The 115,343-nt window shown below is 72.8% G+C and carries 102 protein-coding genes and 2 pseudogenes (1 of these 104 running past the window's edge); 44 read left to right on the top strand and 60 right to left on the bottom strand.

Annotated elements, in window-relative coordinates; translation table 11 throughout:
* The 4 genes from ABGB05_RS13055 to ABGB05_RS13040 form a co-directional block, all read right to left on the bottom strand.
* Positions 1–192, bottom strand: partial view of a VOC family protein gene (locus ABGB05_RS13055; RefSeq protein ID WP_347653515.1) — the 5' end (the start) only. Its footprint begins 222 nt before the window's first position; only the first 192 of its 414 coding nucleotides appear in the window; the start codon lies at positions 190–192; the stop codon falls past the left edge of the window.
* A 135-nt stretch (positions 193–327) separates the two neighbouring features.
* Positions 328–1,080, bottom strand: a complete 753-nt coding sequence (locus ABGB05_RS13050; protein WP_347653514.1) for a HEAT repeat domain-containing protein — start codon at positions 1,078–1,080, stop codon at positions 328–330.
* Positions 1,081–1,186: 106 nt separating this feature from the next.
* Positions 1,187–1,786, bottom strand: a complete 600-nt coding sequence (locus tag ABGB05_RS13045) for a GNAT family N-acetyltransferase (protein WP_347653513.1) — start codon at positions 1,784–1,786, stop codon at positions 1,187–1,189.
* Positions 1,758–2,522 carry an AraC family transcriptional regulator gene (locus ABGB05_RS13040; RefSeq protein ID WP_347653512.1) on the bottom strand — a complete coding sequence of 255 codons (765 nt, stop codon included), beginning with the start codon at positions 2,520–2,522 and terminating at the stop codon, positions 1,758–1,760. The genes ABGB05_RS13045 and ABGB05_RS13040 overlap by 29 nt, the downstream gene beginning before the upstream one ends.
* A gap of 80 nt (positions 2,523–2,602) precedes the next feature.
* On the opposite strand from ABGB05_RS13040, the gene ABGB05_RS13035 reads away from it, so the two are divergent.
* The 4 genes from ABGB05_RS13035 to ABGB05_RS13020 all read left to right on the top strand — a co-directional run bounded on the left by ABGB05_RS13035 (position 2,603) and on the right by ABGB05_RS13020 (position 7,457).
* Positions 2,603–3,481: an NADP-dependent oxidoreductase gene (locus ABGB05_RS13035; RefSeq protein ID WP_347653511.1), complete on the top strand. Its 879-nt coding sequence runs from the start codon at positions 2,603–2,605 to the stop codon at positions 3,479–3,481.
* Positions 3,482–3,647: 166 nt separating this feature from the next.
* Positions 3,648–5,762: a glycosyl hydrolase family 28-related protein gene (locus ABGB05_RS13030; RefSeq protein ID WP_347653510.1), complete on the top strand. Its 2,115-nt coding sequence runs from the start codon at positions 3,648–3,650 to the stop codon at positions 5,760–5,762.
* A 79-nt stretch (positions 5,763–5,841) separates the two neighbouring features.
* Positions 5,842–6,273 (top strand): hypothetical protein, encoded by a 432-nt coding sequence (locus ABGB05_RS13025; protein WP_347653509.1) that lies wholly within the window; start codon positions 5,842–5,844, stop codon positions 6,271–6,273.
* Positions 6,274–6,290: 17 nt separating this feature from the next.
* Complete coding sequence (locus tag ABGB05_RS13020; RefSeq protein ID WP_347653591.1) at positions 6,291–7,457, top strand: epoxide hydrolase family protein; 1,167 nt, start codon at positions 6,291–6,293, stop codon at positions 7,455–7,457.
* A 9-nt stretch (positions 7,458–7,466) separates the two neighbouring features.
* Here ABGB05_RS13020 and ABGB05_RS13015 read toward each other — a convergent pair whose 3' ends face one another.
* The 3 genes from ABGB05_RS13015 to ABGB05_RS13005 all read right to left on the bottom strand — a co-directional run bounded on the left by ABGB05_RS13015 (position 7,467) and on the right by ABGB05_RS13005 (position 11,919).
* Entirely contained in the window at positions 7,467–9,224 is a 1,758-nt protein-coding gene (locus ABGB05_RS13015) for an ABC transporter ATP-binding protein (protein WP_347653508.1), read from the bottom strand.
* Positions 9,221–11,053 (bottom strand): ABC transporter ATP-binding protein, encoded by a 1,833-nt coding sequence (locus tag ABGB05_RS13010; RefSeq protein ID WP_347653507.1) that lies wholly within the window; start codon positions 11,051–11,053, stop codon positions 9,221–9,223. Before ABGB05_RS13010 ends, ABGB05_RS13015 begins: the two co-directional genes overlap by 4 nt.
* A gap of 62 nt (positions 11,054–11,115) precedes the next feature.
* Entirely contained in the window at positions 11,116–11,919 is an 804-nt protein-coding gene (locus ABGB05_RS13005; RefSeq protein WP_347653506.1) for a hypothetical protein, read from the bottom strand.
* Positions 11,920–12,147: 228 nt separating this feature from the next.
* On the opposite strand from ABGB05_RS13005, the gene ABGB05_RS13000 reads away from it, so the two are divergent.
* From ABGB05_RS13000 to rocD, 4 genes are all read left to right on the top strand, one after another.
* Complete coding sequence (locus ABGB05_RS13000) at positions 12,148–12,882, top strand: cellulose binding domain-containing protein (RefSeq protein WP_347653505.1); 735 nt, start codon at positions 12,148–12,150, stop codon at positions 12,880–12,882.
* Between the two features lie 115 nt (positions 12,883–12,997).
* The gene (locus tag ABGB05_RS12995; protein WP_347653504.1) at positions 12,998–13,750 is read left to right on the top strand and encodes a thrombospondin; all 753 of its coding nucleotides are present in this window, start codon (positions 12,998–13,000) and stop codon (positions 13,748–13,750) included.
* A gap of 324 nt (positions 13,751–14,074) precedes the next feature.
* Complete coding sequence (gene ddaH, locus ABGB05_RS12990) at positions 14,075–14,956, top strand: dimethylargininase (RefSeq protein WP_347653503.1); 882 nt, start codon at positions 14,075–14,077, stop codon at positions 14,954–14,956.
* 128 nt (positions 14,957–15,084) lie between these two features.
* Positions 15,085–16,293 (top strand): ornithine--oxo-acid transaminase, encoded by a 1,209-nt coding sequence (rocD, locus tag ABGB05_RS12985; protein ID WP_347653502.1) that lies wholly within the window; start codon positions 15,085–15,087, stop codon positions 16,291–16,293.
* A gap of 66 nt (positions 16,294–16,359) precedes the next feature.
* On the opposite strand, the gene ABGB05_RS12980 is transcribed toward rocD, so the two are convergent.
* Both ABGB05_RS12980 and ABGB05_RS12975 read right to left on the bottom strand, forming a co-directional pair.
* Positions 16,360–17,505: an FHA domain-containing protein gene (locus ABGB05_RS12980; protein ID WP_347653501.1), complete on the bottom strand. Its 1,146-nt coding sequence runs from the start codon at positions 17,503–17,505 to the stop codon at positions 16,360–16,362.
* Complete coding sequence (locus ABGB05_RS12975) at positions 17,502–17,795, bottom strand: 4a-hydroxytetrahydrobiopterin dehydratase (RefSeq protein ID WP_347653500.1); 294 nt, start codon at positions 17,793–17,795, stop codon at positions 17,502–17,504. Before ABGB05_RS12975 ends, ABGB05_RS12980 begins: the two co-directional genes overlap by 4 nt.
* Positions 17,796–17,977: 182 nt before the next feature.
* Between ABGB05_RS12975 and ABGB05_RS12970 the strand changes: the two genes are divergently transcribed.
* Positions 17,978–18,172: a hypothetical protein gene (locus tag ABGB05_RS12970; protein WP_347653499.1), complete on the top strand. Its 195-nt coding sequence runs from the start codon at positions 17,978–17,980 to the stop codon at positions 18,170–18,172.
* A gap of 73 nt (positions 18,173–18,245) precedes the next feature.
* Here ABGB05_RS12970 and ABGB05_RS12965 read toward each other — a convergent pair whose 3' ends face one another.
* The 5 genes from ABGB05_RS12965 to ABGB05_RS12945 form a co-directional block, all read right to left on the bottom strand.
* Complete coding sequence (locus ABGB05_RS12965) at positions 18,246–19,295, bottom strand: acyl-CoA desaturase (protein WP_347653498.1); 1,050 nt, start codon at positions 19,293–19,295, stop codon at positions 18,246–18,248.
* Positions 19,296–19,543: 248 nt separating this feature from the next.
* Positions 19,544–23,299, bottom strand: coding sequence for a hypothetical protein (locus tag ABGB05_RS12960; protein WP_347653497.1), 3,756 nt, complete (start codon positions 23,297–23,299; stop codon positions 19,544–19,546).
* Between the two features lie 103 nt (positions 23,300–23,402).
* Entirely contained in the window at positions 23,403–23,723 is a 321-nt protein-coding gene (gene cutA, locus ABGB05_RS12955; protein ID WP_347653496.1) for a divalent-cation tolerance protein CutA, read from the bottom strand.
* A 10-nt stretch (positions 23,724–23,733) separates the two neighbouring features.
* Positions 23,734–24,795 carry a 1-acyl-sn-glycerol-3-phosphate acyltransferase gene (locus ABGB05_RS12950; RefSeq protein WP_347653495.1) on the bottom strand — a complete coding sequence of 354 codons (1,062 nt, stop codon included), beginning with the start codon at positions 24,793–24,795 and terminating at the stop codon, positions 23,734–23,736.
* Entirely contained in the window at positions 24,795–25,631 is an 837-nt protein-coding gene (locus ABGB05_RS12945) for a patatin-like phospholipase family protein (protein WP_347653494.1), read from the bottom strand. Before ABGB05_RS12945 ends, ABGB05_RS12950 begins: the two co-directional genes overlap by 1 nt.
* A 234-nt stretch (positions 25,632–25,865) precedes the next feature.
* Between ABGB05_RS12945 and ABGB05_RS12940 the strand changes: the two genes are divergently transcribed.
* Together ABGB05_RS12940 and ABGB05_RS12935 are read left to right on the top strand one after the other, a co-directional pair.
* Positions 25,866–27,359, top strand: a complete 1,494-nt coding sequence (locus ABGB05_RS12940; protein ID WP_347653493.1) for a protein kinase — start codon at positions 25,866–25,868, stop codon at positions 27,357–27,359.
* 65 nt (positions 27,360–27,424) lie between these two features.
* Positions 27,425–28,000: an NADAR family protein gene (locus ABGB05_RS12935; RefSeq protein WP_347653492.1), complete on the top strand. Its 576-nt coding sequence runs from the start codon at positions 27,425–27,427 to the stop codon at positions 27,998–28,000.
* A 45-nt stretch (positions 28,001–28,045) separates the two neighbouring features.
* On the opposite strand, the gene ABGB05_RS12930 is transcribed toward ABGB05_RS12935, so the two are convergent.
* The 10 genes and pseudogenes from ABGB05_RS12930 to ABGB05_RS12885 all read right to left on the bottom strand — a co-directional run bounded on the left by ABGB05_RS12930 (position 28,046) and on the right by ABGB05_RS12885 (position 41,459).
* Positions 28,046–29,377, bottom strand: coding sequence for an ABC transporter ATP-binding protein (locus tag ABGB05_RS12930; RefSeq protein WP_347653491.1), 1,332 nt, complete (start codon positions 29,375–29,377; stop codon positions 28,046–28,048).
* Positions 29,378–29,537: 160 nt separating this feature from the next.
* Positions 29,538–30,506, bottom strand: coding sequence for a hypothetical protein (locus ABGB05_RS12925; protein WP_347653490.1), 969 nt, complete (start codon positions 30,504–30,506; stop codon positions 29,538–29,540).
* A 97-nt stretch (positions 30,507–30,603) separates the two neighbouring features.
* Positions 30,604–30,819, bottom strand: a complete 216-nt coding sequence (locus ABGB05_RS12920; RefSeq protein ID WP_347653489.1) for a hypothetical protein — start codon at positions 30,817–30,819, stop codon at positions 30,604–30,606.
* A gap of 9 nt (positions 30,820–30,828) precedes the next feature.
* Entirely contained in the window at positions 30,829–34,230 is a 3,402-nt protein-coding gene (locus ABGB05_RS12915; protein ID WP_347653488.1) for a cyclic nucleotide-binding protein, read from the bottom strand.
* A 140-nt stretch (positions 34,231–34,370) separates the two neighbouring features.
* Positions 34,371–35,432 (bottom strand): glycosyltransferase family 4 protein, encoded by a 1,062-nt coding sequence (locus ABGB05_RS12910; RefSeq protein WP_347653590.1) that lies wholly within the window; start codon positions 35,430–35,432, stop codon positions 34,371–34,373.
* 107 nt (positions 35,433–35,539) lie between these two features.
* Positions 35,540–36,220: a BON domain-containing protein gene (locus ABGB05_RS12905; RefSeq protein ID WP_347653487.1), complete on the bottom strand. Its 681-nt coding sequence runs from the start codon at positions 36,218–36,220 to the stop codon at positions 35,540–35,542.
* A 299-nt stretch (positions 36,221–36,519) separates the two neighbouring features.
* The gene (locus ABGB05_RS12900; protein WP_347653486.1) at positions 36,520–38,226 is read right to left on the bottom strand and encodes a trypsin-like peptidase domain-containing protein; all 1,707 of its coding nucleotides are present in this window, start codon (positions 38,224–38,226) and stop codon (positions 36,520–36,522) included.
* Between the two features lie 152 nt (positions 38,227–38,378).
* Positions 38,379–39,929, bottom strand: a pseudogene (locus tag ABGB05_RS12895) (HAMP domain-containing sensor histidine kinase); the annotation flags it as partial.
* Positions 39,926–40,630, bottom strand: coding sequence for a response regulator transcription factor (locus tag ABGB05_RS12890; RefSeq protein ID WP_101369786.1), 705 nt, complete (start codon positions 40,628–40,630; stop codon positions 39,926–39,928). The pseudogene ABGB05_RS12895 and the gene ABGB05_RS12890, both read right to left, overlap by 4 nt.
* A 160-nt stretch (positions 40,631–40,790) precedes the next feature.
* Positions 40,791–41,459, bottom strand: a complete 669-nt coding sequence (locus ABGB05_RS12885; protein WP_347653485.1) for a PadR family transcriptional regulator — start codon at positions 41,457–41,459, stop codon at positions 40,791–40,793.
* Positions 41,460–41,828: 369 nt separating this feature from the next.
* Here ABGB05_RS12885 and ABGB05_RS12880 point away from each other — a divergent pair, with 369 nt between their 5' ends.
* From ABGB05_RS12880 to ABGB05_RS12870, 3 genes are all read left to right on the top strand, one after another.
* Positions 41,829–42,593 (top strand): ABC transporter ATP-binding protein, encoded by a 765-nt coding sequence (locus ABGB05_RS12880; RefSeq protein ID WP_347653484.1) that lies wholly within the window; start codon positions 41,829–41,831, stop codon positions 42,591–42,593.
* Positions 42,590–44,530, top strand: coding sequence for a hypothetical protein (locus ABGB05_RS12875; RefSeq protein ID WP_347653483.1), 1,941 nt, complete (start codon positions 42,590–42,592; stop codon positions 44,528–44,530). The genes ABGB05_RS12880 and ABGB05_RS12875 overlap by 4 nt, the downstream gene beginning before the upstream one ends.
* Before the next feature lie 304 nt (positions 44,531–44,834).
* Complete coding sequence (locus ABGB05_RS12870) at positions 44,835–45,908, top strand: Type 1 glutamine amidotransferase-like domain-containing protein (RefSeq protein WP_347653482.1); 1,074 nt, start codon at positions 44,835–44,837, stop codon at positions 45,906–45,908.
* Between the two features lie 161 nt (positions 45,909–46,069).
* Here ABGB05_RS12870 and ABGB05_RS12865 read toward each other — a convergent pair whose 3' ends face one another.
* Positions 46,070–46,897 (bottom strand): lysophospholipid acyltransferase family protein, encoded by an 828-nt coding sequence (locus ABGB05_RS12865; RefSeq protein WP_347653481.1) that lies wholly within the window; start codon positions 46,895–46,897, stop codon positions 46,070–46,072.
* A 206-nt stretch (positions 46,898–47,103) separates the two neighbouring features.
* Positions 47,104–47,910 carry a GNAT family N-acyltransferase gene (locus ABGB05_RS12860; protein ID WP_347653480.1) on the bottom strand — a complete coding sequence of 269 codons (807 nt, stop codon included), beginning with the start codon at positions 47,908–47,910 and terminating at the stop codon, positions 47,104–47,106.
* Positions 47,911–48,229: 319 nt separating this feature from the next.
* Here ABGB05_RS12860 and ABGB05_RS12855 point away from each other — a divergent pair, with 319 nt between their 5' ends.
* The 4 genes from ABGB05_RS12855 (at position 48,230) to ABGB05_RS12840 (ending at position 54,344) form a co-directional block, all read left to right on the top strand.
* The gene (locus ABGB05_RS12855; protein ID WP_347653479.1) at positions 48,230–49,168 is read left to right on the top strand and encodes an ABC transporter ATP-binding protein; all 939 of its coding nucleotides are present in this window, start codon (positions 48,230–48,232) and stop codon (positions 49,166–49,168) included.
* Positions 49,165–49,998: an ABC transporter permease subunit gene (locus ABGB05_RS12850; protein ID WP_347653478.1), complete on the top strand. Its 834-nt coding sequence runs from the start codon at positions 49,165–49,167 to the stop codon at positions 49,996–49,998. Before ABGB05_RS12855 ends, ABGB05_RS12850 begins: the two co-directional genes overlap by 4 nt.
* Before the next feature lie 299 nt (positions 49,999–50,297).
* Positions 50,298–54,071 (top strand): multifunctional oxoglutarate decarboxylase/oxoglutarate dehydrogenase thiamine pyrophosphate-binding subunit/dihydrolipoyllysine-residue succinyltransferase subunit, encoded by a 3,774-nt coding sequence (locus tag ABGB05_RS12845; RefSeq protein ID WP_347653477.1) that lies wholly within the window; start codon positions 50,298–50,300, stop codon positions 54,069–54,071.
* Between the two features lie 93 nt (positions 54,072–54,164).
* Positions 54,165–54,344 carry a DUF6104 family protein gene (locus tag ABGB05_RS12840; RefSeq protein ID WP_331212238.1) on the top strand — a complete coding sequence of 60 codons (180 nt, stop codon included), beginning with the start codon at positions 54,165–54,167 and terminating at the stop codon, positions 54,342–54,344.
* Between the two features lie 108 nt (positions 54,345–54,452).
* Here ABGB05_RS12840 and ABGB05_RS12835 read toward each other — a convergent pair whose 3' ends face one another.
* Positions 54,453–54,623 (bottom strand): hypothetical protein, encoded by a 171-nt coding sequence (locus tag ABGB05_RS12835; protein WP_347653476.1) that lies wholly within the window; start codon positions 54,621–54,623, stop codon positions 54,453–54,455.
* A 180-nt stretch (positions 54,624–54,803) separates the two neighbouring features.
* Here ABGB05_RS12835 and ABGB05_RS12830 point away from each other — a divergent pair, with 180 nt between their 5' ends.
* Positions 54,804–55,763, top strand: coding sequence for an alpha/beta hydrolase (locus ABGB05_RS12830; RefSeq protein ID WP_347653475.1), 960 nt, complete (start codon positions 54,804–54,806; stop codon positions 55,761–55,763).
* A 47-nt stretch (positions 55,764–55,810) separates the two neighbouring features.
* A complete protein-coding gene (locus ABGB05_RS12825) occupies positions 55,811–56,818 on the top strand; it encodes a chlorophyllase (RefSeq protein WP_347653474.1) in 1,008 nt (335 codons plus the stop codon).
* A 96-nt stretch (positions 56,819–56,914) separates the two neighbouring features.
* On the opposite strand, the gene ABGB05_RS12820 is transcribed toward ABGB05_RS12825, so the two are convergent.
* The 4 genes from ABGB05_RS12820 to ABGB05_RS12805 form a co-directional block, all read right to left on the bottom strand.
* Positions 56,915–58,192: a hypothetical protein gene (locus ABGB05_RS12820; protein WP_347653473.1), complete on the bottom strand. Its 1,278-nt coding sequence runs from the start codon at positions 58,190–58,192 to the stop codon at positions 56,915–56,917.
* A gap of 380 nt (positions 58,193–58,572) precedes the next feature.
* Positions 58,573–59,535 (bottom strand): zinc-binding dehydrogenase, encoded by a 963-nt coding sequence (locus ABGB05_RS12815; RefSeq protein ID WP_347653589.1) that lies wholly within the window; start codon positions 59,533–59,535, stop codon positions 58,573–58,575.
* Between the two features lie 39 nt (positions 59,536–59,574).
* Positions 59,575–60,810, bottom strand: a complete 1,236-nt coding sequence (locus tag ABGB05_RS12810; RefSeq protein WP_347653588.1) for an NADP-dependent malic enzyme — start codon at positions 60,808–60,810, stop codon at positions 59,575–59,577.
* A gap of 159 nt (positions 60,811–60,969) precedes the next feature.
* Positions 60,970–61,338, bottom strand: a complete 369-nt coding sequence (locus ABGB05_RS12805) for a S24/S26 family peptidase (RefSeq protein ID WP_347653472.1) — start codon at positions 61,336–61,338, stop codon at positions 60,970–60,972.
* A gap of 83 nt (positions 61,339–61,421) precedes the next feature.
* Here ABGB05_RS12805 and sodN point away from each other — a divergent pair, with 83 nt between their 5' ends.
* Entirely contained in the window at positions 61,422–61,829 is a 408-nt protein-coding gene (sodN, locus tag ABGB05_RS12800) for a superoxide dismutase, Ni (RefSeq protein WP_347653471.1), read from the top strand.
* A gap of 218 nt (positions 61,830–62,047) precedes the next feature.
* On the top strand, positions 62,048–62,458 hold the full coding sequence (locus ABGB05_RS12795; RefSeq protein ID WP_347653470.1) for an ATP-binding protein: 411 nt from the start codon (positions 62,048–62,050) through the stop codon (positions 62,456–62,458).
* Between the two features lie 31 nt (positions 62,459–62,489).
* Here the strand turns inward: ABGB05_RS12795 and ABGB05_RS12790 are convergent, their stop codons facing one another.
* Positions 62,490–62,903, bottom strand: a complete 414-nt coding sequence (locus ABGB05_RS12790; protein ID WP_347653469.1) for a hypothetical protein — start codon at positions 62,901–62,903, stop codon at positions 62,490–62,492.
* A 41-nt stretch (positions 62,904–62,944) separates the two neighbouring features.
* Between ABGB05_RS12790 and ABGB05_RS12785 the strand changes: the two genes are divergently transcribed.
* A complete protein-coding gene (locus ABGB05_RS12785) occupies positions 62,945–63,892 on the top strand; it encodes a diacylglycerol kinase family protein (RefSeq protein ID WP_347653468.1) in 948 nt (315 codons plus the stop codon).
* A 417-nt stretch (positions 63,893–64,309) separates the two neighbouring features.
* A complete protein-coding gene (locus ABGB05_RS12780; RefSeq protein WP_130464821.1) occupies positions 64,310–64,567 on the top strand; it encodes a WhiB family transcriptional regulator in 258 nt (85 codons plus the stop codon).
* A 269-nt stretch (positions 64,568–64,836) separates the two neighbouring features.
* On the opposite strand, the gene ABGB05_RS12775 is transcribed toward ABGB05_RS12780, so the two are convergent.
* From ABGB05_RS12775 to ABGB05_RS12760, 4 genes are read right to left on the bottom strand one after another with little or no spacing between them, the layout of a single operon-like run.
* Entirely contained in the window at positions 64,837–65,601 is a 765-nt protein-coding gene (locus ABGB05_RS12775; RefSeq protein ID WP_347653467.1) for a CbiX/SirB N-terminal domain-containing protein, read from the bottom strand.
* A gap of 16 nt (positions 65,602–65,617) precedes the next feature.
* Entirely contained in the window at positions 65,618–66,379 is a 762-nt protein-coding gene (locus ABGB05_RS12770; RefSeq protein ID WP_347653466.1) for a phosphoadenylyl-sulfate reductase, read from the bottom strand.
* Positions 66,343–66,552 carry a hypothetical protein gene (locus tag ABGB05_RS12765; protein ID WP_347653595.1) on the bottom strand — a complete coding sequence of 70 codons (210 nt, stop codon included), beginning with the start codon at positions 66,550–66,552 and terminating at the stop codon, positions 66,343–66,345. The genes ABGB05_RS12770 and ABGB05_RS12765 overlap by 37 nt, the downstream gene beginning before the upstream one ends.
* Positions 66,549–68,288, bottom strand: a complete 1,740-nt coding sequence (locus tag ABGB05_RS12760) for a nitrite/sulfite reductase (RefSeq protein WP_347653465.1) — start codon at positions 68,286–68,288, stop codon at positions 66,549–66,551. Before ABGB05_RS12760 ends, ABGB05_RS12765 begins: the two co-directional genes overlap by 4 nt.
* A gap of 470 nt (positions 68,289–68,758) precedes the next feature.
* On the opposite strand from ABGB05_RS12760, the gene ABGB05_RS12755 reads away from it, so the two are divergent.
* Positions 68,759–70,240: a glycosyltransferase family 39 protein gene (locus ABGB05_RS12755; RefSeq protein ID WP_347653587.1), complete on the top strand. Its 1,482-nt coding sequence runs from the start codon at positions 68,759–68,761 to the stop codon at positions 70,238–70,240.
* 16 nt (positions 70,241–70,256) lie between these two features.
* On the opposite strand, the gene ABGB05_RS12750 is transcribed toward ABGB05_RS12755, so the two are convergent.
* Together ABGB05_RS12750 and ABGB05_RS12745 are read right to left on the bottom strand one after the other, a co-directional pair.
* A complete protein-coding gene (locus ABGB05_RS12750) occupies positions 70,257–71,804 on the bottom strand; it encodes a histidine kinase N-terminal domain-containing protein (RefSeq protein ID WP_347653464.1) in 1,548 nt (515 codons plus the stop codon).
* 60 nt (positions 71,805–71,864) lie between these two features.
* Entirely contained in the window at positions 71,865–72,899 is a 1,035-nt protein-coding gene (locus ABGB05_RS12745; RefSeq protein WP_347653586.1) for an SIS domain-containing protein, read from the bottom strand.
* A gap of 236 nt (positions 72,900–73,135) precedes the next feature.
* Between ABGB05_RS12745 and ABGB05_RS12740 the strand changes: the two genes are divergently transcribed.
* On the top strand, positions 73,136–74,980 hold the full coding sequence (locus ABGB05_RS12740) for a tetratricopeptide repeat protein (protein ID WP_347653463.1): 1,845 nt from the start codon (positions 73,136–73,138) through the stop codon (positions 74,978–74,980).
* A 205-nt stretch (positions 74,981–75,185) separates the two neighbouring features.
* Here ABGB05_RS12740 and ABGB05_RS12735 read toward each other — a convergent pair whose 3' ends face one another.
* The gene (locus tag ABGB05_RS12735; RefSeq protein ID WP_347653462.1) at positions 75,186–76,772 is read right to left on the bottom strand and encodes an MDR family MFS transporter; all 1,587 of its coding nucleotides are present in this window, start codon (positions 76,770–76,772) and stop codon (positions 75,186–75,188) included.
* A gap of 114 nt (positions 76,773–76,886) precedes the next feature.
* On the opposite strand from ABGB05_RS12735, the gene ABGB05_RS12730 reads away from it, so the two are divergent.
* Complete coding sequence (locus ABGB05_RS12730) at positions 76,887–77,480, top strand: helix-turn-helix domain-containing protein (protein WP_347653461.1); 594 nt, start codon at positions 76,887–76,889, stop codon at positions 77,478–77,480.
* A 76-nt stretch (positions 77,481–77,556) separates the two neighbouring features.
* Here the strand turns inward: ABGB05_RS12730 and ABGB05_RS12725 are convergent.
* The 7 genes and pseudogenes from ABGB05_RS12725 to ABGB05_RS12695 all read right to left on the bottom strand — a co-directional run.
* Positions 77,557–78,054 (bottom strand): annotated as a pseudogene (locus ABGB05_RS12725) (GNAT family N-acetyltransferase); the annotation flags it as partial.
* Between the two features lie 10 nt (positions 78,055–78,064).
* Positions 78,065–78,280 (bottom strand): biotin/lipoyl-binding carrier protein, encoded by a 216-nt coding sequence (locus tag ABGB05_RS12720; protein ID WP_347653460.1) that lies wholly within the window; start codon positions 78,278–78,280, stop codon positions 78,065–78,067.
* A gap of 550 nt (positions 78,281–78,830) precedes the next feature.
* Positions 78,831–79,115, bottom strand: a complete 285-nt coding sequence (rsrA, locus tag ABGB05_RS12715; RefSeq protein ID WP_347653459.1) for a mycothiol system anti-sigma-R factor — start codon at positions 79,113–79,115, stop codon at positions 78,831–78,833.
* Positions 79,116–79,121: 6 nt separating this feature from the next.
* A complete protein-coding gene (locus ABGB05_RS12710; RefSeq protein WP_347653458.1) occupies positions 79,122–79,994 on the bottom strand; it encodes a sigma-70 family RNA polymerase sigma factor in 873 nt (290 codons plus the stop codon).
* Between the two features lie 234 nt (positions 79,995–80,228).
* A complete protein-coding gene (locus ABGB05_RS12705) occupies positions 80,229–80,843 on the bottom strand; it encodes an alpha/beta family hydrolase (protein ID WP_347653457.1) in 615 nt (204 codons plus the stop codon).
* 121 nt (positions 80,844–80,964) lie between these two features.
* Positions 80,965–81,369, bottom strand: coding sequence for a WhiB family transcriptional regulator (locus tag ABGB05_RS12700; RefSeq protein WP_347653456.1), 405 nt, complete (start codon positions 81,367–81,369; stop codon positions 80,965–80,967).
* A gap of 201 nt (positions 81,370–81,570) precedes the next feature.
* The gene (locus tag ABGB05_RS12695; RefSeq protein WP_347653455.1) at positions 81,571–82,311 is read right to left on the bottom strand and encodes an SOS response-associated peptidase; all 741 of its coding nucleotides are present in this window, start codon (positions 82,309–82,311) and stop codon (positions 81,571–81,573) included.
* Between the two features lie 177 nt (positions 82,312–82,488).
* Here ABGB05_RS12695 and aroA point away from each other — a divergent pair, with 177 nt between their 5' ends.
* Both aroA and rsgA read left to right on the top strand, forming a co-directional pair.
* Positions 82,489–83,796, top strand: coding sequence for a 3-phosphoshikimate 1-carboxyvinyltransferase (gene aroA / locus ABGB05_RS12690; protein WP_347653454.1), 1,308 nt, complete (start codon positions 82,489–82,491; stop codon positions 83,794–83,796).
* A gap of 65 nt (positions 83,797–83,861) precedes the next feature.
* Positions 83,862–84,923 carry a ribosome small subunit-dependent GTPase A gene (gene rsgA, locus ABGB05_RS12685; protein ID WP_347653585.1) on the top strand — a complete coding sequence of 354 codons (1,062 nt, stop codon included), beginning with the start codon at positions 83,862–83,864 and terminating at the stop codon, positions 84,921–84,923.
* Positions 84,924–84,974: 51 nt separating this feature from the next.
* Here rsgA and ABGB05_RS12680 read toward each other — a convergent pair whose 3' ends face one another.
* Positions 84,975–85,832 (bottom strand): alpha/beta hydrolase, encoded by an 858-nt coding sequence (locus ABGB05_RS12680; protein WP_347653453.1) that lies wholly within the window; start codon positions 85,830–85,832, stop codon positions 84,975–84,977.
* Between the two features lie 49 nt (positions 85,833–85,881).
* Entirely contained in the window at positions 85,882–86,469 is a 588-nt protein-coding gene (locus tag ABGB05_RS12675) for a DUF2087 domain-containing protein (protein WP_347653452.1), read from the bottom strand.
* Between the two features lie 51 nt (positions 86,470–86,520).
* On the opposite strand from ABGB05_RS12675, the gene hisN reads away from it, so the two are divergent.
* Positions 86,521–87,327: a histidinol-phosphatase gene (hisN, locus tag ABGB05_RS12670; RefSeq protein WP_347653451.1), complete on the top strand. Its 807-nt coding sequence runs from the start codon at positions 86,521–86,523 to the stop codon at positions 87,325–87,327.
* A 56-nt stretch (positions 87,328–87,383) separates the two neighbouring features.
* On the top strand, positions 87,384–88,316 hold the full coding sequence (locus tag ABGB05_RS12665) for a hypothetical protein (RefSeq protein WP_347653584.1): 933 nt from the start codon (positions 87,384–87,386) through the stop codon (positions 88,314–88,316).
* Here the strand turns inward: ABGB05_RS12665 and ABGB05_RS12660 are convergent.
* Positions 88,274–89,473: a glycosyltransferase gene (locus tag ABGB05_RS12660; protein ID WP_347653450.1), complete on the bottom strand. Its 1,200-nt coding sequence runs from the start codon at positions 89,471–89,473 to the stop codon at positions 88,274–88,276. The two genes, ABGB05_RS12665 and ABGB05_RS12660, sit on opposite strands and share 43 nt — an antisense overlap.
* 241 nt (positions 89,474–89,714) lie before the next feature.
* Here ABGB05_RS12660 and ABGB05_RS12655 point away from each other — a divergent pair, with 241 nt between their 5' ends.
* Positions 89,715–90,302, top strand: coding sequence for a DUF5709 domain-containing protein (locus ABGB05_RS12655; protein WP_347653449.1), 588 nt, complete (start codon positions 89,715–89,717; stop codon positions 90,300–90,302).
* A gap of 49 nt (positions 90,303–90,351) precedes the next feature.
* Here the strand turns inward: ABGB05_RS12655 and ABGB05_RS12650 are convergent, their stop codons facing one another.
* On the bottom strand, positions 90,352–90,987 hold the full coding sequence (locus tag ABGB05_RS12650; RefSeq protein ID WP_347653583.1) for a response regulator transcription factor: 636 nt from the start codon (positions 90,985–90,987) through the stop codon (positions 90,352–90,354).
* Between the two features lie 71 nt (positions 90,988–91,058).
* The gene (locus tag ABGB05_RS12645; protein ID WP_347653448.1) at positions 91,059–92,330 is read right to left on the bottom strand and encodes a DUF5931 domain-containing protein; all 1,272 of its coding nucleotides are present in this window, start codon (positions 92,328–92,330) and stop codon (positions 91,059–91,061) included.
* Between the two features lie 146 nt (positions 92,331–92,476).
* Between ABGB05_RS12645 and ABGB05_RS12640 the strand changes: the two genes are divergently transcribed.
* The 3 genes from ABGB05_RS12640 to ABGB05_RS12630 all read left to right on the top strand — a co-directional run bounded on the left by ABGB05_RS12640 (position 92,477) and on the right by ABGB05_RS12630 (position 95,510).
* Positions 92,477–92,965 carry an ATP-binding protein gene (locus ABGB05_RS12640; protein ID WP_347653447.1) on the top strand — a complete coding sequence of 163 codons (489 nt, stop codon included), beginning with the start codon at positions 92,477–92,479 and terminating at the stop codon, positions 92,963–92,965.
* A 77-nt stretch (positions 92,966–93,042) separates the two neighbouring features.
* Positions 93,043–94,548 carry a glycerol kinase GlpK gene (gene glpK, locus ABGB05_RS12635; protein WP_347653446.1) on the top strand — a complete coding sequence of 502 codons (1,506 nt, stop codon included), beginning with the start codon at positions 93,043–93,045 and terminating at the stop codon, positions 94,546–94,548.
* Positions 94,545–95,510, top strand: coding sequence for a phosphotransferase (locus ABGB05_RS12630; protein ID WP_347653445.1), 966 nt, complete (start codon positions 94,545–94,547; stop codon positions 95,508–95,510). Before glpK ends, ABGB05_RS12630 begins: the two co-directional genes overlap by 4 nt.
* On the opposite strand, the gene ABGB05_RS12625 is transcribed toward ABGB05_RS12630, so the two are convergent.
* The 3 genes from ABGB05_RS12625 to ABGB05_RS12615 all read right to left on the bottom strand — a co-directional run bounded on the left by ABGB05_RS12625 (position 95,470) and on the right by ABGB05_RS12615 (position 97,170).
* The gene (locus tag ABGB05_RS12625; protein ID WP_347653444.1) at positions 95,470–95,919 is read right to left on the bottom strand and encodes an MmcQ/YjbR family DNA-binding protein; all 450 of its coding nucleotides are present in this window, start codon (positions 95,917–95,919) and stop codon (positions 95,470–95,472) included. The two genes, ABGB05_RS12630 and ABGB05_RS12625, sit on opposite strands and share 41 nt — an antisense overlap.
* A gap of 449 nt (positions 95,920–96,368) precedes the next feature.
* The gene (locus ABGB05_RS12620; RefSeq protein WP_347653443.1) at positions 96,369–96,578 is read right to left on the bottom strand and encodes a DUF397 domain-containing protein; all 210 of its coding nucleotides are present in this window, start codon (positions 96,576–96,578) and stop codon (positions 96,369–96,371) included.
* 7 nt (positions 96,579–96,585) lie between these two features.
* Complete coding sequence (locus ABGB05_RS12615; RefSeq protein WP_347653442.1) at positions 96,586–97,170, bottom strand: DUF5753 domain-containing protein; 585 nt, start codon at positions 97,168–97,170, stop codon at positions 96,586–96,588.
* Between the two features lie 14 nt (positions 97,171–97,184).
* Between ABGB05_RS12615 and ABGB05_RS12610 the strand changes: the two genes are divergently transcribed.
* Entirely contained in the window at positions 97,185–97,643 is a 459-nt protein-coding gene (locus tag ABGB05_RS12610) for a hypothetical protein (protein WP_347653441.1), read from the top strand.
* A 145-nt stretch (positions 97,644–97,788) separates the two neighbouring features.
* On the opposite strand, the gene ABGB05_RS12605 is transcribed toward ABGB05_RS12610, so the two are convergent.
* Positions 97,789–98,247, bottom strand: coding sequence for a carboxymuconolactone decarboxylase family protein (locus ABGB05_RS12605; RefSeq protein WP_347653440.1), 459 nt, complete (start codon positions 98,245–98,247; stop codon positions 97,789–97,791).
* 142 nt (positions 98,248–98,389) lie between these two features.
* Here ABGB05_RS12605 and ABGB05_RS12600 point away from each other — a divergent pair, with 142 nt between their 5' ends.
* Positions 98,390–99,265: a sigma-70 family RNA polymerase sigma factor gene (locus tag ABGB05_RS12600; protein ID WP_347653439.1), complete on the top strand. Its 876-nt coding sequence runs from the start codon at positions 98,390–98,392 to the stop codon at positions 99,263–99,265.
* 110 nt (positions 99,266–99,375) lie between these two features.
* Here ABGB05_RS12600 and ABGB05_RS12595 read toward each other — a convergent pair whose 3' ends face one another.
* Positions 99,376–99,921, bottom strand: a complete 546-nt coding sequence (locus ABGB05_RS12595; protein ID WP_347653438.1) for a hypothetical protein — start codon at positions 99,919–99,921, stop codon at positions 99,376–99,378.
* 148 nt (positions 99,922–100,069) lie between these two features.
* Here ABGB05_RS12595 and ABGB05_RS12590 point away from each other — a divergent pair, with 148 nt between their 5' ends.
* The 4 genes from ABGB05_RS12590 (at position 100,070) to ABGB05_RS12575 (ending at position 107,714) form a co-directional block, all read left to right on the top strand.
* Entirely contained in the window at positions 100,070–103,933 is a 3,864-nt protein-coding gene (locus ABGB05_RS12590; RefSeq protein ID WP_347653437.1) for a hypothetical protein, read from the top strand.
* Between the two features lie 9 nt (positions 103,934–103,942).
* Entirely contained in the window at positions 103,943–105,034 is a 1,092-nt protein-coding gene (locus tag ABGB05_RS12585) for a hypothetical protein (RefSeq protein WP_347653436.1), read from the top strand.
* 161 nt (positions 105,035–105,195) lie between these two features.
* Entirely contained in the window at positions 105,196–106,413 is a 1,218-nt protein-coding gene (locus ABGB05_RS12580; RefSeq protein ID WP_347653435.1) for a glycosyltransferase family 1 protein, read from the top strand.
* Positions 106,414–106,517: 104 nt separating this feature from the next.
* A complete protein-coding gene (locus tag ABGB05_RS12575; protein ID WP_347653434.1) occupies positions 106,518–107,714 on the top strand; it encodes a glycosyltransferase in 1,197 nt (398 codons plus the stop codon).
* Here ABGB05_RS12575 and ABGB05_RS12570 read toward each other — a convergent pair.
* On the bottom strand, positions 107,695–108,525 hold the full coding sequence (locus ABGB05_RS12570; RefSeq protein ID WP_347653433.1) for a phosphoribosylaminoimidazolesuccinocarboxamide synthase: 831 nt from the start codon (positions 108,523–108,525) through the stop codon (positions 107,695–107,697). The genes ABGB05_RS12575 and ABGB05_RS12570 overlap by 20 nt on opposite strands.
* A gap of 177 nt (positions 108,526–108,702) precedes the next feature.
* On the opposite strand from ABGB05_RS12570, the gene ABGB05_RS12565 reads away from it, so the two are divergent.
* Positions 108,703–110,007, top strand: a complete 1,305-nt coding sequence (locus ABGB05_RS12565; RefSeq protein ID WP_347653432.1) for an ABC transporter substrate-binding protein — start codon at positions 108,703–108,705, stop codon at positions 110,005–110,007.
* Positions 110,008–110,065: 58 nt separating this feature from the next.
* On the opposite strand, the gene ABGB05_RS12560 is transcribed toward ABGB05_RS12565, so the two are convergent.
* A complete protein-coding gene (locus tag ABGB05_RS12560; RefSeq protein ID WP_347653431.1) occupies positions 110,066–110,311 on the bottom strand; it encodes a hypothetical protein in 246 nt (81 codons plus the stop codon).
* A 185-nt stretch (positions 110,312–110,496) separates the two neighbouring features.
* Here ABGB05_RS12560 and ABGB05_RS12555 point away from each other — a divergent pair, with 185 nt between their 5' ends.
* Together ABGB05_RS12555 and ABGB05_RS12550 are read left to right on the top strand one after the other, a co-directional pair.
* On the top strand, positions 110,497–111,048 hold the full coding sequence (locus ABGB05_RS12555; RefSeq protein WP_347653430.1) for a MarR family transcriptional regulator: 552 nt from the start codon (positions 110,497–110,499) through the stop codon (positions 111,046–111,048).
* The gene (locus ABGB05_RS12550; RefSeq protein WP_347653429.1) at positions 111,045–112,817 is read left to right on the top strand and encodes an MFS transporter; all 1,773 of its coding nucleotides are present in this window, start codon (positions 111,045–111,047) and stop codon (positions 112,815–112,817) included. Before ABGB05_RS12555 ends, ABGB05_RS12550 begins: the two co-directional genes overlap by 4 nt.
* 40 nt (positions 112,818–112,857) lie before the next feature.
* On the opposite strand, the gene ABGB05_RS12545 is transcribed toward ABGB05_RS12550, so the two are convergent.
* The gene (locus tag ABGB05_RS12545) at positions 112,858–113,589 is read right to left on the bottom strand and encodes a MerR family transcriptional regulator (protein WP_347653428.1); all 732 of its coding nucleotides are present in this window, start codon (positions 113,587–113,589) and stop codon (positions 112,858–112,860) included.
* Positions 113,590–113,653: 64 nt separating this feature from the next.
* Positions 113,654–115,042 (bottom strand): serine hydrolase domain-containing protein, encoded by a 1,389-nt coding sequence (locus ABGB05_RS12540; protein WP_347653427.1) that lies wholly within the window; start codon positions 115,040–115,042, stop codon positions 113,654–113,656.
* Positions 115,043–115,343: the final 301 nt, after the last annotated feature.

Genomic DNA, 115,343 nt, shown 5'->3' with positions numbered 1-115,343 from the left:
GCCCATCAGGGTGAAGCCGCTGTCGGTCTCCAGCATGGCGTGCATGATCTTGTCTGGCTCGACGGTGCCCTCGGCGCCGAACTCGCCGAACGTGGTGATCCGCAGCGAGCCGCCGAAGACCCGCTGGTAGAACTCCATGGCCTGCCGGGCGTTGCCGTCGAAGCTGAGGTACGGGTTGAGTCGGGTCGGCACGGGTGCTCCCTGGTCCGTGAACGGGGTCGTCACCGGGACCAACGAGTCAGCGGGCTGACCGGAGACCGGCGATCCGGTCCGCCGGCCACCTGTGTCGCCTGCGGCCGTACCGACCCGGACTCCCGTACCGGGTCCCTAGGCCGGCGTCGCAGCCGGCTCGCCGAGTGAACCGAGCGCGTGGGCGAGCAGCCGACGCACCTGCCCGTCCGGGTCGGTGGCCCGGGTGAGCAGCGGTGCCACCGCGTCCCGCCGCCCGGAGTAGCCGAGCGCACTGACCGCGCTGCTCCGGACGCTCGCGGCGACGTCGTTCAACCCGGCGACGAGGACCGCGAAGGCCCGGTCTTCGGTGGAGAGGCCGCCGAGCGAGCCGAGGGCGACAGACCGGATCTCCGGGTCGGGGTCGACCGCCGCCGACGCCAGCAGGTCCAGATCCGCCACGTCGACCACAAAACCGAGGGCCCACAGCCCTTCCCGGCGGCGGGTCGGGTCCGGGTCGGTCGCGTACCGGAGTACCACCGACCGGGCCACCGCACGGTGCCCCTGCAACAGGTCGACGATCTCTGCCGCCAGGCTGTCCTGGTCGTCGCCGAGGTCCCGGGCAGCCGCGTCGAGCAGGATCGGCAGGGCCTCGGGGCCGAGCAGACCAGCCAGAAGCTGTGCCATCAGGTCCCGGCCGTAGAAGTTGCGGTCGTCGAGGAACGTCAACAAGGCCGCCCGCGCCCGGGGCACGAGGCCGCGGTCCCCACTCGCCACCAGTGCGTCGACGACCGCCATGGCTTCGCCGAAACCGTCGTCACCGTCGTCGGGCAGGTCGTCGCCATCGGTTTCGTCGTCAACCAGGCCACCGTGCCGGATGAGCCGTTCCAGTGCTGCTGCCGTGTCCGTCACGCCGCCAGCCTGTCAGACCGGTACGACGCGCCGTTCCCCGTACCGAGCCGACACCCGCCGCCGCCCCTGACCACGCCGCCATCGCCCTGAACCGCACCGCCGTCGGTCAGAGACGCAGACCGAGATAGGTGAGCAGCCCGGGGTCGACGACGTCGACGACGTGGAACCCGAGACGGTCGTAGAAGGCGCGGGCCGCCCGGTTCTCACTGAGCATCCCAAGGTGGACACCGGGAGCACCGGCCCGGCGCAGGGCGTCCGTGAAGGTATCGATCAGCTTTCGCCCCCAGCCGGCGCGCTGGTGCTCCGGCAACAGGTCGATGTGCAGGTGCGCCGGGTAGTCCGCCAGGTCCGGCAGGATCATCCGCTCCGGGGTGTGCAGCAGGTGGGCCATCACCTCGTCCGGGTTACCCGGCTCGCCCGCCGGCGCCGGGTACCGGTCGCCGACCAGGGGCAGCCACTCGGCCCGGAACCGCCGGACGAAGACGGCGGTGTCGGCGGTACCGAGCACGTAGCCGACCGCCCGCCCGTCGTCGTCCACCACGAACGCCAGTTCCGGCTCCAGGTGCGTGTACGGGTGGGCGAAGATGTTCGGCAACACACCCGGGTCGACGTACGAGCCGGAGGCGTCCTGCCCCGCGTCGGCGGTACGGATGCAGATCTCGTGGACGGCGTCCCGGTCACCGGGCTGGTAGGGCCGAATGTGCACGAGCGGACCCTACCTGCCCCGGTGCCGTCCGGCGGTACCGTCCGGGGGCGGTGCCGTACCGCCGCTTGAAGGCGTTGCCGAAGGCGAACTCGGAACCGTAGCCGACCTGGGCCGCCACCACGTTGAGCGGCGCGTCGGATTCCCGGAGCAGTCGGGCCGCCAGCGTCATCCGCCACCACGTCAGGTACGTCAACGGCGGCTGCCCGAGCAGCGCGGCGAACCGACGGGCGAACGGGGCCCGGGAGAGTCCCGCCTCGGCGGCCAGCGTCGCGACCGTCCAGGGCCGGGCGGGTTCGCCGTGCATGGCCCGCAACGCCCTGGACACCACCGGGTCGTTGAGCGCCGCCGCCCACCCGGTGCCGACCCCGGTGGCGGCCTGCTCGTCGAACCAGGTGCGCAGCAGGTAGACCAGCAGCGTGTCGAGCAGGGCGGGCACCAGCGCATCGACGCCGAGCCGGGGCCGGAGCAGTTCGGCGGCGAGCAGTTCCACGGCGGCCCGCAACTCGGGATGCCGGCCCAGGTGGGCCGGGAGGTGGACCAGGTCGGGCAGGTCGTCCAGCAGCGGATGGACCCGGGACGGCTCCAGTTCGTACGCCCCGCACAGGGTCACGGTGGCTGGGGTGTCGTCGCCGGGGACCGGGACACCGACGGTGTCGACGACCGCGGTGCGGGCGGCGACGGCCGGGTCCCGGGGGTCGCACGCGGGGGCGGTGAGCGGCGTCGACGGACTGTCCACGAGCGCGTGACCCCGGCCGTGCGGTTGGAACAGCACATCCCCGACGGCCAGCGAGAATCCACCGGTACGGGGACGCCTCCGTGATCCGCCTCGACGACGTGCCGGTACCGACGCCCGGCCCGGGTGAGGTGCTGATCCAGGTTGCCGCGACCTCGTTCAACCCGTCGGAGGTCGGACTGCGGCGTGGCCTGCTCCGCGCCGTCTTCGCGCTGGACCTGCCGTACACGCTCGGGGTCGACGTGGCCGGCACGGTGGTCGCGGCCGGCCCGGAGGTGGCTACCCACAAGGTCGGGGACCGGGTCGTCGGCCGGGTCGACTCGGGTGGCACGGCGGCCGAGTACGCCGACGCCGACGCCGTCGTCCCCGCCCCGCGGACGGTTCCGTTGGCGCACGCCGCCGCCCTGCCGATCGCCGGGCTCACCGCCTGGCAGGCGGTGTACGAGCACGCAGACCTCCACCCCGGGCAACGGGTGCTGGTCAACGGGGCGGGCGGCGGGGTCGGCGGTTTCACCGTGCAACTCGCCGGCCGGGCCGGTGCCCGGGTCATCGCCACCGCCAGTCCGCGCAGCGCGGACACCGTACGCCAGCTCGGCGCCGACCAGGTCGTCGACTACACCGGCACCGCCCTCGACAGGGCGCTGACCGGGCCGGTGGACGTACTGCTCAACCTGGTCCCGATCGACCGGACCCGGGCTGCGGAACTGCTCCGCCTGGTTCGGCCGGGTGGCCGGCTGGTCTCCGTCACCGTCCCGGTCGAGGCCCCCGCCGAAGGCCTCGTGACGACCACCCACCTCGTCACCCGCAACGAGCCGGCGCAGCTCACCGAACTGGTGAAACTGGTCGACTCCGGCGAACTCCGACTCGACATCGCCGCGTCCCGTCCGCTCGCCGACCTGGCCGGGGTGCACCGGGACGCGGAGGCAGGCCGGATGAGGGGCAAGACGATCCTCGTTCCGTGACGGCGTACGGGGTGTCCAGCCGTTCCGGCTGCCCGGGAGGGTGGGCCCTGGCACCGACCCGGCGCAAGTTCTGCACCATTCAATGTCTGGATCGGAACAACTCTGTGAAATAACATGACCGGCACTCACCGCGTCGTCCCACCCCCGACCAGAGACGAGTCACGCGATGCCCCAGCAGACGAGTGCAGTGCCGAACCCCGATCCGGAGTCGACAGACCGACCCGGCCGGACGCTCCGGCGGTCCAGCCAGGTGCTCCGGAAGTCCAGCCGGATCGCGCTGGCCGGCCTACTCACGATCGGCGTCACCGCCGGCGCGACCGCCGGTCCCGCCGCCGCGGCCGGCCACGCCGGGCCGAAGAACAAGCCCGCCCCGGTGGTGACCCGCGCCGGGCTCGACCCGGCCCTGGTCGCCGACCGTGGCGCCACCGTGGACTTCCTGGAACAGGAGGCGGAGAACGCCCGCACGAACGGCAGCGTCATCGGGCCGGACCGGACGGCGTACACCCTGCCGTCGGAGGCGTCCGGCCGGCGGGCGGTCAAACTGCTCCCCGGCCAGTACGTCGAGTTCACCCTGCCGAAGGCGGCGAACGCGATCACCGTCCGCTACAGCATTCCGGACGCGCCGAACGGTGGTGGCATCACCGCGCCGCTGGACGTGACGGTGAACGGCAAGGCCCGGAAGACCATGACGCTCACCTCCGAGTACGCCTGGCTCTACAACCAGTACCCGTTCACCAACGACCCGAACGCCGACCTGCTGCACTCGGACTGGTGGATCACCGAGTGCAGCTGCGTACCGGCGGTTACCACGCCGTACCCGACGATCAGCAAGCCGTTCCGGCCGATGCACTTCTACGACGAGCAACGGCTGCTGCTGGACCGGACCTACCGGGCCGGCGACACGGTACGGCTGACCGCCCCGGTCCGCAGCAACGCGGCCTGGACGGTGGTCGACCTGCTCGACTCCCAACTCGTCGCGCCGCCCAAGGTACGACTGCTCGCCGTGAACGTCCGCGCCCTCGGCGCCGACCCGACCGGGCGGCGGGACTCCGCCGACGCCTTCGACCGGGCGATCGCCGTCGCCCAGCGCACCCGGCTCAAGGTGTACGTGCCGCCGGGGACGTACCAGGTGAACCGGCACATCATCGTCGACAACGTGACGATCGAGGGTGCCGGCAACTGGTACACGATCATCAAGGGACGTTCGGTGGCGCTCGACGAGCCCGCCCCGGACGGCTCGGTGCACACCGGGGTCGGCTTCTACGGCCGGGATGCGGCGGACGGCGGCAGCCGCAACGTCCACCTCGCCGACTTCGCCATCTCCGGCGACGTACGGGAGCGGATCGACACCGACCAGGTCAACGGCATCGGCGGGGCGATGAGCGACTCCACCATCAGCCGCCTGCACATCCGGCACACCAAGGTCGGTATCTGGTTCGACGGGCCGATGGACAACGTCCGGGTCACCGACAACATGATCGTCGACCAGATCGCCGACGCACTGAACTTCCACACCGGGGTCACCAACTCGGTGGTGCACAACAACGTCATCCGCAACACCGGCGACGACGCGCTGGCGATGTGGTCGGAGAGGACCGCGAACGCCGGCAACACGTTCAGCCGCAACACGGTCCAGTCGCCGACCCTGGCCAACGGCATCGCCATCTACGGCGGTAGGGACAACACCGTCTCCGGCAACCTGGTCGCCGACCCGGTCCGGGAGGGCAGCGGGCTGCACGCCGGATCCCGGTTCGGCGCCGAGCCGTTCACCGGCACGCTGCGATTCACCGACAACACGGTGGTGCGGGCCGGGACGTACGAGTTGAACTGGAACATCGGGCTCGGCGCGATCTGGCTCTACGCCCTGGACCGGGACATCAACGCGGACGTCCGGGTCACCGGCGACCACTACCTGGACAGTACGTACAACGCGATCATGCTGGTCAGCGAGTGGTCGGTGAAGGATCTCTGGTCGATCACCGGGGTGCGGTTCAAGGACATCCGGGTCGACGGGACCGGCACCTCGGTGGTCAGCGCCCGGGTCGCCGGGTCCGCCTCGTTCGAGAACGTGGACGCCCGCAACGTCGGCGCGGTCGGGGTAAACAACTGCGGCTCGTTCCACTTCCCGCCGACCGGTTCGGAGTTCACCCTCGTCGACCTGGGCGGCAACGACGGCGGCGGTACGACCGGCCGGTGGCTGGCGCCGTGGCTGCTGCCGAACACCATCACCTGCGACGACCGACCGCCGGTGGTGGTGCCGCCGGCGCCGGCGCCGTGGTGACCGTTCGCTGACCGCGAATTCACTGGCCCTTCCGTCAGGTTGACTTGACGTCAAGTCAGCCTGACGGAAGGCTGGGGGCATGGCGATCACCCCCGACGAACTCGAACGCCAGCACACCCTGCTCACCGCCGCGGCCCGGTTCGACCAGCTGCGGATGCGGGACACGCTGGCCCCGGCCCACCCGGACCCCGACGATCAGGACACTCCCGACCCTGACCAACCCAGACCGTTGAGCCGCGACGAGGCCCTGGAACTGCTCGCCCTCGGCGAGGTCCTGATCCGGAAGGCGGCCTACGGGCGGCAGCTCGCCGTCCGGACCGCCCGGGCCACCGGTGCCTCCTGGACCCAGGTCGGTGCGGCCCTCACCGTCAGCAAACAGTCCGCCTGGGAGACCCACCAACGCTGGCTCGTGGAACAGGAACCGGCCGGCGACGAGGCGGCAATCGGCGCCCGCGGCGGCGACCACCACCTCGCGGCACGGCCGGACCGCGCCGAGGGGGCGTCGTCATGACCGCCCCGACGGTGGACCTGCGACCGTTCCGGCTCGACGTACCCGAGGGCGACCTGGTCGAGCTGCGCAGACGGCTCGCCGCCACCCGGTGGCCCGCCGAGGTGCCCGACGTCCCGTGGCGGCGCGGTGTGCCGCAGGCGTACCTGCGGGACCTCGTCGACTACTGGCACAGCACCTACGACTGGCGACGGCACGAGGCGCGACTCAACGGGTTTCCGCAGTTCACCGCCACCATCGACGGTGCCGACATCCACCTGCTGCACGTACGCTCCCCGGAACCGGACGCGCTGCCGCTGGTGGTCACCCACGGCTGGCCTGGCTCCGTGGTGGAGTTCCTCGACGTGATCGGCCCGCTCAGCGACCCACGCCGGTACGACGCCGACCCGGCCGACGCGTTCCACCTGGTCGTACCGTCGCTCCCCGGCTTCGGGTTCTCCGGCCCGCCGGTCGACACCGGTTGGGACGTACCCCGGATCGCCCGTGCCTGGGCCGCGCTGCTGCACCGGCTCGGCTACTCCCGGTACGGCGTCCAGGGCGGCGACTGGGGTCACGCGGTGAGCCGGGACCTCGGTCTCCTCGCCCCGGAGCACGTCGTCGGTGTACACCTCAACACGCTGCTCACCCTGCCGCCCGACGATTCGGCCGAGGCCGCCGCGCTCACCGACGCCGACCGGGCCCGGCTGGCCCGGGTCGCCGCGGCGCTACCGGAGATGGCCGGGTACGCCGCGCTCCAGTCGACCCGGCCGCAGACCCTGGCGTACGCGCTGACCGACTCGCCGGTCGGGCAGCTCGCCTGGATCGCGGAGAAGTTCCTGGAGTGGACCGACGCGGTCGACGCCCCCGAGCAGGCCGTCGACCGCGACCTGCTGCTCACCAACGTGATGGTCTACTGGCTGACCGGCACGGCCGGCACCTCGGCGAACCTCTACTACGAGCACGCCCATCCGGCCGGGTCACCGGCTCCGCCGCGCCGGTCGACCGTGCCGACCGGGGTCGCGGTCTTCGGCGCGGACCTCGCCGCCCCGGTCCGTCGGCTCGCCGAACGGGACAACCACATCGTGCACTGGTCGGAGTTCGACCGTGGCGGGCACTTCGCGGCGATGGAGGAGCCGGACCTCTTCGTCGCCGACGTACGGGCCTTCTTCCGTCCACTCCGGACGGAACGCGGGCTTGTGGACCGGTGAGGAGACACCTCAGGCGTGCCAGGAGCGCCAGAGCGCCGCGTACGCGCCACCGGCGGCGAGCAGTTCGTGGTGGTTGCCCAGCTCGGTGATCCGACCGTCGTCCAGCACCGCCACCCGGTCCGCGTCGTGCGCGGTGTTGAGCCGGTGCGCGATCGCGATCACGGTACGACCGGCCAGCACCGCGCCGAGCGCCCGCTCGGTACGCCGGGCCGTGGTCGGGTCGAGTGCCGCCGTCGCCTCGTCGAGGATCAGGGTGTGCGGGTCGGCGAGGACGATCCGGGCCAGGGCGAGCTGCTGGGCGTCGGCCGGGCTGAGTTCCCGGGCCCCGTCCCCGAGCACGGTGTCGAGACCGTCCGGCAGGTCGGCGTACCAGTCGGCGCCGACCGCGACCAGGGCGGAGCGCATCTGCCCGTCGGTGGCCTCCGGGGCGGCGAAGGCGAGGTTGTCCCGCAGCGTGCCGATGAAGACGTGGTGTTCCTGGGTGACCAGGGCAATCTCCCGACGTCGCTGTGCCGGGTCGAGGTCGGTGACCGGGCAGCCGCCGAGCAGCACCTCGCCGGTACGGGGGCGGTCGATGCCGGCGATCAGCCGGGCCAGGGTCGACTTGCCGGCCCCGGACGGGCCGACGACCGCGAGCCGTTCACCGGGGCGGATCTCCAGGTTGATGCCGTGCAGCACGTCCGGGCCGTCGGCGTAACCGAAGCGGGCGTCGCGGACCACGAGCCGCTGGTCGGACGGTACGACGGCACCACCGCGCGGTTCCGGCGACACCTGGCCGACGCCGAGCACCCGGGCGAACGAGGCCACGCCCCGCTGGGTCTGTTCCATCCACTGCAGCAGGGCGTCGAGCGGCCCGATCGACTGTTGCAGGTAGAGCGCGGCGGCGACCACCGCACCGAGGCTGACCGCGCCCCGGTCCAGCAGGAACCCGCCGACCAGCAGCACAATCGCGACCGGCAGCGCGTAGCTCGCCTCCACCGTCGGGAAGAAGACCGACCGCAGCCGGAGGGTGGCCCGCCGGGTCGCCCAGAGCCGGCCGATCCGCCCGGTGCCGTACGTGATCCGCTGGTCGGTGAGGCGCAGCCCCTCGACGGTCCGGGCCCCCTCGGCGGTGGCGGTCAGCGTCTCGGTCAGCTCCGCCATCGCCGCACCCTCGGCGAGGTACGCGTCCCGGGCCCGGCGCAGGTAGTGGCGGACCGCCACGGCGATCGTCGGCGCCCCGGCCAACCCAACCAACCCGAAGATCGGATGCAGCAGGCACACCGCTCCGAAGAGCAGCAGCAGCTGCGCCGAGGAGATCACCACCACCGGCAGCGCGTCCCGGACCATGGTGCCGACCATGTTCACGTCGACCGAGCTGCGGGTGGCGAGGTCACCGGCGCCGGCCCGTTCGACCACCCCGACGGGCAGCCCGAGGGTACGCCGGACGAACTCCTCGCGCAGCTGGGCCACGGCCCGCTCGCCGAACCGGTAGCCGACGTACTGGGCGTACCGGTTGAGCAGGCCCTGGGCCAGCACACAGCCGACGATCGCCAGGGCCAGCCGGTCGATGGTGCCGATCCCGGCCCCGGCGGTGACCTCGTCCACGATCACACCGAGCAGCCACGGTGAGGCCAGCCCGGCGACCGCGGCGACGGCGTGTAACAGGAGCAGCACGACGACGGTGCGGCGGTCGCCGCGGAGCAGTTCCACCGCGGCCCGACGGACCGTGCTCTTCTCCGCCACCGGCAGCCGGGGCCGCTCGGTCAGTGCCGGTCCGGTCGTCACCGCAGCACCTCCCGGGTGCCGTCGTGCTCGCCGACGTCGCGGTACCCATCGACCTCACGGCCGGGCCCGGCGGGACCACCGTTGGGCTCGCCGACGGTGTCGGTGTCGGCGTGGTGCGGCTGCGGGTCGCGGGCGACCAGGGCCCGGTAGCCGGATTCCCGGTCCAGCAGTTCAGGGTGGGTGCCGATGGCGACGATCCGACCGCCGGCCAGGTACGCCACCGTGTCGGCGTGGCCGAGCAGCAGCGGCGAGGTGCCGAGCAGCAGGGTCGTCCGGCCGGCCCGGGCGTCCCGCAGCCGCGCGGCGATCCGCGCCTCGGTGTGCGCGTCCACCGCCGACGTCGGGTCGAGCAGGATGAGCACCTCCGGTTCGGCCAGCAGGGCCCGGGCCAGGCGTACCCGTTGCCGTTGACCGCCGGAGAGTCGCCGGGCCCGGGTGTCGAGCGCGGTGTCGAGCCCGTCGGGTAGCGCGTCGACGACGTCGTCGGCCGAGGCGACCCGTACCGCGTCCCGGAGCCGGTGGTCGTCCTGGTCGTCCCGGATCCGCAGGACCTCCCGCAGGGTGCCGGCGAAGAGGTACGAGTCGTGGTCGGCGACGAGGATCCGGGACCGTACCTGCGCCAGCGGCATCCCGGTGAGCCGCCGGCCGCCCCAGGTCGCCCCGCTGACGACGTACCGGCCGAGCCGGTCGGCGAGCGCGGCCGCCTGGGCGGGGTCGTCGGCCGCGACCGCGACCAGCTGTCCGGGTCGGACGGTCAGACCGGTGACCGGGTCGTGCAGTTCGGCCGGCCGGTCCGGGACCGGGACCGGCTCCGCCGCCGGATCGGCGACCTCGTCCGGGGTCAGGGTGAGCAGGGCGACGATCCGGCGGGCGGCGACCCGGCCCTTGATGAGCTGGTAGCCGGCGTCGAGCAGGAACCAGACCGGCACGACCAGGACCGCGACGTATCCGTAGACGGCGACCATCTGGCCGACGGTGATGTCACCGTCGGCGGCCATCCGGGCGGCGAGCCAGACCACGACGGCGAGGAAGAGCCCCGGCAGCGCACCGGTCAGCGCCCGGATCCAACTGTTGACCGCGCCGACCCGGTAGCCCTCGGCCAGCAGTTCCTGGGACCGGTCGGTGTAGCGGCGGGCGAAGAGGCCGCGCCCGCCGACCCCGGCGAGGACCCGCAGCCCGGCGACGATGTCCCCGGCCCGGGCGGTGAGCAGTCCCTGCCGGTGCCGGTAGACCGTCTCGACCCGGTCGAGCCGACGCAGCATCGGCCCCATCACGGCGGCGGTCAGCGGTACGCCGAGCAGGATGCAGGTCGCCAGCCTCGGCGAGATCGACCAGAGCATCACGGCGACGACCGCGTACGCGACCACCGCGCCGACCCCGGGACCGGTCATGGTCAGCACGTGGGAGGTGTTGCCGATGTCGGAGCCGCCGACGGTGGCGACCTCACCGGCGGCGAGCTTGCGGGACAGCACCGCGCCGGCCCGGGAGAGCTGTCGCAGCAGGACCGCCGCCGAACGGGCGGTGGCGTCCTCCCGGACGAAGGTCATCGTGCGGTGCCGCAGGATGCCGATCCAGGCCTGGCCGAGGCCGGCCACCACGATCGCGGCCACCCAGAGCAGCAGGGCACGGTTGTCGCGGGCGCGCAGGCCGTCGTCCACGGCCTTGGCGATCAGGTACGGCCGCAGCGCGAGCCCGGTCATCCAGAGGGTGCCGAGCAGGCTGCCACGCAGGACCCGGACCGGTTGGCTCCGGGCCAGCCACCAGATGTACCGCAGTGGCCCCCGGGTGTCCGGTGTTCCTGGGTCGGGGTGCGGGAGCTGCGGCGGCACCCGCCCAGGCTACCGACCGGCCGGGAGCGTTCCGACCGGTTTAGGACTCCACCGGCCGGGGTCTACGACTGTCCGCCGCCGGACTGGATCCGGGTGATCAGGTCGTGCAACGGCTTGGTGCCGCTGCCGACCATGATCCCGGTGACGATGCCGTCGATCCAGACCGGCAGGCCCTCCCACTCCGGGCCGGCGATCGCGTGCAGCACGTAGAAGCCACCGGCGGTGGAGGCGACCGTGGCGACGGCGGTGGCGATCCCCCAGGCGACGATGGTCCGGTTGCCCCGGGCCCGGTCCGCCCGCTCGCGGAGCTGCCCGAGGCTCGCCCGCTCCGTCGCGGTCGCCGGCCGGTTCGCCAGCTCCGCGGTGAGGCGCTGGAGCGTGGCCTCGGCTCCCCGACCGGGCAGCCAGCGGGAGAAGGGTTCCAGGATCCGCTCGACCGCGGCGGCGAAGACGATCAGTACGCCGAAGACGGCGACGGTGTCCGGCGGCTGCATGACCTTGGCGGTGCCACCGCTGGCCCAGAGGCTCCACGAGGCGAAGCCGGCGCCGGCGATCAGCGCGAACGCGACGACAACCGCACCAAAGCTCGCGGGTGCGGGCGTCGGGGTCGCCGCCGGGTCGGCACCGCCGTTGGCCGGGGACGGGTCAGGGCCGACGGCTGGCACGGTCGTCCCGGCGGCGGCACCGACGGCGTGGTGGGCGGTCGCCGGACCGGCGGCCGCCGCGGACCCGGCGGGCTGGTCCGTGGCGGGGGACGCGGGATCGGCGAACGCGGCCGGCGGATTCGCGGACGTCACGCGGTTGACCGCGTCGCCGACGATCTGACCAATCTGGCCGACCAACTGGTTGCCCTGTTCCAACGCCATGCCACCCCTTGGCCGAGTGCCCCTAGAACTGCCCCGCGGAAGGCTACGCGGCGAATTCACCTGACAATCGGCCGGGTGGCCGATGCCGGAACGACCATTGGCCGCCTTCCGATCCACCTCGGGAAATGCAAAGCTGTCGATGTCTTTGCGGGCGGACCGCACGGGTCATGCTGCCGACAGGACCAGGCGGCACCGCCCGTGCACCCGTCATGTCCGGAAAGGACCCTGATGGCCACCACCCTCGTACGCCGGCTGTCCGCGATGATCGGTGCGGTCGTGCTGGCCGCCACCACCGCACTGGTCGGACCGGCCGCGCCCGCCCGTGCGGAGATCGCCTGCGCGGTCACCTACACCAGCAACACGTGGCACAACGGCTTTCACTCCACCGTGCAGTTGACGAACCTCGGCGACGACTGGCACGGGTTCACGCTCGAGTTCACCTTCCCGGGCGACCAGCGGATCACCAACCTCTGGAACCACAGCTTCGGTCAGAGCGGCCCGGACGTGATCGTGCGCAGCGGGACCTGGCCCGACACGGTCCGGACCGGAGAGTCGGTCTGGCTCGGATTCCAGGGCACCTACACCGGGACCAACCTGGCACCGACGAACTGGCGGGTCAACGGGGTGCCCTGCGTGGGTAGCGCACCCCGGGCGGTCATCGCCGAGCCGGACAGCATCTCGTTGCCCGAGGGCACCGGCCGCTCGTTCACCGTACGACTCAGCCACCCGCCGACCGGACAGGTCACCCTCCAGATGCGGATCCAGGGCACCGGGATCTGGGCCGGCCCGCCCATGGCGCTGGTCTTCACGCCGACGAACTGGAGCACGCCGCAGGGCTACGGGGTGATGAACGCGCAGGACGCCGACGACGTGGACGACGTCACCGTCTTCACGCTCTCGGTTCCCGGTTACCTGTCGGACACCGTCACCTTCACCCAACTCGACGACGACCGGGTCCGCTGACCTCGGCGGGCCGGGCCACCGAGGTGTGGCTGACCGCACATCGGGGTACACCGATCGAAAAATTCCCGCGTAGGTGCCATCGACGAGGCCCACGCACGTTTTTCGGAGGTGGGTTGTGGTCAGGATTCCATCACTCTCGCGTGGCAACGAGACCGCCCGCGACACGAACCGCGACGGTCGGGTCGACGCGCGCGACGCGCGTCCGGGCCCGGCCGGGACCGGGGACGCCGGCACCGGCGACCGGGGTGCGCGCTCCGACACCACCCGGTCCGACAGCACCCGCGCCGACACGACGACCACCCGGATCGACGGGGACCACCGGACCGGGGACACGGACGGGCGTACCGGAACCGTCGAGCGCGACCGCGACCGGGCCGCCGGCCTGACCCCGGGCCGGGCCCGGGCCGCCGTCGCGGAGCGGGACCGGGGCACCCCGCCGGCACCGCCGGCCACCCCGGAGACCGACCGCCGCGCGGACCGGGACAGCGACGAGGGTACGGCCGACGCGCGGCGCCGGCCCGAGGGCGTCGCACCGGCCGGCCCCCGCCCCCGGGCCAGCATCCTCGCCACGCTCAGCCTGGTCGTCGGGGTGGCCGCCGCCGGTTTTGTGCTCACCGGCACCCTCGCCGGGTACGGCATCGCGCTCGGCGGCCTCGCCCTGCTGCTGGCGATCGGCGGGGTCTCGGCGACCGCCCGCCGGCACATCGCCGGCCGGACCGACGCGCTGATCGGGCTCGTCCTCGGCCTCGGCGCCATCGTGGCCGGGGTGCTCGCGATGACCGGCGACCTCGGCTGGCCGAGCACCGACGGCGACAGCGTGCAGCGGTTCCGCGAGTGGCTTGATTCACAGTTTGTGGACCGGTTCTGACGGGCAGAAATGCCCGCGGAGCGGTGGTTCACCGCTCTGGCTCCGCCAGCCGGTGGTGGTGCACCACCTGAGCGCACAGGTTCGGGGGCGGCAGTGCTGCCGCCCCCGAAGTGCTGTCCGGGGTCCGACGGCCGGTGAGGGCCGGCCAGCCCCAGGCGTGGGCTTAACGATTCGCCCCTCTGGTCGGCCACAGACACAACGATCAGCCGGATCACGCAAGTTCCACCGGTGGTTCCTGCCGCCGCGACCCGCATACCGTGGGTTGGGCGCCAGCCCGCGAGCCGTACCGAGGCCGGGCGCGCCCGAATCCCCTGGAGCAGGACCATGACGTTGGACGCCACCCCTCGACCGGGTCGTGACCCCGACCGGCTGCCTGGTGGACCCGTACCGGTCGACCCGGTACGCCGCCGCTATCTGATGTGCCGGCCGACGTACTTCGCCGTCGAGTACACGATCAACCCGTGGATGGACCCGGCCGCACCGGTCGACACCGCGCTCGCGATCCGGCAGTGGGAGACGCTGCGGCGGACGTACCTCGAGCTCGGGCACACGGTGGAGGAGATCGAGCCGCTGCCCGGCCTGCCCGACATGGTCTTCGCGGCGAACGGCGCGACGGTCGTCGACGGTCGGGCCCTCGCCGTACAGTTCCGCGACCCGGAGCGGGCCGACGAGGCACCGGCGTACGCGGCCTGGCTGGACCGGGCCGGTTTCGAGGTCTCCGAGGCCAAGCACATCAACGAGGGTGAGGGCGACATCCTGGCCGTCGGCGACCTGCTGCTCGCCGGGACCGGGTTCCGGACCAGTCACGCGGCCCACCCCGAGGTGCAGGAACTCTTCGGCCGGCCGGTGGTCACGTTGCGCCTGGTCGACCCGCGCTTCTACCACCTCGACACGGCGCTGTGCGTGCTCGACGACCGGACCGTGGCGTACCTGCCGGAGGCCTTCTCCCCGGGCAGCCGGGCGGTGCTGCGGCAGCTCTTCCCGGACGCGGTCCTGGCCACCGCCGCCGACGCCGAGGTGCTCGGCCTGAACGCGGTGAGCGACGGCCGGCACGTTGTCCTTCCGGCCCAGGCCACCGGACTGTCGGCAGCCCTGCGGGACCGGGGATACGACACAATCGGTATTGATTTGTCCGAGCTGCGTAAGGCCGGCGGCGGACCGAAGTGCTGCACCCTGGTGCTGCGGGAACGAGAGGCGGACCGGTGAGCGCGAGGAGTGAACGAGCGCAGCGAGTGAGCCCCGCAGTCGCGAACGAAGAAGGACTCGTGAGCATCAGCGCGAGGAGTGAACGAGCGCAGCGAGTGAGCCCCGCGGTCGCGAACGAAGGAAAACTCATGGACGACGTGCTGCGCACCCCCGAGGCGGTACGCGACGCCGAACGCTGGACGGCGCACAACTACCACCCGCTGCCGGTGGTGGTCTCCTCCGCCGAGGGGGCCTGGGTGACCGACGTCGACGGTCGCCGCTACCTGGACTGCCTCGCCGGCTACTCGGCGCTGAACTTCGGTCACCGGCATCCGACGCTGATCGCCGCCGCGCACGCCCAGCTCGACCGGCTCACCCTGACCAGCCGGGCGTTCATCCACGACCAGTTCGCCGACTTCTGCCGGGAACTCGCCCAACTCTGCGGCAAGGACCTCGTCCTGCCGATGAACACCGGCGCCGAGGCGGTGGAGACCGCGATCAAGGTGTCCCGGAAGTGGGGTTACCAGGTCAAGGGTGTGCCGGCCGGCCAGGCCACCATCGTCGTCGCGGACGGCAACTTCCACGGTCGGACGACCACCATCGTCAGCTTCTCCACCGACCCCGACGCCCGGGACGACTTCGGGCCGTACACCCCGGGCTTCCGGATCGTCCCGTACGGCGACCTCGCCGCGCTCGCCGACGCGATCGACGAGACCACCGTCGCCGTACTGCTGGAGCCGATCCAGGGCGAGCAGGGTGTGGTCGTACCGCCCACCGGCTATCTGCCCGGGGTCCGGCGGCTCTGCACCGAACGGAACGTGCTCTTCGTCGCCGACGAGATCCAGTCCGGGCTCGGCCGGACCGGGGAGACCTTCGCCTGCGACCACGAGAACGTCGTCCCCGACATGTACGTCCTCGGCAAGGCGCTCGGTGGCGGCATCGTCCCGGTCTCGGCGGTCGCCGCCGACGCCGACATCCTCGGCGTGCTGCGGCCCGGCGAACACGGCTCCACGTTCGGCGGCAACCCGCTGGCCTGCGCGGTCGCCACCGAGGTGGTACGCCTGCTCGCCACCGGCGAGTTCCAGCGCCGCTCGGCCGAACTCGGGGCCCACCTGCACGACGCGCTCCGCGGGCTGATCGGCGAGGGGCTGGTCGCCGTACGCGGCCGGGGGCTGTGGGCCGGGGTGGACATCGACCCGGCGCTGATGACCGGGCGGCAGGCGTGCGAGCGGCTCGCCGAGCGGGGCGTACTGGCCAAGGACACCCACGGTTCGACGATCCGACTCGCCCCGCCGCTGGTGGTGACCGCCGACGAGCTCGACCACGCGGTCGCCCAGCTCACCGCCGTCCTGGGCTGACCGGAAGGGCCCCTCCTCCACCGGAAACGCTGGGAAGGAGCCCTTCCGCACACCCAACCCGAACGGTCAGCGGTCGACCACCCGCATCGCCATCGTCGGCGCCTCGGCCATCACCGAGGTCGGGTTGCTCATGCCACCGGAGGCCCAGGTGCTGGCCCGACCCACCTGAACGCCGGGATACAGCTCGACGATGTCGCCCGGACGCAGCACCCGGGACTGCTGCCGGGCCAACCCGATCCGCTCCGACTCCTCCAGCGACCCGCCCGGACGGATACCGGAACCGTTGGTGCTGACGTCCTGCGCGACCAGATCGGCACCCCGCAGCTCGAACCGTACGTGGCTGCGGCTGATCCAGCGTCGCGCCTCGTCGTTCAGCCACTGCCCGAGCCGGACCCCGGTGCTCTCCTCCGGCGCCCGGCCGACCAGCACCGGCCGGTCGGCGGCGACCACGAACCGGCGCCGCACCATGCCGCCGATCCGCACCGACAGCACCTCGGTGCCGGGGCGGGGGCCGGCGTCGGTCAGCCGCTGGTCGTGCCGGGGGCAGATCGGCTGGCCGGCGCGCAGCCGGGGCGGCGGCTGGCCGCTCGGCTTGCGGTCGATCTCGGCCAGGTCGGCGAAGGCGCCCCCGCCGGAGCCGCCGAACAGCACACAGCCCGGCTCCTTGCAGCGCCAGGTGCGGGCGAGCAGCTTGCGCCCGGTCGGCGAGGGTCCGACCGGTCCGGGGTTGTTGCCCTTCACCCTCGGCACCAGCACCGGCCCACCGGCCCCCGGCAGCGGGGCCAGCAGGCGCCCCGGCTGCCCGGTCACCCAGGGGAAACGGCCGGCCATCCCGTCGTACCGGGCCCGGCTCAGCACCGGCAGCCCGAGCAGCTCGGCCACCTCCAGCACCCGGTCACCCGGATTGTTGAGGACCTCGATCAGGCCCTCGTCGGCCCAGCGGCGCAACACCATCCGCTCGTTGGAGGTCAGGTCGGCCTCGCTGAGCAGGGCCCGGTGCACCACGGCGTACACCGGGACGTTGTCCTCCTCGAGCTGCCGCCCGAGCGCGTCCATCACCATGCCCAGTCGCAGCGTGCTGGCCGGCCGCCCGCCGTCCAGGTCGACGTACCGGACCACCTCCGCCAGGTCGAGCACCGCCCGGACCAGGTCGGGATCGGTGCTGACCCGGCCCTCGATCGCGTCGAGGACCTTGCTTATCTCAAATCTCACGCCGCTCCCCGGACTATCTCGTCGATACGCCGCGCCAACTCGACGTCGCGTCGAGTGACTCCGCCGGCCGAGTGTGTGGCGCACCGGAAGGTCACCGTGCGCCAGCGGATGTCGATGTCGGGATGGTGGTCGAGTTCCTCCGCGACCACCGCGACCCGGTCCACGACACCGATCGCGTCACGGAATCCGGGTAGTTCGACGGTACGGCCGATGCAGGCCGGATCACCGGACCAGCCGTCCAACCCCTCCAGCTCGGCCCGCACCGCCCCCGCGTCCAGCACGTCTGCCATGGCCAGACCTTACCGCCGGGGGTCGACACCGTGGAGAGCATCCGTTTCCCGACCGATCTCGGCGGTGGAAGCGAGCCTCTGCGGTGGGGGCGAATTTCGGCGGCGGATGTGGGACCCGGTCGCTACGCTGCCTGCCGGACCGGCCACCGCAGTCGATACGGCACGGCGACAGGGTCCGGTCGGTGCCGTTCACCGCCAAGGTCGACGAGCAGGGCCGGCTCACCGAGATCTCGGTGGACACCAAGAGCGTGTCGCCGATGCTCGGCGAGATGCGGGTCGCCTACGACAACTTCGGCAAGCCGGTGGAGATCAGGAAGCCGGACCCGTCCGAGGTGTCGGACATGCCGGACGAACTGCTCGGACTGATGAACGCCTGAGTCGTACCTCAGCGGAGCCCGGTCGGGGACGGACGCCGTCCCCGGCCGGGCTCCCGCGTTCCTTCACGGCCACTCAGCCGACGGCGGTCGCCCGGTCGGCGGCCCGCAGCGGTGCGCCAACCTCGTGCAGGTGCCGGAGGGCCTGCCGGTAGGAGTCGAAGAGTCCGGTCTCCTCGTACGGGATGCCGCGCTCGGCGCAGAACTCAGTCACGATCGGCTGCGCCTTCCGGAGGTTGGCCCGGGGCATGCTCGGGAACAGGTGGTGCTCGATCTGGTAGTTGAGGCCGCCGAGCAGGAAGTCGACGACCACTCCGCCCCGTACGTTGCGCGAGGTCAGCACCTGCTTGCGCAGGAAGTCGAGGTTGTCCTCGGCGGTCATCACCGGCATGCCCTTGTGGTTCGGGGCGAACGAGCACCCCATGTAGAGCCCCCACAGCCCCTGGTGGACGGCGATGAACACCAGCGCCCGCACCGGGGACAGCACGGTGAACAGCACGCCGAGGTAGCCCACGGTGTGCACCACCAGCAGCAGTGCCTCGACCCGCCGGTGCCGCATCGGCGTGCCGCGCAGCGCCCGCACACTCGCCACGTGCAGCGCCAGCCCTTCCAGCAGCAGCAGCGGGAAGAAGAGGTACGCCTGCCGGCGCGCCATCCACCGTCCGAAGCCCCGGGTCGCCAGCGCCTGCTCGTGGGTCCAGACCAGGGCGCCCGCCCCGACGTCGGGGTCCTCGTCCTCGTGGTTCGGGTTGGCGTGGTGCCGGTTGTGCTTGTCGATCCACCAGCCGTAGCTGAGTCCGGTCGCGAGGTTGCCGGCGATCAGGCCGGCGATCTCGCTGGCCCGCCGGTTCCGGAACATCTGCTTGTGCCCGGCGTCGTGGCCGAGGAACGCGACCTGGGTGGTGGCGAACGCCAGGAAGACCGCGACCGGCAGTTGCCACCACGAGTTCCCGACCGCGGCGAAGGCGATCCAGCCGGCGACGAAGAGCCCGATGGTCACCGCGATCCGGGTGACGTACCAACCGGTGCGCCGTTCCAGCAGGCCCGCCTGACTGATCCGACGCGATAACTGAGAGTAGTCGCTACCACGCCGTACGGCTGGCTCAGCCAGCGCGCTGATCGCCATTCTTCATCCCCAATCAGGTTATTCCGGCCACACCGCTGGGCGGCTAGGCCCTCAAGCCTCCCGTGATCAGGTGCACTCAGTAACCCCGGAAGCCCCCGTATCCGGGGTAGGGCTATCCCCCCGGTTTGATTGACGGATCCCGATGCTGGAAACAGCGGCACACCGGCCGGCCCGCCGTCGGCCGGACGAGCCGGCCGCCGCACCAGGCCCACCGTCGGCCGGACGAGCGGACCGTCGGATCCGCCGGCTCAGCTCATCCGGCCGACCGCGCCGCGCAGCCGCCGCAGATCCCGGCGCCGCCGTTCGTACGTGACGGCCAGGCCGATGAGCGTGAAACCACCGATGGCGAGGAAGATCCAGGGCCACCGTTCCCAGATGCCGACGCTCTCCCGCACCGCCTGCACCGAGAGCACCACTCCACCGAGCACCACCGGCGCCTGCCGTCGCCACCGGGCACCGACGAGTACGGTCACCAGCGCACCGACGCCGAGCAGCAGCCGACGCTCCGGCTGCCCGCCGGCGACCAGCACCGACACCAGACTCGGCAGCAGCGCGGCGGCGAGTCCGGGTCCGTACCCGACCCAACTGCTCAGTCCCGGCCAGGCCCGGGTGGCCAGCCCGCCGACCAGCAGCGCCAGCAGCGCCGCCGGCAGGGTGTACGCCTCGACCAGCGCCACCTCGGCCGAGGCGAGCAGCAGCCAGATCCCGAGCATTTCGGCCGCGCCGGCACCGGCCGCGTAGGCCCAGCGTCGGTGCTCCGGCTCCGCCGGACGCAGTGCCCGCAGCCCCAGCACCACTCCCCACAGCAGGCAGACCGTCGCCGCGTACCGCGGCTCGCCGACGGTCAACACCAGCGCGACCAGGGCCGCTGCATACCCGGCCGCCTCGGCGGCGATCGCCTCGACGCGCCGTCGGTCGGCCGACGCGGACGGGAGCAGACCACGCAGGACGACCCCGCCGGCCAGCGACGCCGCAGCGACCCCGAGCACCACCAGCGCGGCGACCCGGAGCGGCTGGCCGGCGGCGAGCGGGGCGGCCACCGCCAGCAGCACCGCCGCCGTGGTCGTACCCAGCCAACCGGACACCCGGGCGTGGCGACCGCGTCCGAGCAGGCCGACGGTCAGCCCGGCCGCGACCAGCACGGTCAGCCCGACGATCGTGCCGGACCTGGTCGGCAGCAGCCCGGCGAGGCCCGCGCCGGTGAGCGCCACGCCCAGCGGTACGACAACCTGGCCGGCCCGGCCGACCCTCGCGGTGAGCGCCGCGCCGTGCAACGCCACCAGTCCACCGGCGAGCGCCAGCGCCGGCACGGTGGGCCAACGGGCACCGGCGGCGGCGAGCCCGGTCAGTGCCGTGGTCGCCAGGAACGGTACGGCGACCAACACCGCCGCGCGGGCGGTACGCCGCCACGCCCAACCGGCCACCGCCGCCGTCCCGGCGAGCAGCAGCAGCGTCACCACCTGCGGCAGGTCGGGCCGCCAGTCGGCCGGGGTCAGCCCGACGCCGGCCGGCGGTCCCGACCAGATCCGCCCCAGCCAGGCGTACGGCGCGAGGAAGACCGCCACGAACGCCGGCACCACCGCGACGGTGACCCGGAGCAGCAGCAACGTCGTGGAGACCAGTGAGGTGACCGTCCACAGGGTGGCGGGCAGGGGCTCGGCACCCGTACCCGAAGCGGGCCGATGGACCGTACCCGCAGATGGCCGGCGGACCGGCCACCGCCAGGGACGCGCCGCGACCCCGACCGCGACAGCGGTCAGCAGCGCCCCGGCGGCGTACATGCCCGCCGGTTCGGCGACTCCGGAGAGGGTGGGCGAGAACCCGACCACCAGCGCCACCAGCGACAACGCCGCACCCGCGTAGGGCAGGTAGCCGGCCGCCACCGGCTGGGACCGGACCACACCGTCCCGGCCGTCCGGACCGGGCGACGGCGCGGAGCCGGGCTGCACCGCCGGTGCCGATACGGGAACGGGCTGCACCGCCGGCGAGGGTACGGGAACGGGCTGCACCGCCGGCGAGGGTGCGGAGACGGACGTCCGGACGGCGGTCAGCAGGACGCCGACGGTCAGCAGCACCGTGCTGGCGAGCGCCGCCCGGGCCTGCCACCACGGCGGTACGTCGACGGCGAAAAGGCCGAGAACCACCGCGCCCGGCACGGCCAGGACGGCGACCGCCACCGCAAGCCCGCCGACCACCCGGGCCGGGCCCGGCCGTTCGGAGCGGTTCCGCCCGGCGGTCACCGCGACCGCCGCCCCGGTCAGCACGATGCCGGCGAGGACCCCGGCGGCACCGGCCGGCCGGGCCAGCCCGACCACCAGGGCGTGTCCGGCGGTCAGGACGGCGGCGCCGGCGAGCGGTCCGACCGCCCAGCCCGGGCGGCCGGTCCGGACCGCGGCGACGGCCAGCGCCGCCGCCATGCCGAGGCTCAGCAGCGCGATCGCCCACCAGGGCAGCGGCACCGCGGTCGGCAGCGCCAGCATCGTCAACACCCCGCCGGCGATCCCGGCCGGCCATCGTCCCCGGGTCGGCAACAGGAACACCAGCGCGCCGACCGCGAGCGGCAGCGCCACCGGCGCCTGCCAGTCGAACGGCCCGGTGTCGACCGTCAGGTCGGCCCGCCAGACCGGCTGCGACCGGAGCCCGGTGTCCAGGGCGGTGACCAGCGCCATCCCGCCGGTGATGGTGGCCAGGGCCGCCACCGCGGCCAGGCTGCCGGCGTACGGGCCGAGGCGTACCCCGGGCGGCAGCAGCCGGGCGCAGGCCTGCACCACCCCGGCGACCAGGGCGAAGACGACGGCCGAGCCGACCAGCACCGGTCCGTCGAGTTCCGCCACCGCCCGGACCAGGGCGCCACCGAGCGCCACCACGAGGAGTCCACCGGCGGCCGCCCCGAACCCGTCGTCCCGGGTCAGCACCGCCCCGGCGACCAGCAGCAGGGGCGGCACCAGCAGCGGAGCACCGGCGAAGGCGGCGTACGGACCGTCGGTGAGCGCGAGCGCCAGCACCGCGCAGCACGCCGAGGCGAGCACCGCGACGCCGTAGCCGAGCCACGCGACGGACCGGCGGGCCAGGTCGAGGCCCGCCGGTCCGTCGCCACCCCGCCCCCGGGTCAGGAGAAGGTCGAGCACCGCCAGCGCGGCGAACGCCAGCGTCCAACCGGTCGCGCCGACCCGCGCGTCGAACGCCAGCAGCGGCGCCACCGGTTGGACCAGCAGCAGTCCGGCGAACCACGGCGCGGTGAGCCCGGTCAGCCGCCGGTAGCCGGCGGCCACCACCGCGCCGACCCCGGCGACCAGTGCGACGTACCGGGCCCGGGGCCAGTCGCCCACCCCGAACAGGTCGACTGCCCAGACCGCGTACCCGTCGAGCAGTACCAGCAGCAGACCGATCGCCGCGAAGGTCTCGGCGGTGGCGGTGAGGCCCCGGCGCCGGGCGAGCACCGGCAGGGCGAGCGCCAGCCCGGTCAGCCCGGCGAGGATCGCGGCCCGTCCGGTGAGGCCGACGGTGGCCCAGGCGACCACGGTGAAGACGATCGCGGCCGCCCCGAGCAGCAGGCCACCGAGGACGAAGAGAACGTTCTGCACGGTCCGGGTGGAGGCCTCCGGTCGTACCGGTGCCGGAAGCGTGACCGGGGCCGGGCCGGCGGCGGTCGCGACCGGCGGCGCGACCGGCGCGAGGACGGCGCTGGTCGGGCCGGTCGGGGTGGGCACCGGGCGCGGCGGGGCCATCCTGGTCGCGGCCTGCCGCGCGGCGAGCGCGGCGGCCCGGACCTGCCCGGCGAGCGTCTCGCGACGCTGCCGGGTCTGCCGGAGCGTGGCCTCGAGGGTCCGGTACGCCTCCCGGGCCTGGACCACCCGGACGGTCAGCGCGGCGATCTCTCCCTCGAGCCGGATCACCTCGGCGGCGACCGGGTCCGGACCCCGCCGGCAGCCCGGGCAGCCGGTCACCAGGTCGGCCCCGGTCCCGCACACCGGGCAGGGGTACGCGCGCACGCCTTCGGTCATGCCGCCATGCTCCGCCGACGCCACGACCGCCCACAGAGTGCGCGTACCTATCCGGGGCAGGTACGCCGACCCGCGTGGCCGGACTGCCGGGACCTGCCGCCGGTCACGGCCGGGTCTGTTCGTGTAGCCAGGCGGTGTAGTCCGGGTTGCCGCCCTCCACCCAGCTGACCAGGATCTCCGGTATCTCGTACGGGTGGGCGGCCCGCACCTGGTCGACGAGGGCGGCCACCCGGTCCGGGGTGGTCTTGAACCGGACCGTCCACTCCCGGGTCGTCTCCAGTCGTGACTCCCACCAGTAGGTGCTCTCCACCGGCCCGCTCACCTGGGCCGAGGCCGCCAACCGGCCGGCGACCGCCGCGGCGGCCATCACGTCCGCGACCGCCCGGGCGTCCACGACCGTCGTCACGACGCAGATCTGGTCCACGCCGGGCACCCTACTGCGGATCCGGGTCGGGGCGGTGCGTGTCGATCCACGCGTCGATCCGCGCCCACCAGTCGAAGAGCCAGTCGATCCGCTCCTGTCGTCCGGGCGGCACCTCCTCCGGCGGTACGGACCAGAACCGCATCACGATCCGCTTGTCCATCGGCAGTTCCCGCCACACGTCGGCGACGGTGACCATCCGGTCCAACCCGGTGTGCGCGACGAAGACGACGCCGGCCTCCGGGGCGGCGTCCAGGGCGGCCAGCACCCCACCCGGTTGCGGGGCGAGCACGTGCCGCATCGCCTCGGCCCGCTTCGCCATCGCGTCGAGGCCCCGGGACCGCAGCAGGTCGATCGCGCGGAGCCGACGCCGGGGGGTGAAGTTGCCGCCCTCGGGAAAGATCACGAAGGCGTCGTTCTCGTCGAGACCCTGGGCGAGGTGCCCGATCTGCTCGACCAGGGCCTCCCGGGGCGCGCCGGGCCGTTCGGTGCGGCCGAGCCGCCGGGCCTGGCGCTCCCGGCCGGCGATGAAGCGGTTCGGCAGCCGGTTCAGCAGTACGTCCACCGCCGGATCCCACTGCAGGGTGTCCTTGAGGACGATCCGCGGTTCCCGCTTGAACCAGTTCACCAACGCGTGGATCAGGATGAACGAGTCGCCGGGGCCGGCGTGCCGGCAGAGCACCAGTTCGGGGCGGCCGGGCAGGGCGGTGTCCGGGTCGGTGCCGACCACGTCGATGCGCAGCCGTAGGGTCCACCGGGCCTGCCAGAACAGGAAGGTGAGGAACCAGCCGGCCAACTGGTAGTGGGCACGCTGGAACGACGGGGACCGGCTGCGCCAGCCGAAGCCGGAACCGACCCAGAGCCCGAAGAGGACGACCAGCGCGGCGGCGTCCCAACAGAGGTAGACGATGCCGAGCCAGAGCAGCCGCAGCGGGCGGAGGTAGCCGGGGACCAGCGGCGAGGCGGCCGCGGCGACGATCAGCCACACCGGCAGCAGGCTGACCACGAGGAAGGCGAGCAGCACCGTACCCGGGGCGAGCAGGAGCCGCCGGACCCACCTCGGTGGCAACGGCATCAGCCGAGGTCCACGTGTTCGGTGAGGTAGCGGCGGGACGCCGTGTAGGCCCGGCTGATCCGCCGCCCGACCGCCGCCATGTCCCGGTACGCCCACGGGGTGTCGTCCCGGGGTCCGGGTCCGCCGGTCGGCAGCACGTGTACGTCCACGTCGTCGGGGAGTGCCGCCATCTCCCGGGCGAACCGGTGCCGGCGGGCGATCTCGAACGCCACCTGGGCGATCTCCCACGGACGGCGCGGCGGGGTCAGCGGACGCTCGATCCGACCGACCTGGAGTACGAAGATCTGCTTGGCGCCCGCGTGCACCGCCTCGCCGATCGGGATCGAGTTGACGATCCCGCCGTCGACGTAGTGCTCGTCGTCGATCCGGGCCGGCGGCAGCAGACCGGGCACCGACGCGGAGGCGAGGACGGCCGGCACCAGCGGGCCGGCGGTGAACCAGTGCTCGGCGGCCCGTTCGATGCTGGCCGCACAACACCGGAACGGCACCTTGAGGTCGGCGAAGGTGGTCTGCTCGCCGAGTTCGGCTTCGAGCAGCCGGCGCAGCGGACGTGGCGAGTGCAGATGGGTACGGGCGGCGAACCGGCGCAGTTGCCGGGCGATCGAGTCGCCGTAGACCTCGGCCGCCTCCGGCGACGCCCAGAGCCGGACGAGCCGGTTGGTGACCCCCTCGCTCGGGTCGGCGGCCACCAGGGCGCCGTTGACCGCGCCGATCGACGTACCGAGCACCAGATCGGGCTGGATGCCGGCCCGGAACAGCGCCCGCAGCATGCCGACCTCGACGGCGCCGAGCACCCCACCGCCGCCGAGCACGAACGCCACCGGACCGCTGACCATGTCATTCATCCTGGCACGGGCCGCCCAGTCGGCCACGTCAGCGGTCCCTGCCGGTCGGTCGCCGCTCCGCCGGGCCGGAGCGGGAGCAGGCCGGAGAGGACTTTCTGGCAGCAAAGGGGATGCATCGGCGAGAGTGGCTGTCATTGACAGGAGTTGGTCCGTCACGCAGCCTGGTACGACCCCCCACACGGCCTGATGTAATCCCCCGACTCTTCCAGGCAGGTGCGACGAACGATGGCAGCGTTGCAGGCGGGCGGCCTGCTCGCCCGGAGATATCGTCTTATCGACAGGATCGGTGCCGGCGGCATGTCGGTGATCTGGCGGGCCCGTGACGAGGTACTCGACCGGGTGGTCGCGGTGAAGGTGCTCGCCGCGTCACTCGCCGCCGACACCAAGTTCCGGGAGATGGTCCGGGACGAGGCCCGGGCCGCCGCGCAGCTCGTCCATCCGCATGTCACCGCCGTGCACGACTACGGTGAGACCCTCGGCCCGGACGGTGAGATCACCTCCTTCGTGGTGATGGAACTGCTCACCGGCGAGGAGTTGAAGGCACAGCTCACCGCCGGCGCGCTGCCCTGGCCGACGGCGGTCGGGATCTGTGCGCAGGTGGCCGAGGCGCTCGCCGCGGCCCACCGGCTGGGCATCGTGCACCGGGACATCACCCCGGCCAACATCATGATGACGGCGACCGGGGCCAAGGTGCTCGACTTCGGTATCGCCACCCACGTCGGAGCCCCGGACGAGGACGAGGACGGCGAGACGTTCGGCACCCCGGCGTACGTCGCCCCGGAGCGGCTGGACGGGTTGCCGGCCCAGCCGGCGACCGACACGTACTCGCTCGGGGTGCTGCTGCACGAGACGCTGACCGGCCGGGTGCCGTTTCCGGCGGAGACCTGGGACGAGTTGACCCGGGCACTGCAGTCCGGGATCGAGCCGACGTTGGACGGCGTACCGGACGTGCCGGCCGCGGTGGCCGACATCTGTCTGCGCTGCCTGGACCGCGATCCGTTCGGTCGACCGACCGCCGCGCAGGTCGCCGAGACGCTCCGTGCCCAACTGCGGGCGGTCGAGCCGGCGTCGTCGACCGTGCCGGCGCCGACCGTGCGACCCGGGCCGCCGGCCGGCGGCCCGGACGACCCGTCGGCGGCAGAGCCGGGAGTGTCGGAACCGCGCCGCCAGCCGAGGCATCCCGGCCGAGTGCTGCTCATCACGGCGACGGCGTTGGTCGTACTCACCGCCGTCGTGATCGTCGCCGCGACCCTCGGCGCCGACCCGGGCGGCAGGCCCACCGGCGGGGCGGGCAGCACCGGACCGGGCGCCGGGCCGACACCGTCGGCGCCCTCCGGAGACGTGGGCCCGACGCCGACCCGGACACCGGCCACCACGACGGCGACCGTGCCCGCGACGGTGACGACGGCGACCGCGCCGGCCACCGCGACCGTTCGGCGCCCGGACGCCACCCCCTCGGTGAACGAGGTCATGGCCAGCCTGGACCAGATCGTCACCGACGGCCTGGCGGCCAGCGCGATCCGCGACCATGCCGGGGTGGACCTGCGCAACCATCTGCGTAACCTCCGGACCGGGCTGGCAACCGGGCCGGCCGACCTGTCGGGGGAGGCGACGGTGCTCCGCGACAAGGTCGCGGTGCGCCTCAGCGAGGGCTCGATAACCCCCGAGTACGCCCGACTTCTCGACGCCGCCCTGACCCAGTTGGCGGGGGCGGCATAGGCCTACGCCGGGTGCCGGTCCAATCCCCTGGCCGGCACCCGGCACCCTGTGCCACCCTCTCCGCCATGTCCGCCCTCTCCACACCGCCCGGCACCGTCGAGGAACTCCGCGCCCTGCTCGCCGACGGCGCCCCGGTGAGGTACGTCTTCTTCTGGGGGCACCGGCCGGGGCGCGGTGGCGTGGTCGGCGCCGGATGCCTCAGCCAGTGGTGGCCGTCGTCGTTCACCGTGGACGGTGTCCGGTACGCCACCGCGGAGCACTACATGATGGCGGGCAAGGCCCGGCTCTTCGGAGACGAGCCGATCGCCCGGCAGGTGCTGGTCGCCCCGAGCCCGGGCGCGGCCAAGGCCCTGGGCCAGCGGGTACGTGGTTTCGACCAGTCGGTCTGGAACGCCCAGCGGTTCGACCTGGTCGTCGCCGGCAACCTGGCGAAGTTCGGTCAGCACCCCGAGCTGCGGGACTATCTGGTCGCCACCGGCGAGCGGGTGCTGGTGGAGGCCAGTCCGCTCGACCAGGTCTGGGGCATCGGGCTCGCCGCCGACGATCCCCGGGCCGGGGACCCGGCGCACTGGCGTGGGCTCAACCTGCTTGGCTTCGCGCTGATGCGGGTCCGGAGCATCCTGGCGGCGGCACCGGACTGACCCGGCGGCCCCGTCGACCGGCCGCACCGCCGCCCGGTGGCAGAGTCAGTCCAGACGGATCCGGTCGCCCGCCCCGTCGAACAGCAGCAGTTGGTCCAGGTCGACGGCGAGGCTGACCAGTTCGCCGCGCCGGGGCAGAGCCGCGGCCGGCATCCGGACCACCAGCTCGCCGGCGACCGGTGGATCGGCACCGAGTTCCGGATCGTAGACCGGATAGAAGCCGTACTCGGTGCGGGCCGTCGCCGGCTGCCGTGCGCCGCGCTGATGGGGAATCATCCTGTTCAGGCGGTCCCGGACCGGATGCCCGGCCGGCAAGTCGTCGGCGAGCACCGCGGCGAGGGGCTGACCGGGGTCCGGGTGCTCCAGCCGGGCCTGGTCGTTCGAGGTCGGCACCGTGTCGGTCGTGACGTGCACCAACGCCTGGTGCCCGAGGTTCTCGACGAGACGGACGACTCCCCGGATGACCGGGGGGTCGGCCGTCGTCCCCGGCGGGACCGGGGTCAACGCGTCGGCCCGCAGCGCCACGGTCACCCGCGCGGTGTGGCGGGTCCGCAGGGCCGGCACCCGGGGGTCGTCGGCCGGCAGTTCGAGCAGCTGGGAGCCGAGGTCGAGCACCACCGTCCCGTCGGTGGCGTAGACGGCGGCCTGCAGCAGGTTCGCCCGGGGCGTACCGAGGAACGCCGCGACGAACAGGGTGTGCGGGTCGCGGTACACCTCGTCCGGGGGGCCGACCTGTTGGAGCACCCCGCGACGCAGCACCGCGACCCGGTCCGCCATGGTCATCGCCTCGACCTGGTCGTGGGTCACGTACAGGGTGGTGAGCCCCAGCCGCCGGGCCAGCGCCGCGACCTCGGCGCGCAGCTCGGCCCGCAGCCCTGCGTCCACGTTGGACAGCGGCTCGTCGAGCAGGAACGCCCGCGAGTCGCCGGCGATGGCCCGGGCCATCGCCACCCGCTGACGTTGCCCGCCGGAGAGCTGGCGGGGACGGCGGTGCAGCAGGTCGGTGATGCCGAGCTGCGCGGCGACCTCGGCCACCCGGCGGGCCGGGTCGACCACCGGAGCGGTGCCGGTACTCAGCGGAAACCCGATGTTCTGTGCCACCGTCAGATGTGGATAGAGGGCGTGGTCCTGGAAGACCATCGACAACCGCCGGTCCGGTCCGGCACCCCGTTCCACCGGACGGCCGTCGATCAGGACCTGCCCGGCGGTCGGCTCCTCCAGCCCGGCGACCAGACGCAGGATCGTCGACTTGCCGCAACCCGTCGGGCCGACCAGGACGACAAACTCGCCGGAGCCGACCTCGACGCTCACCCGGTCGACCGCGACGGTGCCGTCGGGGAATACCTTCGTCAACTGGTCGGTGGCGATGCTTACCACGGCGACCACCTCCTGCCGCCATCGTCGCCGGGTACTGGCCCCTTACGCCAGTCCTGCTGCGCCGGACGGCCCGGTACGGTGCGCCGGACGGCGGGACCCGGCGCCGGACGGCGGCAGGTGTCGTACGGGGACGGTTCCGTACACCCGGTTGGTCCGACGCTCAGTAGCCGGAGTCCGGGGGCGGGTCGACCCGTACCGAGCGGTCCATCCAGCCGTCGCCGTCGTCGTCGTACATCCGCTTCTCGAAGAAGCCGTCGCGGTCGCGGTCGTACTCGCTGATCTCGACCAGTCCGTCGGCGTCCAGGTCGTGTCCGACAAAGTCGGTCCGGCCGTCCCGGTCGGCGTCGACGAGGATGTCGACGCCGCCGTCGGCCCGGCCCCGCAGGGTGTGCCGGTCCCAGTCCCCGTCACCGTCGACGTCCACCCGGGTGCGGTAGCCCTCGGGCACGTCCGGTGTGGCGTCGGACGGTGTCGGGGCGCCCGCCGGGGACGCCGTGCCGAAGCCAGCCTCGGCAGCTGGATCGGCGGTGCCGAAACCCACCTCTGCGGCCGGATCGGCGGTGCCGAAGCCAGCCTCGGCGGCCGGGGTGGCGGCGCCGAACCCGGCCACCGCCGGAGGTTCGGCGGTGTCGGAGCAGACCGCAGCCGCTGCTCCGGCACCACCGAGACCCGTCTCCGTGCCGGCCGCACCGCTGACCGCGCCGGCCAGACCACCGGCGGGTTCGGCCAGCGCGGCGTCGGTCGCCGACTGGATCGACCGACCGATCTCGTCGCCCAGACCGGCCAGGCCGCCCACCGGCGTCGCGACGGTGGGGGCCGTGGCCGGCGCGACCTCGGGCAGCACCGGGTCGGCCCGACCCGACCCGGCCGCGTTGAGCTGGTCCGCCACCGACACCGCGCCGGCAAAGCCGACAAGCGGGGTGAACATGCCGAACAGACTCGACTGGTTGGTCCGGCTCTCGACCTCGTGCTGCCCGCCCGGGTCGGCACCGAACTGGAGCTGGAGCAGGGCCACCTCGTCGGCGTCGAGTTGGTAGCCGGCGAGGGCCGCGTCCGGATCGGCGGAGAGCGCGGCGGCGAAGAGCGGATCGGCGAGCAGCCGCTCCAGAACGACGTCGAAGTCACTCACCGTGGCCACCTCCCGGGATCAACCCGTCCCACGCTAGTCCCGGCCCGCCACTGCCGACCCTGCTCGGCCCCGATCCCGCCGGATCCGGCCCGGCCGGTCAGTCCAACTCGGGCATCGGCACCGGCTGCGGTCGGGGCCGGCAGGTCCCGCACTGTACGGCGTCCTCGACCACCAGGCCCTCCGCCCGGCCCCGCGCCTCGGAGCGGTGCACCTGCAGCAGGTACGGGCCGAACCGGGCGTGGTCCTCACAGACAGCACGCCCGCAGAACCGGCACCCACCCCGTGCCGCCTTCGGACAGAACCAACAGAGCACATCCACTCCTCACTGGGGTACCGGCAAGCTACACCGCTCCAGCCTGATGGTCGCCGTCACCGGGTCCGACGTGTTGCCGGCGGCGTCGACCGCCTGGATCGTGACCGTGATCGTGCCACCCGGCTCGTCGGCGTTCTGCGGCACCACGACGGCGCCCTGGAACACATCGCCGGACCGGCTGAAGCTCACCGTCCCGTTCTCCTGCCCGGTCGTCCAGCTTCCGCTGACCGTGATCTCGCCGGCCGGTGTGACGTTGTCGGCGACGCGCCCGCTGACGGTGGCCCGGCCGTCCGAATCGCAGCGGTTGATGCTCGGTGGGTCGACGGAGACGCCGGAGACGGTCGGGTCGGTGACGTCCCGGGGCGGGGTCGGCGGCCGGGTGGTCGGCGGGGCGCTCGTCCGGGGTGGCGTACCCGGTGCGCTGGTCGCCGGGGCCGGGGACGATCCGGTGGGGGTCGGGCTCGCCGACGGGGTCGGGGACGGCGTGGCCGACGGGGTGGGCGACGGCGTCGGGCTCGCCGTCAAGGTCGGTGTCGGGGTCACCGGATCGGTCGGCACCGTCTCCTCGGGGGTGGCCGAGCGGACCGGGTCCGCCCCGTCCGGTGTTGTCCCGCCGTCGCAGTCGAGGGTCCGGCCGGTGTCCTCCTGACGTACCCCGGAGACCCGCACCTCGCCGGCGGAGACCTCGATGCCGCGGGCCCAGGCCGCGTACCGGGCGGCGCCCCGGTTGATGATGCCGCCGGAGGTCCGCTCGACGGTGAGGGCGAGCGGCGCGAACGCGGCGCTGGGGCTGCCGGTGTCGGCCACGATCCGACCCACGTCGAGGGTGAGTCGGCCGTACGGGGTGACCGGCCGGACCCCGTCACTCCAGAGCGGACCGACGTTGGTCCGGGCACCAGCGCAGAGCAGCGCCGTCGCACCGCCCCGGAACGTCAGGCTGCCCCGGGAACGGGTGCCGACCCGGATCTGGTCGCCGGCCCGGACGTAGACCCGGCCGTCGCCGGTCAGGGTGACCGCCCGGCCGTCCACCACGGCGTCGATCCGGCCGTGGTCCACCGCCAGCAGCGCCCGGTCGTCGGGCATCTCCGCCCAGGCCGGCCCCGGCACCAGGTTGGCCGCGCTGGAGAGCAGGGCCACCGGCAGGAAGAGCAGGAGCAGCCACCACAGTTGCCGCTCGAACCGTCGGTCGACGTCGGGGTCGGCCTCCGCTGGTGGCGGTCCGGGCGGGGCGAGCAGCGGCGGGTAGTCGGCCTCCGGGTGGACGCCGGCCCGGGGAGCCGCGCCGGGTGAGGCCGCCGCCGTGGAGAGCGTCGTCGGTGCGGCCGTCGCGGGCGCGCCGAGCACCATGGACAGGCCGGAGACCGCCGGTACGGTCCAGACCCGGACGGGCGTACGGGCGGTCGCCACCGTACCCGGCTCGCCCTCCCCCGACGGGCCGATCACCGTACCCCGGCGCAGTTGCGTGCCGTCGGGGAGTTCCACCACCCCGGACTCCACCACCACCGCCTCGTGCGACGTCAGCAGGGTGACCGGGTCGCCGGGGTCGACGGTGGCGACCCGGGCGCCGGAGACCAGGCCGAGCCGGTCCTCGGCGGTGAGTCCGCGCAGCGCCGGGGCCTCGCCGAAGAGCGCCTCCGCGGCGACCCGGTCCCCCGACGGCGGGCCGGGCAACGGGCCCACCGCGGTGACCACCGCCGACGCGGGCAGGGCGAGCAGCTCGCTGCCGGCGCTGTGCCAGTCCAGGCCGGCCGGACTGCCGGTGAGGGCGTTCGCCAGCCCGACCGTGCCGCCCGGGCCGAGCCGCTGCCGGACGAGTCCGGCCGGGTCACCCGGCCGCCGACCCTCCACAATGCCGTCGACGACCACGTGCACCACCGACTGGGCGGCACCGGCGAAGCCGAACTGCTGGCCCGGGTGGGGCCGTATCCAGCCGGCCTGTGCCGCCAGGCCGGCGAGTGCCGGAGTGGGGAGCCGGCCGAGCGGCGAGCGCCGCAGCGCCGCCATCCGTCGGGGCAGGTCGGCCCGGCGCCGCCGGTCGACCCACCGGGCCCACGCCCGACGCAGCCGCCGGGCGAGCCAGCCGGCCACCAGCCAGACCAGCGGCGCGGCCAGCCCGGCGACGACCGCGACCAGCAACAGCCGGGCCGGCCACCCGGAACGCCACAGGCCGAGGGTCAGCCCGGCGACCCGGTCGGTCCAGATCCGCCAGCCGAGGTTGGCCGCGATCGCCAGCCAGCAGACCGCCAGGCCGCCGTACAGGGCGACGATCCGGCCCTCCCGGTCGAGTTGGGCCCAGGAGGGTGGGCGGCGACGCAGCCGGGCCAGGACGAACGCCAGCCCGCGCGCCCGCAGGTTGGGGATCTCCAGCCAGTCCATCAGCAGGTAGTAGCCGTCCAGCGCCAGGAACGGGTTGAGGTTGAACAACGCGTTCAGGTACCAGGCGAAGGCGAGTTTGAACGTCCACGGGGCGGCCTCCGGCACCAGCACGCCGACAACCTGGGCGAGGCCGGCGAGGACCAGGCCGGCGGCCGGACCGGAGGCGGTGGTGAGGATCCGGGCCCGACGGCCCGCCATCCAGACGTCTGTGGTGTCGACGAAGACCGACGGGATGCCGAAGTAGACCAGGAAGCCGGCGGCCGGGACCCGGCGGCCGGCGTGCCGGGTGGCCAGGGCGTGGCCCGCTTCGTGGCAGGCCAGCGCGATCACGTTGAGCCCGAGCAGCACCGCCGCGCCGACCGCGTACGAGCCGTCGGTGAGGAACAGCGACTGCTCCCCGGCCCACCACGTCCAGCCGAACAGGGCCATCCCGGCGAGTGCCACCAGGCCGAGCAGGGTCGCGGCGACCCGGGTGAAGAGCAGTCGCCCCCCGGCCCGGTAGAGGAACCCGACCAGCGGGTCCACGTCGACGACCACGCTGCGCCGGCCCCGGGCGGCGGCGAGCAGACCGCGCCCCAGCCGCAGCGGCCACGGCCGTCGGCGTACCCGGTCCAGCGGGCGGAACGCGTCCACCGGCAGTTCGGCCAGCATCCGGTTGCCGGCCAGGTCGGCGACGACCCGGGTGACCTGCTCCGGCGCCAGCCGGCCGGCGATCCGGGCGAACTCGGCGACCAGCCGGGCCACCGTACGGGAGCCGTCCATCAGCTGGGCGAGTTGCCACTCCTCCGGCGACAGCCGCAGATAGCAGGCGTCGCCGCCGCCGTCCGGCGAGCGGAGCATCACGTACGGCACGTCGCGTACCGAGACCAGCTCGGCGCTCTCGATGCCCGGCCGGAGCACGGGCCGGGCCCGGGCCGGGTTGAGCCGGTCGACGACGGCCGACCAGACGCCCGGTTCGGCCGGACCCAGCGGCTGCCCGGGGGCGCGACCCGCCAACGCCTCCCAGACGCTCACCCGGCTCTCGACGACGGCCACCGGCTACCTGCCTTCTTCCACGGGTCGGTGCGGCCCGCAGAATAAGCCGTAAATCCGGCGCTGTTGACAGCGGGTCCACTACCCGACAGGCAACCCGCCGATCGTGGGACAGGCCGCCCCGGGATGAGCGGCCGTGGCGGTCACCAGGCGCTCACCGAGGGCGTCGAGGTGGACTCCGCGGTTTCCCGGGCCGGCACCAGCCAGGCGCGGTAGACGCGCTCGTACTCGTCGGCCATCCGCTCGGCGGAGAACATCCGCCGGACGTGCGCGACGCAGGCCGCGGGATCCAACCGGACGGCGTCGTGCAGGGCCGGCGCCAGCTCGGCCGGTTCGTCGCAGATCAGTCCGGTCTCCCCCGGCCGGATCAGTTCCGGCACCGCGCCCCGGTTGAGGGCCACCACCGGCGTACCGGTGGCCATCGCCTCCACCATCACCATGCCGAACGGTTCCTCCCAGCGGATCGGCATGATCAGGCAGCGGGCGGCGAGCATGAGTCGTACGGTCGCGTCGCGGTCCGGGTTGCGCAGCACCGTGACGTCCGGTCCGAGCATCGGCTCGATGACCTGTTCGAGGTACTGCCGTTCGGACCGCTCGTCGCACTTGCCGGCCAGCACCAGCGGCAGGCCGGCCGCCCGGCACGCCTGGACCGCCAGGTCCGGGCCCTTGTCCGCGCTGAACCGGGCCAGCCACAGCACGGGCCCGAGTCCGGGTGCCGACTTGCTCACGATGTTGCGGCTGGCGATGCCGTTGTGGATGGTCGCGGTCCAGGGCAGCTCGGGTGCCAGCCGACGCTGGGTGTGGGAGATCGCCACCAGTCCCACCGCGGGATCGAGGTCGCCCAGCACCTCCCGCAGTTCGCCGGTCGGCCGGTTGTGCACCGTGGTGACGGTCGGCACCGACCGTTCGGCGGCGGCGAACGGACCGACGGTGGTGTGGTCGTGCACGATGTCGAACGAATCCGGCGAGATCATCCGGTTGACCCGGGCGACGTGCGCCAACTCGGGCAATGCCTGACCGAGCCGGTGGTGCTGCACCTCCGGCACGGTGCCGACGAACCGCGCGCTGGTTCCGGTGCCGGTCCCGGCGCCGAAGAGGGTGACCTCGTGCCCCTTGGCCACGAGTCCGTCCACCAGCGCCGAGCAGACCTGTTCCAGGCCGCCGTAGCCCGGCGGTGGCAGCTCGTACCAGGGCGGGACGACCATCGCGATCCGCAGCGGGCGGACCGGACGTTCCCGATCGGACGGATTACTGGTCACTGGGGCCTCCCGCAGGGCCGGCGGATCGGATGCTGGACGCCGGGCGGGCCGGGTCAGCCCGCCAGGCTGAGCCGGACCTCGACGTCACCGACTCCCGGCGCGGCCCAGGCGACACGTTCCGCCTCGTCCCGCTCCTTCCAGGACCGGACCTCGCCGCTGAGTACCACGGTCCCGCCGGCCACCTCGACGTCGATCAGTTCGGCGTCGAGGCCGGCCCGCCGGGCGAGGGCGTTGCGGACGTCCCGCTCGAGCTCCGCCGCCAGCACGCCACCGACCGGTCGTACCGTGATCAGGTTGGTCACGCCACGGACACCGGTGAGCCGACGTACCGCCCGCTCGGCGGCACGTTTCTGGAAACCCTGCGCGACCTCGCCTCGCAGGGTCAGCCAGCCGTTGGCGACGGTGACGTCGAGTTTCTCCACGGGTACGTAGGCGTCCCACTCCAGCGCCCGGCTCGCCGCCGTGGCGATGTCGGTGTCGGTCCGCTCCGCGTCACCGGGCAGGCGGACGATGATGTCGTTGGCCACCGCCCGGACGCCCCGGATCCGGTGCGTCGTCCGTTCCGCCGCCCACTTCTTGGCGTAGCTGTCCACCCAGCCGGAGAGGGTCGCGACGCCGGCCGCCACCGAGACGCCGATCTCGCTGGCCCGTACCCGGGCGTCCCAGGCGAGTTCGGCCAGCACGTCGTGCTGGATCTCGGTGTCGCGCCGGGCCATGCTCACTCCGGTACTCATCGCCGTTCCTCCCCCGGTGCATCGCGGTTCCCCCGGGCCCGTCGAGCCCGATCGCTGGCGCTGCAGAGCACTCCCCATGTTCACTCCGGCCCGGGTGAGCCGGGTTCACCCCGATCAGGTGAAGGCATCCGGCGCCGGGAAGTGCGCGGACGGGAACGGCGGCGAAGCCGGACGCGGACGGGGACAGAAAGGGAGCGGCGGGCGACCTGACCAACCCCCTTGGTCACGTCGCCCGCCGCTCTGGGAGGAGGCACCACTTCCGCGTACGGAAGATCGGCCCGAAAGCGTACGGCCTATCTCTAGGACGCTTCGGTAAGCGTCACGGTTGCCGTGGTCTGCGCCCCGTTCCGGGTGTAGGTCACCTGCACCTGGTCACCGACCTTGCCGGCCTGCACCGCGGCGACCAGGTCGTTGGAGTCGTTGATCTTCTTGTCACCGAACTGGGTGATCACGTCGCCCTGCTGGATGCCGGCCTTGTCGGCCGCGCTGCCCGGCACGACCCCGCCGACCAGTGCCCCGCCGTTCTCCGCGGGGTTGACCGAGACGCCGAGCGACGGGTGGCTGACCTTCTCGCCCCGCTGCAGGGCCTCGGCGACCGCCTTGGCCTTGTTGCTCGGAATCGCGAAGCCGACACCGATGTTGCCGGTGCCCTGGCCCGAGGTGGCGATGGCGGTGTTGATCCCGATCACCTCGGCGTTGGTGTTGATCAGAGCGCCACCGGAGTTGCCGGGGTTGATCGGCGCGTCGGTCTGCAGCAGGCCGGAGATCGAGCTGACGCCCTGCTGCGGGCGGTTGAACGGACTGCCCTGCTCGTCACCGCCGGCCTGGATGGTCCGCTCGCGGGCGCTGATGATGCCGGCGGTGACCGAGCCCTGCAGGCCGAGCGGGCTGCCGAGCGCCAGCACGGTGTCGCCGACCTGCATCGCGTCGCTGTCGCCGAACTTCGCGGCGCTGAGCCCGGAGACCCCCTGCGCCTTGATCACGGCCAGGTCGGTCTTCGGGTCGGTCCCCCGGATCTCGGCGGTGGCCTGGGTGCCGTCGGCGAAGATCACCTGTACCCGGTTGCCGGTCGCGCTCGCCACCACGTGGTTGTTGGTCAGGATGAAGCCGTCGGCGCTCATCACCACACCCGATCCCTCGGCGTTCGCGGTGCTGATCGAGACGACGCTGTTCTGCACCTGTGCGGCGATCTTCGGCAGGTCGGCCGAGTTGATCACCGGCGCCGCCGTGTAGGTCTTGGTGACACCGCCGCCGTCGTCGACGGCCAGCGCGATCGCGCCACCCGCGATGCCGGAGCCGACCATCAGGGCCAGTGCGGTGGCGCCGACCGCCACGAGCTTGCCGAGCCGTCCGGGTGCGTGACCCGGGTTGGCCGGGGTCGCCCAGGGCGGTGGAACCGGGCCGCCGTACGGCTGCTGCGGTGGCATCCCGCCGCCCGGCCCGGGCAGGCCCGGGTGCCCGGTCGGGTGGTGACCGGCCCAGCCGTGGTGCGGGTGCTGCGGGGCGCCGTGCGGCGCCTGCCAGGGGTTGGCCGGCTGGCCACCGGGCGGCAGCGTGTACGGCTGCGCGGCGCCGTACGGTCCGGGACCGTACGGCTGTCCGGAGGTGGGCGGCGGGGAGCCGTACCCCGGACCGGAGGTGGGCGGCGGGGTGCCGTACGCCGGGCCTGAGGCGGGCGGCGGGGTGCCGTACGCCGGGCCGGAGGCGGGTACCGGGGAGCCGTACGCCGGGCCGGTCGACGCCACCGGGGCGGTGGAACCGCTGTCCGTGGTGGCGGCGCCGATGCCCGGGGTGTCCGGGTCGGCGAAGCTGGTGCCGGGGTTGGCCGTACCGGCGTCGGACTGCCCGCGGTCGTCGCGGGGCAGCTCGGCGGTCTGGGCGTGGTCGTCCCGCGCCAGCTCGGCGGTCTGCCCGCGGTCATCGCGCGGCAGCTCGGCGGTGGGATGCGAGAGCTCGCGGTCGGCGTCTGCCGGCCGCCGCTGCGGGTCGGTCTCGAACTCGCTCATGCCCCTACCCTGCTCCCCTGCTCTGCGATCCACCTGGAACCCACCTGGATATTGCCTGGGAATCACTCTACGTCGATCGGATCGGCGTGACCCGGTTGTTCGGCCGGCCCGGACTCGGAACCCGGCTCGAGGCCCTCGTCGCTCTCCGCCACCAGCGGCAGCCGCACCCGGAAGGTGGCGCCGCCGCCCGGTGTCTCGTCGACCTCGACCGTGCCGTGGTGTCCGGCCACCAGGGCCGCCACGATCGCCAGTCCGAGTCCGGTGCTGATCCCGCCGCCGGCCCGACGGGTCCGCGCGGCGTCCGCCCGGTAGAACCGTTCGAAGACCCGCTCCGCCTGTTCCGGGGTGAGCCCCGGACCGGTGTCGGCGACCTCGATGACCGCATCGTCGCGGTCCTTCCGGAGTCGCAGGGTCACCGACGCCTCGGGGGGCGTGTGGGTGAGCGCGTTGGTCATCAGGTTGCCCATGACCTGACGCAGCCGGGCGTCGTCACCGAGGACCACGAGCGCTCCGGAGCCCGGTTCGATGTCCAGGGTGACCGACCGCTCGGGGGCGACCACTCGAGCCGCCTGGACGGCGTCGCCGGCCAGCACCGGCAGTTCCACCGGGGCCAGGGTGAGTGGCCGTTCCCGGTCGAGGCGGGCGAGCAGCAGGAGGTCCTCGACGAGCAGGCCCATCCGGGCCGCCTCGTCCTCGATCCGGCGGATCAGTTGAGCGGTGTCCTCCGGTGTGCCGACGGCTCCCTGTCGGTAGAGCTCGGCGAAGCCCCGGATGGTGGTCAGCGGAGTACGCAGTTCGTGCGAGGCGTCCGCGATGAACTGCCGCATCCGTTCCTCGGACCGGCGGGCCCGGGTCTCCGAGGTCTGGGCGGCACTGGCCGCGTTCCGGGCCGCGGCCTCCGCACTCCGCGCGGTCGACTCGGCGGTCCGGGCCGCCGCCTCGGAGGCCGCCCGGGCGGTGAAGGCCATCTCGATCTGCGCGAGCATCGCGTTCAGGGCCCGGGACAGCCGACCCAGTTCGGTTTTCGCCTCGATCTCCCCCAGTTCCGGGTCGGGCACCCGGCGGGACAGGTCACCTCGGGCGATCGCCGCCGCGGTCCGTTCGATCTCCACCAGCGGTTTCAGACTCGTCCTGACGATCGCCGCGCCGGCGGCCGCGAGGGTGATCAGGACCGAACCGCCGACCAGCACGTCGATCCAGACCAGTTCCTTGACCGCGAGGTCGACGTCGGTGAGGTGCTGCCCGACGGCGAGGTACAGCCCGTCCTGCAACTGCACGATCATCACCCGCCAGCGGTAGCGGTGGTCGGCCGAGCTGACGGTGAAGACGTCCTCGTCGGCGTACCGCTGGTACCAGCCCAGGTCCTGCAGCGTCCCCGGCAGGTTGCTGGTGGTCAGCGCCCGGTCGTCGTAACGCAGGCTGGCCTGGGTGCCGTTGACGAAGACCACCAGGTAGTCGGTGGGCAGCCCGCTGTTGCCGGTGGTCGGGTCCCGCTGGATCTGCTGGAACACGGTCTCCGGTTGGTGCGCGTAGCTGGCCAGCTCGTCGTCGATCTTGTCGACGAGATAGCTGCGCAGGAAGAACGCCGTCATCACGCTGATCACCACCAGCGCGGCGGCGACCAGCACGAGGACTGCGGCGACCAGTTTCACCCGCAGCGGTACGGCCCGGAGCCGTCCCTTCAGGGCGAGGGTCGCGTTCACGCCGCCGGCTTGCGGAGCACGTATCCGACCCCTCGTAACGTGTGGATCAGTCGAGGCTGGGTCGTATCGATCTTGCGCCGCAGGTAGGAGATGTAGGACTCGACGATGTTGTCGTCGCCCCGGAAGTCGTAGTTCCAGACGTGGTCCAGGATCTGCGCCTTGGAGAGCACCCGGTTGGCGTTGAGCATCAGGTAGCGCAGCAGCTTGAACTCGGTCGGCGAGAGCTGCACCCGCTTTCCGGCGCGGTGCACCTCGTGGGTCTCCTCGTCCAGTTCCAGGTCGGCGAAGGTCAGCCGGGACGGGGCGTGTTCACCCGTGGCGGTCCGCCGCAGCACCGCCCGGATCCGGGCGGTCAACTCCTCGAGGCTGAACGGTTTGGTGACGTAGTCGTCCCCGCCCAGGGTCAGGCCCCGGATCTTGTCGTCGGTCGCGTCCCGAGCGGTCAGGAAAACCACCGGGGTACGGGTACCACCCTCGCGGAGCAGCCGGATCACCTCGAAACCGTCGAGATCGGGCAGCATGACATCAAGTACGACCAGATCCGGTCGGCGCTCCTTGGCCGCGCTCACCGCCGCACTGCCGCTGGTCGCGGTGGCCACGTCGAAGCCGGCGAACCGCAGACTGGCGGAGAGCAGCTCGAGAATGTTCGGGTCGTCCTCGACCACGAGTAGCCGGGCCTCGCTCTGGGTTGTCGCTGCCATCTGGCCATCATCCGCGCCCGTGCTGCGGCCCGGCTGAGCATCCCCTGAAAACTGTCTGAGAGCCGGGTCGGCCGCACCGCACACTCACCGCAGGCTCGGCACAGCAGTCTCACAAGCTCGGCGCAGCAGCCCCCAGGATCAGCGCGGCAGCCCCGCAGGATCAGCGCAGCAGCCGGCGCAACCCGTCCAGTGCGCCGTCGAGCAGGCGGATCGCGGTGCGGAGTTGGGCGTCGCTGAACCGTCGGCTCCGGGCCAGCGCCTGAGCCTCCTCGACAAAACCGAGCAGCCGCCGCTCGAACTCGTCGCCCGGATCGGTCTCCCCGGCCGCCTGCGGACCGGGCGGACCGCAGGGGCGTCCGGTTCGGGGCACCCCGTCCCTGCCCGTCCCCCGCGACGGCGGGACCGGGGTCGACGGGATGTTCCGGACGGCCCGTCGGGTTTCCCGTGCCGCCGCCCGAAGCTCCTGCCGGAGGTCCCGGATCGACTCGCGTACCCCGGTCCGGATCTCCCCGGCCAGTCTGCTCAGGTCGGCCAGCGAGGTGTGGATCTCCACTTCCAGCGCGACCAGTTCGTCCGCCCGCTCACGCAGCTCCCGCCGTCCCCGCTCGGTGATCTCGTAGACCTTCCGACCGCCCGCCGCCTGGTGGGTGACCAGCCCCTCGGTCTCCATCCGCTGCAGTCGGGGATAGACGGTGCCGGCGCTGGGCGTGTACAGCCCCCGGAACCGCTCCTCCAACAGCCGGATCAGTTCGTAACCGTGCTTCGGCCCGTCGTCGAGGAGTTTGAGCAGATAGAGCCGGAGCCGGCCGTGTCCGAACACGGGGGTCATGACGACCCCGCTCCGTCCCACGCCGGCCCGGTCACCGGCTCGCCGAGGACGGGGCGGCGGCTGCCGTGGAGCCTCCACCTGGCCATGGTGTTTCTCCGTTCCGTCCCGGTTCCGCCCCCGGGCCCGGTCCGCCCCGCCGGGTTCCTGTTCGTGAGCCACCGCGCCCACTGGCGGTGCCCGGACACCTCCCGGGCCACCATAACGCGATACATCGCGACCCCGGTACTGCGACCCGCCTGACCCGGGCGGGTCTCGTGGACCTCTTCGACGAGACTGAGTACGGCGCCAGCCAGCGAGGACGTGGCTCTCCGCGACGAACCCGCCGCCTTCCGTCCCCCACCGCAAACGATCTTCACCTATGCTCCGCGCGTGACCTCCCCAGCACTCGACATCCGCGGTTTGGTGAAAACCTTCGGGACGCATCGCGCGGTCAACGACCTCGACCTGACCGTCCGCGCCGGTACGTTCCACGGCATCGTCGGGCCCAACGGCGCCGGCAAGTCCACCACCATCGGGATGGCGGTCGGACTGGTCACCCCGGACGCCGGGGAGATCCGGATCCTCGGCCACGACGCGCTCCGCGACCGGGGACTGACCCGCGCGCTGACCGGCGTGCTACCCGACGGCCTCGACTTCCCGGAGCGCCTCACCGGTGCCGAGTTGCTGCGGTACAGCGCCGGCCTGCGTGGGCTGGACCGGGTCGCGGCCGCCGACCGGGCCGCCGAACTGGTCGAGGTGCTCGGCCTCGCCAAGGGCGCCGGCACCCCGCTCGCCGACTGCTCCACCGGCACCCGCAAGAAGCTCGGCCTCGCCCAGGCCCTGCTGCACGCGCCCCGGCTGCTCGTACTCGACGAGCCGTTCGAGGCGGTCGACCCGGTCTCCGCGGCCACCATCCGCCGGGTACTGCGCCGGTTCGTGGCCGCCGGCGGCACCTGTGTGCTGTCCACCCACTCGATGTTGCTGGTCGAGCAGATGTGCCACGAGGTCACCGTGATTCATCAGGGCCGGGTGGTCGCCGCCGGGCCGGTCGCCGAGGTCGCCGCCGGCGGCAGTCTCGAGGACCGGTTCGTCGAGCTGGTCGGCGCCGACGCCTCCGGCAGTGCCGGCCTGGACTGGCTGACGGGGCCACGATGAGTACGTACCCGTTCGCCCCCGGCCCGCTGACCGGCACTCTCGGCAGGATCGCGGTGCCGGCCCAGATGCGCACGGCCATGCTGCGTCGCTCGCTGCGCGAGAATCCGGGACCCACGGTGGCCGGCCTGACCGGTCTGCTCGCCGCCGCCTGGCTGATCCGGTACGCGCTCCGCGGCGACCAGCACACCCTCGCCCTGCTGGTCGGGGCGTGGGTTCTCGGTTGGATCGTGTTGCCGCTGTTGCTCGGCGGCGGTCAGGGCCGGGTCCGCCCGGCCCACCTACGGCTGGAACCGATCGCCGGTCTCCCGGCCGCGATCGGTCTGCTCGCCGCGTCGGCGATCGGCATCGGCCCGGCCGTCTCGCTGGTGGCGCTCGCCGCGCTGCCGGTGCACGCCGCTCGGCACGGCGCGGCCGCGATCCTCGTCGCCGCCTCCGGCGCGGTACTGCTCTGGCTGCTCGGGCTGATCGGCTCGGCGATCGCGCTGGAGGTCGTCGGTCACGCCGGCGGGCCGGCCGGGGCGTTGCTCACCGGCATCTTCACCGGTACGGCGATGGGTGTCGCCGGGTCGCTCTGGGCGGTCTTTCCCTGGGTGTCGGTCCTGCTGGTCGGGGCGCCGGACGAGGTGGTCCGGGCGATGCGGTACGTGCCGAGCAGTTGGCCGCTCTCCGCCGTGACCGGGTCACCCGGCCGAGGAGCGGGAATGATGGCTGCCCTCGCTGGCGTCGTGGTGCTCTGCGCCGCCGCGTACATCCTGCTCGTCCGAAGGATGGTCACCACCGGCGTGCCGTTCCGGCCGCGCGGGACCACGGCGGCCCCGCTCCCCCGCCGCACCGACAGCGGGCCGGCCGGGCCGCGAGGGACCACGGCGGCCCCCTCGGCCGGAGTGGGGCGTGCGCAGTCCGGGTGGCTGGGATGGGTGCCGGCCCCGACCCGGGCGGTCGCGGGGCGCGAGTTGCGCGCCTGGCTGCGGCATCCGCTGCGCCTGCAGTACCTGGCGTTCGCGGTGGTGTACGGCGCGCTGCTCGCCGGAGCACCGCTGTTGTCCGACGTGGACCTGTTGCTGCCGTGGGCCGGGCCGCTCGCCGTGCTCGGTGCGGCGGCGATGTCGGCCGGGCTGGTCGGACTGGACGGCACCGCGTTGTGGCTGCCGTTCACGACGCCGGGTGGCGAACGTGCCGAGGTCCGTGGCCGGGCCCTGGCGTGGCTGGTTCTGGTCACCCCGATCGGGGTGCTGCTCACCGTCGCCGGCGTCGTCCTCGCGCCCGATGTCGACGCGCTGGTCGCGCTCGCCACCCTGCCGGCCCTGCTCGGCGCGGGCGCATCGGTACCGGTGTGGGTGTCGCTGCTGCGGGTGCGCCCGGCAGCCGACCCACGGCATCCCACCTCGGCCGACAACCCGACCGACATCGTCAGCGTGCTGGTCGCCACCGGGGCTGGGCTGCTCACCGCGGCGCCGGTACTCGCGCTGGCGGTCTGGGGCCCGCCGTGGGTGGCACCGCTGATGCCAGCGGTCGGGCTGCTGTGCGGTGCGGCGGTCTGCTGGGGCGGCGTCTGGCTGGCCGACGAACGCCTCGCCCGGCGCGGGACCGAGGTGCTCGCCGCGGCCGGCCAACGGAGCCGGCCCCCGGAAACGGTGATTCCGCTGAAGTGGGATGCGCAGTGGTACCGGGAGAACCGGGCGACGGCGTGGGCGCTGGCGCTGTTGACGGTGGGGTGGATCCCGGTGGTCCCGCAGGGGGTGATGGTGCTGGCCTTCGGGATCGACGGTGGCTGGATCGTGGCCAGTCACCTGGACGGGGGCGCGCGAACCGCGGTGGGGCTGGCAATGGTCGCGCTGGGCGGTGCGATGCTGCTCGCCGGTCTGGTGTTGTGGGGTCGCCGACCACAGCCGGGCAGCTCTCCCCACGCCCGGCCCGCCTCCGGGGAACCGGGCTAGGCAGCGTCTCTCGGATCATGGTTCGGTCCAGAGCAGGATGCCGGCGAGGGTGAGTGCGGCCTGGTGGTGCACGGCCGGTTTGTTCGTGCACATGGCCAGGCCGCGCCATTGTTTGAGCCGGTTGATGCAGCGTTCGGCGACGTTGCGTTGCCGGTGACCAATGCAGCCGAAAGGGACCTGACCTCGTACGTCTGCCGCCTCGCCCCGGGCACGGTGAGCCGGCCGGAGCTGGGGCTGCGGCTGGCCGGCACGGAGTGATAGCTTCCGAAACCACTTGCAATTTGCAATTGGTTCTGGAGGAACGATGAAGCTTCTTCTCACGTCGGCGGGCGTCAAGAACGCGAGCATCCACGAGGCGCTTCTCGGCCTGTTGGGCAAACCGATCGCCGAGGCCACCGCCCTCTGCATCCCCACCGGCATGTACGGGTCCCCCTGGGTCAAGCCGGCGGGCGTGTGGGAGTTCGTCGCCGGCAGGTCCGGGCAGCCGATGACCGAGCTGGGCTGGAAGTCGATGGGCGTGCTCGAGCTGACCGCGCTGCCAAGCATCGACCGCGACCACTGGGTGTCCTGGGTCGAGCAGGCCGACGCGCTGCTGGCCAGCGGCGGCGACGCCCTCTTCATGGCCCATTGGATGCGCGAGTCCGGCCTGGCCGCCATGCTGCCCTCGCTGCGCGACAAGGTGTGGGTCAGCTTCAGCGGCGGCAGCATGGCGATGGCCCCCCGCGTCGGCGACGACTTCATCGGCTGGAAGCCGCCGTCCGGCGCCGACGAGGCCCTGGGCGTCGTCGGCTTCTCGATATTCCCGCACGTCGACCACCCCGACCTGTCGGAGAACACCATGGCCGCGGCCGAACGCTGGGCCGCCGCCCTGCCCAACCCGGCCTACGCCATCGACGACGACACCGCCATCCGAGTCGTCGACGGCGCCGTCGACGTCATCACCGAGGGCCACTGGAAGCTGTTCGCCCCCACCGTCCCGGCCGACGGCCTCCCGGTGCTGGAGCTCGCCGCCCCCGGCCCCCTGCGCGACTCCGGCGTCGCCGCCATCCTCGACGGCACCAAGACGGCGATGACCGGCCTGCCCGCCCTCCACGAGTCCCTGCCCGCGGCCGGCGACCGCTTCTGCGTGGTCAACTCGAACGGCGATCCCGCCGCCGTCATCGAGATGACCCGCGTCGCCACCGAGCCGATCGGCTCTGTCACCGACGCCTACGCCCAGGCCGAGGGCCGCGGCTACCCCGACGCCACGGCCTGGCGAGCCGCCCACGAGGAGTTCTTCCGCAGCGACGTCGTCACCGGCTTCCTCGGCCACACCCCCGACCTCACCGACGACACCCCCGTCCTCACCCAGCGCTTCATCCTGGTCGGACGCGCCTAGGTTCGGTCATCAGCACGCCGTGTCCCCGACCACCAAGATCCGCGAGACAGAACCTAGGTCGGGGCCCACCCTCCCGGCGTGCCCCGGCCACCACCGGCCGTCCTGGATCCGCCGGCCCGACGGGAGGCGGAACCACCCGGAGACCGGTGCCGTGCCCCCGGCTACCCGACGGCCGCCCCGGCAGCCGCCCGCACCGCCGCCTCGGCGGCCTCGGCGAGCCGCCGCCGGCTCACCAACCTGCCGGGTCGCGACCGGGTGCCGCCGGACCGGCCGGCGAAGGCGGCCGGGTCGGAGGAGGTGGCCAGGTCGGAGGAGGTGGCCAGGTCGGAGGAGGTGGCCAGGTCGGCGGTGACGGTCACGGTCACCACCAGGTCCCGGAGCGCCAGCACCCGGCGTACCGAGTCGAGCAGGCTCTCGTCGGCCAGGAAGGCGGGCGCGGCGGTGGCACCGACGGACCCGGCCCGGTAGCTCAGCCGTACCGGCACCACCGGTACCCGCGCGTCGACCGCCGCCTGGAACATCGCCGGCCGGAACCGCCCAGACCAGCCGCACCCGGCGTCCGCCCGGGGCGCCCCGCACCAGGTCGTACCCTCCGGGAAGACCGCCACCACCGCGCCCGAGCGCAACGCCCCGGCGACCTGGGCCACCGTTTCCGGCAGGGCCCGGGGTCGGGTCCGGTCCACAAAGAGGGTGCCACCCCGGGCCGCGAGCGACCCGATCAACGGCCACCGCCGTACCTCGTGCTTGGCCAGCATCCGGGCTGGCGACACCGCGAGCACCGCGGGAATGTCCAGCCACGAGACGTGGTTCGCCACCAGCAGCGCCCGGTTCCGGGGCGGCTCGCCCCGGACCACGAGGGTCACCCCGACGGCCGCCAGCACCAACCGGGCCCAGCGCCGTCCGGCGGTCTGCCGCCCGGCCCGGGACAGCAGCGGCAGTACGGCCACCAACGCCGCACCGAGCAGGAGCACCCCCGACAGTGCGAGCACCCGGCCGATCTGCCGTGCCCTGCGGACCCGTGGTGTCCGAGCCGGGTCGGGCAGGCAGTCCGGCCCACAGGGCGACTCCGGTCGCCAGAGCGACCCATGGCCGCCCGGCGCCGCCACCTGCCGGGTCGAACCGGGAGACGGCGCCGCCGACCCCGCCGACCGGAGCGGCCCGGGCGGCGGGGTGGGACGGGCCCGATGGACGACCGTCACCGGTCCGGGCCGAGGAAGTGCCGGCGGTACCGGTCGGGCATCCGGTCGAACGAGAGCAGGACGTACAGGTCGGCGACGTCGAAGTCGGGGTCGTACGCGGGTTCCCCGCAGACCCAGGCGCCGAGCCGCAGGTAGCCGCGGAGCAGCGGCGGCATCTGCGCCCGGCCCCGGATCGCGACGCCCCCGCTCCCGCCCTCGCCGGAGGTTGCCAGCGCCGCCACCGCGTCCGGCTCGGCCAGCCAGGGACGGTGCGGCCGCAGCCGTAGCGGCGGCGGGGACAGGTGCCGCCGGGACACCTCCGCCCAGACCCCGGCCGCCATCACGCCGCCGTCCTCGAGCGGCACCGAGGCACAGCCGCCGAGCCAGCGCAGGCCACGCAGGTGCAGGTAGCGGGCGATACCCGCCCACATCAGGTTGATCACGGCACCGGACCGGTGCTCCGGAGCGACGCAGGAGCGACCGATCTCCACCAGGTCGTCCCGGAGCGGGGCGAGTGGCGAGAGGTCGAACTCCCCCTCGGCGTAGCGTCGGCCGGCCGCGGCCGCCCGGTCCGGCGGCAGCATCCGGTACGTCCCGACGACCGCCCCGCTGCGGTCCTCCGAGACGATCAGGTGGTCGCAGTACGGGTCCAGGTCGTCGATGTCCAGTCCGGGTGTCGGGGAGCAGAGCCGGGCCCCGAACTCGTTGACGAAGACGTCGTGGCGGAGTTTCTGCGCGGCGGCGACCTGGGCCGCACCTTCGGCGATCGACAGGGTGTATCCGCTGGTCGCGGTCTCCGGCCCAGCGGTGAGCAGAACGGCCATGGTGTCTGTCTAGGCGCCGGTACTGCCGTTGACGTGTCGGCCGCCGGTTGGCCGTGTGTCGATACGGTGAACGCTGCGGTCAGGGGGGCGCCCCCGGCTGCCGGGTGGGTCTGCCCACGGGCCGGGGCGGGAACCGGTGCCGGGGTCGGCCGGCCGGAGGGACCGTGGGGACGAGGTCGTCTGGTACCGGAGGAGGACGGACTCGTGCCCGGGGATGAGGCGGAGGTGCGGGATCATTCCGGTTGACCGTGCGTACCGCACCGTAAAGGCTGGGCCGGCGCGCGGCCGGCACACGGCGGCGTCGAACGAGGGGAGACAAATGTCCGACGGGCGACCAGGCCCCGCGGCTGGCAGCGGCCAGATCGTGGTCTCCGGACTCAGCAAGGTGTACCGCAACGTCCGGGCGGTCGACAATCTGTCGTTCACCATCGAACCGGGCCGGGTCACCGGCTTCCTGGGACCGAACGGCGCGGGCAAGACGACCACCCTGCGGATGCTGCTCAACCTGGTCACGCCGACCGCGGGGACGGCGACGATCGGCGGGCTGCGGTACGCGGACCTGACCGATCCGGTACGGCACGTGGGTGCGGTGCTGGAGGCGTCGAGCGCGCACAAGGGCCGGACCGGCATCAACCATCTCCGGGTGATCTGCGCGGCGGCCGGCCTGCCGAAGCGGCGCGCCGACGAGGCACTCGAAATGGTCGGGCTGACCCCGGCGGCGCGGCGGAAGTTCAAGGGCTACTCGCTCGGCATGCGGCAGCGGCTCGGCATCGCCGCCGCGATGCTGGGTGATCCGCAGGTACTGATCCTCGACGAGCCGGCCAACGGGCTCGACCCGGAGGGGATCCGCTGGATGCGCGGTTTCCTGCGCAACCTCGCCGTGCAGGGGCGTACGGTGCTGGTCTCCAGCCACCTGCTCTCCGAGATGCAGCTGCTCGCCGACGACGTCGTGATCATCGCGGCCGGCCGGTTGGTCCGGCAGGGCACGGTGGAGACCGTGGTCGGCTCGATGGCGGGCAGTGCCCGGATCCGGGTACGCACCCCGCAGGCCGACGAACTCGTCACCGCGCTCAGTGCGCAGAACGCCGAGGTGGAGCGGGCCGGGGACGGGACGCTGCTGGTCAGCGGTGTGGACGCGCCGATCGTCGGCCGCGCCGCCCTGGCCGCGAGCGTCGAACTGCACGAGCTGACCACCGAGCGCCCCGACCTGGAGGGCGTCTTCCTGGAACTCACGTCCGGAAAGGCGGCCATCCGATGAGGCTGATCCGCGCCGAACTACTCAAGATCCGCAGCACCAACACCTGGTGGGTCTTCGCCCTGATCAGCCTGCCGCTCTGGGGCATCACGCTCTTCTTCAACTACTTCCAGTCGCAGTTCCTGGTGGACCCGGCGAGTGTCGGCGCGCCGGAACCCACCGGGGAGCAGGCCGCCCAGCTCGAAGTGCTGGCGGATCCGCTCAACATCGCGGCCAACCTCTACACCAACGGTCAGCTGCTCGGCCTGCTGATCGTCCTGCTGCTCGGCGTCGTCGTGGTGACCAGCGAGTTCGCCCACCAGACCGCCACCACCACGTTCCTGACGACGCCGCACCGGACGGCCGTGGTGCTCGGCAAGCTGGTCGCGGCGGCGGTGCTCGGCGTGCTCTTCTGGCTCGTCACCACCGTGCTCAACCTGATCGTCACCCCGCTGATTCTCAACGGCTTCGACCTCGGCAACCAGCTCGACCAGTCGGCGGTGTGGCAGGCCATCCTGCTCAACGGGCTGGCGTACCTGCTGTGGGCGATCTTCGGGGTCGGCTTCGGGGTCCTGATCCGCAGCCAGATCGGCGCCACGGTCACCGGGATCCTGCTCTACCTGGCCGGCTACATCGGTGCGGGGATCTTCCTGGCCCAGCTGTCCCAGCGGTTCGGCGACTGGATCAACAACCTGCAACTCCTCGTCCCGTCGCTGGCCTCGCAGTTGATGGCGACCGGCACGGACCTGCCGGGCAGTCCGCCGCGCTGGGCCGGCGCCGCGGTCATGATCGGGTACGCGGTGGTGACCGGCGTGGTCGGCACCCTGATCGTGCGGCGGCGGGACATCTCCTGAACCCGCGCGTCCCCGGGCGGTCGGCCACCCGTGCCGACCGTCCGGGGCGACGGTCGGGAAGCCGTCGCACCGCTGGCAGGGACGGCTCCGACAAGCCCACACGCAGGGTGTTCAGCCGGCTTCCGAGCGCAGGGTGGCGGAGAACTCTCAAAACCTGTGAAACGCGACACGGGCCCGATGCGACAATGCTGACGGTTAACGCACGGCGTAGCCTTGGACCCGTCTTTCGACTCAGCCCCCCGGACGGGTGGCAGAAACCGCGTGACACACAACCCGCGTGAAAGAGGCGATTACCGGCCGTGTCGACCCAGCAGACTTCGCAGGAAAATCCATTGGCGGGTTTCGGCCCCAATGAGTGGATCGTCGAGGAGATGTATCAGCGCTACCTCGCCGACCCCACCAGCGTCGACGCGGCCTGGCACGATTTCTTCGCCGACTACCGCCCGACGGGGCAGGACGGCGGCGCCGCAGCCACGACCGGGACCCAGGGTAGCCAGACCGCCACCACCGACCGGCCGGCGGAGACCGCGCCCGCCGCCCCGGCCGCGACCCCGCCAGCCGACACTCCGGCGAAGCCCGCCGCGACTGCGGCGAAGCCGGCTGCCGCCCCGGCGAAACCCGCCGCGGCCCCGGCCAAGGCCGCCGCCGCGAAGCCCGAGACCCCGTCGACGCCGAAGGCCGCACCGGCCCGGGCCGCCACGGACGGCGGGCCGCAGACCGTACCGCTGCGCGGGGTGGCCGCCCGGATCGTCCAGAACATGGACGCCTCGCTCTCGGTGCCGACCGCGACGAGCGTGCGGGCCATCCCGGCCAAGCTGCTGGTCGACAACCGGATCGTGATCAACAACCACCTGGCCCGGGGTCGGGGTGGCAAGGTCAGCTTCACCCACCTGATCGGCTGGGCCCTGGTCCGGGCACTAGCTGAGCACCCGGAGATGAACAACTCGTTCACCGAGGTCGACGGCAAGCCGGCGGTGCTCCGGCCGGAGCACGTCAACCTCGGCATCGCGATCGACCTGGCCCGGCCGGACGGTAGCCGGACACTGGTGGTGCCGTCGATCAAGGCCTGCGAGCAGATGGACTTCCGGCAGTTCTGGCAGGCGTACGAGGACATCGTCCGGCGGGCCCGGCGCAACGAGCTGACCATGGAGGACTACGGCGGGACGACGATCTCGCTGACCAACCCGGGCGGTATCGGCACGGTCCACTCGCAGCCCCGGCTCATGGTCGGGCAGGGCGCGATCATCGGTGTGGGCGCGATGGAGTACCCGGCGCCGTACCAGGGCATGTCCGAGGAGACCCTCGCCGACCTGGCGGTCAGCAAGATCATCACGCTGACCAGCACGTACGACCACCGGATCATCCAGGGCGCGCAGTCCGGCGAGTTCCTCAAGATCGTGCACGAACTGGTCCTCGGCGAGCGCGGCTTCTACGACGAGATCTTCACCTCGCTGCGCATCCCGTACGAGCCGGTCCGCTGGGTCCGGGACGTGGCGGTCGGTTCCGAGGGGCAGATCGACAAGAACGCCCGGGTGCTGGAGATCATCCACGCCTACCGGGTGCGCGGGCACCTGATGGCCGACACCGACCCGCTCGAGTTCAAGATCCGGAAGCACCCGGACCTCGACGTGTTGCAGCACGGCCTCACCCTGTGGGACCTGGACCGGAGCTTCCCGGTCGGCGGCTTCGCCGGCAAGCAGAAGATGAAGCTGCGTGAGGTCCTCGGTGTGCTGCGGGACTCGTACTGCCGTCGGGTCGGCGTCGAGTACATGCACATCCAGGACCCGGAGGAGCGCCACTGGCTCCAGGAGCGGGTCGAGCGCAAGTACGAGAAGCCGGCGCGCGACGAGCAGAAGCACATCCTCAACCGGCTCAACGCCGCCGAGGCGTTCGAGACCTTCCTGCAGACCAAGTACGTCGGCCAGAAGCGCTTCTCGCTGGAGGGTGGCGAGTCGCTGATCCCGCTGCTCGGCGAGATCCTGGAGGCCTCGGCCGAGAACAGCCTCGACGAGGTGGTCATCGGCATGGCCCACCGGGGCCGGCTGAACGTGCTGGCCAACATCGTCGGCAAGCCGTACGAGAAGATCTTCTCCGAGTTCGAGGGGCACCTGGACCCGCGTTCCACCCAGGGCTCCGGTGACGTGAAGTACCACCTCGGCCAGGCCGGCAAGTTCACCACCCCGGACGGCGAGCACTCGACCAAGGTCTCGGTCACCGCGAACCCCTCCCACCTGGAGGCGGTCGACCCGGTACTGGAGGGCATCGTCCGGGCCAAGCAGGACCGGATCGACCTCAAGCTCGAGGGCTACACGGTGCTGCCGGTGGCGGTGCACGGCGACGCGGCGTTCGCCGGCCAGGGTGTGGTCGCCGAGACGCTCAACCTCTCCCAGCTGCGCGGCTACCGTACCGGCGGCACCGTGCACGTGGTGGTCAACAACCAGGTCGGTTTCACCACCGCGCCGGAGTACTCCCGGTCCAGCCTCTACAGCAGTGACGTGGCCCGGATGATCCAGGCGCCGATCTTCCACGTCAACGGCGACGACCCCGAGGCCGTGGTCCGGGTCGCCCGGCTCGCCTTCGAGTACCGGCAGACGTTCAACAAGGACGTCGTGATCGACATGGTCTGCTACCGGCGGCGCGGGCACAACGAGGGTGACGACCCGGCGATGTCCAACCCGCTGATGTACAAGATCATCGACTCGAAGCGCTCGGTCCGGAAGCTCTACACCGAGGAGCTGATCGGTCGGGGCGACATCACCCTCGAGGACGCCGAGGAACTGCTCCGCGACTTCCAGGCGCAGCTGGAGCGGGTCTTCAAGGCCACCCGCGACGCGGCCTCGTCGGCCCGGCCCGCCGCCCGGCCGCGCCGGCAACCGGAACCGGAGCCGGTGGTCGAGACCGCGACGACCGCCGAGGTGCTCCAGGCGATCGGCACCGCACACGTCGCGATGCCGGACGGCTTCACCCCGCACAAGCGGATCCAGCAACTGCTGGACCGGCGGGCCAAGATGGCCGAGTCGGGCAACATCGACTGGGGCTTCGGCGAGATCATCGCCTTCGGCGCACTGCTGCACGACGGGGTGACCGTCCGGCTCGCCGGGCAGGACTCCCGCCGGGGCACCTTCGTCCAGCGGCACGCCGTCGTGGTCGACTCCCGGACCGGCGCCGAGCACAACCCGCTCTCCGCGCTGACCAACGACCGGTCCCGGTTCTTCGTGCACGACTCGCTGCTCAGCGAGTACGCCGCGATGGGCTTCGAGTACGGCTACTCGGTGGAGAACCCCGAGGCGCTGGTGCTCTGGGAGGCGCAGTTCGGTGACTTCGTCAACGGCGCGCAGACCGTGGTGGACGAGTTCATCTCCTCCGGCGAGGTGAAGTGGGCACAGCAGTCGTCGCTGACGCTGCTGCTGCCGCACGGGCACGAGGGCCAGGGGCCGGACCACACCTCCGGCCGGCCGGAGCGGTTCCTCCAGCTCTGCGCCGAGGACAACATGCGGGTCGCCATCCCGACCACCCCGGCCAACCACTTCCACCTGCTGCGCCGCCAGGCGCTGTCGCCGAAGCGCAAGCCGCTTGTGGTCTTCACCCCGAAGTCGCTGCTGCGGCACAAGCTCTGCGTCTCCGACGTCACGGACTTCACCACCGGCACCTTCCAGCCGGTGCTCGCCGACGGCGCCGGTACGACCGGAGTCACCGCCCCGGCGCCGGAGGCGGTGAAGCGGGTGCTGCTCTGCTCCGGCAAGGTCTACTACGACCTGGCGCAGGCCCGGGCCGAGCGCGGCATCACCGACACCGCGATCCTCCGGGTCGAGCAGCTCTACCCGCTGCCGGTCGAGGAACTCCGGGCCGCCCTGGCCCAGTACCCGAACGCCGAGGACTTCGCCTGGGTCCAGGAGGAGCCGGCCAACCAGGGTGCCTGGTCGTTCGTCGCGCTCAACCTGCTGGAGCACCTGGAGGGCGTACGGCTGCGCCGGATCTCCCGCCCGGCGGCGGCGGCTCCGGCGGTCGGCTCGGCCAAGATGCACGACGTCGAGCAGACCGCGCTGATCGAGGCCGCCCTGCCCCGACCCTGACCAGTGGACCGGGTGGCCGGGACCGTCAGCCGACGGTCCCGGCCACCGGGCCGGTCAGCCCGGGACAGGCTGCACTATCCGAAAGAGGACGTCGTGTACTTCACCGACCGAGGCATCGAGGAGCTGGTCGAGCGTCGGGGCACCGAGACGGTGACCCTGGAATGGCTCGGCGCCCGGCTGAGCGACTTCGTCGACCTCAACCCCGAGTTCGAGACGCCGATCGAGCGGTTCGCCACCTGGCTGGCCCGGCTCGACGACGAGGACGACCTGTAGCTGGTCGAGTCGACCTGTAGCTGGTCGACGACCAGGAACCGCGCTGTACCGCGACGGCTGTCCCGCCCCGGGACAGCCGTCGCGGTGTCGATCCGACCTGCGGGCGGGTCAGCCCAGCGCGAGCCAGCCGATCAGCACGATCAGCACGGCGACGACCACCGCGATGCCGATGATCAACGGCAGGCGGGACGGCGGTGCGGCGGCCGGCGGCTCGGTGGAGTGGGCGAAGGCCCGGAACGCCTCCGTGTTGCCGCTGGGGTCAGGATGTGGATCAGCCATGCCGAGCACGATAGCGAACCCGGACCAGCACGAACGTCCCCCACCTGAGCGACCGGACGGCATCGGGTCACCGGGACAACCCGAACCGACGGCGTACGGCGGGACAAACCGTCCGGCCGGCCGGCCGGCGCGGCCGGAAAGCTGACCTCGTACGGCGTACCGCCGTCTACCGTCGGTGCTGTGCGCGTCCACCCCTTGGTCGCCGGGCTGACCGCCCTGCTGCTGCCGATCGCGCTCACCGTCGGCGGGTGGGCGGTCGCCGCGTCAGCCCCGACGGCGCTGCCCGGGGCGGCGCCGGATCGAACGTACGCGGTCGGCGTGCGTACGCTCGATCTCGGTCGCGGCACCGCCCGCCCGCTTCCGGTCACCGTCTGGTACCCGGCCCGGTCGGCGGCACCGGCCGGAACCGGTACCCCGACCCTGGTGCCGGACGCCCAGATGGCACCCGGCCGGTTTCCGGTGGTGCTCTTCAGTCACGGCCTGCACAGCCTGCCGGAGATGCACGCCCCGTTGACCACCCGCTGGGCGGCGGCCGGTTTTGTCGTCGCCGCGCCCGCCTACCCGCACACCCGGGCGCGTACGCCCCGGTTCGACCGAGCCGACATCCGCCGGCAGCCGGCGGACGCCTGGCGGGCCCTCGACGAACTCGGCCTGCTCAACCAGCGGACGGGCGACCGGTTCGCCGGGCACCTGGCGCTGACCCGGATCGGCGCGGCAGGACACTCCGCCGGCGGCTACACCACCTCCGGTCTCTTCGCCCCCGGACACTCGGAGTGGCTACGTGGTGGCATCGTGCTCGCCGGGGGTGGCATGCCCGGGGCCAGCTACGGCGGACCGTCGGCACCGCTGCTCTTCCTGCACGGCGACGCGGACCGGGTGGTGCCGCTGAGCCGGGGCCGCGAGGCCTACCAGCGGGTGCCCTGGCCGAAGGCGTTCGTCACCCTGCCCGGCCGGGGGCATGGTGACTTCCTCACCCCCGGTCGTCCCGACTTCGACCGGACCGTCCTGCTGACCACGAACTTCCTGCGCTGGACCCTGTACGGCGATCCGGACGCCCTGGCCACCCTCCGCACCGCCGTGCGGGAGGGCCCCTTCCTGTCGCCGGACGGCACCGGGTGGTCAGGCGGGGCCTCGTCCTGACCGACGCCGGTCCGCCCAGCCAGCGGCGGCCGGGCAGAATCGGTGGCATGCGTCGACGTTCCGCCCGGTCGGTCCTGGCCGGTTCCGCGCTCAGCCTGACGCTGGTGCTGGCCGTACCCGCCTGCTCAATCGGCCCGGACCGGTCGACGGCCCCCCGGCCGACCGCGACCGGTACGGCGTCAAACAGCCCCTCCCCCGCCGACAGCGGTACGTCGACCGCTCCGGCCGGCGTCGCGCCGTCCCGCCGTTCCGCGGTCGGGGTACGCGAGTTGACGTTCAACCGGGGCGGGGACCGGCCGCTTCCGGTCACCGTCTGGTATCCGGCCCCGGGCCCGGTCGACGGGACGCCGACGTCGGCGCTGCCGGTGGCGGAGGGACGTTTTCCCGTCGTCCTGTTCAGTCACGGCCTGACCGGCCGCCCGGCGGACTACCGGGCACTGCTCGTCCGGTGGGCGGCCGCGGGTTTTGTGGTGGCGGCACCGGCCTATCCGCACACCAGTCGGGGAGCCAGCGGCGGAATCCAGGTACTCGACGTGGTCAACCAGCCGGCCGACGCGTCGTACGTGCTGACCCGGCTGCTGGCGCTGGCCGACCGGGCCGGTGATCCGTTCCGTGGTCACCTGGATCCGGACCGGGTGGCCGCGGCCGGCCACTCGGCGGGCGGGGTGACCACCATCGGGCTCTTCACCGCCGGCCGGGATCCACGGCTCGACGCCGGCATCGTGCTCGCCGGTACCGCGCTCGGCGTCGGTACGGCGTTCGCCGGCGCCGCCGCACCCCAGCTCTTCGTGCACGGTGTCCGGGACGAGGTGGTGTCGTACCGCGCCGGTCGGGCGGCGTACGACCGGGTGCCCTGGCCCAAGGCGATGCTGACCCTGCCCGACGGTGACCACGGTCGGGCGCTGCTCGGCCGTGACCAGCGGGCGTTGTCGGTGGTCGCCGGCACCACCGTCGAGTTCCTGCGCTGGACGCTCTACGGCGACCAGCGGGCCAAGCGCCGGCTGCCGGAGCAGGCGGTCCAGGGTGGACTCGCCACCCTGGACGACAATCTGTGACCGGCCGGTCCGGCGAGCCGAGGACACCGGCCGGAACCGACGCCGGCTGCGCGGGGGTGCGGCCGGTCCGGACCGCCCGCACCCCGCCGGGGCCGGCTATCCCACCACGGGTCGGCGGGTGTCGACGAAGAGGTTCGTCGCCCGGTCCCAGCTGATGCCACGCTGGGTCGGCCGGGCGATCACGCCGTACCGGTAGTTGCGGCCGAAGACGTTCGCGCGCAACCGGATGTTGACGGCGTTCAGGTCGGTACGTACGCCGATCGAGTAGTTTCCGCCGTTGCAGTAGTTCCCCTCGAAGACGAGGTTCTCCACGACCGGCCCGGTGGTCGAGCCGATCATCAGGCAGGCGTTGAACGGGTCCCTGGTCACCGGGTTGTATGCCTCCAGCGAGTTGCCCCGGACCACGATGTTTGACGCGCCGGTGGTCTGCAGCGTGTCGTTGTGCGAACCCGGCTGCCGCTTCAGGTGGTGGATCCAGGAGTCCTCGACGACCACGTTGCTGCCCAGCCGGGGACCGTCGATGACGTTGCTGATGTCGACCCGGCGGAGCGTGTACTCGCCACAGCAGACCGCCGCCGAGTTCCGGCCCATGCCGTCGATCTCGACGTCCTCGACCAGGAGGTTGTCCGCCCCGTCGGTACGGATCGAGTAGTTGCTGTCACAGGTGATCCGGGACTTCCGGATGACCACGTTCCGCGCGGTGACCGTGACGCAGCCCGTGATGTCGAGACCGCTGACCACGGCACCGTCCTCGGCCAGTTTCAGCGAACCGGAGGCCTTCAGTTTGGTGCCGGCGGGTACGCCGGTGTTGTCCGGACCCGGGAACGACGTGGGGATGGCGAGGTTCGGGGCGGTGGTCTTGGTCGCCTCGCCCCCCGGCTTGGCTCCGCTGGACGGCGTGCCGTCCGGGGTGGCGTCCGGCGTCGGGCTCGGCTCGGCCCCGGTCGGTTCCTCGTGTTCGGCGGGAAGGTCGCCGGCCGCCACCGGTTCGCCGTTCCAGGTCGAGTCGATAATGGTCGCCGGCGCGTCGGGCGAGTGCATGAAGCCGAACCTGCAGCCGGTGACCCGCACTTTCCGGGCCGTGTAGTTTCCGAATACGAGACCGTTGGTCTGCGGCTCGGTGCATTGAATACTGGTGTTCTCGATCAGCGCCCCGCTGACACCCTCGAAGATCCGTATCGTGTGCGCTCCGCCGTACCTGACGGTGGTATTCCTGATCGTGACGTCGTCGGCCTTGATATGCACGTACCCGTTGATCTTCCGGCCTTCGAGGACGGTGCCGGGCTTGGTGATCGTCACCGACTCGTCACCACTGCTCGCGACCGCGACGCCGAGCCCGGCGAGGACGATCCCCAACGTTGCCGAGCCCACCACCAGGGAGCGGGGGGTACGCCAGGAACGTCTGCGCTTTCCCCGTATTGATCGTGATTGGCGCCGCTTATTCTGGTCTGACAGTGAGAAATTCTTCAAGATCCCGACTCCTTCGCCGTACACATCGTCCGCGATCAGCGGGGCGGAACGGGACGACTGTACCCGCCGGACCCAAGGGGTCGGAGGCGCGAAAGAATGGGGACAAACCCAACCTTTAGTTTTCTTGAAGTCCGCCTTTAGCCCGACTTACCGGCGCTTTTTCGACGGCTTTTCCTGCCCGGGTGTCCGTTTCGATTGCTGGCAAAACGTCCGGATTTTCAAATGCCGCCGCCGCGCGTGTTCCGCTCGCCGCCGCCGGTGGAGTCCGGGCGGCGGGGCGATCGTCAACTCGTGTGGTCCAGGACGACCTTGCCGAAGACCTCGCCGGAGTACAGCCGGGCGAAAGCCCCGGTGACCTCGGAGAAGCCGTGCACCGAGTCGACAACCGGCCGGACCTCGCGCGTCACGCAGAGGTCGAGCAGCTCGGCGAGTTCCGTCGCGGTGCCCATGGTCGTACCGAGGATCTCCAACTGCATGGCGAAGACCCGACGCAGGTTCACCGTCGGCTCGTGGCCGGCGGTCGCGCCGCTGACCACGATCCGGGCCCCGGGCGCGGCCGACTTCAACGAATGGTCGAAGGTCGCCGCGCCGACCGTCTCGATCACCACGTCGACCCGTTCCGGCAGCCGCGCGCCGGGCGCCACGGCGGTGGCGCCCAGCGCGGCGATCCGCTCCCGCTTACCCGGGTCGCGACTGGTCGCGTACACCCGTTTGCCGAGCGCGACGGCGAGCACGACCGCCGCGGTCGCCACCCCGCCGCCAGCGCCCTGGACCAGCACCGACTCACCCTCGGCCACCCGGCCCCGGGTGGTGAGCATCCGGTAGGCGGTCAGCCAGGCCGTCGGCAGGCAGGCCGCCTCGACAAAGGACATCCCGGCCGGCTTCGGCACCAGGTTGGCCCGGGGCACCGCGACCCGCTCGGCCAGGGTGCCGGGATGGTGCTCGGAGAGCAGCGACAGCCCGCGCGGATCGGCCGGGTCGGGGACGACCGGGAAGACGACCACCTCGTTGCCGTCCGGGTCGACCCCGGCCGCGTCGCAGCCGAGGATCATCGGCAGCCGGTCCGCGGCCAGCCCGACCCCACGCAGCGACCACAGGTCGTGGTGGTTCAGCGAGCTGGTCCGGACCTCCACCGTCACCCAGTCCAGGTCCGGACGCGTCGGTTCCGGTCGCTCGCCGACCGTCAGCGCGGCGAGCGGATCGTCGGCGTCGAACCTGGAGGCGTACGCGGCACGCATGATCGACACGTTACACGCGTACGCCACCGATCTCCTCGGACGAACCGGTCAGGACCGGGCGACGCCGTCCCGGCGGGCCGCCTCGGCGACCGCCTCGGCCACCGCCGGCGCCACCCTCGGGTCGAGCGGCGACGGCATGATGGCGTCGGCCCGCAACTGCCCGGCGGCGACCGCGGCCGTACCGTCCCACTCCCCCTCGACCGCGACCGCGGCGATCGCGTCGGCCGCGGCGACCTTCATGCCCTCGGTGATCCGGGTCGCCCGGGCCGCGAGCGCACCCCGGAAGATGCCGGGGAAGGCGAGCACGTTGTTGATCTGGTTGGGATAGTCGCTGCGACCGGTGGCGACCACGGCGGCGTACCGGGCGGCCACCTCCGGGTGCACCTCGGGGGTCGGGTTCGCCAGCGCGAAGATCGCCCCACCCGGCGCCATCCCGGCCAGCGCCTCCTCCGGGATCTGTCCACCCGAGACCCCGATCAGCACGTCGGCGTCGCGCAACGCCTCGACCATGCCGCCGGACCGGCCGGCCGCGTTGGTCAGCGCGGCGAGTTCGGCCTTGGTCGCGGTCAGGTCGGTCCGGTCCCGGTGCAGGATGCCGCGCGAGTCGCAGACCACCACCTGGGCCGGGTTCACCCCACCGGCCACCAGCATCTTCGTCACCGCGACCCCGGCGGCGCCGGCTCCGCTGACCACCACCCGCAGGTCGCCGAGCTTGCGGTTGAGCAGCGTGGCGGCGTTGCGCAACGCGGCGAGCACCACCACGGCCGTGCCGTGCTGGTCGTCGTGGAAAACCGGGATCGGCAGCGCCTCGTCGAGCCGACGCTCGATCTCGAAGCACCGGGGCGCGCTGATGTCCTCCAGGTTGATCCCGCCGAACGACGGCGCCAGCGCGGTCACCACCGAGACGATCTCGTCGACGTCCTGGGTGTCCAGACAGACCGGCACCGCGTCCACGCCGCCGAACTGCTTGAACAGCACCGCCTTGCCCTCCATCACCGGCATCGCGGCGCGCGGCCCGATGTTGCCGAGCCCGAGTACGGCCGAGCCGTCGGTGACCACCGCGACGGTGTGCGGGACCCAGGTGTACTCGTCGACCAGGGCAGGGTCGGCGGCGATCGCCTCACAGACCCGGGCGACCCCCGGGGTGTACGCGAGGGACAGGTCCTCCCGGGTGGTCAACGGGACGGTCGAGGCGACCGCCAGCTTGCCGCCACGGTGCAGGGCGAAGGCCGGGTCGGTGGGATCCACGACAGGAGATGACGGGTCCACGGCAGGGGATGACATGGTGACTCCAGGATCGTCGAGCAGATGAAGCGGCCGGTTGGACGCGAGATCGGCGATCGCCGGCAGCGGTGCGGGGGTCACCCGGTTATGAGATACAGAGCATAGTGGCGGGTCGGGCCTCCGGTGCCGTCCAGGGCCCTACCAACTGGTAACCGGTCTTCAGCGCGTCGCGACCGGAGTACCCGGCCGGCGCCGGAACCACCGCGGACGCGGCCAGTACCGCAGCACCACCCGACCCCACACGTCGGCCACCCCGTACGCCCGGGAGTCGTCGGTGACGAGGCCGTTGTCGCCGCGCAGCCACCAGCCACCGTCGACGGCGTACTCCGTCCGCTTGACCACGACCAGCCCGGGCCGGTCACGGAACTCGGCGACCACCAGGTCGCCGGGACGGACGGCCCGGCCGCCGCGCCGGACCAGCACCGCGTCGCCGTGCCGCAGGGTCGGCACCATGGACGGCCCCACCACGAGTACGGCAAAAACAGGCGCCCGGGGACGACTCCCGCCGGCGGCGATGTCGGCGGACACCGAGTTTCACCTCCGCCCCTTGGGAGACATATCGCAGGAGTAGTGTCGTCATGGATCATCACAGACTTGCTATGGAGGATCCCATGCGGCTTCCGCGCATCTTCACACCACGCATCGTCGCCAGCGCGCACTGCGATCTGCCCTGTGGCGTCTACGACCCGGCCCAGGCCCGGATCGAGGCCGAGTCGATCAAGGCGATCGACGAGAAGTACCAGGCGAACACGGACCCGGAGTTCCGTACCCGGGCGCTGATCATCAAGGAGCAGCGCTCCGAACTGGTCAAGCACCACCTCTGGGTGCTCTGGACCGACTACTTCAAGCCGCAGCACTTCGAGAAGTACCCGCAGCTGCACCAGCTGTTCAACGAGGCCACCAAGCTGGCCGGCGGTGGTGGCGGCACCAAGGCGACCACCGACGCGAGCAAGGCCGACGAGCTGCTGCAGAAGATCGACGAGATCGCCAAGATCTTCTGGGAGACCAAGCAGGCCTGAGTCCGGTCGGCGCCGGCCGGTACGCCGCCGGCGTCACCGGCGCGGTCACCGCGACGACGATCCGGCCGGTACGCCTGACGGGCGTGCCGGCCGTAGTCGCCGGACGCCCACCAGAAGCCGGTGTTCGCGACCCCTGACACCGCGCGCTCCGGGCAGCTGGCACACGCGCGGCCGGGAACGCACCGGTCCGGTAGAGTCCCGTACGGGGGATTATTTTGGTGACACCGCTGACCACCACACCGTCGACGACCGGTGACGACGTCGTCCTCCTGACCGTGCCCGCCGACGGCGGCTACCTGGGGGTGCTGCGTACCGCCACCGCCGGGCTGGCCGCCCGGCTGCACTTCGCCCTGGACGAGATCGAGGACCTGCGGATCGCCGTCGACGAGGCCTGCGCGATGCTGCTGGCCGTGGCGACCCGGGACGCCGAACTCGACTGCCGGTTCGCGGTGACCGAGGACGCGCTGACCGTCGAGGTCGCCGTGCCGACGGCTCCCGGCTCCCGGCTGCCGGCGGAGTCGTCCTTCGCCTGGAAGGTGTTGACCGCGTTGACCACCTCGGCCTCGGCGGCCGTGGTCGACGGTCGGGCGACGATCACCCTGCTCACCCGGCGCTCCGGCGGGGTCTGACCACGCCTCACGTCTGTCGGGCCGGTGCCCGCTAGGCCGAAGGTCGGTTCCGTTCCACGCCGAAGCCGAGCGCCCGGTTCGTCGGCGGGCTCAGCAGCAGGCCGCAAACGAGCAGGCCGAGCGCGATGAGCGGGCCACCCAGCCAGCCCAGCCCGCCCTGCAGCATGTAGTAACCGATCGGCAGCAGCATGAGCTGCAACACCATGGCCGGGGCCCGGGCGCCGGAGCGGCGCCGGCCGAGCGCGACGGCCAGCGCCCAGAGCACGGCCGCGCCGATCGCCGCGAATCCGGTGACGAAGAGCGCGTTGACCAGGTCGGTGGCGGTCACCGTGAGTGTCTCGTACACCAGGAAGAGCGCCAGCACCGCCAGCCCGGCCGCCTCGGCGCGGAGCAGCCACACCGCCCCGAGCAGTTGGCCGGGGAGCGGTTCGGAGTCGCTTGTCACGGCCGCCACGATACTCGGCGTCGCGGGGTACAGTGCCGCCCATGCGGGCCATCCTGGTGGTCAACCCGAAGGCCACCACCACCACGGGCCGGGGCCGGGACGTGCTCGTCCGCGCGCTCCGCAGCGAGGTCGACCTCACCGTCGAGTACACCCGACGGCGTGGGCACGCGACGGCGCTCGCCCGGGAGGCTGTCCGGGACGGGGTCGACCTGGTGGTGACGCTGGGTGGCGACGGCACGGTCAACGAGGTGGTCAACGGTCTGATGACGGGGACGCCGGACGATCGCGACGCCCCGTCGCCCGCTGACCGCCGGCCGGCCCTCGCCCCGGTGCCCGGTGGTTCGACAAACGTCTTCGCCCGGGCCTTGGGTCTGCCGAGCCAGTGGCCGGAGGCGACCAGTGTGATCCTCGAGGCACTGCGGCTCGGCAGGGTACGCACCATCGGCCTCGGCCGCGCGGACGACCGGTACTTCACCTTCTGCGCCGGGTTGGGGCTGGACGCCGCGGTGATCCACCGGGTGGAGCGGGCCCGCCGCCGGGGCCGGGTCTCCACCCCCACCCTCTATCTGCGGTCGATCGCCGAGCAGTACCTCTTCGGCACGGAGCGCCGGCATCCCACGATCAGCCTGGAACGTCCGGGCGAGCCGGCCCAGGGCGACCTGGCCACCGTGATCGTCCAGAACACCGCGCCGTGGACCTATGTCGGGCGCCGCGAGGTGAACCCGAACCCCGACGCCTCGTTCGACCTCGGCCTGGACGTGCTGGCCATCCGCCGGTTGCGGGTCCCGAGCACGACCCGGATGGTGGGTCAGATGCTGGCCCGTCAGCCGGATCCGCACGGCCGGCAGGTCCTGCGGCTGCACGACCTGGACGAGTTCACCGTGGTGGCCGAGCGCCCGCAGGCGTTCCAGGTGGACGGCGACTACCTCGGCGAGCGGAACAAGGTGCGATTCACATCCGTCACGGCTGCACTAAGAGTAATCTGCTGACCCTGGGGTACAGCCACCGACAGAGCAGGCCCGAAGCGACCTACCAGGACGGTGCCGGAAATGCCAGCAATGTCGGGTGGACTGTACTATATTGATTCTCGGCTGTGGCGCACCGGGTGCCGACAAGGGCGGGAATCCGGGCAAATGGGTCGTGAGCTGTCTCACCTGTCCAGAGTTTTTCCGGGCGTTACCCTTGACATCGCGAGCGTTCGTGAAAGTATTCACAAGCGAACTTGAGTTACCGGAACATTGCGTGGACGCGCCCCGCCGGCGAGAGTCCTCCGCAGGTTCCACAAACACAAAGCCTGCTCTCGGCTGCCGTAACGATGGGCACCCCCGTCGTGATCGACACCGCAGACGCATAAAGAAAGATCCACCAAGCACTGCCGCCCACCCAGAATGAGGAGTGTTGCCGCCATGGACTGGCGCCACCATGCTGCCTGCCGCGACGAGGACCCGGAGCTGTTCTTCCCGATCGGGACGTCCGGCCCTGCCGTGCTGCAGGTCGAGCAGGCCAAGGCCGTCTGCCGGCGTTGCTCCGTGACCGACGAGTGCCTGCAGTGGGCACTCGAATCCGGTCAGGACGCCGGGGTCTGGGGCGGAATGAGCGAAGAAGAGCGGCGCGCCGTCAAGCGCCGCGGCGGCCTGCGGGTCCTGCGCGCTCACTCTGCCTGATCGACCGATCGACCGCACCGACGCAACGAACGTCCCGGGGGATCCTCTCCCCCGGGACGTTCTGCTTTTCGAATACGACGAGTGCCGAGAAGAATTCATTCCGCCGAACGCCGGCCGAACGACACCAGAAGATGATTCACCATAGGCTGCCGTCACCGTCCCGATCCCGGGAACACCATCACGGATCTGATCGCCGCACACACGCTCCGCCAATCCGGCGGGCACATCTTGGCGGCACGCACACGCTCCGTAACCCTCGGTATTTTTGATCACGCTGTGTGCCGGGACTCGTCGACCCGGGCGAGCACCAGACGGGCCAGTTCGGGCGCGTCCCCGAGCGGCGCGGCCAATCCGACCGCCCCCGCCCGCCGCGCCGACTCCATCGCCGACCCGTGGAGCCGCCCCGGCGCCAGGAAGTAGGTGGCGACCGCCACCCGGCGGGCACCGGCCGCCCGGAGCGCCGTCACGGCCTCACCGGCGGTCGGCGGCGACGCCGAGGCGTACCCGACCCGGGTCGGCACGTCCAACGTGGCACCGAGCGCCTCAGCGGCCCGCTCGACCGTACGCCGGGCGGCGGCGTCCCGAGTGCCGGCCGCGGCCAACACCACACCGTCGACCGCACCGTCCCGGCCGGCCGACCGGTCGCCGGTGACCTCCGACAGCCGACGGCGGAGCCCGGCCAGCAGCTCGGGATGCGGCCCGGCCACGGTCGGCCCGAGCACGTCGGTGACCCGGACCGGGATCCGCAGCCCGGCGTCCCGCGCCGCGGCGAGGGCGCCCGGGATGTCGACCCGGCCGTGGTAGGCCGCGGTGAGCAGCAGCGGGACCAGCACCACCGCCCGGTGACCGGCCGCCTCCAGCCCGGCCAGCACCGCCCCCGGGTGGGGCGGTCCGTGGTCGAGATAGCTGGCCCGGACCAGCAGGCCGGGCCGGGCCGCCGCGACGGCCCGGGTCAGCGCCTCGGTCACCGCGGCGGCCCGCGGATCCCGGCTGCCGTGCGCCACCAGCACGACCGGGTCCGACGCCCCGGTCACCGGTCCGGTCCGTCGGTCAGGAGTGCAGGCCGCACTCGGTCTTCTCGAACATCGCCCACCGGCCGGCGCGGGGATCCTCCCCCGCCTTCGTCCGCCGGGTGCACGGCCAGCAGCCGATCGAGGTGTAGCCCTGCCGGAACAGCTCGTTGACCGGGATGTTCCACCGGGCGACGTACGCGTCCACGTCCGCCTGGGTCCAGGCCGCGATCGGATTCACCTTCACCTTGCCGCGCCGCGGGTCGAAGCCGACCACCGGCGTGTTCGCCCGGGTCGGCGACTCGTCCCGGCGCAGCCCGGCCGCCCAGGCGTCGTAGTCGGCGAGCGCCCGCTCCAACGGCTCCACCTTGCGCAGCCCGCAGCACTCGTCCGGCGCCCGGGAGAAGAGCCGGGGACCGTACTCGCCGTCCTGCTGGCCGACGGTCTGCCGGGGTCGGATCGACCGGACGTTGACCGGCAGGGTCCGGGCCACCGTGTCGCGTACCCTCAGCGTCTCCGGGAAGTGCAGCCCGGTGTCGAGGAAGACCACGTCGACGCCGGGCGCGACCCGGGAGACCACGTGGGCGAGGACGGCGTCGGCCATCGAACTCGTCACGCAGAACCGGTCGCCGAACTCCTCCGCCGCCCACCGGGCGATCTCCTGCGCCGGCGCGCCCTCCAGCTCACGGTTGGCCTCCTCGGCCAGCGCCCGCAACTGCTCCGGGGACCGCCGGGCCGGGTCGACCGGCGCCTGCGGACCGAGCTTCACCAGGCCGAGATTGGCCGCCACCACCGGACGCATGTGGGTTCCCCTTCGTTCGCGACGGCGGCGGCGAGCAGGCCGGTGAACTTGACGGTGAAGACCCGGGCGCAGGCCCGGCACTCCCAGGCACCGTGCGACTCCGCGTGGGGCCGCAGGTCCTCCTCACCGCAGTACGGGCAATACATCGGCGCGGCTCGGGTGTCACCACTCATCGCAGTTCCTCCTCGTCGACTCGCACAACCCAGTTCGCGAAGCTCTCGTCGGCGGTACGTCCGGCCAGGTAGCGGCGGGTGAGCCGCTCGACGTACCCGGGAAGTTCCTCGGCGGTGGTCTTGAGACCGCGCAGCTTGCGGCCGAAGCCGGCGCTCTGCCCCTCGGCCATGCCGAGGCCGCCGCCCAGATGCACCTGGAAACCCTCGACCTGACGGCCGTCCGGACCGACCACCAGTTGGCCCTTGAGCCCGATGTCCGCGGTCTGGGTCCGGGCACAGGCGTTCGGGCAGCCGTTGAGGTGGATGGTCAGCCCCGCCGCGCCGAGGTCGGCGCCGGCCAGCCGCTCCTCCAGCCGGGCCACCAGCTCCTGGCCCCGGGCCTTGGTCTCGACGATGGCCAGCTTGCAGTACTCGATGCCGGTGCAGGCCATGGTGTCCCGGCGCCAGACCGACGGGTACGGCTCCAGACCGATCCGGCGCAGCGCCACCACCAGCGACTGGGTCCGCTCCGGCGGCACGTCGAGCACCAGCAGCTTCTGGTACGGGGTGAGGCGTACCCGGCCGCTGCCGTGTTCGGCCGCCGCGTCCGCCAGTTCGGCCAGCTGGGTGCCGGAGATCCGGCCCACCACCGGCGCCGCCCCCACGTAGTTGAGCCCGTCCCGCTGCCGGTGCACCCCGATGTGGTCGATCGGCTTCGCCGGCAGTTCCGGCGCCGGACCGTCCAGCAGGCTCCGGCCCAGGTATTCCTTTTCCAGCACCTCGCGGAACTTCTCCACACCCCAGTCGGCGACCAGGAACTTCAGCCGGGCCCGGTGCCGCAGCCGCCGGTAGCCGTAGTCACGGAAGATGCCGACCACCCCGGCCCAGACGTCCGGCACCTCGTCCAGCGGCACCCAGACGCCGAGCCGCTGCGCCAGCATCGGGTTGGTGCTCAGTCCGCCGCCGACCCAGAGGTCGAAGCCGGGGCCGTGCTCCGGGTGCTCGACACCGAGGAAGGAGATGTCGTTGACCTCGTACGGGGTGTCGACCAGCCAGGAGATCGAGGACTTGAACTTGCGGGGCAGGTTGGAGTACTGCGGGTCGCCGACGTAGCGACGGACGATCTCGTCGATCGCCGGCGTCGGGTCGAGCAGTTCCGTCTCGGCGACGCCGGCGACCGGGCTGCCGAGCACGACCCGGGGGCAGTCGCCGCACGCCTCGGTCGTCTGCAGGCCGACCGCCTCCAGCCGGCGCCAGATCTCCGGCATGTCCTCGATCCGCACCCAGTGCAGCTGGATGTTCTGCCGGTCGGTGATGTCGGCGGTGTCCCGGGCGAACTCCCGGGAGATGTCCGCGACGACCCGCAACTGCTCCAGGCTGAGCTCGCCGCCGTCGATCCGGACCCGGAGCATGAAGTACTCGTCTTCCAGCTCGTGCGGCTCCAGCACGGCGGTACGTCCACCGTCGATCCCGGCCTTGCGCTGGGTGTAGAGCCCCCACCAGCGGAACCGGCCGCGCAGGTCGGCGGGGTCGATCGAGGCGAAGCCCCGGTGCGCGTAGATGCTCTCGATCCGGGCCCGTACGTTGAGCGGGTTGTCGTCCTTCTTGGTGCGCTCGTTGGGGTTGAGCGGCTCACGGTGCCCGAGCGCCCACTGTCCCTCGCCCCGGGGGCGACGCGCCGGACGGGCGGGCCGGGCGGGGGTGGCCGTCGGGTCGCTCGTGGCGCCGGGTCGGACCGGGGTACTGCTGACCGCCATCGCGGCGTCCTCCGTTGTCGGGTGCGGCGGGGAGGGCGCGCAGCCGACCGCGTTCGGCCGAGCGGGCCGGCGACGGTGTCGACGACGTGTCAGGGAGACAACGTGTCAGGGAGCCGGCCCGGTGCGCGCCCGGGACGGAAAGGTCCAGGCGACGTCAGTGGGCCGGACAGATCGCGCTGCGGACGCGGCCGTAGTCGACGTGGCGACGGGAGGTGAATCCCGGCCTCGCGAAGCGGCGCACGGCGGCGGTCATACCCGTCATGCTCCCACATCCGTATCGCCCGGACCACAGTCGGCGAGCGGACGTCCCGCCTGACGGACCCGCTGTGGCGGGGGTCACGCTACTATTCCTCGTACCAGGAAAAATACGACAGACAGTGCTGGGTTGGACAGGGTCGCACCGGACAGCAACCGTGGACGATCCGTCGCCCGGCCTGCCCGGCCGGGAACAGGTGATCGAGGCGGCGGTAGTGGGCGGTCCCGCGCCGAACCGGCTCCGCCGGGCGCTCTGGCTGTGGCCGGCCCTGGCCACCCTGCTGATCACCGCCGTCCAACTCGACGGAGCCCCGCTCTGGCGGGACGAGCTGGCGACCTGGAGCGCGGCGTCCCGACCGGTCGGCGACCTGCTCCGGCTGGCCGGCACCATCGACGCGGTCAGCACGCCGTACTACCTGCTCCTGCACGCCTGGATCGCGGTCGCCGGCGACTCGGTCACCGCCCTGCGCCTGCCGTCCACGTTCTGCATGGCCGGTGCCGCCGGGCTCACCACCGTCCTCGGCACCCGGCTGTTCGGCGCCCGTACCGGGTTGGTCGGCGGCCTGCTCCTCGCGGTCCTGCCCAGCACCTCCCGGTACGGCCAGGAGGCCCGCCCGTACGCGTTGGCGGTCCTGCTCGCGGTGCTGGCCACCCTGCTGCTGGTCCGGGCGCTGGACCGACCGACCTGGCCGCGCTGGCTCGGGTACACGGCCGCCGTCGTCGGACTGGGCCTGGCCAACCTCGTCGCGGTCAGCGTGCTCGCCGGGCACGCGGTCGCGGTCCTCCTGCATCGGCGCGGGCGGCTGCCCGGGTGGGCGGCGGCGGTCGCCGGGGCGGCGCTGCTGCTGGCCCCGTTGGCGGTGTTCGGCCGTGGTCAGCAGGGCCGGCAGCTGGACTGGGTGGACCGGCCCGGCCCGGGTGACCTGGTCGACCTGCCGGGCAACCTCGCCCAGGCGAGCAGCGTCGGCGGACTGCTGCTCGGGCTGGCCGCGGTCGGGCTGGCCGGGTCCGCCGGGCACCCGGGGCCCCACGGGTCCGGGTCCGCCGCGGGTACGCCGGCCGGGGCCGGCCGGTGGCGGGTAGCCCTCGGCGCCACCGTGCTGCTGCCGGTGGTGCTGCTTTTTGTCGGCGGTCAGCTCACCCCGCTCTGGGTGCCGCGTTACCTGCTCGTCGTGCTGCCCTTCGGCTGTCTGCTCGCGGCCACCACGTTGGCTCCGCTGCGGCCTGCCGCCGGGCTGGCGATCGTACTGGTCACCGGCCTGCTCGGGGCACCGGAGCAGCGGGCGGTCCGGCGTACCCACGAGACCCCACGCAGCGCCGAGGTCGACTATCCGGCGGCCATCCGGATCATCGCGGCCGGGCAGCGGCCGGGTGACGGCATCGTCTACTCGCCGCGCGGCGGCTGGGCCCTCCTCGACGTGGCGGTCGCGTATCAGCTGCGTCGCGACCGGCCCCGGGACGTGCTGTTGCGGCAGGACGCGGTACGCCGGGCCGACCTCTGGGCCAGCGAATGCCCGGTGCCGGCCAGTTGCCTGACCTCGGTCGACCGGGTCTGGCTGCTGGTCCGGGGGGAACGGGACGATCCGCTGGCCGGGGTCGCGGCGGCGAAGGCGGAGCCGCTACGGAGCCGGTTCCGGCTGGACCACCGGTGGACGGTGCCCGGCCTGACCGTGGCGCTGCTGACCCGCGTCGGCTGACCCGCCGCGCGGCAGCTCAGCGAACCAGCGGGACGACGAGTAGGGCCTCGGTGCCGCAGCCCTCCCGGTTGCGCAGTTCGATCGTGCCGCGCAGTTCCCCGGTGGCCAGCGCCCGGACGATCTGCAGGCCGAGCCGGCTGCGCTGGTCGGCGTCGAAGTCCGCCGGCAGGCCACGGCCGTTGTCGGCGACCGTCACGTGCAGCTGCTTGCGGGACCGATGCGCCGAGACCACCACCTCGGGTGGCTCGGCGCTCTCCTCGACCACCCCGGTGCCGGCGTCCGCCGGCCGGGTACCGCTCTCGGCCGGTGGCGGGAAGGCGTGTTCGACCGCGTTGAGCAGCAATTCGTTCAACACGATCACCAACGACGTGGCGATCTCCGCCGGCAGCACACCGAAACTGCCCTGCCGGCTCATCCGGACGCGTACCTCGGTCGCCGCCACCTCGGCGGCGGCCGCCGCCACCCGGTCGACGATGCCGTCGAACTCGACCGCCTCGTCGCTCGACATGGAGAGGGTCTCGTGCACCAACGCGATCGAGGCGACCCGGCGGACCGACTCCTCCAGGGCGGCCCGGGCCGCCGGGATGCCGACCCGGCGGGCCTGCAGCCGGAGCAGCGCGGCGACCGTCTGCAGGTTGTTCTTCACCCGGTGGTGGATCTCCCGGATGGTCGCGTCCTTGGTGATCAGGGCCCGGTCGCGGCGGCGTACCTCGGTCATGTCCCGGACCAGGACCAGCGCGCCGATCGGCACTCCGGCGGGCATCAGGGGCAGCGCCCGGGTGAGTACGGTCGCGCCGCGCGCCTCGATCTCCCGCCGGGGTGGCGCCTCGCCGCGCAGGGCCGCGAGCACCCGGTTCGCCGCCTCGGTCCCCTCCAGCGGGTCGGCGGCGAGTCGCCCGTTCAGCGCCGCGAGGTCCTCGCCGACCAGGTGCGAGGAGAACCCGAGCCGCCGGTACGCGGACTGCGCGTTCGGGCTCGCGTAGGTGACCTTGCCCTGGGCGTCGAGCCGGATCAGACCGTCGCCGACCCGGGGGGCGGTGGTCGTCTCGCCCGGATGCCGTGGGGGCGGGAACGTCCCGTCCGCCAGCATCTGGGCGAGATCGTCGGCGGTGGTCAGGTAGTTCAGTTCCAACTGGCTCGGGGTCCGGGCGGTGGAGAGGTTGGTGTCCCGGCCCACCACCGCGATCACCTCGCCGGACTCCCCGTCGACGGCGCGCAGCCGGACCGGGATCGCCTCGTGCCGGGCCGGGGTGTCGCCGTACCAGACCGGGTCGCCCTCCCGCCAGATCCGGCCCTGGGTGGAGGCGATCGCCAGGTGGGCGACCTCCGGTCCGCCGACGATCCGACCGACCTGGTCGTCCTGGTACGCCGTCGGCGCCGTGGTGGGGCGTACCTGGGCGACGCAGACGAACGAGTCGGTGTCGCTGACCGGCACCCAGAGGAGCAGGTCGGCGAAGGACAGGTCGGAGAGGAGTTGCCATTCGCCGGCCACCCGGTGCAGATGGTCGATGTCGACCGGACGCAGACCGGTGTGCTCCTCGGCGAGATCACGCAGCGTGGACACGGGGCAAGCCTGCCACGTCGCACCAGGCGGCGGGTATCGGAGGAGAAGCCGGAGTGCCGCTCAGAGGGTCGAGGTGACCTTGTGCAGCCCGCGCGGGGCGTCCGGGTCCTCGCCTCGGGCCAGCGCCAACGCGAGGGCGAGCCGCTGCACCGGCAGGATGTCCAGCAGCGGCGCGTACCGCTCGTCGACCTCGGGCACCGGCATCCGGGCGGCGGCTCCGGGCACGTCGGCCGGGCCGACCACGACCAGGTCGGCCCGCCGCTCGCCGACCTTGGCGACCACGTCCCGCATCGCCGTACCGCCGGGACCGGCGCCGACCACGGCCAGGACCGGGACGTCCGGGTCGGTCATCGCCAGCGGGCCGTGCAACAGGTCGGCGCCGGAGAAGGCGAGTGACGGCAGGTAGGAGGTCTCCATCAGCTTGAGCGCCGCCTCCCGGGCGGTCGGGTAGGCGTACCCCCGGCCGGTGGTGACCATCCGGTCGGCGAACCGGTAGCGGGCGGCCAGCTGGCCCGGCAGCGGGTCGGCGAGAGTCGACTCGGCCAGTTCCGGCAGCGTCTCCAGCACCGCCCGCTCGTCGGCCGGCAGCCGGCCGTCGCCGGCCCGGATTCCCTCGACCAGCAGGAGGAGGGCGAGCAGTTCGGCGGTGTACGTCTTGGTGGCGGCGACCGCCCGCTCGTGTCCGGCGACGACGTCGATGGCGAGTTCCGCGGCCGCGGTGAGCGGCGAGTCGGGGTTGTTGGTGACCGCCAGGGTCAGCGCGCCGGAGGCGCGGGCCACCCGGAGCACCTCGGTCAGGTCGGGTGAACCGCCGCTCTGGCTGACCCCGATGACCAGTGCCTCGGAGAGGTCGGGCCGGGCGCCGAAGACGGTGATCGCGCTCGGCGAGGCCAGCCCGGTGGGCAGGTTGAGCCGGATCTCGGTGAGGTACGCGGCGTAGAGCGCGGCGTGGTCCGAGGTGCCCCGGGCGGTGAACACCACGTGCTTCGGACGACGCTCGGCGATCACGGCCGCCACCTGCGCGATCGCGGTCAACGACGCTGGTTCGAGCAGCCGCGCGTAACCCGCCGGCTGCTCGTTGATGTCCGCCGCCATACCGGCACCTGGTTGCGCCACGATGACCTCCTCCTGCCCGGCGTCGCGCTCGGGACATGCTGCGGGACGCCCGGGCCGATGCTCGATTCCCGCGCGTTTCGTGCTCAGCTTTGCACGATTCAAGCCGCTGAAGCAATCTAACGATCAGCTTTGCGCAGTAGATCACCACGTCCGGTCGCCATGCCCTAGGCTCCCCAACCCAGGGGAAAAACCACGTACGGCGGAGGGTCGAGTCGGTGCCCGAGGGAACGGACGATCCCCGGCTGTCGGCCGAGGGAGAGCTGGCGCTGGCCCGGTTGGCGCTGGACGAGGGCGACCTGCGGCACGCCGCCGGGCACCTCGCCGGCGCGATCGCGTACGCCCCGACCATGCCCGAGGTGCACGAGGCGCTCGCCCAGTTGGCCGCCCGGGCCGACGGCGGGGTCGACCTCTTCCCCCTCGACCAGCACCCGTTCATCGGCACCGTGGTGGCCCGCGCCCACCTGCTCGCCGCCGCCGGCCGCCCCGGCGACGGGCTGGAACTGCTCGCCGCCGCCACCGGCCACGCCCCGTCGGCGGACTGGGCGGGAGTGCCCTGGGTGGCCGCCCCGGAACTGGTCGAACATCTCGACCCGGACCGGATCGCCCGGGTGCTGATGCAGGTCTGCGCCGGCATCCCCGACCCGGTTCCGGAGCAGGACCGGGAGCCGCTCTGGCCGTACCTGCGGCTGGCCCGGCACGCGGTCGCCGCGCACCCCCGGCACGGGCTGCTGCTCGGCGCGGCCTCGGCGCTGGCCCGCCGGGTCGGCGCGGTCACCCTGGCCGTCGACTGGGCCGCCCAGGGTGCCCGGGAACTGCCGTCGAAGCTCTCCGAGGTGTGGCTGGGTTACGCGTACCGCAGCGCCGGCCGGACCGCCGAGGCGCTCGCCGCGCTGCGCCGGGCCGTCGACCACGACCCCGGCGACCTCTCGGTGTACGCCGACATCGCCGGCGCCCTCGCCGACCACGACCGGCTGGACGAGGCACTGGACTGGGTCGACCGGGCGCTGGCCCGGGACCCGACGTTCGACTGCGCGGTGCACACCGGTCACCGGCTGCGCTACCGCCGGGACGGCGACCTGGCCCACCTGGTCGCGCTCGCCGACTTCGCCCGCGACCATCCGGACGACTCCCACGAGCACAGCGACCTCGCCGAGTGCTGCCACGGCGAGTCCTGGCTGGGCCGGATCCCACCGGCGACCGAGGCGGTGGTGGCGGTGCTGCGCCAGGTGCTCGCCGCCGACGACGTGGAGGCGGGCGGCGAGTTGCGGATGACCGCGCCGGAACCGCCGAGCGCGGTACGGGCGCTGCTCGCCGCGATCCCCGACGTGACCGTCACCGTCGACCAGGTTCCGGAGCCGGATCTCCGGCAGCCCCGTCGCCCGGTCTCCCGCCAGTTGTGGCGGTACGACAACATCACGCCGGTGCCGGCCGTACCGGCGCCCTCCGAGTCGGCGGTGGAGCGGATCCGGCACCTGGCGCATCCCGCCTGGCCCCACCCACCGGCCGCGTACGACGCCGCGGTCGGACTCGCCACCCTGGAGCTCGACGACCTGCTGGGGCTGCTGGCTCACCCGCCCGCGACGCCACCGACCGAACTCGGTCGGGCCCTGGCCGAGCACGACCCGACGCTGTGGCACCGTTCCGTCCAGGTCTGGGCCTGCCTCGGCCTGCTGCACCACCGCACGGACGAGCCCTGGGCGGAGTCGACCCGTCGCCGGGTGCTGCTGGACCTGGTCTGGGGAGTCGAGGACTGGGTCACCGAGGCGGCACTGTTCGCCCTGGTCACCGCCGCCTGGGTGGATCCGTCGGTCCGTACCGAGGTGGCCGGGGTGGTGGCCGCGCGGTTCGCCGACGCGGTCGAGGTGTCGCAGCACCGGTCGGTCTCGATCAAGCGCTCGCTGGCCCGGCTGGTGCTCGCCACCCCGCAGGTGGAGCCGGCCGCGCTCGCCACCGCCCGGCACCTGCTCGCGTCTCCGTCGGCCGGACGGACCGTGCCCCGCCCCCGTCGGTTCGGACAGCTGTGGGGGCGGGTGTGGCAGCGCCTCACCCGCCAGTCCTGACGCCAACTCACCCCGCCAGGCCAGACGCACCTCACCCGACAGCCGTCACAGACCGGCCCGCAACCGCCCCACCCGACAGCCGTCACGGCCGGTCCGGAAACACCTCACCCGACAGCCGTCACAGCCGGTCCGGAAACACCTCATCCGGCGGCCCGGACCGTCGGGTCCGGGCCGCCGGATGAGCTCAGCTTGCACCCGTCGGCGCTCAGCGCACCGGCGGGCTGGCCAGCGCCGTCTCGGCCTGCTCCTCCGGGGTCGCGGCGGGTGCCGCGTCGTTGGCACCGCGCAGCGGGATCTCCTTGACGAACCAGGCCAGCACCGCGACGACCAGCGCGAACGGCACCGCCCACCAGAAGACCGAACCGATCGCGTCGGCCAGCCCACGGAGTACGGCGAGCTGCTGCTCCGGGGCCAGCCGGCGCAGCGCCTCCAGGTCCACCCCGGCGCCCTCGCCGCCGCCGGCCATCATCGCGCCGGCGGACGAGTCGGCCAGCCGGTTGGCGAAGATCGCACCGAAGAGCGAGATACCGAACGAGCCGCCGATGGACCGGAAGAAGGTGGCCGCGCCGCTGGCCGCACCGAGGTCCTTCTGCTCGACGCTGTTCTGGGCGATCAGCATCGAGGTCTGCATGAGGAAGCCCATGCCGACACCGAGCACCACCATGTAGAGCGAGGACTCCAGCTTGCTGGTCTGCACGTCGAGCATGGTCAGCAGGGCCATGCCGACGGTCATCACGATGCCGCCGATGATGGGAAAGGCGCGGTACCGCCCGGTTTTGGTGATCGTACGGCCGACCACGATCGAGACCACCAGCATGCCGAACATCAGCGGCAGCAGCAGCAGGCCGCTGTTGGTCGCCGACGCCCCCTGCACGGTCTGCTGGTACAGCGGCAGGAAGTTCATCGCGCCGAACATCGCGAAGCCGAGCAGGAAACCGATGATGGAGATAACCGCGAAGTTGCGGTTGGCGAAGAGCCACAGCGGCAGGATCGGCTCCGCCACCCGACGCTCGACGATCGCGAAGGCGACCAGCGTCACCACGGCGAGCGCGACGAGGCCGAGGATCTGCGCGGAGGCCCAGGCGTACTCGTTGCCGCCCCAGGTGGTGACCAGAACGATCGCGGTGATGCCGACCGAGAGCAGCGCGGCGCCGAGCCAGTCGATCCGGTGCTCGGTGCGGTACTTCGGCAGGTGCATCCGGGTGGCGAGCAGGAGCAGCGCCACCCCGCCGAGCGGCAGGTTGACGTAGAACGCCCAGCGCCAGGAGAGGTGGTCGGTGATGAATCCGCCGACCAGCGGCCCGGCCACCATGGCGATGGCCATGATGCCGGCGATCATGCCCTGGTAGCGGCCCCGCTCCCGGGGCGGCACCAGGTCGCCGATGATCGCCATCACGCCGACCATCAGGCCGCCCGCGCCGAGGCCCTGCACCGCGCGGAAGGCGATCAGCTCGATCATGCCGTCGGCGGGGCCGCCGAGCATCTTCGCGCCGGCCATGCCGCAGAGCGCGGAGCCGATCAGGAAGAGGACGATCGAACTGAGGAACACGGTCTTGCGGCCGTACAGGTCGCCGAGTTTGCCCCAGATCGGCGTCGAGACGGTGGAGCCGAGGACGTACGCGGTGACCACCCAGGTGAAGTGGTCGAGTCCGCCGAACTCCGTGACGATTCTCGGCAGCGCGGTGCTGACGATCATGTTGTCCAGCATCGCCAGCATCATGGCGATCATCAGGCCACCCAGTACCACTCTGATGTTGACCTGTCGCACCGGTGCGTCCGCCGTGGCGGTCATCGGTAAGCTCCCCCCTGAGTGCTTTCACTTACTTGCCGACCGGCTAGTCGTCTTACTTGCCGTACGGTAAGTTGGCGCCGGGCGCCCGTCAAGCACATAGAGAGGTGGTCAGGGGTGACCGGCAGCACAGGCGACACCCGCTCCCGCATTCAGCAGGTGGCCCTCGAACTCTTCACCGAGCAGGGGTACGAGAAGACCTCGCTCCGGGAGATCGCCGAACGGCTCGGCGTGACCAAGGCCGCGCTCTACTACCACTTCAAGAGCAAGGACGACATCGTCGACAGCTTCGTCGCCGACCGGATCAACCGGTTGGACCAGCTGATCGACTGGGCGGCCGCGCAACCCACCGACGCCGTCGGACGCCGGGCCACCCTGCGGCGCTACGCGGAGGAGTTCTTCGGCACCGAGGGCCGGTCCGTGATGCGCTTCTTCGAGCAGAACCAGACCGTGGTCAAGCAGCTCTCCTCGGGCATGATGATGCGGGACCGACTGCTCCGGGTCGCCGACGTCCTCGCCGGGCCGGACCCGTCACCCGGCGACCAACTCCGCGCCACCATGGCACTCTTCGCCGTGCACGGCAGCCTGTTCGCGCTCCGCCAGCCGGAGATCAGCCTCGAACAGCGGCAACAGCTCGCCCTGGAACTCGCGTACGAACTGCTCGACCGCGTCGGCAACCCCGATGCGGAGCCGGAACGCCGGGCCGACTGAGTCAGGCGGGCGTCCGCGCCCCGGACTCCGCCGGGACCGACACGCCTGCCCCACCGGACACCGACACGCCCCCGTCGGCGAGGTCGAGCCGGAGCGCCTGCAGCTCGACGCCGGGCAGCGGGGACCAGTCCCGCTCCGGAAGACGGACAAAGCCGAGCCGCGCGTAGAGCCGGTGCGCCGGGGCGGAGAAACTGCGCACACAGATCACCACCCGGTGGCAGCCGGACGCGACAGCCCGGTCCAGGCAGCCCCGGACCAGCGCCTCGCCGGCGCCCCGCCCCTGGGCGGCCGGGTCGACCGCCAGCATCCGGAACTCGGCTTCGCCCGGCTCGGAGAGTTCGGCGTACGGCGTACCCGGCAGCACGAACAACACCGAACCGAGCACCTCGCCGGTCGACGGGTCCACCGCCACGAGCAGTTCGCCCGCCCCGGCCCGGGCCGGTACGTCGGCGAGTTCCGCCGCGTAGTCGGGGGCGGCCTCCAGCTGGCCGTCGGCCCGGTAGGCGGCCACGGTCAACCGGGCGATCGCCGCGAAGTCGGCCGGCTCGGCGGGCCGGACCAGTACCTCAGCCATCGGCGACGACTCACTCGATGACGGCGATCAGGTCGCCGTCCTGCACCACGTCGCCCTCGTTGACGGCCAGCTCCCGCACCACCCCGTCGGACTCGGCGACAACCGGGATCTCCATCTTCATGGACTCGAGGATCACCAGCGTGTCGCCCTCGGAAACGGTGGTGCCCACCGCGGTCACGACCTTCCACACGTTCGCCACCATCTCGGCGCGGATCTCCTCGGCCATCGGCCCTCCCTTGTCGGCGCCAGGGTCAACGCTCCTGCCCTGCGAACGGTATCCAACCATGCGGCCGCCCGGTCGAGGACCCGCAGCGCTGATCAGGTGCCCGTACGGGCCGGACGGACGCGGTCACCGGCCCCCGGCGCCGCAGGCCCCCGGTCCGGTCATGGGAGGATTGCCGGGCGCGGGCGGAGTGCGGGTTCTCGCCGCCGCTCGGCGACGGCACCGCACTACCGGGTGCCGCTGGACAGACGGGAGGTCGACATGGCGAAGAAGTCACGCAAGAAGAAGGCACGCAAGAAGAGCGCCGCCAACCACGGCAAGCGCCCCAACTCCTGAGCAAGGTGACGCGACGACGCCGGACCTGGACGGCCTGGTGGGGTGGGACGCGGACGGCAGACCCGTCCACGCTGATTCCCGCCCCGAACCCTGCCGCCCGGTTCCGGCGCGTCGTATCAGTCCGATTCTCCGGCCGGGCGTATCAGCCCGGCTCCGGCGTGACGTGTCAGCCGAGTTCCCTGGCGTGACGTGTCAGCCCGTTCGCCGGCCGGGTGGGTCAGTCGGGGAGGTATTCCCGGGTCTCGGTGCCGAAGACCATTTCGGCGAGCCGGGCCCGGAGCCGCTCCCGCAGGTCGGCCGGCGCGGTCTCGTTGCCGCAGCACCGGGCGACAAGCGCCTTGACCTCCTGCTCGATGCCGTACTCCCGCAGGCAGGGTGAGCATTCGTCCAGGTGGTCCCGGATCAGCACCCGCCGCTTGTCGTCGCATTCGAGGTCCAGGTAGACGTAGACCTCGGCGAGCACCTCACGGCAGTCCGTCTCGTGCGGTTCACCACAACTCATGCTCGCTCACACCTCCTGACCGGCGGTCGCGGACCTGGTCGACGGGGCGGACGTGAAGCCCCGCTCGGCAGCGTAGCGCTCCAGCAGCTTGCGCAGGTTCCGCCGGCCACGGTGCAACCGGGACATCACGGTGCCGATCGGCGTACCCATGATGTCGGCGACCTCCTTGTACGAGAACCCCTCGACGTCGGTGAGGTAGACGGCCAGCCGGAACTCCTCCGGGAGCTGCTGCAGCGCTTCCTTGACGTCGCTGTCCGGCAGCCGGTCCAACGCCTCCGTCTCGGCCGAACGCAGCCCACTGGAGGTGTGCGACTCGGCCTCGGCGAGCTGCCAGTCGGTGATCTCCTCGGTCGGCGCCTGCACCGGCTGCCGCTGCCGACGACGGTACGAGTTGATGTACGTGTTGGTCAGGATCCGATACAGCCAGGCCTTGAGGTTCGTACCCTCTTCGAACTGGTGGAACGCGGCGAACGCCTTCAGGTAGGTCTCCTGGACCAGGTCCTCGGCGTCGGCCGGGTTCCGGGTCATCCGCAGGCCCGCCGCGTACAACTGGTCGACGAACGGCAGCGCGTCACGCTCGAACCGGGCCCGACGCTCGTCCGTCCGCTCGTCCGTTCTCTCCGGTCGTGTCAACCGCGCGTCTCCCTCGCCTCGATACCGAGTCGGTGCGGCGGCCGACAACGCCGCCACGGCACCACTCGGCTGTCCCGCCGAGGATACGCGGAAATTGCGGGCGGGCGATTCGGTTCGGCCCGCACCGGCGTACGTCGGGGCCCGGTCGACCGGCGACCGTGAGGCCGGACCGTTCCGCCTCCGGTCGGGGCGCCGCGTCTCGCGGCCGTACTCCAGGCTCCGTGTCTCGGTCGACACCGGTTCCAACCCCCTCGCGCGCTCAGGTAGCTTCCGCCAGGTAGTAACCCGGTCGACCGGCGGAGCATTCCGACAGCCACCCGTCCCTGGCCCCCGCCGTGGCAAATCCGGGCGGATCCGCCACCGCTGGGACCAGGAAGGGCCTGGGAGGATGAAACCGGGTTCCGGTACGTGAACAGGCCTTCGTACCGGTGTCCGGCATCACGAGGAGCAACGAGCACCCGGGCGCGCCGGACACGGCCGTCAGCCGGCCCAGCCCTGCCGCCGCAGCCAGGCCAGCACCAGGTCGGCCGTACCCGGTGGATCCTGTCGCAGGTCGTGCCGCTCGCCGGGGCGGACCTCGACCCGGACGGTCGGCCCGGCGACCGGTACGCCGAACGGGTCCCGGTCGCCGTTGACCACCAGGGTCGGCAGGCCGGTCTCCAGTTCCGCCGCCCGGGACCGTTCGGGTCTGCCCGGCGGGTGCAGGGGAAACGCGAGCGCCACGATGCCGGCGGCGCCGACTGCCCGGGCGGTCCGACACGCGACCCGGGCACCGCTGGACCGGCCGCCGACGACCAGGGTCCGGACACCCGGCTGGCGACGGAGCAGGTCCCCGACCACCGTCGTCCACGCCTCGTCGAGCTGGCCGGCGGGAGCCGGGGCACGACGGCCGGCGACCCGGTACGGCTGGGTCACCCGGGCCACGCCGAGCCCGGCCCGGACCGCGGTGTCCCGGAGTGCGACCAGGTCCGGCGCGTCGATCCCGCCGCCGGCCCCGTGACCGAGCACCAGCAGGGTCGAGGGTCGGCTCCGGGGCAGGTCGACGTCCACCCGGGCCGGGCCACGTGGCGTGGTGATCTCGTCGCTGCGCTGCACCGCGTCACTGTATGGCAGCGCGGGCGGACGACTGCCGGGATCGCCCCGGGTGGGTCGGCCGCCGTTCCCCGGCAGGTCGGCGACGGCGGCCGACGTCGGCGTCAACGCCCGGTTTGGCTGGTCAGCGCCCTCCCGATCCGACCGGTATCAGGGTCAGCAGCCGGTCCCGGACCGGCGGACCGGCGTCGTCGACCGCGTCCGGGTCGGCGTCCACCTGGTCACGCCAGGCGACCAGCATGGCCCGACGTTCCCGTGGCGTGGTGGCCCCCCACACCCCGTGGCAGTCGCCCACCTCCAACGCCCAGGCCAGACAGGGGCCCTGTACGTCGCAGGTACGGCACAACGCCACCGCGGAATCCGCCGGCTCGCTGGGTGCCGGAAAGAACGTCTCCGGGTCCACGCTCTGGCAGACACCCCTGGTCCGCCAGGCTTCGTCCAGACGCCGCTCGCTGAGTGCCCGGATCAGTCTCGGGTCTCGTCGCGCCGCGGCAACCTCATGCGGGCGTGGCATGCGCGCCCGTGTCATTCACCCACCTCCCCCGTGGGACCGACAAAAATCCGTGGGTGCCGCTCGCCCGGTGCGAGCCCGACACCCACCGCCGGCGCTGTGTTCTATCGCACTCGGAGAAGGGGTGACAAGGGTCTATCGCAAAGGTTCCGAAAACTCGGTACGACGTTTTACCGCGAACAGTGGCAAATCGGTGCAGGCGAATGCCCGGATCCGTCGTCAGAACAGCGTCGATACCCCGGGCTCTTCTGGTAACGCGGGCTGCCCGGGAATCGGCCGCAGCGGCGGCACGGCGACCGGGGCGACAAGCTCGGGGCCGTCGTTGCGGACGTCGCCGACCGCCCGACCCACCGGCCTGATCTCCAAGCCGGCCAGCCACTCCTCGGACGGCGGGACGAGCAGCCGGTCCGGCTCGGCACCGTCGGCGAGCCACTCCGCCCACCGGTCCCGGGGCAGCAGCAGCGGCATCCGGTCGTGCACCGACGCCAGGTCGCCGAGCGCGGCGGTGGTGACGACACTGCAGGTGAGCATCGGGGTGCCGGTGCCCCGCCAGGCCGTCCAGAGGCCGGCGAAGGCGAGCACCGACCCGTCCCGGGGCGTCATGAAGTACGGCTGCCGGACACCGTCCCGGCGGACCCACTCGTACCAGCCGTCGGCCGGGACGAGGCACCGTCGCCGCGCGAACGACGGGGCGTACGCCCGGGTGGTGGCGACCGTCTCGGCCCGGGCGTTGATCATGCGGGCGCCGGCCCGGGTGTCGGTGGCCCAGGGCGGGAGCAGCCCCCAACGGGCCACCGAGAGCACCGAGGCGCCGGCCCGTTCCGAGACCCGGACGATCGGCACCGGGTCGGTGGGCGCGACGTTGTAGTCGGCCCGCAGCCGCTCACCGGTCTCGTCGAACGCCTCGAACATGGCGCTCAGCTCCGCCGCACCGCGGGTGGTCGCGTACCTGCCGCACATGGCGCCACGCTAGCGCCTCAGCGGCTCTCCGCGCGGTCCCGTCCACCGCCGTCGGCGGTCCGGGCCGGCCCGTCCCCGCGGTCGAACCGGTCGTTCCGTGCGAACCGACCGTCCCGGCAGGCGAGAGTCACCGAGCCGGGTGATCGTCCTGTCGGACGTACGGGGCAGACTGTGATCGTGTCGAACCTGACCGTGACCCGCCGGCACGGACCCTGGACCGCGCCGACCGCGACCGAACCGGTCGACGCGACCCTGCGGCTGCCCGGCAGCAAATCGCTGACCGCCCGGGCCCTGGTGCGCAGCGCGGTCGCCGACGGCCCGTCCACGCTGCGCCGCCCACTGCGCGCCCGGGACACCGAACTGATGGCCGGCGGGCTGCGCGCGATGGGCGCGCACGTCTCCGTCGTCGACGACGAACGGTGGCTGCTCCGGCCCCGCCCACTGCAGGGCCCGGCGCACGTCGACGTCGGCCTCTCCGGCACCGTCATGCGGTTCGTCCCGCCGATCGCCGGGCTGGCCGAGGGTCCGGTCACCGTCGACGGCGACCCGCAGGCCCGGGTCCGACCGCTCGGCCCGCTGGTCGGCGCGCTCCGCGCGATCGGGGTACGCGTCGACGCCGCCCCCGGCGGCGGACTGCCGCTCACCGTCTGGGGCACCGGGCGGGTGACCGGCGGCGAGGTGACCATCGACGCCTCCGCCTCCAGCCAGTTCGTCTCCGGACTGCTGCTCGGCGCGGCCCGGTTCGAGCACGGCATCGTGGTCCGGCACGAGGGTCCACCGGTCCCGTCCGCGCCCCACCTGCGGATGACCGTGCAGATGCTGCGGGCGGCCGGCGCCGCCGTCGACGACAGCGTGCCGAACGTCTGGACGGTGGAGCCGGGACGACTCTCCGGACACGCCTGGGACATCGAGCCGGACCTCTCCAGCGCGGTGCCGTTCTTCGCCGCCGCACTGGTCACCGGCGGGTCGGTGACCCTGCGGGGGTGGCCACGCAGCAGCCTGCAACCCGTCGACACGCTCCGTACGCTGCTGCAGCGGATGGGCGGTCAGCTGACCCTGGGCACCGACGGGCTCACCGTACGCGGCACCGGTGTGATCCACGGGCTGGACGCCGACCTCTCCGAGGTCAGCGAGTTCACCCCGGTGCTGGCCGCGCTCGCCGCGCTGGGCGACGCCCCGTCCCGGCTGCGCGGGGTGGCGCACATCCGGGGACACGAGACCGACCGGCTGACCGCGCTGGCCCGGGAACTCGCCGCGCTCGGCGCCGACGTCACCGAGTCGGCGGACGGGTTGGAGATCCGACCCCGGCCGCTGCGCGGCGGGACGTTCGGGACGTACGCCGACCACCGGATGGCACACGCCGCGGCGGTGCTCGGACTCGCCGTCCCCGACATCCGGTTGGACGACGTGTCCTGCACCTCCAAGACCATGCCGGAGTTCCCGGCACTATGGTCGACGATGGTGGCCGGCGGCGGACACCGGTAGCCGGCGACGGCGCGTCCCGTCCCGCCACCGGTCGCACGGACACCGAACGAGACAGGGGGCGGACGCTGGCGGGCAAACGACGCGAGTACGACGAGGACGACGTACGGGTCCGACCCGGTCGTTCGTCGCGTCCGCGTACCCGTACCCGGCCCCGCCACTCGGACGCGGTCGACGGGTTCGTGATCGCTGTCGACCGGGGGCGGTACACCTGTGTGGTCGAGGACGACCCGACGGTGACCGGTGCCGGCCCGGCCGACGGGGCCGGCACGGTGACCGCGATGCGGGCCCGTGAGCTGGGCCGCCGTTCGGTGGTGGTCGGCGACCGGGTCGCGCTGGTCGGCGACACCACCGGGGCGCCCGGGGCACTGGCCCGGATCGTCCGGATCGCCGGCCGGCGGTCGGTGCTGCGGCGTACCGCCGACGACGACGAGACCACCGCCGAGGGGCGGCTGGAACGGGTCGTGGTGGCCAACGCCGACCAACTCGTGATCGTGAGTTCGCTTGCCGACCCGCCGCCGCGGACCGGCTTCATCGACCGCTGTCTGGTGGCCGCGTACGACGCCGGCATCGAGCCGCTGCTCTGCCTCACCAAGTCGGATCTCGCCACCCCGGACGGGGTGCTCGGCTACTACGCCGAACTGGACCTGCGGCACGTACTGGTCGGGCCGGACTCCGATCTCGGCGAGTTGCGCCGGCTGCTCGGCGGACGGGTCTCGGTGCTGGTCGGCCACTCCGGGGTGGGCAAGTCGACGCTGGTCAACCGGCTGGTCCCGGAGGCGGACCGGGCGGTCGGCACGGTCAGCGCGATCGGCCGGGGCCGGCACACCTCGACCAGTGCCGTCGCGCTGCGCCTGCCGCCGGTGCCGGAGGTCCGCGACCATCCGGGCTGGATCATCGACACCCCGGGGATCCGCAGCTTCGGTCTGGCCCACGTCTCGGCCGAAAGCCTGCTGCACGGCTTTCCCGACCTGGTCGAGGGGACCGTGGACTGCCCGCCGAACTGCGAGCACACCCCGGACGAGGCCGAATGTGCCCTGGACGCCTGGGTGGCGGCCGGCAACGCCGACCCGCGCCGGCTGGCGTCGTACCGCCGGTTGCTGGCCTCCCGGGCCGGCGAGACCGAGTGACGGCCGTTGCTGGCCCCCGGGCCGGCGAGACCGAGTGACGGCGGCGACGACTCAGCCGAGGAAGTCGAGCAGCGCCCGGGTGAGCGCCTCGGGGTTCTCCTCCGCGACGTGGTGGCCGGACTCGATCGGCGCGCCCCGGACGTCGTCCGCCCACCGCCGCCAGATGCGCAGCGGGTCACCGTACAGCTCGACCATGTCGTCCCGGGTGGACCACAGGAACAGCGTCGGGCAGGAGACGGTACGGCCGGCGCGGCGGTCCGCCTCCTCGTGTTCCCGGTCCACCCCGAGGCCGGCCCGGTAGTCCTCGAGCATCGCCCGGACCGTCGCCGGATCCCGGACGACCTCGCGGAACTCGGCGTGGTTTTCCGCGCCTATCAGCTCCGGTCGGCCCTCGTACCAGGCGTCCGGGTCGGCCAGGATCGCCTGTTCGGGCTTGTCCGGTTGGGCGTAGAAGAACCAGTGCCACCAGGCGGCGGCGAACCGGGCGTCGCACCGGGCCAGCGCCTCGCTGATCGGCACCCCGTCCAGCACCACCAGCCGGCGTACGACGTCCGGGTGGTCCAGCGCCATCCGCAGCGCCACGTAGCAGCCCCGGTCGTGGCCGACCACGACGAACGCCGGATGGCCCAGCGTGCGCATCAGACGTACGAGGTCCAGCGCCACCGTCCGCTTGGACTGTTGGCTGTGGTCGGGGCGCGGGACCGGCTTGCCGGACCGGCCGTAGCCCCGCATGTCCGGGCAGACGACGGTGAATCCGCGCGCCACCAGCCGGGGCGCGACCCGGTGCCAGGTGGCGCCGGTCCGTGGATGGCCGTGGACCAGCAGGACCGGCGGCCCGTCGCCGGCGTACCTGACCCGCAGCTCGACCTCACCCACGTCGATGCGCCGGTCCACAAAACCCTCGAACACGGGTTCCCGGTACCCGCCGCGCCGAGCGGGGTAAACCCGGCCCGGTCGGTCAGCGCGGCTCCTCCGAGGTCGGGTCGACGTCGACCGGGCCGCCGCTGCGCCAGTAGACGCCGTCCCGCCGGGTCAGCAGGTCCTCGTCGACCAGGTAGCGCCGCAGCGCGGCGTGGTCGTCGTGCCAGGCCCGCAGCAGCGTGTTCACCTCCGCCTCGGGATACCGCACCCCGGGCTCGAAAATCGTCACGAGATGCTCCAGCAGCAACCGCCGCTTGCCCCGGGCCGCCGGCAGCTGGCTGATCCGGCCGTCCCGGACGAAGGTCCGCAGCACCGCCGCCGTGGCCCGGTCCGGGTCCAACTCGGCGGGGTCCGGCGGCGCCGACGGACGGGCCCGGACCGCCGCCCGGAACGCGTCGACCACCGCGACCGTACGACCGTCCACCGTCTCGACCAGGCCGCCGGACTCCAGCCGGCGCAGCGCGGCGGCGACGGTACGCACCGGCAGCCCGGTCCGGGCGACGATCTCCGCCTGGTCGGCGGCGCCGAGCACCACCGCGGCGAAGGTGGCCAGCCGGTCCGGTTCGGCGAGCAGGCCGACCAGCAGATCGGAGGTGATCTCGGGTTTCTCGTCGTCAACGGTCACGGCGCCGGATGCTAACGCACCGGCTGGTCGGGATCGAGTAGGTTTCCGGACATGGCCCGGTACGCGGACGATCTATCCCTGGCGCACATGCTCGCCGACACCGCCGACTCGATCTCGATGGCCCGGTTCCGTGCCCTCGACCTGCACGTCGAGTCGAAGCCGGACCTGACCCCGGTCACCGACGCGGACACCGCCGTCGAGCGGGCTCTCCGGTCGACGCTGGCCCGGACCCGTCCCCGGGACGGGGTGCTCGGCGAGGAGTTCGGGGCGACCGCCCCGGCCGCCGGCTCCGGCAGCCGACAGTGGGTGATCGACCCGATCGACGGGACCAAGAACTTCGTCCGGGGGGTGCCGATCTGGGGCACCCTGATCGCGCTGATGGAAGGCGACCAGCCGGTCGTCGGACTGGTCTCCGCCCCGGCCCTGGGCCGGCGCTGGTGGGCGGCGACCGGGCTCGGCGCCTTCGCCGGCCGGCACCAGTCGGCGGCGACCCCGATCCGGGTCTCCGGGGTGGGCAGGCTGGCCGACGCCAGCTTCTGCTACTCGTCGCTGACCGGCTGGGAGGAGTCGGGCCGGCTCGACCCGGTGCTCGACATCATCCGGACCAGCTGGCGCAGCCGGGCGTACGGGGACTTCTACGGCTACATGCTGGTCGCCGAGGGCGCGGTCGACGTGATGGTCGAACCGGAGCTGTCGCTCTGGGACCTCGCCGCGTTGATCCCGATCGTCACCGAGGCCGGCGGCACCTTCACTGACCTGGCCGGACGCCCCGGACCGGCCGGCGGCAGCGCGGTGGCCAGCAACGGCAAGCTGCACCAGGATCTCCTCGACCGGCTCGGCTGGCCCACCGGGCGGTAACCCCGACCACCCTCTATCCTCGCCAGGTGTCCACCGGCTGGTGCTTCCTCGCCGCGATGATCATCGCCTACGGCCTCGCCAACCTGCTCCAGTCGGTGGCGGCGACCCGGACCACACTGCGCCGCACGTTCGACTACGGACTGCTGCTCCGGCTCGCCGGACAGCGCAGCTACCTGCTCGGGATCGGCTGCCAGGTCCTCGGCTTCGCCCTCGCCTTCCTGGCCCGCCGCGACCTGCCGCTGTTCCTGGTCCAGGCGAGTGTCGCGGCCGGGCTCGGGGTCACCGCCCTGCTCGGTGTCCTGGTCCTCAAGTGGCGACTGCCCGCTGCCGAGGTGCTGCTCCTGGTCCTGCTCCTGGTCGGGATCACCGCGCTGGTGCTGGCCGCCCGACCGGCCCCGTCCCGGCAGCTCGGTCCGGCCGCGGTGGTCGGGCTGGTCGTCGTACTCGTGCTGATCGGCGGGCTCGGCTTCTTCGCCGTACGCCTGCACGGCGCGCCCGGCTCGGTGGCACTCGGCGCGCTCGCCGGGTTGGCGTTCTCCGCCGCCGCGGTCGCCGCCCGGCCGCTCGCCTCGGTGCACTCCACCGACGCGTTCTTCGGCAACCCGCTGCTGTACCTGCTGATCACCCACTCGGTCGTCGGCCAACTCCTGCTCGGGCTGGCCATGCAGCGCGGCTCCACCACCGCCGCGGTCGCCGCGATGGACGCCGCCGGCGCGGTCCCGGCCGCGGTCGTCGGGCTGCTCCTGCTCGGCGACCGGATCTGGCCGGGCCGGGAGTGGCTGGCCGGCCTCGGTTTCCTGATCACCCTGGTCGCGGTGCTCGGCCTCACCCGGTACGCCGAACCGCAGCACCAGCACCCCGCCCTCCCCGGCCAGCGTAGGGAAGGGACCCTGCTCATCACTTTCGGCAGAGGACTTCCGGTACGGGAAGTACCCCGCCGGGGTGGTCAGCTGGCCGCCGGCTGGCGGCGGCTCACCACCCGCTCGTAGAGCCGCTCCAACGCACCGGCGGCCCGATCCCAGGTGTAGCTGCACCGGGCCCGGTCCACGGCCGCGTGCCCGTACGCGAACCGCTCCGCGTCGGCGGCGAGCAGCCGGCGCAGGGTGATGCCCAGCGTGCGTACGTCGCCGGGCTGGATCAGCCGGCCGGTCACCTCGTCGACCACGGTGTCCGCGATGCCGCCGCTGGCGTAGCCGACCACCGGCACCCCGCACGCCATCGCCTCCAACGGCACCCGCCCGGCGCAGGCGTACCGGGGGGTGCAGGCCACCAGGTCGGCCGAGCGGTACCAGGCGGGCATCTCGTCGTGCGGCACCGGGCCGACCAGCCGGATCTGGTCGGCGACCCCGCTCTGCTCGGCGACCTCCCGCAGCCGGCGGGCCTCGGCGTGGTTGGTGAGCGTGCCGCCGGGCGGACCTCCGGCGATCACCAGTTCGGCGTCCCCGACCAGCCGCAGCGCCCGGATCAGGTCCTCCTGCCCGTGTCCGGGGTTCAGGCCGCCGGCGGCGAGGATCCGGGGACGGGCGTCCCTGGGCGCCGCCTCGCCCTCCGGGGTGAACAGGTCGGTGTCGACCCCGGTCGGCACCACGACCACCGAGGCGCGTTGCAGCCCCATCCGGGTCAGTTCGTCGACCTCGTCGCTGGACTGGGCCACCGCCATGTCCACCGCCCGGGTCAGGGCGAGTTCCAGCGGGATCCGCTCGCCCGGGCCGGCGTACGCCCGGCCGAGGGTGCGCGACTGTTCGACGGCGAGGGAGTGGAAGGTCTGCACGACCGGGATCACCGTCTCCCGTACGGCGCTGGCCGCCGCGAGTCCGCCGATCCAGAAATGGCCGTGCACCACCTCGGGGGTCCAGTCCGCCGCCCACCGCCCGGTCAGCCAGCGGCCGAGTTCGGGCACGTGCGGCACGAGTTCACCGGCGGCGGTACGACGTGCGGGGCCCACGGGCACCCGTTCCACCCGATATCCGGCGATCTCGCTCGTCGGCGGCAGATCCGGGTCGTCGAGGCGTTCGTAGACCCGTACCTCGTGACCCCGTCCGGCGAGTTCGGCGGCGATCCGGGCGACGTGCTGGTGGGTGCCCGCGTGCCGGTTGCGGACCTCCTGCGGCGGGCCGGCGTGTGCGCAGACGAGGCCGACGCGCATGGGTCACCTCCAACGTGGGCTACGGGCAACGGCCGTTCGATCAGAGGCTCCCATTAACCACGCCGGACCGAGCGGAAACCTGGCAAGTCCGGCGCTCGCCAGCAAGTCCGACACCGGGCAGGTCCGGCGATCCGCCGACGATGCCGCCCAGCCCCGCCGTCGGCGAGTTGGACGGCGGGTCCGATAGGCCCCGGGGCGGACCGGGCGGGTTATCCGGTGGCGCATTGGGTAGTGATCAGTCATGCGCGAGCGTGACAGCGAGTTCCCGAAGCCGGTCTCCGATCCCGAGGCGGAGGGCCTCCCCGACACCGCCGACGACGACTCGACGGCCGGCGACGACGTCCGGTCCGGGCGTGAGGCGGACGGTCCGGACCCGGCCCAGTTGCCCGCCGACCGACCGCTCGCCGTCGACGGGTTCGGCACCACCGCCGAGGAGCAGCTCGACGGCGAGTCACTCGACTACAAGATCGCGCGAGAGCAGCCCGAACGGGCGGTCGACGATCCCCTCGCCGGCCCGGTGGACCCGGGGATCGCGGCCGAGGCGGACAGCGAGGAGGCCGCCGCCGAGGCACAACTCGACGCGGACGTGCTGGACGACGGACCCACCTCGGATCCCCGGTCAGCGGTGTCGCTCTACGACCACGGCAAGCTGGGCGACGCGCCGGGCGCCGGGCCGGTCGGCCGGCTGGTCGAGCCGGACCAGGGGGCACGTTACGACGACGAGACCGACTCGATCGCGTACGACGCCGGGGCGGCCGGCGGCGGGGCGAGCGCCGAGGAACTCGCGGTCAACGAGACCGACCCGCCGCCGTCGTCGTCCGCGCTGTAGCCGGCGCCGTCGACTGTCGAAGCCGGTCGGCGTGACCGGGTTCCGCCGGTCAGCTGTCGAGGCCCTGCTCGATCGCGTACCGGGTGAGTTCCACCCGGTTGTGCATCTGCAGCTTGCCCAGGGTGTTCTGGACGTGGTTCTGCACCGTGCGGTGCGAGAGCCCGAGCCGGGTGGCGATCTGCCGGTACGACATCCCCTTGGCGACCAGCCGCAGCACCTCGGTCTCCCGTTCGGTGAGCTGGGGCAGGTTTGCGTCGCTCGCCGGCTGCGGGGCGACCGCGAGTCGCCGGTACTCGCCGAGCACCAGCCCGGCCAGGCCCGGGGTGAAGACGGCGTCACCGGCGGCGGTGCCGCGTACCGCCGCCAGGAACTCGGCCGGGGCCGCGGACTTGAGCAGGTAGCCGGTGGCGCCGGCCTTGACCGCGTCCAGCACACTCTGCTGCTCGCCACTGGCCGACAGCATCAGCACCCGGACCTCCGGCAGTTCGGCCAGCAGGCCACGGATCACCTCCACACCGGAGATGTCGGGCAGTTGGAGGTCGAGGACCACCACGTCGGGCCGGGTGGCCCGGGCGACCCGGATGGCCTGACGTCCCTCGCCGGTGGTGGCGACCACGACGTACCCGGCCTCGGTCAGGTCGCGGGCCACTCCTTCTCTCCACATCGGGTGGTCGTCGACCACCATCACCCGGATCGTCGGCTCGTCGGTCACCGCCGCAGCGTAGTCCGGTACGCCCAACGGGTGCGACCGTCCGCTCAGGACGTCGGCGGGCGCCGTCCACGGGGAACCCGTAGTTCGATCTCGGTCCCCTCCCCCGGTGCGGTGACGATCCGTACCGTCCCGCCGACGTCGATGATCCGCCCCTGGATGGACTGCACGACGCCGAGCCGGCCCTCGCCGGCCGCCTCGCCGAGCCGGCCTGCCGGGATGCCGGGCCCGTCGTCGCGGACCGAGACGGTCACCTCGGCGGCGTCGTCCTCCACCAGCACCCAGGCCCGGCCGCCGCCGTGCCGGGCCACGTTGTCCAGGGCCGCGCCCACCGCCGCCGCCACCTCGCCGGCCAGGTCCGCCGGCATCAGCACCGGCGTCGCCGGGGTGGCGAGGGAGACCGTGGGTGTGGCGTGGCCGCCGAGCAGTGCCCGGAGGTCGACCTCCCGCCGGTCCAGGTCGTCGGGGGGCCGGGTCGCGATCAGGGTACGCAGCGCCGCCTCCTGTTCACCCGCCAGCCGGGCCAGTTCGCCGGCCTCCCCGTCGAGGTGTGCGCCCCGGCGCTGGACCAGGGCCAGCACCTGCAGCACCGAGTCGTGGATGCCCCGGGCGAGCCGTTCCCGTTCCCGGGTCGCGGCCTCCAGTTCGACGGCCTGCTGCAGTCGTTCCTCGGCGATCACCGCCAGCCGGGCGAAGTGCCCGACCGCGATCCCGGCGAGCAGCATCAGGGCGGCACCGGTCAGCGACGCCTGGGTCAGCCGTTCCCGGGCCGCCAGGTCGGTGGCGCCGAGCACCAGGGCGGCGGCGACCCCACGTCGACGGCCTCCGGAGACCGCCCAGGTGAGCACCGGTCCGGCCAGCCAGGCGACGCTCGGCGGCGGGATCCCGGAGGCCAGCGCCTCCCGACCCACCACCTGCGGGGCGGTCAGGACCACCGTCAGTGCCGCCGCCAGGTCGGCCAGCAGCAGGGGCCAGCGCCGCCAGGCCGGGTTGGCGTAGGCGTAGGCGCTGAACAGCGTCCAGCCGGCCATGCCCAGCAGCAACACCCCACCGGTGACCGGGTGCGCGTACCCGGTCAGGTTGCGGACGGCGAGCACGGCGACGTACGCCAGGGCGGCGAACCGGTAGACGGCGATGGAGCGCCACAGCGGCCCCTGCAGGTTGCCGGGCGTCGGGCCCCGTCCCGCCGGCCGGACCGCCGGACCAGCCGGCGCGGTCCGGGCAGCCGGCCGGACCGCCGGACCAGCCGGCGCGGTCGGGGCAGCCGCCGGTTCGGGCTGCACCGCCCCGTCCCGCCCGTCGATCGACCACTCCGACACGCCCAGACGATCCCACAACGGGCGACTCCCGACGACCCCGCGCCCGCCGGCATCCGGTGGAACCGGGTGAGCGCATGCGGGTGCACCGGGCCTGACGTAAGGTGGGAAATCGGCGGAAGGCCTGACGACCAGCGGCGGGATGGTTGATGAAAGACTCGGACCCCCTCTCTCCCGCCGGCTCCGCCCCCGCCCGTGCGGGCACGCTGCTCCTCCGGACCTTCGACCGGGCTCAGGTCACGGAGCTGCGGCACAGCGTCGCCGACCACGCCGAGGCGGTCGGGCTCGACGGCGAACGCCTGGCCGACTTCGTACTCGCGGTCAACGAACTGATCACCAACGCCGTCCGGCACGGCGGCGGGCAGGGCGGGTTGCGGCTCTGGTTCGCCGACGGTGTCCTGCACTGCGCCGTCTCCGACACGGGCGCGGGCATCGCCGCCGACCTGCTGGACGAGCGGGGACGACCCGAGCCGGACGCGGCCGGCGGCTGGGGTCTGTGGCTGGCCCGCCAGCTCAGCGACGAGATGCTGGTGCGCAGTGGGACGGACGGCACCACGGTACGGATCAGCGCCCGGGTCGGCGCCGGCCAGCCGGAGGTCAACCTCGAACGGCCGGAAGAGGTGACCGGGGCGGGTTGACCCGCCGCCGGCGGCGGCACGGGCTCCGGACACCTGGACGGGTGACGTGGCCCACGCCGCCGGGTACGGTGCTGCGGGTGACCGATCACCCCGTTGCCGACCGGTACGTCGCCGCGATCGATCAGGGCACCACCTCCTCCCGGTGCATCGTCTTCGACGCGGACGGCGGCATCGTCGCCGTGGCTCAGCGCGAACACCGGCAGATCTTTCCCCGCCCCGGCTGGGTCGAACACGACGCCGAGGAGATCTGGACAAACGTCGAGCAGGTCGTCCGGGACGCCCTCGCCGGCGCGTCGATCGACGCCGACCGGCTGGCCGCGATCGGCATCACCAACCAGCGGGAGACCACGGTCGTCTGGGACCGGGCGACCGGCCGGCCGGTGCACCACGCCATCGTCTGGCAGGACACCCGGACCGGTCCGCTGCTGCGCCGCCTCGACGCCGAGTACGGCGAACAGCGTTTCCGGGACCGCACCGGGCTGCCGTTGGCGACGTACTTCGCCGGGCCGAAACTGCGCTGGCTGCTGGAGAACGTCGACGGGCTGCGGGACCCGGCCGAGCGGGGCGAGGTCCTGTTCGGCACCATGGACAGCTGGCTGATCTGGAAACTCACCGGTCGGCACGTCACCGACGTGACCAACGCCAGCCGGACCCTGCTGATGAACCTGCGCACCCTGGACTGGGATCCGGAACTGCTCGACGCGCTCGGTATCCCGGCACCGATGCTGCCGGAGATCCGCTCCTCGTCGGAGGTGTACGGCACCGCCACCGGCGCGCTCGCCGGGGTGCCGGTGGCCAGCGCCCTCGGCGACCAGCAGGCCGCGCTGTTCGGGCAGACCTGCTTCCACCCCGGCGAGGCCAAGTGCACGTACGGCACCGGCAGTTTCCTGCTGCTCAACACCGGGGAGAGTCCGGTGACGTCCCGGCACGGGCTGCTGACCACGGTCGGCTACCGGATCGGGGACGAGCCGGCCACGTACGCCCTGGAGGGGGCGATCGCGGTGACCGGGTCGCTGGTGCAGTGGCTCCGGGACAACCTCGGGCTGATCTCCAGCGCGCCGGAGGTCGAGGAACTGGCCCGGACCGTCGAGGACAACGGCGGCTGTTACGTCGTACCGGCGTTCTCCGGGCTCTTCGCGCCGCACTGGCGCAGCGACGCCCGTGGGGTGATCGCCGGCCTGACCGGGTACGTCACGAAGGGGCACCTGGCCCGGGCGGTGCTGGAGGCGAGCGCCTGGCAGACCCGTGAGGTGGTCGACGCGATGAACGCCGACTCTGACGTGGCGCTGCGCCGGCTCCGGGTCGACGGCGGGATGACCGCGAACGGGCTGCTGATGCAGTTCCTCGCCGACGTGCTCGACGTACCGGTGGTCCGGCCGGCGGTCAGCGAGACGACCTGCCTCGGCGCGGCGTACGCGGCCGGTCTGGCGGTCGGTTTCTGGCCGGACCTGGAGACGCTGCGTACGCAGTGGCGCGCCGACGCGCAGTGGGACCCGGCGATGGACCCGGCACACCGCGACCGCGAGCTGCGCAACTGGCGCAAGGCGGTGGCCCGCACCCTGGACTGGGTAGAGGAGGAGTGACCGCCGACGTGGAGGTCGGACCGCCGGCCGAGGAGATCTCCCGGATCGCCGCCGCGCTCGACAGCACCGTGCTGGCGGCCCGCACCCTGGCCGGCGGCTACTCGCATCAGACCTGTCTGCTCACCCTGGCCGACGGTGCCGTCGTGGCCCGGTTCGGCGGCGCGGACCCGGCCGTCGAGGCGGCGGTGATGGACGCCGCGCGTCGGCACGTTCCGGTGCCGGAGGTGCTGCTCGTGCTGCCGGCCGGTGCCGGGGAGCAGAGCCGTCCGGCGATGGTCATCGAGTACGTGGCCGGCACACCGCTGAGTGAGGTGCTCGCCTCGGACGGGTTCGGTTCGGCGGCCATGGCCGAACTCGGTGCCGAGGTGGGACGGGTCGTCGCCGGTATCGGTGCGGTGACGTACGACCGCCCCGGCTTCTTCGCCGACGACCGGCTCACCGTCCGGGAGGAACAGCCGTGGTCGGCGCAGCTGCCGGAGGTCGCCGCCGCCTGCATGGCCAACATTCCCGACGTACGGCTGGACCCGGCCACCCGGGCCGGTTGGCTCGACCTCTGCCGGGCGTACGCCCCGGCGCTGGTCGCTGTCGACGGGTGGAGCCGACTGGTGCACGCCGACGTGAATCCGAAGAACATCCTGGTCAGCCGGACCGGTGGCGGGTGGCGGGTGGACGCCGTACTGGACTGGGAGTTCGCCTACTCCGGTTGTCCGTACGGCGACGCGGCGAACATGGTCCGGTTCGGTGCCGACGACCCCGCCCGCTACGTCGTCGGGTTCCGGCGCGGCTTCGCCGAGCACCAGCCGGACGACCTGCCGCTTGTCGAACAGTGGGCCCGGCTGGGCCGGATCCTGGACATGTTCGCGCTCAGCGACCTCGTCACCCGCCCGTTCGGGAACCCGGTCGCGGACCGGGCGGCGGAGGTCATCCGCGACTGGGTGGCGGACGGCGTACCCCGGTCCTGACCGCTGCCGGTGTCGCGCGAGCGGCGTCGAGTGCGGCGACCCGGCGTGCCCCTGCGGTACGCCGGTAGCTGGCGTCCAGCAGCTCGGCGACCTCGTCCCAGTCCGGGTCGTCGGTCAGGTCCACACCGACCCAGCCGGCAACGCCCAGGTACATCGGCAGGTAGCCGTGTTCCTCGGTGAGCAGCGCCGCCCGTTCGTCGGGGTCGACCAGGACAACCAGCGACTGGTCGTGCCGCTGGTGGCCGCCGTCGACCTTCTCCGAACCCCCGTAGTAGGCGAAGACCTTGGTGGTGAAGAAGGCCGGGCGGCCGTGGGAGACCTTCTCGGCCGCGTCCGGGAAGGTCAGTGCGATCGCCCGCAGCCGGTGCAGGTACGGGTCCGCCTCGTCGAACATGATCGGGTGTCCCATGGCGGAAGCTAAGCACACGACCGCCTTCTTGCGATGCCGTGCTCCTGATCGACTACGGCGTAGGGTATCGACGTGGACAGCGCCGAGCGGTGGAACTGCGCCTACTGCTGGAGGTCGGTGAACCCGGCGGAATCCGGGGAAGGCTTGTTCGTCGACGTCCACAACGGTGGGACCGAGGGCCAGACCATGGCAGCGCACCGGACGTGCTTCGTGGAGCATCTGAACCGGAAGATGACCCTGGGACCGCTCCTCGAGGATCCGGACCCCCACGAGTCTCAGCTACCGCCATCCGGCCGGGTCTGAAACCAGAGCACCGTCGTTGCGGCGAAGACCAGCAGTACGAAGAACGCGCAGGGACACAGCAGGATCCAGGCCGTTCCTTCCATGGCACGCAGCCTAGGTTCGTCGCAGAGATCCCGGGACGGAGCCGGTCGGCACCGCCGGCAGGTTCAGTGCGAACTGCCAACGGCGTCCCTTTGGGTGCCTGCGACAAAGGCCGCCCACGGTCCGGCGGCGAACACCAGGACCGGGCCGTCGGGGTCCTTGGAGTCGCGTACCGCCACCGCGCTCGGCAACTCCGCCACCTCCACACAGTTGGCGTCCGAGCCGCTACGGCTCGACTTGCGCCACACCAGGTCAGCGAGAACCTGCCTAACCATCCTGCCCTCACACCCGCTCATGCTCGTCAGCGACTCTCGCGATGAACTCGATCGATTCTGCCGGAGAGAGCGCCAGCCCCGCCAGGGCTTCCGCCGTCCGCCGGAAGGTGGCCACGTCCGCCGGTTCTTCCAGGAACAGGGATGCAAGCTTGTGCTCCAGGTGGACCACCGACTTGTGCCGAGGGAAGTCGATAATGCTGAAACCCCCGTCGAGCCCGGTATGTCCGCCGACAGCCAGCGGTACAACCTGGATCTTCAGACGCGGACGTCTTGCCATCTCCAGCAGGTGGCGCAGTTGCCGGGCCATCACCGCCGGACCGCCGAGCGCCCGGCGCAGTACGCCCTCGTCGAGGACAGCGTGGATCTCAGGAGATTCGTCGCGGGTCAAGACGGCCTGCCGACCAAGCCGAGCGGCGACCCGGAACTGGGCGTCAGGATCCGGCACACCACACGCTTTCATCAGCGCTCGCGTGTAGTCGGCCGTCTGAAGGAGCCCGGGAACGAGCAGCGGTTCGAAGCCGAAGATGGCGCTCGCCTCCGTCTCGAACGAGGACAGTCGGGAAAGGGGCACCTTCTTGTCCGCCCCTTCCACTAGCCTGACGCGCCGTGAGTCTCTTCGACAAATTCAGCGGCTGGCAGTCGAAGTTCTTCCTCTGGGTCGGACTTCCGGTCATCGCCGCCATCGGCTTCGCCTTCGGCCTTTCCGACCTGGTCCCGTCCTGGCAGGCGAATGCCGGCGGCGGTACCGAGGGCACCTTCACCGCCGTCCGCGAGGACTGCGGCCGGCGCAGCTGCACCTGGTACGGCAACTGGGTCGCCGCCGAGGGCGGCGAGCAGCGCACCGACGTCATCCTCTACGACGACCCCGACGGGATGACCGCCGGACAGCAGGTGGCGGCCCGGGACACCGGTGCCCGCAACGGCGTCTTCTCCAACGAGGGCGGCTACACCTGGCTGCTCGTCACCGCGTTCGTGGTGGGTGGCGTGGCGGCTGCGGTGTTCTGGATCCTCGCCCTGGCCCGGGCGATCCGCCGCCGACGTACTCCCGTTCCCGCCGCCGCCTGACCCCCGACCCGCCCACCGGTTGGCCGCCTCGACGTCGAGGCGGCCAACCCGTCCTGACCGGCCATCCCGGCCCGCCACCAGGTCATCGCTGCCCGGTCACCGCCGTCGGTTCCGCCGGCCGCGGCCTGACGCGTACGCCGGTCAGTCAGCCGAAGTTCACCGGGGCCTGCAGCCGGACGGCGGCGTTGACCCGGTTGAACATGTTGCTGACCGCGATCCAGAGCACCAGCGCGGCAAGCTCCTTATCGTTGTAGTGCTTGGCCGCGTCCGCCCAGATCTCGTCGGAGACCGCCTCCGGCCGGTCGGCGATCCGGGTGACCGCCTCGGTGAGCGCCAGGGCCGCGCGTTCGGCGTCGGTGAAGTACGGCGTCTCCCGCCAGGCCGCCACGGCGAACAGCCGATCGTCAGTCTCGCCGCTCTGCCTGGCCTTGCGCGCGCCCATGTCCAGGCAGACGCTGCAGCCGTTGATCTGGCTGGCCCGCATGTGCACCAGCTCCAGGGTCGGCGCCGGAACCCCGGCAGAGTGGGTCGTCTTGTAGATGGTGTTGATCGCCGGCAGGACCTCCGGGAGCAGGGTCGCCGGGTTGTCGAGACGTGCCTGCATGGGTCTCTCCTTGCCACTCTCCACCGGTGTGGTGTCACATCGGTGTGGTCTGGTCCGTCGGCATGTCGACGGACCCCGACCGACCGATGTGACACATGTGGCGGAAGCCACAAAACGACACAGAACATGCGAGGAGCGGACCGTGAGCGGGAACGACGTACTGGTCGAGCACTTCGAACGGAACCGGCCCCGACTGCGGGCGGTGGCGTACCGGATGCTCGGCTCGCTCACCGAGGCCGACGACGCGGTCCAGGAAACCTGGCTCCGGCTCAACCGGACCGACGCGGACGCGGTCGACAACCTCGACGCCTGGCTGACCACGGTCGTCGGCCGGATCTGCCTCGACATGCTGCGGTCCCGTACCTCCCGCCGGGAGGAGTCGATCCACGACCGGCCGGTCGAGCCGGCCACCAGCGGCGGACCGACCGACCCGGAACAGGAGGCGCTGCTCGCCGACGCGGTCGGGCTGGCCCTGCTCGTCGTCCTGGAGACCCTGACCCCCGCCGAACGGCTCGCGTTTGTCCTGCACGACATGTTCGCCGTCTCGTTCGACGAGATCGCGCCGATCGTCGGCCGGACTCCGACGGCCGCCCGCCAGCTCGCCAGCCGGGCCCGACGTCGGGTACGGGCCGACGCGGCGACCCCGGACACCGACCTGTCCCGACAGCGGGAGATCGTCGAGGCGTTCCTGGCCGCCGCCCGGGCCGGGGAGTTCGCCGCCCTGCTGACCCTGCTCGACCCCGACGTCGTGGTCCGCGCCGACGAGGCGGCGGCCCGACTCGGCGCGGGTGCCGAGGTACGGGGCGCCGAGCGGGTCGCCGCCCTCGTCAACGGCGGGGCCAAGGCCGCGGTTCCCGCGTACGTCGACGGGGCCGCCGGGGTGGTGGTCCGGACGCCGTCCGGCAAGCTCTTCCTGGCGCTCAGCTTCACGATCGTCGGCGGGCGGATCGCCGCGATCGACGTGGTCGCCGACCCCGACGAGCTCCAGAACCTCGACCTGGAGATCTTCGACTCCTGACTCCGGCCCGACGCGCCCGCCCGCCCGATCGACCGCGCCGCGCCGGGCCGGGCCGGCGGGAACGGGCCCTTCCGGTGCTGAAGCGACCGGAAGGGCCCGTTCCTTTCACCTCAGGTGGTGCAGAGGATGCCGAGGTCGTCGACCCAGGCGGCCAGTGTCGTGCCGTTGACCCCGATCAGCGAGACCCGGACCAGGACGTCCGTCGGGCCGTGGTTCCACGACGTCGAGATGAAGGTGTACGGAGCGCTGCCGCTGAGCACCACCGTCTTCAACGCCACGTACGTGAAGCTGTTCGGCTCGATGATCTCGAAGTTGATCTGCTGGTTGGCCAGCACGGGGTTAACCCAGATGCCGGCCGTGCAGCTGGTGGTCGGCGGCAGGAACACCCGCCGGCCGACCGACGAGAAGCCGGCGCTACGCATCGAGATGAACCCGTCCTGTGCCCCGGTACGGGCCTGGAGGGTGCTGATCCCACCGGTGCCGTCACCCACGTGGGTGAAGCTCCAGTTCGCCGCCTGCGCTCCCTCGAAGCTGTCCTGGACGGTGATGATCGCGGCGCTGGCCGGCGCCGCCGTTCCGACGAGCAGGGCCGTGGTCAGTCCGAGCAGGACGGCCAGGGCGCGTACCCCGCCGACCGATGTACGGATGAACCGCATTTCTGATCACCTCGTGATCTTTCCGCTGGTGGGAGCACCTGTCGGCTCCCGATGAATCGATGTCTAGTCGCCGACTCGTTGTCCGGCTTCGGGGCGCCGGACCGGACAATCAACCCCGGACAAACCGACGTACGGATGGATGTGTGCCGTGCCGCGACCCGAGGGTGAACTGGGGCCGGGCAGCCCCGCGCTGATGGAGTTCGCGGCCGGGCTGCGGCTGCTCCGGGAGAAGGCCGGCCATCCGGGCTACCGGGAGCTGGCCCGGCGGGCGCACTTCTCGGCGACGACGCTCTCCGAGGCCGCCGGCGGGCGCCGGTTGCCGACCCTCGCCGTCACCCTGGCGTACGTCAACGCCTGCGGCGGGGACCCGGACGAGTGGGCGGAACGGTGGCGGCAGCTCGCCCGTACCGAGACCGGCGGCGGACGGTCCGGGCCACTCCCGACGACCGAGGACGACCCGCCGTACCAGGGCCTGCTGGCGTACGGGCCGGAGCGCGCGGAGTGGTTCTTCGGCCGGGAGGACGTGGTCGCCGACCTGCGCCGACGGCTGACCGACCGCCGGTTCGTGGCGCTGTTCGGCGCCTCCGGCAGCGGCAAGTCCTCGGTGCTCCGGGCCGGACTGGTACCGGCGGTGACGGCCGGCGACCCGGCGCCGACGGTGCTGGTGTTGACGCCAGGGGCGGACCCGCTCGGCGAGCTGGCCGTGCAGCTCGGCCGGCTGCTCCGGATCCCGGCCGGTACGCTCCGCGCCGACCTGGCCGCCGCCCCGTCCCGGCTGCACCTGACCGTCCGCCAGGTCCTCGCCGACACGCCGCCGGAGTCCGAGTTGTGGCTGGTCGTCGACCAGTTCGAGGAAATCTTCACGCTCTGCCGGGAACCCGCCGACCGGGCCGGTTTCGTGGCCGCCCTGCTCGCCGCGGTGACCGCCCCCCAGAGCCGGCTGCGGGTGGTGCTCGGGGTCCGCGCCGACTTCTACGGCCACTGCGCCGAACTGCCGGCACTCGTCGGCGCGCTGGCCGACGCCCAGGTGCTGATCGGACCGATGACCGCCGGCCAGCTCCGGGACGCCGTGGTCCGGCCGGCCGAACGGGCCGGGGCGATGGTCGAGGGCGCGCTGGTCTCCACGATCGTCGCCCAGGTCGCCGGTCGGGTCGGCGCGCTGCCGGTCGCCTCGCACGTGCTGCTGGAGACATGGCGGCGGCGTCGGGGCAACGCGGTGACCCTGGCCGGTTACCAGGCGGCCGGTGGGGTGGACGGCGCCGTCGCGCAGACCGCCGAACAGGTCTGGCAGGAATTCTCCGTCGCGCAGCGCCGGGTGGCCCGGCACCTGCTGCTCCGACTGGTGGAGATCGGCACCGGCGACGAACCGGCCGCGGCACACCGGGTGGACCGCACCGAGCTGCCCACCGCGCGCCGGGTGGACCGCTCCGAACTGGACGAGACCGACCCGCTGACGCTCGGCGTGCGGGAACGGTTGGCGGCGGCCCGGCTGGTCACCGTGGACGACCGGTCGGTCCGGCTGGCCCACGAGGCACTGCTCGACGCCTGGCCCCGACTGCGCCGATGGCTGGAGGAGGACCTCGACGGCGTACGGGTGCACCGGCGGTTGACCCAGGCCGCCGCGTCGTGGCGGTCCCTCGACCACGATCCGGACGGCCTGTACCGGGGATTGGCGCTGTCCCGGGCCCGGTCCTGGGCACAGACGCACCCGGAGAGCCTGACCGGCCCGGAACGGGAGTTCCTCGACGCCAGCCGGGCGGCCGAGGACGGTGCGCTACGCCGGCGACGTAACCGGCGCCGGTTGTTCGGCGGTGCGCTGGCCGGGGTAGTCACGGTGGTGACCGTCCTGGCCGGGGTCGCGGTCGTGCAGGCGGGACGGGCCCGGGGTCAGCGGGATCTCGCCGTACACCGGCAGCTGGTCGCCGGGGCGCGGGCGCAACTGCCGCGCGATCCGCAACTGGCGTTCATGCTGGCCCGGATGGCGTACGACCTGCGCCCGGACGGCGAGGCCGAGACGGCGCTGCGGCAGGCGACCCTGCACTGGCGTGGCCTCGACACCCGACGGCTCCTCGACCCGGGGCAGGTCCCGGGCACCCGGGTCAAGAACGCCGCGCTGACCCCGGACGGCCGGTACGTCGCCGCCGCCGCACCGGACGGCAGGGTGTGGCGGTGGGACGGCACCGACCCGTCCGGACCGTCGGTGCCGCTGCCGGATCCCGGGCGGGACATGCACGCGGTGGCGATCAGTCCGGACGGCCGGTGGGTGGCCAGCGGACACCGGGACCCGGCGGTACGGCTCTGGGACACCGCCGACCTCGACGCCGGCCCGGTCCTGCTGCCCGGTCACCACGGCACGGTCCTCGACGTCCGGTTCAGCCCGGACGGCCGGTCGCTGGCGACCGGGGACGGCGACGGTGCGGTCCGGATCTGGGACGTCTCCCGGCGCCCTCGGGCCCGGGTCCTGCCGCAGGCCGGCAGTGGGGCGGTGTACTCGCTGGCCTGGTCACCGCAGGGGCGCCAGCTGGCCGCCGCCACCGTCGCCGCGCCGGCCCGGGTCTGGGACCTGACCAGGTCGGACCGGGCGCCGACCGAGCTCGCCGACTCCACCGGCAGCGCGGACGGGCTGCTGTTCAGCCCGGACGGCCGGCGGGTCGCGGCCACCGACAACGTCGCCGGGGAGGGCGGCAGCCTGCGGATCTGGGAGGTGGGCGGCGGCGACCGACCGCTGCTGCTCGGTCGGCTCCGGGGAGTGCTGCCGGCCGTCTTCAGCCCGGACGGACGTCGGTTGGTCACCAAGAACAGCTACGGCGTGATCGGGATCTGGGACACCGCCGGAACGAACGACCCGCTGACGCTGCGCGGGCACGCCGGCGCGGTCTGCGCGCTCACCCTGACCGCGGACGATCGGCTGGTCAGCGTCGGTGAGGACGGCACGGTCCGCGGCTGGGACGTCGGCGGGGCGTACGACCCGGCGGTGGTCCGCCCGCACCCGGGTCTGGTGCACGTCGCCCGGTTCAGCCCGGACGGCCGGTACCTGGCCACCGCCGGCATCCACGACGGTACGGTCCGGGTCCGGCCCGCTCCCGGCACGACCCCGGCTCCCCCGGATCACGGATCCGCCGATCTGGTCCTGGCCGGACACACCGGGATGACCATGGATGTCGCCTTCGCTCCGGACGGGACACGTCTGGCCACCCTCGACGCCGCCGGTGTGCTGCGGATGTGGGACCGGCCGACCGGACGGCTCCGGTACGCCGTCCCGGCCGGCCCGGCGACCCGGATCACCGTCGACCCGACCGGTCGTCGGCTGCTGACCAGCGGCTCCGGCGGTGTCACCCTGTGGGGCGGCGTCGACGGCCCGCGTCCGGAGCCGGTACGGCTGGCGGAGGTCGGCACCGCGGTCGCGTTCCACCCGGACGGCGGCCGGCTGGCGATCGGCGGCCCCGACGGCGGTGTACGACTGCACGACGTCCCCGACGGTCCGGCCGACGTACCGCCGCCGGGCGGCGCCGTCGTGACGCTGACCGGCGGTACCGAACCGGTCAGTTCGGTGTCGTTCAGCCCGGACGGTGGCCGGGTCGCGGCGCTGGCCCGGGACAGCACCGTCCGGGTCTGGCCGGTGGGCGGCGGGGCCCCGAGTGTTGTCCTCGCCGCGGTCGGGCAGGGTTACGCCACCACCCGGCTGACGTACACCCCGGACGGTCGGCACCTGGCGTTGCTCGGCGGGGAGGAACTCACCGGCGTGCAGCTCTGGCCCGCCGTCGGCGGCACCACACCGGTGACCCTGCGTGTCCTCGGGCCGGGCCCGCTGGGTTTCACCTTCGCCCCGGACGGGGTGGTCGGCACCGTCCACTCCGACGGAACGGTACGGGTCTGGCACTGCGACGTCTGCGGGCCGGTCGACCGGCTCCTCGCCACCGCCGCCACCCGGGCGACCCGCCCGTTCGCCGACGACGAGCGGCGTACCTTCCTCCTCGGCTCAGGGACCCCGGAGCCTGGTTCCGGGAACTAGGCTTGCCGGGTGATCTTTCCTCACTCCGCGACCGGGCGGGACGTCACGTCGACCGGCACTGTCCGATCCGGAATGCTGATCCTGGCGGCGGCGATCGTCGGCTGGGCGTACACGCTGGCGGTGCTCACCCCGGCGATGCCGGTGGTGGCCCGGACCGCGCCGATGCCGGGCGGGGACGGGGAGATCTTCCTCTGGGTCGCCGAACTGCGCTGGACGGCGATCCTGCTCGCGGCGCTCGGCCTGCTCACCGTGCTCGCCGGCCGGCGTGGTGCGGCGCTCGGGCCGGTGCTGCTGACCGTACTGCTGCTCGGGGTCGACAGTGTGCTGGAGCGGTCCGGCGCCGCCGGTGGCAGCGGCCTGGCGCTGGCCCTGTTCTCGGGCGCGCTCGCGGCCGCCGCCGCCGGCTGGCTGGGCGGGCGTCTCGGCCCGGGAACCGAACTTCCCGTGGTCCGTCGTCGGCTCGCCGTGGTCGCGATCGTCGCGGCCGGCTGTGCACCGCTGCCACTGGCCCAGGGCACCCCGGCGGTCAACCACCCCTTCCTGCCGGTGGGCCTGTCGGTGCTGACCGCCGTGCTGCCGGTGCTGCTCACCGCGTTGGCGGCGGTCGCCGTGGTCGCCGCCCGGCCCCGCCGGATCCCGCTGGTGGCGGTCCTCGGGGTGGCGGCACCGCCGGCCCTGGCCCTGGCCGGTCTCGGCCTCGCCACCGGGCGGGGACTCGACCAGTCGCTGACGAGCCGGGCCACCCTGGTCGCCGTACCGCTGGCCGTGCTGGTCGTCGCCCTGCTCCGGCGGCATCCCGTCGGCCGGCCCGTCCGCACCGGGGCGCTCTGGACGACCCTCACCCTGGTCAGCGCGGTGGCCAGTCCGGTGCTGGTCATCGGCGGGGCGTTCCTCTCCATGATCACCTCGTCCATCCTGTTCGAGATCGCCGGTCGGTACTATCCGGCCGACGGCGTCTCCGTGCTCCCCGGCGCGGTCCTGCTCGCCCTCGCCGTCGGTCTGCCGCTCGCAGCCCAGCTCGTCGATGCCGCCGCCCCGGACCACCCGGGCCCGGCGACCGACGCCGGCCCACGCCCGGCACCGCCACCCGCCGTGGCCTGAACCGCCGGGACGCCGGCCCTCGTCACGCCGTCGTGCCCCTCCAGGGCCCCACCGGGGCCACGCCGGGCCCCGGCGTCGACACGTCGCTTCGTCGATGACAGTTCGCCGGGCGGTCACGGTGTCGTGGCCTGGACGGTGGAGACCTCCGCGACCGTGAGCCCATGCGGATCGCGATCGTCACGGAGTCGTTCCCGCCGGACGTGAACGGAGTGGCCCACTCGGTCGTACGGGTGGCGGAGCACCTGGTACGTCGTGGCCACCAACCGATGGTGATCGCTCCGCAGCCGGCCTCGGCCGGGCCCCGGGAACGCGCCGACCACCGGGCCCGGGACGCGGCGCTGCCGTACCTGGTGCTGCGGGTGCCGTCGGTGCCGACGCCCGGCTACCCGCAGTTCCGGCTCGGCCTGCCCGGCCGGGAACTGCCCACCGCGCTGCGCGCGCACGGCACCGACGTCGTGCACCTGGCCAGCCCGTTCGTGCTCGGTGCCCGGGGTGTGGCGGTGGCCCGGGCGCTCGGCCTGCCGTCGGTCGCCGTCTACCAGACCGACGTGGCGGCGTACGCCCGCGCGTACCGGGTCCGGGTCACCGAGGCAGCCGCCTGGCGGTGGCTGCGGTACGTGCACAACGCGGCGAACCGCACCCTCGTCCCGTCCACCGCCACCGCGACCGCCCTGCACGAGCACGGGATCCACCGGATCCGGCTGTGGCAGCGGGGCGTGGACAGCGTCCGGTTCCACCCGCACCGGCGCAGTACGGCGTTGCGGCACGCCCTGGCCCCGGACGGCGAGATCCTGGTCGGCTACGTGGGCCGGTTGGCGCCGGAGAAGCGGGTGGAGCTGCTGGCCGGGGCGAGCGAGTTGCCCGGGGTCCGGGTGGTGGTGGTCGGCGACGGTCCGGCCGCCCCGGCGCTGCGGCGGGACCTGCCGAACGCGCTCTTCCTCGGCCCCCGGCACGGCCTGCAGTTGGCCCGGATCTACGCCAGCCTCGACGTCTTCGCGCACACCGGCCCGTACGAGACCTTCGGCCAGACGGTGCAGGAGGCGATGGCGAGTGGGCTGCCCGTGGTGGCCCCGGCCGCCGGTGGGCCGCTGGACCTGGTCGAGCCGGGGCGCACCGGCACCCTGGTGCCGCCGGACGATCCGGAGGCGTTCACCACGGCGATCGCCGAGCTGGTCGCCGACCCGGGGCGCCGGGCGGCGTACGGCCGGGCCGGGCGGGACGCGGTCGGTGGCCGTACCTGGTCGGCGATCGGTGACGAGCTGATCGACCACTACCTGGCGGTACGGTCCGAGGAGACCGGAATCGACCGCACCGGTACGGCCGGCACCGGCGGCACCCGCCCCGGCCGCCTCTTCCGGCCCCGGCAGGCCGCTGCGTGACGCCACCGACCGGCCACCGCCTGACCACCTCGGCAGGCCGCCCCGAGACAACCCCGACCGGCCACCGCCTGACGGCCCCGAGCGGCCACCACGTGACGCCTCCGATGGATCGCCTCGACCACGGTCACCGGTTGTGCGGTCGGGCCGGATCGGCGGGCGCCGGGCGGATCGTCCGGTTGGCAAACTTCGTCACCGAACGTTCGGGTGGGCTGCGTACCGCGCTGCGGCAGCTCGGGGCCGGATACGCTGCCGCCGGTCACGAGCCGGTCCTGGTGGTGCCCGGTCGACACGACGGCGACGAGCTGACCGGACAGGGTCGGGTGATCACCCTGGCCAGCCCGCCCGTGCCCGGGATGGGCGGCTACCGGGTGCTGCTCGACCGGCGACGGCTCGTCCGGCTGTTGCGGGAACTCCGGCCGGACCGACTGGAGATCTCCGACCGGACGACCCTGCGCTGGGTTGGACGGTGGGCCCGTGAGCAGGGCATTCCGACCGTGATGGTGTCGCACGAGAGCCTGGCCGGGCTGCTGCGGCTGTCGACCCGGAGTTGGTCCGGCGCCGACCGGCTGGCCGACCGGCTCAACGCCCGTACCGTCGCCGGCCATGACCGGATCGTCTGCACGACCGGCTGGGCGGCGGCCGAGTTCCGCCGGATCGGCGCGCCCGACCTGCACCAGGTGCCGCTCGGGGTCGACCTCGACCATTTCCGCCCGGACCGGTACGACCCGGAACTGCGGGCCGCCCACGCCGGCACCGACGACCTGGTTCTGCTGCACTGCGGCCGGTTGTCGCCGGAGAAGCGCCCCGAGCGGTCCCTCGCCGCGCTGGCCGAGTTGCGCGCCCGGGGCGTACCGGCGGTCCTGCTGGTGGTCGGGGACGGGCCGCACCGGGACCGGTTGCGGGCCACCGCCGCGCGCGACAAGCTGCCGGTCCGGTTCCTCCGGTACGTCGCCGACCGTGACCTGCTCGCGCGGCTGCTCGCCACCGCGGACGTGGTGGTCGCGCCCGGGCCGGTGGAGACCTTCGGCCTGGCCGCCCTGGAGGCGTTGGCCAGCGGTACGCCGGTGGTGGCGAGCGCGGAGAGCGCGTTACCGGAGGTCCTCGGCGGCGCCGGGCTCGCCGCGACCGGCGGCGGGCCGGGCTACGCGGACGCGGTGCTGGCCCTGGCCGCCCGCCCGGTGTCCGAACGCCGGACGGCCGCCCGGCAGCAGGCGGAACGCTATCCGTGGTCGGCGGCGGTGGCGGGTTTCCTGGCCGCCCACGACCTGCCGGCTGTGCCGGTCACCAGCGGCGACCGGTGATCCGTTCATAGACCTCGATGTAGCGGTCCCGGGTCGCCTCGACGATCTCGGGCGGCATCTCCGGGGCCGGGCCGGTCTTGTCCCAGCCGGTGCCGACCGCCCAGTCCCGGACGAACTGCTTGCTGAGCGCGTACTGCGAACGGCCGGGCTGGTAGTTCTCCGCCCACCAGAAGCGTGACGAGTCGGAGGTGAGGACCTCGTCGCCGAGGGTCAGGGTGCCGTCCGGCGCCCAGCCGAGTTCGAGTTTCGTGTCGGCGATCAGGACACCCCGTTCGGCGGCCAGTTCGGCGCCCCGACAGTAGACGTCCAGGGTGATGGAGCGGAGCCGCTCGGCGGTCTCGGCGCCGACCTTGGCCGCGACGTCGTCGAAGGTGATCGACTCGTCGTGTTCGCCCTGCGCCGCCTTGGTCGTCGGCGTGAAGATCGGCTCGGGCAGGATCGAGGACTCGACCAGTCCGGGCGGGAGCGGGACACCGCAGACCGCGCCGGTCCGCTGGTAGTCGGCGAGTCCCGAACCGGTCAGGTAGCCGCGCGCGATGCACTCGACCGGCACCATCTCCAGCCGGCGCACCCGGATCGCCCGGCCGGCGAACTCCTCGGGCACGTCGGTCGCCGAGATGACGTGGTTCGGCACCAGGTCGGCGAGCTGCTCGAACCACCACAGGGAGAGCGCGGTGAGCAGCTTGCCCTTGTCCGGGATCGGGGTCGGCAGCGCGATGTCGTAGACCGACACCCGGTCGGAGGCGACCAGGATCAGGTCGGCGCCGTCGGCGTACACGTCCCTGACCTTGCCTGAATGCAGCAGTTCCACGCGCCCAAGTACATCACGGGATCCGGCCGGGCCCGGAACACCCCCGAACCGCCCGACGGCTCCGGTTTCGGGTAGTGGATCGGCGATCCCGGCCGGATGACCGTTGACACCCGGTGAGGCCGACTGTGTAAATGATCCGGTTGCCGTCGCAGATGACCGGTGTCGTCAGGAGCTGTCGTGCCTCTCCCCCTCCCCACCCCGACCGGCCGGACCCGGCGTCGGCTCGGCGCCGCGCTGCTCGCCGCGGTGATCGTCCTCAGCGGCTGCACCAGCCCGAAGGCCGCGCCCGGACCGGAGCGGATCGAGCTCTCCGTCTTCTGGTGGGGTGGCGACCAGCGGGCCGCGCTGACCAAGCAGGCCCTGGAGATCTACAGCCAGCGGTACCCGCACGTACGGTTCACCTTCACCTGGCAGGGCAACGCCGGCTACTACGACCGGCTCTCCACCGAGGCCGCCGCCGGCAACGCACCCGACATCTTCCAGATCGACGACAACTACCTGACCGAGTACGCCCAGCGAGACATTCTCCTGGACATGACCGAGTACGTCCGGGCCGATGTGCTGGATCTCCGTAAGTTTCCGAGCGGTCTCGCCCAGTCCAGCCAGATCGGCGGCCGGACCGTCGCCGCGGCGGGGGCGGAGAACACCCCGGGCCTGATCTACAACAAAAGCCTGTTGCAACGGCTCAACCTGCCGGAACCGCGGATCGGGATGTCCTATCCGGAGTACCTGGCCTGGGCCGAACAGGTGACGGTGGCCAGCGGCGGCAAGGTGGCCGGCACCATGGACCCGTCCGCCGACTACAAGGCGCTGTGGATGTGGCTGCGGTCGCGGCAGAAGGAACTCTACGAGGGCCGCCAGGTCGGTTTCACCGAGAACGACCTCACCGAGTGGTTCGAGTTGTGGCAGGGCGCCCGGCGCAGTGGCGCCACCCCGCCCGCCACGGTGATCCAGCCGGCGAACAGCGGCGACGTGACCAAGCAACTGGTCGCCACCGGCCGGGCGGCGGCCTCGTTCGTCTGGTCCAACCAGTTGCCGGAACTGCAGAAGCTGACCCAGGACAAACTCGGTGTGGTCAGCTATCCGGGGAAGCCGGATGCCCAGTGGGCCCGGGCCGCGATCTACTGGGCCGGCTTCCGGGGCACCCGCCACCCGGAGACCGTGGTGCACGTCATCGACTTCCTGGTCAATGACGTCACCGCCGGCGGCATCCTCGGCACCGAGCGCGGTCTGAGCGCCAACCTCGACGTCCGCAGGGTGGTGCAGGAGTCGCTGACCGACGAGAGCATGAAACTGACGGCCGACTTCGAGGCCGAGATGGCCGACCGGTTCGGGGCGGCTCCGGTGCCCCCACCGAAGGGACACTCCACGGTCAAGACGCTGCTGGTCCAGGCGGCGGAGAGCGTCCAGTTCGGGCGGGCGACTCCCCGGGAGGCCGCCGCCGCCTTCATCAGTCAGGCCAACGCCGCTCTGACCAGCTGACCGCCGGCGGCCTGGCCTCCGGCGCCGCCGGCCCCACCCATCGGTCGCGACCCGGCGGTCAGTCGCGACCCGATCGGCGGTTGCGCAGCACGACAAGCAGTGCCACCACGATCAACCCGACCACGACCAGGCAGCACACCAGGCCGAAGAGGCCGAAACCGCCCCGGGAACGACGACGCGCCGCCTCCAGGACCAGTTCGCCCGGTCCGGTCGAGGCCCAGGCCACCGCCGGTACGAGCACCGTCAACGCCGCGGCGCCGAGCACCGTGGTCAGCCGGACCCACCATCTCCTGAAAATCTCCATACCCCCATCCTCGGTGCTGGAAGCAAGTCCCGCTGGCGACGCGGCCTGGTATGCCGGCAGAACCTCCGTTCGGCGCGCCGAACCGGCGGGGCGAGCCATCAGGAAGTGATCAACACCGATACGCCGAACAGTCTGTGGGGCGAATCATAAGACACTTCTATAAGCATGTGATGTAAAACGGTGCGGTGACGGAACGAACTCCGGGACCCGGCGGCGCCGACGTCGACCCGCTCCGTACGGTCGGCAGCTTCGACCGCCTGCTGCGGCTGCTGCGCCGGCTCACCACCCCGGACGGCCTGAGTCTCACCGCCGCGTCGACGCTGTACCTGCTGGACGAGGCCGGCGCGCAGCGGATCTCCGACCTGGCGGTCGCCGAGGGGGTGACCCAGCCCGGGATGACGCAGCTGATCAGCCGGCTGGAACGGGACGGCCTGGCGCACCGACGCGGCGACCCCACCGACCGCCGGGTGGTGGCGGTGGAGATCACCGATGCCGGCCGAGAACTCGTGGCCCACCGACGTCGAGCCCGGGCCGACCGGCTGGCCGACCTGCTCGCCGACGTCACCGCCGAGGAGCGGGCGGCGATCGTCACGACCCTCGGAGTACTGGACCGACTCGCCGGGCCGCCCCGGGCCCCGGTCGACTCCGGATCCCCCGGCAACCACCACACCTCGGCCGGGCACGGGCCGACGGCCGGGGGCAACCCCTCGGTCACACCAGGAAGCGGAACACGATGACATCAACCACCGACACCGGATCCGGCGGCGGCAGCGGTCGCCCGGACGGGCGGGTACGGGGCGCGCTGAGCGGCGGGGCGGACCACCCGGGCTACAAGTGGATCGCCCTCACCAACACCACCCTGGGCATGCTGCTCGCCACGATCAACTCCTCGATCGTGCTGATCTCACTCCCGGCGATCTTCAACGGCATCCACCTCAACCCGCTGGAGCCCGGCAACGTCAGCTACCTGCTCTGGATGCTGATGGGCTACATGCTGGTCACCGCGGTCCTGGTGGTCACCCTCGGCCGGCTCGGCGACATGTACGGCCGGGTACGCATCTACAACGCCGGCTTCGCCCTCTTCACCGTCACCTCGGTGGTCCTCTCCCTCGACCCGTTCGACGGGGGCGGGGGCGCGCTGTGGCTGATCGGCTGGCGGGTGCTCCAGGCCGTCGGCGGCGCGATGCTGATGGCGAACTCGGCGGCGATCCTCACCGACGTCTTCCCCGCGAAGCAGCGGGGTACCGCCCTCGGCATCAACATCGTCGCCGGCATCGCCGGCTCGTTCATCGGTCTGGTGCTCGGCGGTCTGCTCGCCGAGTGGAACTGGCGTTCGATCTTCTGGGTGAACGTGCCGATCGGACTGCTCGGCACCGTCTGGGCGTACCGGTCACTGCGGGAGAACCGGGTCCGGGTCCGGGCCCGGATCGACTGGTGGGGCAACCTCACCTTCGCGATCGGACTCACCGTGCTGCTCGCCGGTATCACGTACGGCATCCAGCCGTACGGCGGACACACCATGGGCTGGACCAATCCGTGGGTGCTGGCCGGGCTGATCGGCGGGGTCGCGATCCTCGCGCTGTTCTGCCTGGTCGAGAGCCGGGTGGCCGAGCCGATGTTCCCGTTGCGGCTGTTCCGGATCTCCGCCTTCGCCAGCGGCAACGCGGCCAGCCTGCTCGGCTCGATCGCCCGGGGTGGCCTGCAGTTCATGCTGATCATCTGGCTGCAGGGGATCTGGCTGCCGCTGCACGGCTACAACTACGAGCAGACCCCGCTCTGGGCCGGCATCTACCTGCTGCCGCTCACCATCGGTTTCCTCGCCGCCGGCCCGCTGGCCGGGGCGCTCTCCGACCGGTTCGGCGCCCGGATCTTCGCCGCCGGTGGCCTGCTGGTGATGGCGGCCTCCTTCGCCGGCCTGCTACTCATCCCGAGCGACTTCAACTACTGGGTCTTCGCCGTACTGGTCTTCCTGAACGGTCTCGGTGGCGGCCTCTTCGCCGCGCCGAACACCGCGATGATCATGTCGAGTGTGCCGGCCCGGCTCCGGGGTGCCGCCTCCGGCATGCGGGCGACCTTCCAGAACGCCGGCATGGTCCTCTCGATCGGTGTCTTCTTCTCGCTGATGGTGGCCGGGCTGGCCGGCTCGCTGCCGGGCACCCTGGAGTCCGGGCTGACCGCACAGGGCGTACCGGAGAGCACCGCGCACTCCATCGCCGGACTGCCGCCGGTCGGTACGCTCTTCGCCGCCTTCCTCGGCTACAACCCGATCGAACAGTTGCTCGGCCCAGAACTGCTCGGCACGCTGCCCGAATCGAGCGCGCACACGCTGGTCGGTCGGGAGTTCTTCCCCAACCTGATCTCCGTACCGTTTCACCACGGGTTGACCGTGGTGTTCTGGCTCGCCATCGCGATGGCGGTGGTCGGGGCGATCGCCTCACTGTTGACCACGAAGGCACCGGCGGCTGAACCGCCCACCGACCTCCCGCGCCGACCCAAGGCCGATTGACCCGACCGGCCACACGTCCACCGGACACCGGCCAGCGGGCTCAGCCGGGTACGCCCCACTGGCTGACGAGTTCGGCGAGCCGGTCCCAGGCCGGCGACGTCACGCTGGCCGAGGTCCCGACCAGCCGGGCGGCGGTCGGGTCCGGAAGCTGTTCGTCCTCGATCCCACCGTCGCGGTTGGCCATCCAGCGCCGCATCCGGTCTGCCAGCACGGGCAGGCGCGGATCCTCGGGAGCCCAGTCGAACGCCGCGTCGTACTCCAGGTAGATCCCGACACACTCCGGGTCGTCGATCGAGTCGCGCTTGCCGGCAAAGAGCGGGGCCGCCTCCTCCGGCGAGACCGAGTACAACAGGATCCAGGTGTCCCGCTCCATCCGTACCAGTCGCTCGCTCACGCCGAGCACCCGCAGTCGGTCGAGGAAGTCGGCCACCTCGGGCGGGACGAACAGCCGGTCGCCGCCGCTGAGTCGGGCGATCCGCTCGCGGGTACGGATCAACTCCTCAACCCGTTCCCGCAGGGTGCGGTCGATCTCGGCGACCGCCGCGGCGAACCGGTCCGGGTCGGCCACGAGCAGTTCCCTGACCCTGGCGAGCGGCACACCGGCTTCGGCCAGCGTCTTGATTTTGACCAGCTCGATGGCGTGGTCGGCACCGTAGCTCCGGTAGCCCGACGAGCCACGCGGTGGTTCCTTGAGCAGTCCGCGCTCGTGGTAGTGGCGGACCGCCTTGATCGTCACGCCCGCGTACCCGGCGAGCTGGCCAATGGTGATCATTTTCGTCGGTCTCCCCTCGACCAGCCCGGAAGCGAAACGTACCGCCTGTCACCCGGGTAGCGGGCTAGCGCACGGCTGTCCGGACCCGGGTGAAGAGGCGGCCGCCGAAGTCCACCCCGACGACCCCGCCGGTCGCGTCGCGGGTGAAGAAGCCGCGTTGCCCGGTCAGCCCGCCCTCGGTGATGAGGTACTCGTCGCCATCGCCCGGGAGCAGGCCCGTCGCGGCCGGCGGGTAGTCCGGGGGCGCCTCGCCCGCCAGTCCCGCGCGGATCTCCGGCTTGATCCCGACCTCGAGCGTCAGCCCCGCCCCGTCGGTCGCGATGACCAGCGCCATCGCGTCGTTCTCGTAGCGTCCCGCGATCTCGGCGGCGCGCCCCGCGTCGTACGGAACCGGCTCCGGGTCCCGGTCGACCACCCCGAGGTAGTGCGCGAGCGCCCAGCGCACCACGGCCTGGTTGAACGGAGTACCGTCCGGACCGGCGTTGGCGAACGAGACGACCGCGAAGTCACGCCCAGGAACGGTGAGCAGTTCGGCGAACTGGCCGTCCGACGACCCAACATGCCCGGCAGTACGGACGCCGTCCACGTCGCGCAGGAACCAGGCGATGCCGAGGGCCTGGCCGGCGCTGCTGCCCCGCAGCGCCACCGTCGGCTCCGTCATGCTCCGCAGCAGTTCGGCGGGGAGGACCCGCTCGCCGCCTTCGGCGCGTCCGTCGCCCAGGTGGAACCGGGCCCACCGCAGCTGGTCACGCACCGAGGACGCCAGACCCGAGCCGGGGTTGTTGCCGCGTCCACCCGGCCGCCACGGCCGCGCGATGGAGAGCCTGCCGTCCTCGCCACGGTTGTGCCCCACGGCGAACCGCCGGGTCATCACGTCGAGGGGGGCGAAGAGGCTGTGCGACAGCCCCAGCGGCTCGGTGAGCAGCGAGGCGACGGCTTGCTCATACGTCAGGCCCGTGACCTTCTCCACGATCCGGCCGGCCAGGTTGTAGCCGGCCTGACTGTACGAGACGCGGGTGCCGGGCGGCGCGATCAGCTTCAGGTCGGCCAGCCGCGCCACGTAGCCGGCCAGTGCGTCGTTCCCCTCCCCGGGCTCCACGATGACCGACCAGTCCAGTCCCGACGTGTGGTTGAGCAGTTGCAACACGGTGACCTCCGCCGCGGCCCGCTCGTCGGCGAGCGCCAGCTCGGGGACGTACCTCCGCACCGGCGCGTGCAGGTCGACCCGCCCTTGGGCGACGAGGCACATCAGCGCGCTCGCCGTGTAGGTCTTCGTGACCGAGCCCAGCGCGAACAGCGTGTCCGGGTCGACCGCGACGGGGTTCTCGACGCTCGTCACGCCGTGGCACGCGTAGACCTCCCGGCTCTCCACCCAAACTCCGACGGCCGCGCCCGGGATGCCGAACCTCGTGGCGGTCGCCGCGACGAATTCGGAGAGCGTGTCGTGTGACATTCGGTTTCCTTCCGTCCTCTGCGCGCCGGGTGCCGAGCCGGCCACGACCTCCCCGTGCCGGCTCGCTCCGTGTTTCCGCGCGTTCCTGCCACGAATGCTCGGACCCTGCCCCAGGGGCAAGGTCAAGCCTGGTGGGACATCTCCTGTACGGAATCACCTCGGGCGCCCGGCAGAGACGGCACGTTGATCGGTGCGAACCGGGTGCCGTCGGCGTGACCGCCGGCCAGGGGGTCGCCACGGCGGGAATGTGCGGGCCGCGTCGATCGGTACGGGATCGGGCCGTGGTCCACCCGAACGGTGC

Origin of the sequence: Plantactinospora sp. B5E13 (assembly GCF_039871775.1) — a bacterium.
Classification (GTDB): domain Bacteria; phylum Actinomycetota; class Actinomycetes; order Mycobacteriales; family Micromonosporaceae; genus Plantactinospora.
This window is presented reverse-complemented; position numbering and strand designations above follow the sequence as displayed.

Excerpts from the sequence above, each read along its gene's own strand:
- ABGB05_RS13030 (WP_347653510.1), top strand. The coding sequence starts at position 3,648 with ATGCCCCAGCAGACGAGTGCAGTGCCGAACCCCGATCCGGAGTCGACA.
- ABGB05_RS13000 (WP_347653505.1), top strand. The coding sequence starts at position 12,148 with ATGGCCACCACCCTCGTACGCCGGCTGTCCGCGATGATCGGTGCGGTC.
- ABGB05_RS12870 (WP_347653482.1), top strand. The coding sequence starts at position 44,835 with ATGAAGCTTCTTCTCACGTCGGCGGGCGTCAAGAACGCGAGCATCCAC.
- ABGB05_RS12575 (WP_347653434.1), top strand. The coding sequence starts at position 106,518 with ATGGATCGCCTCGACCACGGTCACCGGTTGTGCGGTCGGGCCGGATCG.
- ABGB05_RS12765 (WP_347653595.1), bottom strand. The coding sequence starts at position 66,552 with ATGAGTGGTGACACCCGAGCCGCGCCGATGTATTGCCCGTACTGCGGT.
- ABGB05_RS12640 (WP_347653447.1), top strand. The coding sequence starts at position 92,477 with ATGAAAGACTCGGACCCCCTCTCTCCCGCCGGCTCCGCCCCCGCCCGT.
- ABGB05_RS12885 (WP_347653485.1), bottom strand. The coding sequence starts at position 41,459 with ATGACCCCCGTGTTCGGACACGGCCGGCTCCGGCTCTATCTGCTCAAA.
- ABGB05_RS12720 (WP_347653460.1), bottom strand. The coding sequence starts at position 78,280 with ATGGCCGAGGAGATCCGCGCCGAGATGGTGGCGAACGTGTGGAAGGTC.
- ABGB05_RS12745 (WP_347653586.1), bottom strand. The coding sequence starts at position 72,899 with ATGGCGGCGGACATCAACGAGCAGCCGGCGGGTTACGCGCGGCTGCTC.
- ABGB05_RS12975 (WP_347653500.1), bottom strand. The coding sequence starts at position 17,795 with ATGGCAGACGTGCTGGACGCGGGGGCGGTGCGGGCCGAGCTGGAGGGG.
- ddaH (WP_347653503.1), top strand. The coding sequence starts at position 14,075 with ATGACGTTGGACGCCACCCCTCGACCGGGTCGTGACCCCGACCGGCTG.
- hisN (WP_347653451.1), top strand. The coding sequence starts at position 86,521 with ATGGCCCGGTACGCGGACGATCTATCCCTGGCGCACATGCTCGCCGAC.
- ABGB05_RS12620 (WP_347653443.1), bottom strand. The coding sequence starts at position 96,578 with ATGGTTAGGCAGGTTCTCGCTGACCTGGTGTGGCGCAAGTCGAGCCGT.
- ABGB05_RS12545 (WP_347653428.1), bottom strand. The coding sequence starts at position 113,589 with ATGATCACCATTGGCCAGCTCGCCGGGTACGCGGGCGTGACGATCAAG.
- ABGB05_RS12655 (WP_347653449.1), top strand. The coding sequence starts at position 89,715 with ATGCGCGAGCGTGACAGCGAGTTCCCGAAGCCGGTCTCCGATCCCGAG.
- ABGB05_RS12650 (WP_347653583.1), bottom strand. The coding sequence starts at position 90,987 with ATGGTGGTCGACGACCACCCGATGTGGAGAGAAGGAGTGGCCCGCGAC.
- ABGB05_RS12700 (WP_347653456.1), bottom strand. The coding sequence starts at position 81,369 with ATGACACGGGCGCGCATGCCACGCCCGCATGAGGTTGCCGCGGCGCGA.
- ABGB05_RS12945 (WP_347653494.1), bottom strand. The coding sequence starts at position 25,631 with ATGGTCAGCGGTCCGGTGGCGTTCGTGCTCGGCGGCGGTGGGGTGCTC.
- ABGB05_RS12940 (WP_347653493.1), top strand. The coding sequence starts at position 25,866 with ATGGCAGCGTTGCAGGCGGGCGGCCTGCTCGCCCGGAGATATCGTCTT.
- ABGB05_RS12605 (WP_347653440.1), bottom strand. The coding sequence starts at position 98,247 with ATGCAGGCACGTCTCGACAACCCGGCGACCCTGCTCCCGGAGGTCCTG.
- ABGB05_RS12540 (WP_347653427.1), bottom strand. The coding sequence starts at position 115,042 with ATGTCACACGACACGCTCTCCGAATTCGTCGCGGCGACCGCCACGAGG.
- rocD (WP_347653502.1), top strand. The coding sequence starts at position 15,085 with ATGGACGACGTGCTGCGCACCCCCGAGGCGGTACGCGACGCCGAACGC.
- rsrA (WP_347653459.1), bottom strand. The coding sequence starts at position 79,115 with ATGAGTTGTGGTGAACCGCACGAGACGGACTGCCGTGAGGTGCTCGCC.
- ABGB05_RS12580 (WP_347653435.1), top strand. The coding sequence starts at position 105,196 with ATGCGGATCGCGATCGTCACGGAGTCGTTCCCGCCGGACGTGAACGGA.
- ABGB05_RS12785 (WP_347653468.1), top strand. The coding sequence starts at position 62,945 with ATGCGGGCCATCCTGGTGGTCAACCCGAAGGCCACCACCACCACGGGC.
- ABGB05_RS12905 (WP_347653487.1), bottom strand. The coding sequence starts at position 36,220 with ATGAGTACCGGAGTGAGCATGGCCCGGCGCGACACCGAGATCCAGCAC.
- ABGB05_RS12860 (WP_347653480.1), bottom strand. The coding sequence starts at position 47,910 with ATGGCCGTTCTGCTCACCGCTGGGCCGGAGACCGCGACCAGCGGATAC.
- ABGB05_RS12835 (WP_347653476.1), bottom strand. The coding sequence starts at position 54,623 with ATGGCTGATCCACATCCTGACCCCAGCGGCAACACGGAGGCGTTCCGG.
- ABGB05_RS12625 (WP_347653444.1), bottom strand. The coding sequence starts at position 95,919 with ATGGGACACCCGATCATGTTCGACGAGGCGGACCCGTACCTGCACCGG.
- ABGB05_RS12810 (WP_347653588.1), bottom strand. The coding sequence starts at position 60,810 with ATGTCATCCCCTGCCGTGGACCCGTCATCTCCTGTCGTGGATCCCACC.
- ABGB05_RS12850 (WP_347653478.1), top strand. The coding sequence starts at position 49,165 with ATGAGGCTGATCCGCGCCGAACTACTCAAGATCCGCAGCACCAACACC.
- ABGB05_RS12780 (WP_130464821.1), top strand. The coding sequence starts at position 64,310 with ATGGACTGGCGCCACCATGCTGCCTGCCGCGACGAGGACCCGGAGCTG.
- ABGB05_RS12900 (WP_347653486.1), bottom strand. The coding sequence starts at position 38,226 with ATGAGCGAGTTCGAGACCGACCCGCAGCGGCGGCCGGCAGACGCCGAC.
- ABGB05_RS12910 (WP_347653590.1), bottom strand. The coding sequence starts at position 35,432 with ATGGTCGTCCCGCCCTGGTACGAGCTGCCACCGCCGGGCTACGGCGGC.
- ABGB05_RS12560 (WP_347653431.1), bottom strand. The coding sequence starts at position 110,311 with ATGGAGATTTTCAGGAGATGGTGGGTCCGGCTGACCACGGTGCTCGGC.
- ABGB05_RS12950 (WP_347653495.1), bottom strand. The coding sequence starts at position 24,795 with ATGCCGTTGCCACCGAGGTGGGTCCGGCGGCTCCTGCTCGCCCCGGGT.
- ABGB05_RS12965 (WP_347653498.1), bottom strand. The coding sequence starts at position 19,295 with ATGGCGATCAGCGCGCTGGCTGAGCCAGCCGTACGGCGTGGTAGCGAC.
- ABGB05_RS12875 (WP_347653483.1), top strand. The coding sequence starts at position 42,590 with ATGAGTACGTACCCGTTCGCCCCCGGCCCGCTGACCGGCACTCTCGGC.
- ABGB05_RS12960 (WP_347653497.1), bottom strand. The coding sequence starts at position 23,299 with ATGACCGAAGGCGTGCGCGCGTACCCCTGCCCGGTGTGCGGGACCGGG.
- ABGB05_RS12595 (WP_347653438.1), bottom strand. The coding sequence starts at position 99,921 with ATGCGGTTCATCCGTACATCGGTCGGCGGGGTACGCGCCCTGGCCGTC.
- ABGB05_RS12660 (WP_347653450.1), bottom strand. The coding sequence starts at position 89,473 with ATGCGCGTCGGCCTCGTCTGCGCACACGCCGGCCCGCCGCAGGAGGTC.
- ABGB05_RS13025 (WP_347653509.1), top strand. The coding sequence starts at position 5,842 with ATGGCGATCACCCCCGACGAACTCGAACGCCAGCACACCCTGCTCACC.
- sodN (WP_347653471.1), top strand. The coding sequence starts at position 61,422 with ATGCGGCTTCCGCGCATCTTCACACCACGCATCGTCGCCAGCGCGCAC.
- ABGB05_RS12770 (WP_347653466.1), bottom strand. The coding sequence starts at position 66,379 with ATGCGTCCGGTGGTGGCGGCCAATCTCGGCCTGGTGAAGCTCGGTCCG.
- ABGB05_RS12735 (WP_347653462.1), bottom strand. The coding sequence starts at position 76,772 with ATGACCGCCACGGCGGACGCACCGGTGCGACAGGTCAACATCAGAGTG.
- ABGB05_RS13005 (WP_347653506.1), bottom strand. The coding sequence starts at position 11,919 with ATGGCGTTGGAACAGGGCAACCAGTTGGTCGGCCAGATTGGTCAGATC.
- ABGB05_RS12935 (WP_347653492.1), top strand. The coding sequence starts at position 27,425 with ATGTCCGCCCTCTCCACACCGCCCGGCACCGTCGAGGAACTCCGCGCC.
- ABGB05_RS12890 (WP_101369786.1), bottom strand. The coding sequence starts at position 40,630 with ATGGCAGCGACAACCCAGAGCGAGGCCCGGCTACTCGTGGTCGAGGAC.
- ABGB05_RS12665 (WP_347653584.1), top strand. The coding sequence starts at position 87,384 with ATGATCATCGCCTACGGCCTCGCCAACCTGCTCCAGTCGGTGGCGGCG.
- ABGB05_RS12695 (WP_347653455.1), bottom strand. The coding sequence starts at position 82,311 with ATGTGCGGCAGGTACGCGACCACCCGCGGTGCGGCGGAGCTGAGCGCC.
- ABGB05_RS12855 (WP_347653479.1), top strand. The coding sequence starts at position 48,230 with ATGTCCGACGGGCGACCAGGCCCCGCGGCTGGCAGCGGCCAGATCGTG.
- ABGB05_RS12760 (WP_347653465.1), bottom strand. The coding sequence starts at position 68,288 with ATGGCGGTCAGCAGTACCCCGGTCCGACCCGGCGCCACGAGCGACCCG.
- ABGB05_RS12825 (WP_347653474.1), top strand. The coding sequence starts at position 55,811 with ATGCGTCGACGTTCCGCCCGGTCGGTCCTGGCCGGTTCCGCGCTCAGC.
- ABGB05_RS12550 (WP_347653429.1), top strand. The coding sequence starts at position 111,045 with ATGACATCAACCACCGACACCGGATCCGGCGGCGGCAGCGGTCGCCCG.